We start from the raw sequence: 115,343 nt of genomic DNA, 5'->3' as shown, positions 1-115,343 counted from the left end.
TTTTCTTTTTGGGTCTGTTGGATTGCCGGCTTGCACATCCGGCGCAATTGCGGGGAAGCGTAACAGCCGGGGTTCCGGTCGCGAGTTAAAAATCCTTGCTGTCAGGAGAAGAAAAACTTTCGCGCCATGGCTGTCCGCTCCCGGGAGACGCCCCCACGTCGAGCGCCGTTAGCTGTCGAAGCTTCGTCCGAAAATGATGTCATTTCCGAAAGGATATTTTTTCAGAAGCGTAAAGCGCCGTTGATATGGAAACGAATTTCCTCAACGGCCTCTCAAATAGTACACTTTATCTATAGAAAATATTTTATGACGTGTAGCGTGCTGCCCAGATCACAATTGAGAGGACGAACGCCATGGCTGATGCGGCCCTTCGCCAAGCAACCCACCCTGAAACAGTCTGGTACACACGTTGCCCGGCGCCCACGCCGCTTTCCATCGCGGTGCAGCTTGGCTGGATCGAGGAGAGTTTCGCCGGCTATGGCATTACCGTTTCCTCCATTCGCGATGCGGCCGACCCGGCCATTCGCCAGAGCCATTTCGATCACCGTCTGGACTGGTCTTTCCGCCAAGGCGGCAATATTCCGCCTATCTGGGCAAAATCCGGCGGACGCCAGACGCGTCTTGTCGGGTTGACAAGGACCGACGAGTTTCAGGCGGTCATAGCCCTGCCAGCCAGCGGGATAACAAAGGGCGGCGAACTGAAGGGCCGGCGCATCGGGCTGCCGAAACGGCCGAACGAAACCATCGACTTCCAGCGCGCGACATCGCTCAAGGGCATCGTATCGGCACTGACCGTTTCCGGCCTTTCCGTCGCGGAGGTCGAGCTGGTCGATCTCACCGCTACCGAGCCAGTGCTGCTCGGGCCGGCTGACGACAGGTTCCATGGCTTGCGCCGCCGGCTGCCCTATGGGGAGGAGATCGCGGCATTGCATCGCGGGCAGATCGATGCGTTTTTTGTCAAGGGAGCGGAAGGCGTCACCGTCGCCAATCTCATTGGCGCGCACGTCGTCGTGTCGACCGGCTTTCACCCCGATCCGAAAATCCGCATCAATAACGGCACGCCACGTCCTTTGACTGTGGATGCCAGATTTACCGATGAAAGGCCCGATCTGGTCGCCGACCTCTTGGCTACGGTACAGCGGGTTTCCGGCTGGGCGAATGATAATCCGGCGGAAGCGGTGCGTTTCATCGCCCGCGAGATCGGTGTCAGCGAGGAAGCGGTTATCGCCGCCAACGGGGCGGATGTGTACCGAAGCCTGAGGCTCGATCTCGATCCGGCGGAGCTGGATGCGCTCAGTCACTTCAAGGATTTCCTGCTGGAATGGAAATTCATCCCTGACGATTTCGATGTGAACGATTGGGTCGATCCGCGCGCCCTTTCTTTACTGCAACCTGCTGCGAAGTGAGGGCGTCATGACGGCAACCATTCTTGTAACGGGTGCAACCGGTAAGCTCGGCCAACGCGTCGTCACCCGTCTTTTGCAGAAAGAGGCGAAGGTTCGGGTGCTGACCCGCCGGCGTGAGGATGCGCTCAAACTCTGGGGCGACAGGGTGGATATCGCGGAGGGAAACTTTTCCGATCCGACCAGTCTGAAAGAGGCCTCACGCGGAATAGGCACGGTGTTCCTGCTTTCCCCAATCGGTGAAACGCTGGCGGCGGACCAGAATGCGGTCATCGATGCCGCTCTCTCCGCCGGCGTATCGCGGATCGTGAAAATCTCCGGCTCCGACTGGACCATCGCCAATGCGGCACGCTCCATCTCGGGTGCGGCCCATGCCGAGGTGGAAAAACACCTGACCGGGAGCGGCATTGCGCATGCGGTGCTGCGGCCGAATGCCTGGATGCAGGTGGCGCTGGAACCTGTCGTCGCAGCACTACGCAAGGGGAAGATGTTCCCGCCCGTTTCGGCGATGCGGCCGTTTCCTTCATCGATGCCGACGATATAGCCGATGTGGCGGTTCACGCCCTGACCGCGAGCGTGCCTGTTTCCGGCGCCTTCGTGCTGACGGGTGGCGAAGCCTTGACGGCGCTGGAAATCGCCCGCATCGCGGCTCGTATCCTTCATCGCCCCGTCGGGATATCGCATAATTCCGGCACAGCATTTCCACCGCATATCGGTGTGTTCGAACAGAAGGCGATTGGGGAATTCGGCCAACTCATCCGCGAAGGCCTCGCGGCCTCCGTCAACGATACCGTCCACCAGATCACCGGCCGGTTGCCCCGCAGCGTGGAAGACTATCTGCGTGCCCGGCTAGCAGCGACCACCCCGCAGGGCGATCATTCCGAGGGAGAAAAGACATGGCGCTGACTGTTCCTTTGCCTGAAGGTCCCGAGCTGAAAGGCCCAACTGATTTCGAAGACAGCCCGCTCAGCCGCGCGGTAAAACAGCCGCTGATGCTGGGACTGTTCCTCAATCTGCAGGATATCAATTTCTCCAGCCTGCCGACCAGCAATAGCTGGACCTTCGATTACAATGCGGAACTGGTGAAGCGGGCGGAAGAGCTTGGTTTCGAAATCGCCTTCAGCCGCACGCAATGGCTGCCCAAGGGCGGATATGATGGCGAATCCTCGCTCGACAGTTTCATTGCGCTGGGCGCCATGGCGGCGGTCACGAAGAGCATTCTGCTGATCTCCACCATCCATGTGCTTTACGGTCCCCTGCACCCGCTTCATCTCGCAAAATATGGCGCGACGCTGGATCATATCGCCAAGGGACGCTGGGGCATCAACATCGTCACGGGCCACCGCGCCGTCGAGCATGAAATGTTCGGCTGGCAGCGGATCGACCATGACAAGCGCTACGATATGGCGGGCGAATTGTTCGATGTGCTTCACCGCCTGTGGGGAGAAACCGAGAACTTCTCCTATGAGGGCAAGTTGAACCCCTGGGCCATCAACAGTGGCTGGATAACGCCGAAGCCCGCCTTTGGCCGCCCGCCGCTGGTGACGGCGACCGGTTCACCGGCCGGTATTGATTTCGCCGCCCGCCATTCCGATCTGGTTTTCGTTACCTCGCCCGGCGGCGCGCATATCGACAGCGCGCTGGAAACGCTTCCCGATCATATCGCCACCATCAAGAACCGCGCCAAGGCCTATGGCCGGCAGGTGAAGATGCTCATCAACCCGATCATCGTCAGCCGTGACACGGAAAGGGAGGCGATCGCCTATGCCGACGCCATTGAGGCCGGAAAACCGCAGTCCGGCACCCGTGCCTTTGCGACCAACAATTACGACAGCGACGCCCATGCCTGGCGCGGCCGCGGCGATGCGCGTCACAAGCAGGGGCGCAATCTCGGTGGCAATATCGAAATCATCGGCTCGCCGGAGCAGGTGGTCGAGCAGCTTGTTGGCCTGAAAAAGGCCGGCATCGATGGCGTGCAGCTGAATTTCTACGATTTCCGCGAAGACCTCGAATATTTCGCTGAGCGCATTCTGCCCTTGATGAAGGAAGCTGGCCTGAGGCTCTGACGCCTCTCCCGCCTCAGCTTTCCAGTTCCGAAGCTTAGCACTTCGCAATCGCCGAGATTGCGAGAACGATATTTTTTGCCCTGAGGAGATACCGTGAATATTGCCGTCGATCCCGTCAAAACGCCCGCGCCGAAAATCCTCGACCGGATCGGGACCTATGTTCCCGAACTCGTCTCCATCCGCCATGATATTCACCAACATCCGGAAATCGGTTTCGAGGAAGTGCGCACCTCCGGTATCGTTGCTGAAAAACTCGCCTCCTGGGGCATCGAGGTGCATCGCGGATATGGCAAGACCGGCGTGGTCGGCGTGCTGCACGGTCGGCACGCGGGCAACCGTTCCATCGGGCTGAGGGCCGATATGGATGCCCTGCCGATGCCGGAAGAAACCGGGCTGCCCTATGCATCGGTCTATCCCGGCAAGTTCCACGGTTGCGGGCATGATGTGCACACCACCATATTGCTCGGCACTGCCCGCTATCTGGCGGAAACCCGTGATTTTGCCGGCACGGTGATCTTCATTTTCCAGCCCGCCGAGGAAGGTCTGGGTGGCGCACGCGCCATGATCGCCGATGGGTTGTTCAAGGATTTCCCCGTCGATGAGATTTACGGGTTGCACAATTCCTCCCATGCAGCACCGAACCATCTGAAGGTCTCGCCCGGCACCATTCTGGCAGGCGCCGATTTCTTCGATATCCGGCTGAAGGGCAGGGGTGCCCACGCCGCCCACCCGGATGTCTCGCGTGATCCGGTGCCGGCAACGGGAGAACTCATTCAGGCCTTACAGACCATCGTCAGCCGCAATGTGCCGCCGACCGATCCCGCTGTCCTGTCGATCACCCGCATCGAGGCGGGATCGGCCTATAATGTCATTCCCGAAACGGCCTCGATTGCGGGCACGGTGCGGGCCTTCTCCGACAGCGTACGCGAGACCATAAGGGGCCGAATCCGCACGATTTCCGATCACATTGCCGCCGCTTATGGGCTCTCCGCCGAGGTGGATATTCGCGATATATTCTCGGTTTTGACCAATGATGAAGCATCGGTGGAGATCGTTGCCGGAGTGGCGCGCGAGGTTCTCGGAGACGAGCGCGTTTCCACCGAGCCTGGCCGCTTTATGGGTAGCGAGGATTTCGCCGATCTCCTGAAACATGCGCCCGGTGCGTTTTTCACCCTCGGTCATTCCGGCACCGTGCCAGCCCATAATCCCGGTTTCATTGTCGACGATGCAATCTTGCCGGTCGGTGCCACCTTGTTTGCCCGGCTGGTCGAAACCCGGCTGAAGCCTGCCTGAAAATTTTAAAAACAAGCCTGCAAGAGGAAACATCCATGGATATTACACGACGTAAGACATTGCTTTTGAGTGCTGCGCTAGGTGCGGCCATGCTGCTGCCATCCCTGCCGATACTGGCGGCGGAAACCCCGAAAAAGGGCGGTATTGTTACCCTTGCGGGTCTCGGAGAGCCGACGACGCTTGTGCCGCTTTCCGATTCCAATACGCGCACGCGCGCCATTTCCACCAAAATCCTTGAAGGTCTGGTGCGCTTCGACAGCGAGTTCAAGCCGCATCCGGTTCTCGCCGAAAGCTGGGAAACCTCCGCTGACGGGCTGCGCTACACCTTCAAGCTGCGCAAGGGCGTCAAATGGCATGATGGCAAGGATTTCACCGCGCAGGATGTGAAATTTTCCCTGCTCGCCTTCAAGAAGGTGGGCCCACGCGGCCGCATCACCTTCGCCAATGTTTCCGATATCGAAACGCCCGATCCGCTCACGGCCGTGGTGGTGCTGTCCAAACCCGCGCCCTATCTTCTGCGGGCGTTGACCGGCGGCGAAACGCCCATTCTGCCGGCCCATGCCTATGCTTTGGAAAACTACAATGAAAGCCCGAACGGCAACGCGCCCGTCGGCACCGGCCCCTTCGTGTTCGAGGAATGGAAACGCGGTAGCTATGTAAAGCTCAGGAAGAACCCGAACTACTGGCAGGCCGATCTTCCCTATCTCGATGGCTTCGTGGCGCGGTTCGTCGCCGATGCGGCCTCCACCACCATCTCGGTGGAAACGGGCGAGGCGGATTACACCGCCGATGTTTCCTACAGCGATCTGGAGCGCCTTCGGCAAAATCCCAAGCTTTCGGTGGAAGTCTATACCGACTCCTATCTCAACAATGCCGCCATATTCGAGTTCAATCTGGAGAACCCGATCCTCGCGAAAAAGGAGGTCCGGCACGCGCTGGCCCATGCCATTGACCGTAATTTCATCAATGACGCCATCTTCTTTGGCACGGCAAAACCCGCCGGTTCGAACATTCCGGCGGTCTTCACCACCTATAATGACGAGAAGCCTTTCACCTATCCCTTTGATCTGGCCAAGGCGAACGAGCTGCTCGATAAAGCGGGGTATCCGAAGGGCGCGGATGGCACCCGTTTTTCGCTGCGGCTGGCCTTTCTGCCCTCCGACGTCTTCCGCAAAACCTCCGAATATCTGCGCTCGTCCTTCGGCAAGCTCGGCGTGAAGGTGGATATCGTGGAAGGCGATCTCGCCACCTTCATCAAGCGCGTCTATACGGAGCGTGGTTTTGATCTCACGGTGAACGGCATCAGCCGGCTGTTTGATCCGACGGCGGGCGTGCAGCGCCTCTACTGGTCGGATGGCATCAAGAAAACCGCGCCCTATGTCAACGCCGCCCACTACAACAATCCCAGGGTGGACGATCTTTTCCGTGCCGCCGCGATTGAAGTGGATGAAACGAAACGGGCGGGCAGTTCCACGACATCCAGAAAATCACCGGGGACGAATTGCCGAATTTCTCGATCGTCGCCCTGCCGACCGTCATTCTGCGCAACACCAGCCTCCGGTCGCTCGTCACCACGATTGATATCGCCTATGGCGATTTGTCGACTGCCTGGAAAAGTGAGTGAGCTTTGGCAAAGTGGCATCCTCCACACTCCGTCACCCCGGACCAGTTCCGGGGTCCAGCACGATCAAGTCCTTGATCGCGAAAGAGTCCCTTCACGGCGCAGACGCACCGTGGCTGGATGCCGGGTCATCCTCGGGCTTGTTCCGGGGACCGGCATGACGGAAGAGAGGTCTGCGACCATCGACATTAACCCGGCCATTCCGCCGGGTTTTTTATTGCCGGAAACTGGCCTCCGTCCGTTTTGTCGCCTTCGCGCGGCAAGCCCGTTTTCGGAAAAAACATTTCTCGTGAAACAGGTCGTCAAGAACAGCGATGCCGGCTATCCAAACCCTGAAAAAATCAGTTTCATCAAAGATTTAGAGCGAAGGAATTCTTCGTTTCAAAGCAAGAATTGCTTTCTGGACCCACGCTTTGACCACCTGCAATGTGCTCATGAAATCTCACCCGCAAATGATGGATGCCATGGCCAAGGATACGCTTTTTTTGATTGCCCCCGGTTTTGAGGACCCCAGGCACCCCGGTGTCCGGTTCGTCTGCCCGCATTGTAACCAGATCGAAGGCCTGATTGCCGCCTTTCCGGACTTAGCCGCCGGGATCGATATCCACCGGGTTGGTTTTCAGCGTCCGCGCGAGGCGGTCATCGCCGCTGCGGGTGAGGAAAACCAGTCGTTGCCGCTGTTCGTCTTTGCCGGCGATGCGCCCGCTGACGCCACGGTAAAGGGCGACACGCACTTCATTCAGGACACCAAACGAATTTTGCAAATCCTCGCCGAGCGCCACGGGTTCCCGCAGCTGCACTGAGTTGCCGCACCCCGCCCATCGGATTTTTTCGGAGACAGACATGACCTTTTCCAGACGCCAGTTTCATAAAATTGCACTTGCCGCCGGCGCTTTCGTGGCGCTTCCCGGCGGTTCTTTCGCCGCTGCCGAAGAGCCAGTTTCGGGCGGTACGCTCAAGATCGTCTATTTTCCCGAGCCGACGCAGCTCGTGGCGATCAATACCAGCGCGGGCGGTCCGCAGTTCATCGGCTCGAAGATTTATGACGGGCTTCTGACCTATGACTACGAGCTTTCGCCAAAGCCGAGCCTTGCCAAAGAATGGAGCGTTTCCGCCGACGGGCTGGAATATGTCTTCCATCTGCAGCCGAACGCGAAGTTTCATGATGGCAAGCCGGTGACATCGGCGGATGTGGAATTTTCGATCCTGCGGCTGAAGGAAGCCCATCCGCGCGGCCGGGCGACTTTCTCGCATGTTGAAAGCGTCGATACGTCCGATCCGCTGGTCGCGAAGGTGAAGCTTTCCAGGCCGGCGCCGGGATTGATCACCGCGCTCGCCTCGTCTGAATCGCCAATCGTGCCGAAGCACATCTTTGAGACCTTCAAGCCGACCGATAATCCGAAGCCCGCCCAGATTATCGGCAGCGGTCCTTTCGTGCTGAAGGAATGGGTGCCGGGCAGCCATATTCTTCTGGAAAAAAATGCCGACTACTGGGACGCGCCACGCCCTCATCTCGACCGCGTCATCATTCGCCTCATCAACGATGCCGGCGCACGCGCGGCGGCGCTGGAAACCGGGGAGGGCGACATTGGCCCGAACCCGGTGGCGCTTGCCGATCTGGAACGGCTGAAATCCATCCCGACGCTGAAGGTGGATGACCGCATCTATGCCTATGCCGGCCAGCAAAACCAGCTCGTCATCAACCTTGAGAACGAATATCTGAAAGAGCTGAAGGTGAGGCAGGCCATCGCCCACGCGATCGACGTTCCGGCGCTGATCGATACCGTGCTTTACGGTTATGCCGTGCCATCGCCCACGCCTATCAGCCCCGGCCTTGCGAAGTTCCACAATCCGGATATCGGCTTTGCCAAATTCGACGTAGCGCTGGCTGAAAAACTGCTGGATGAGGCAGGCTTCCCCCGCAAGGAAGGTGGCAAGCGCTTCAAGCTCCGGGTCACCACCAACCCGTTCAATCCGCAGACCTATTCGGATTTCATCGCACAGGCGCTATCGAAGATCGGCATCGAGGCGGATATCCAGAAATTCGATTTCGGCACCTATGTGAAGGTCGTTTATACCGACCGCGCCTGGGACCTTTCGGTCGAATCCCTCTCCAATACCTTCGATCCGACGGCCGGCGTGCAGCGCGTCTACTGGAGCAAGAACTTCAAGATCGGCCTGCCGTTCTCGAATGCCAGCCATTACGCCAATCCGGAAGTGGACCGGTTGCTGGAAGCGGCGGCGGTGGAGCCGGATATCGAAAAGCGCGCGGCCTTCTTTAGGGAGTTTCAGGCCGTGGTCGCCAAAGATCTTCCCGTCATCAATCTCGTTTCTCCCATCCAGCCGGTCGTCGGCAGCGTCCGCATCAAGGATTACGCGACAGGGGCGGAGGGTCTCAGCGGCAATCTCGCCAAAGCGTGGGTGACGAAGGAGGCGTGAGCCTCTTCACCTTTCATTCGCAGCCGTGTCAGAGATAAAAAGGGTTCATCGCCATGAGCAGAAAATCCGAGAAGCTGGTTCTCAATGCATTCATCTATCCGGGCGGACATCATGAAGCAGCCTGGCGCCACCCCGAGTCGGAGCCTCTCCGCGTCACTGATATAAGGCTCTATCAGGATATCGCCCGCAAGGCCGAGGCGGCAAAGCTGGATGCCATTTTCTTTGCCGATGCGCCGGTGCTGGATGCCAATATCCGCTATGCCGCCCGCCACCGGCTGGAACCGATCACCATGCTGGCGGCCTTGGCGGCCGTCACCGAAAAGATCGGCTTCATTGCGACGGCGTCCACTACTTATTACGAGCCATATAATCTCGCGCGGCTGTTTGCTTCTGTTGACCACATCAGCGGCGGCCGGGTGGGCTGGAACATCGTGACGACCTCGGCCGATGCGGCGGCCGGAAACTTCAATCTCCAGCAGCATCCGCCACATGCCGACCGTTACCGTCAGGCGACTGAATTTGTCGATGTGGTGACGAAGCTCTGGGACAGCTGGGAAGACGATGCCATCGTCGCCGACAAGGAGAGCGGTCTTTTTGCCGATACGGACCGCATTCACCCTGCCAGTCATGATGGCGAATTCTACCGGGTACGGGGTGCGCTCAACCTGCCGCGCTCGCCGCAGGGCAGGCCGGTCTATGTGCAGGCCGGCTCTTCGGAGGAAGGGCGTGGCTTTGCCGCCCGTTACGCCGAGGCAATCTTTACCGCGCATCAAACTCTGGAGAGTGCGCGGTCTTTTTATTCCGACATCAAGAGGCGCGTGGCGGCCACGGGGCGCAATCCCGCCCATGTGAAAATCCTGCCGGGCATCAGCCCCTTCATCGCCTCCACCGAAGAGGAGGCGCGCAAGCTCGAGGCTTCTTTCAACGATCTCATTCAGCCGGCCTTTTCGCTCGGGCAGTTGCAGCGCATCACCGGTATTGATCTGTCATCCGCCGATCTCGACAAGCCCTTGCCGAAGGAGGCTGTGGAAGCGACACGCGCGCAGGCGGACAGCAGCCGCCATCAGCTGGTTCTCGATGTCATCGACCGGGAAAATCCGACGATCCGGCAACTGCTGCACCGACTTGCGGGCGGGCGTGGCCACAAGGTGATTTCGGGAACGCCGGAACAGGTGGCGGACTGGATAGAGACCTGGTTCCGTGAAGGTGCTGCCGACGGTTTCAACATCATGCCGCCCTGGCTGAATGGCGGGTTTGATATCTTCGTCGACGAGGTCGTGCCGATCCTCAAGCAGCGCGGACTGTTCCGCGAGGATTACGAGGGCGATACACTGCGCGATCATTACGGCCTGCCCCGGCCGGAAAACATCCATGCGACGAAGGAGTTGCAAAGGGAACGCGCCTGAGGTGGGACAGGCGTGTTCAGGCGGCGGCCTCGAGAGAGCGTGTATCCTCGCGCAACAGGGCGAGTAGAGATGCGATTTCCGGCAGCCGCCGCCTGTCAGGACTGGTCAGCAGATGATACCTGCTGGCGGTCGGCTGTGGTGCGCCGAAAGGTGCGATCAGACGACCGGTTTTCAGCTCATCCGAAATCAGCGAGTGGCGCGCAAGGCCGATGCCGTGGCTGGACAAGAGTGCCTCTATCAGCGCGGTCTGACGCGAAAAGCGCGGTCCGGTTGCCGAAAGCCGAAGCGGAATGCGGCAGGCGCGCAGCCAGTTTGCCCATTCGAAGGCAGCATCGGTGCCGTTGCCGCGCAACATCGCAAAAGAGATATCCCGAAGCCGCTCGGGTTCGCCACAAAGGCGATGACGGGCTGCAAAATCCGGGGTGCAGACGGCACTGACGGTGTCGGCAAAAAGCGGTTCGTGAATGAAGCCGGGGATTTGTCCGTGGGTGGCGACGATCGCGCAATCGGCATCGAAATGCGTGAGGTCGATGGCGTCGCCCTCGAGAGATTCAATCGAGATATCTACGTCTCCAAGGGCTGGAACGATGGTTCCCAACCGTGGCGCCAGCCATCGGGCCGCAAAACAGCCTTCCGCCAGAACCTTCACCTGCCGCCGGCCGCCGGAGGCCATGAGATCGGAAAGACTGCCGATCATCGTCTCGAAAGCGTCCGCAAGGCCGGGGTAAAGCGTGCTGCCGGCCTCGGTCAGCACCAGCTCGCCGCGCTGGCGGCTGAAGAGTGTTTGCCCGAGATGGGTTTCCAGAATGCGCACCTGCTGGCCGATTGCGGCAGTCGAGACATGCAGTTCTTCCGCCGCCCGCGAGAAGCTGGCGTGACGCGCGGCCACGACAAATGCGCGCAGGGCCGTCAGCGGCGGCAGCCGGGAAAGCGTCGGCAACCGGAAAGCCGCTCTTGCGACCGAAGGAGGGATAAATTCCGTTCTCATGGCCGTTTTCCCTTCATGGCTAGAATACCCGGCCTTCCCTGAGGTGCGTCGTAGTGCCGTTGAGGTAATAATCACCGATCACCCGCGCCTTGTGGGCAAGTGGATTGTGATTGTAGACCGTGCGGATATTGCGCCAGTGGCGGTCGAAATTCCGGTCGCTGGATGTCGCCGATCCGCCGCCGAGTTCGTAAAGGTTGGTGGCGACCGTTAGTGAAAGCTGCGATGCGATGATCTGGGTACGGGCGGTGGCGAGAGAACCTTCCAGCAAAGCCGCTTCTATCGCCTCTTCGTCGCCGCTGGAAAAGGCGGCGGCGGTCCTGTCGAGCGTTCTTGCCGCCTCGCGGATCAGCGTCTTGACGGCGAAGGCACCGGCGCTGATCTCGCCGAGCATCTTCTGCACAAAGGGGTCCTGATTGGCGGTTTCGGCGCTGCTGTGGAGCGTGGTGCGCGCCTGGCGCAGAACATAGTCGATGCCGTCGTTGAGTGCGCCCTGAACGGCACCGGCGGCAGAGGCAGCGAGGTGCAATTGTCGCATGGCCGAGCTGTGGCGCCCGATCTGGCTGCCGAGCTTGCGGGTCGTCAGTTCATGCGGGAGCACCTCGACATTTTCAAGCAAAACGCCGCCGCTTGCCGTCATGCGCTGGCCCATGCTGTCCCAGTCGTCGAGAATGGTGATCCCAGGCCGATCAAGCGGAATGAGGACGCCGATCGGCTGTTCGTCTTCGCCGACAGCGCTAAAGGTGCCGAAATCTGCGAAGGCGGTGCCGGTCGCATACCATTTGCGGCCGTTCAGACGATAACGGTCGCCATCGGCGCTGAGGCGCGTGGTGATTTCGCCGGGGCGTTTGGTCCCCTGTTCCGTGCTGGCGCCCGCAAAGAGCTTGCCGGTGAGGACATTTTCGAGGTGCCGCCGATCCTCAAGCTCGATCGGTGTGAGAGCGAGATTCTCGGTAAAATTGAAATGGCTGCGGAGTGCGTGCGGAATATTGCTGTCGGCTTCGCCGAGGATCATCAGCACTTCGATATAGTCGGCAATCGACCCGCCCGGGCCGCCCTTGGCCTCGGGGATGCGCAGCGTGCCGATCTTCGCCTGCTTGATTAGGCCGAAGATTTCGAAGGGAAGTTCCCGCTGGCGCTCACGGCGGGCGGCATCCCTGGCGGCAATAGCCGCAATGTCCCTGGCGCGGGCCAGAATGTCTTCTCGGCTCGGCACGCCGGAATTGTCGGTGGTTGCGGTCTGTATTTTAGGATTGGACATTGCGGGTTTCCCTGAACGGATGTGATGGCCTGCGGCACGGTCGCGCCGCAGGCATTTTCGTCTGGGCGATCAGGCGACCGCGCGCGGCTTGACGACCGGGCGGGGAGCGGGTTCGACATTGCGCGGCACACGGCCTTCGACGGGATGGCTCGGATCGTTGAAACCGGGCGTCGAGGGGTGGCCGGTGGTGACGAGGCTATCGACCAGCGCCTCGTCTTCCGCATCGATCTTCACGTCGAGGGCGCGGACGTAACCGTTCCAGTGCTCTTCGGTGCGCGGGCCGGTGATGGCTGCGGTGACGAACTTGTTGTTCAACACCCAGGCCAGCGCGAAATCGGCTGCCGAAACGCCCTTCGATGCGGCGTGCGCTGCAACCTTCTGGGCGATTTCGACCGATTCCGGACGCCATTCGGTTTCCAGAACACGCTTGTCGCCGCGGCCGACGCGGGTATCGGCGCCCGGCTGCTCGCCCGGTTGATATTTGCCGGTGAGCACACCACGTGCCAGCGGCGAATAGGAAACGACGCCAAGACCATAATGGTTGGCAGCCGGCAGCTGCTCGGCTTCCGCGGTGCGGTTGACGATGTTGTAGAGCGGCTGGCTGGCGATAGGCCGGTCGATGCCGAGCTGATCGGCCAGATGCGAAATTTCGGCAATACGCCAACCGCGGAAGTTCGAAACGCCGAAATAGCGCAGCTTGCCGGCTCGGATGAGATCGGCAATCGCGCGTACCGGCTCTTCCAGCGGCGCGTCGAAGACCGCGCGGTGGAAATAGAGAATATCGATATAGTCGGTATTGAGACGGCGAAGGGAATTCTCGACTGTTTCGATCACCCACTTGCGCGAATGTCCGCCGAGGTTCGGACCCTTGGTATGGGAATTGACGAATTTCGTTGCCAGAACCCAGTGGTCGCGGCTGGCCTTGATGCCGCGACCGACGACCTCTTCCGACTTTCCGTCGTGATAGACATCGGCAGTGTCGATGAAGTTGATGCCCTGCTCGCGTGCCTTGTCGATGATGCGGAAGGCCACGTCATCCGGCGTCGGGCCTCCGAACATCATCGTGCCGAGGCTCAGCGGTGAAACTTTCAGCGCGCTGCGTCCGAGATAGCGATAGTCGACCATTATGGTTGCTCCTTCAGTTTATTGGGCATGGTGGCAAGCCACGGCGTGGTTCTTGCCGAAAAGGGTGTAATCCGGCGCTTTTTCGCGACAGAGATCGGTGGCGAGCGGGCAGCGGGTGTGAAACCGGCAGCCGGATGGCGGGTTGTGGGGGCTCGGCAGGTCGCCGGAAATGGGCGCTGCCTGCTTGCGGCGCGCGGGATCGGGAACGGCTGCGAGAAGCGCACGGGTATAGGGGTGTTTCGGCGAGGCCCAAAGCTCCGCGGTCGGCGCGCTTTCCACGATCTTGCCGAGATACATGACGAGAACGCGATCGGAAAAATAGCGTACGACCGAAAGGTCGTGGGATACGAAGAGATAGGACAACGAAAGCCGTTTCTTCATCTCCACCAGAAGATTGAGGATCTGCGCCTGTATGGAAAGATCGAGCGCCGAGACAGGCTCGTCGCAGACGACCAGTTCCGGCTCGAGAACGAGCGCCCGGGCAATGCCGATGCGCTGGCGCTGGCCGCCGGAAAACTCGTGCGGATAGCGGTCGAGTGCATCCGGTGGCAGACCCACCTGCGCGACGATCGCCTCGACGATCTCCTGCTGTCGCGCCCTGTCGCCAATGCCGTGCACCTTCAATGGCCCGGTAAGGATGGTTCGCACCGTCTGGCGTGGATTGAGCGACGCGAATGGGTCCTGAAAGATCATCTGGATGCGGCGGCGGATGCCGCGCAACTGCGACGACGACATCGCCGTGACATCGGCGCCCTTGAAGGTGATCCTGCCGGAAGTGGGCTCCACCAGCCGCATGAGCGACTTGCCGAGCGAGGATTTGCCGCAGCCTGATTCACCCACCAGCGCCACGGTCTCGCCCGCCTCGATGTCGAGCGACACATCGTCGACGGCGCGGACTGTTCCGCGTCCTCCCGAATAGTGGGTGGAAAGACTATGCACTGACAAGAGCGTCATCGGATACCTCTTGGGATGTGGGGGATACGAAGGGGCAGGCGGCGTAGCGGCCTTCCGAGACGAGCCTCAGCGGCGGTACGAACTGCCCGCAGAAACCGCGGGCGCTCGGACAGCGTGGCCGGAAGGCGCAGCCGCGCTCGCCCGTAGCGGAAACGATTGAACCCGGAATTTCGATGAGTGGCCCGTCGCGATAATGCTGGCCGTCTTCGGCGCGCGGAGAGGCAGCCAGCAGGCCGCGCGTATAGGGGTGGTAAGGATTGGAGAAAACCGGTTCAGGCAATCCTTCTTCCACCTTGCGGCCAGCATACATGACCATCACCCGGTCGGCCCATTGGGCCACGATGCCGAGATCGTGGGTGATGAGGATGACGGCCATGTTGAGATCGCGGCGCAGATTGTCGAGCAATTGCAGGATTTGCGCCTGTATCGTCACGTCGAGCGCGGTCGTCGCCTCGTCGGCGATCAGCAGTTTGGGATTGCAGGCAACGCCGATGGCGATCATCACGCGCTGGCGCATGCCGCCGGAAAGCTGGTGCGGATAATCGTCCACCCGGCGCCGGGCGTCGGGAATATTGACGAGGTCCAGAAGCTCGATAGCGCGTTTGCGCGCCTGATGCCTGTCGATCTTTTCATGGATGCGCAGCACCTCGATGATCTGTTCGCCGACCGTCAGGACAGGGTTCAGCGACGTCATCGGTTCCTGAAAGATCATGCCGATATCGCGGCCGCGAATGCCGCGCCATTGCCGCTCGGAAAGCGGCAGAAGATCGCGGCCTTCGAGCAGAACACGCCCGCCGGTCTTTGCATGCGATGGCAACAGGCCGATCAGGCCGAGCGCGGTCAGCGATTTCCCGGAACCACTCTCGCCGACGATGGCCAGCATTTCACCGGACTGCACATCGAAGCTGACGCCTTTAACCGGTTGAGCGGAGCCGAAGCTGACGGAGAGATCATGGACTTCAATCAGTTTGCTCATCGGCGTTCCTCCGAAAAACGGGGGTTGAGCGCATCGTTGAGGCCATCGCTGATGAGGTTCAGCGAAATGACGGTGAAGACGATGGCAAGGCCGGGAAGGGCGGTCAGATACCAGGCGGTGCGGATGACATCGCGGCCGGAACCGATCATTGACCCCCAGGAGACACGGTTGGGATCGCCAAGGCCCATGAAGGAAAGCGCTGCTTCCATAAGGATCGCGCCCGCCACCATGACCGAGGAGGTGACGATGATCGGCGGCAGGGCATTGGGCAGGATTTCCTGAAAGACGATACGCGCATGGCCGTAACCGAGGCTGCGGGCGGCGAGCACATAGTCTTTCTCGCGGATGGCGCGGAACTCGGCGCGGGTCAGGCGCGCCACCAGCGGCCAGGTGATGATGCCGATGGCCGATGTGACCGTGGTGACCGACGGCTGGGCGATGGCGACGAGCACGACGAGCAGCACGAAATTCGGCAGGGTCTGGAAGATTTCGATCAGCTTGACGAGAATATCGTCAATGACGCCGCCGAAATAACCGGCGAAAGCGCCGATTGTGATGCCGATCGTCAGCCCGATCAGAGTGGCGACGACACCCACGGTGAGCGAGATGCGCGCGCCGTGCACGATGCCCGCCAGCACATCACGACCCATGGAATCGGTGCCGAGCGGATAGGCTGGATTCTGCCCCGGCCAGAGGAAGGGACGAGCCACCATTTCCAAGGGATCACCGGGATAGATCAGCGGAGCCAGAAGTGCGGTGACGATGACGGTGGCGAGAAACAAAAGCCCGACGATGGCATTGGGATTGGTGAGAAAAATCTTCAGTTCCCGCCGCAGGCCGCGCCGCGGCACGGAGGCGGAGCGGGCTGAAAGCGCGTCCGGCGCATGAATATAGGGCCAGACCTTTTCTTCCGGTTTTTTCGGTTTGGGATTGCTCTCTTCAGCGCTGAGTTCGGCCGGGTCGAGAACTGCTGATGTATGGGAGGAATTCATCGGCTTTCTCCGATGCGGGGATCAAGCCATGCCTGCAACAGGTCCACGGCCGCATTGACGATGATGACGACGAGGGAAGAGAGAAGCAGAATGCCGAGCAGCACGCTGAAATCGCGGGCCATGACGGCTTCGAAAGCCAGACGGCCAAGCCCCGGCCAGCTGAAGACGGTCTCAACCACGACCGCGCCGCCCAGCAGGCCGCCAATATGCATGCCGGCCATGGTGGTGATCGGGATGAGCGCATTGCGCAGAATATGGCGTGTGGTCAGCCGGAGCGGCGAAACGCCTTTTGCCCGTGCCGTGCGCACGTAGTCCTGGGATTTGACTTCCAGCATCGCCGCGCGGGTAAGGCGGGCGTAAATCGCCAGAAAATAAAGCGCCAGCGAAAGGGCGGGGAGAACGATGTAGCGCAGCCTGTCCAGAAGGGCGTCAAGGCCGGTGAGGCTGCTGCCGATGGTGCTGTCGCCGCCAGACGGAAGCCAGCCGAGCTTGACCGAGAAGGTCAGGATCAGCATCAGGCCAATCCAGAAGCCCGGTACGGAATAAAAGATCAGTGAGCCAATCGAAATGATCCGGTCGGGCAGCTTTCCGGAAAAGAGCGCCATGATGGAGCCGAGGAAAACGCCGACGAAAATCGCAATGCCGAGCGCCGCGCCCATTAAGGCCAGCGTGCCGGGCAACCGCTGACCGATAAGATCGGCAACCGGCATGCCGTAGCGCGGCGAAAAGCCGAGGCTGAAATGGGCCAGATTGCCGAGATAGTTCATCAGCTGATGCACGACCGGCAGATCAAGCCCGAAGCGGGAGCGGATTTCGGCCATGGTCTCGACGGTCGCCGAACCCGCTTCCGCGGCCAGCACATCGGCCGCATCACCGGGCGCCAGCTGCAGCAGGAAGAAGTTCAGGATGACGATACCGAGAACCGTCGGAATGGCCTGAATGGCGACCCGCCTTGCCTGCGATAAAATCCGTTTCGAATTCGACATCGGCTCCAGTCCGTAAGCGTGGAAAACATGAAATCAGCCCCTGAAGGCGTGGGCATTAGTTGACTAATTTTATGGAATTTGTCAAAGAGTAATAGAATTATTTTCTGAAATTTACGGGAAAATGCGCCATAAAGAAAAGATAGTTCCTATTTATGAGAATGGTTGGTGCTTCATGCCAATCTCACTCTCGTCTGCGGAACAAACTTCTTCCCAAGCGCGGCCGTTCAGTTTTGCCGGTTTTTCGCCGGTTCAATTAAGGAGAGGTATCGCATGACTGTTTTCAACCAGACGACGCGGCGTGGATTTTTGCTGGCGTCTGTAGCGCTTGGCGTGGTGTCGCTGCCGGGGCTGAAGCTCAACGCGGCAGAGCCGGCACGCGGTGGCACGGCCACCCTGCTCATCTCATCGGAGCCGCCGGTTCTGACGACGATCGCGCACACGGCCTATAATTCTGTCTACATATCGCCCAAGGTCACGGAAGGGCTGCTGACCTATGATTTCGACCTCAATCCCAAGCCGCTACTGGCCAAATCATGGGATGTGAGCGTCGATGGCCTGCGTTACACCTTCAATTTGAGGCCCGGTGTAAAATGGCATGACGGCAAGCCTTTCACATCCGCCGATGTGGCGTTCTCCATCAACACCATCAAGGAAGTGCATCCGCGCGGGCGCAATACCTTCCTGAACCTTACCAGTGTCGAGACCCCGGATGATCTGACGGCGGTGCTGGTTCTTTCCAAGCCTGCGCCGTATCTGATAACGGCGCTCGCCGCCGCCGAAACGCCTATCGTGCCCAAGCATCTTTATGAAGGCACCAAAGTCACCGAAAACCCCATCAACCTCGCGCCTGTCGGCACCGGCCCATTCAAGTTCAAGGAATGGGTGCGCGGCAGCCATATCGTTTTTGAGCGCAATGCCGATTATTGGGATGCGCCGCGCCCCTATCTCGACAAACTCATCGTCCGCTTCATTCCTGACGCCTCGGCCCGCGCGATTGCCATCGAAACCGGTGAGATCGATCTCGCGCCCAGCACGCCGGTCGCCTATAGCGATCTCGACCGGCTGAAGGAACTGCCAAGCCTCGGCTTCGAGACCAACGGCTATCAATATACTAATTCGATCAGCCGCGTGGAATTCAACCTCGAAAAGGACGTGTTCAAGGATGTCCGCGTCCGCCGCGCCTTCGCACATGTGATTGACCGCAACGTCATCTTCAACACCGTCAATTTCGGTTATGGCGCGACGATCACCGGACCGATCAATCCGAAGCTGACGAAATGGTTCGTGGACGATCTGAAGACCTATCCGATCGATCTGAAGGCGGCCGAAGCGCTGCTGGACGAGGCGGGATACAAGCGCGGTGCGGATGGCACCCGCTTCAAGCTCAACCTGGACTATGTGCCGAGCACCGAAGCCTATCCGCGCGGCGCGGATTATATTCGTCAGGCGCTGGCAAAAGTCGGCGTGGATGTGACGGTACGGACGCAGGATTTCGCCACCTACACGAAGCGCATCTACACGGATCGGGATTTCGATTTTGCCTATGAGGGCATGAGCAATCTCTTCGACCCAACAGTCGGCGTCCAGCGGCTCTACTGGTCGAAGAACTTCAAGAAGGGTGTGCCTTTCTCCAATGGCGCCGCCTACAGCAATCCGAAGGTGGACGCGCTGCTGGAAGCTGCCGCTGTCGAGATCGATCCGGACAAGCGCGTCGCGCAATGGAAGGAAATACAGCAGATTCTCGTCGAAGACGTGCCGGCCATCGACATCGTCGCAGCACCCGAGATTACCATCTTCAACAAGCGCATTGCCGACCACACCATCGGTGCGGAAGGTGTGGCGGGAAGCCTTGCCTTCGCGCATATCGCCGCATCCTGATCTTTTTGCCGAACCCGGTCCGCCTTTGCGGCGGGCCGGGACGTCTCCCTTCCGTCAACAGGCACCGCAGCATCGCTTTCTGGTGCCATCGTTTTCATCGAGGCCAAAGCCATGAGCACGACACTTTCTGAAATCTGGTACACACGCTGCCCGGTGCCCACGCCCGTGGGGCTGGCGGCGCAGCTCGGGTATCTCGCGCAGACCTTCGAGGATGTCGGCATATCGCTGAAATCCATCATCGATTCGCCTGACCGTTCTGTCCGGCAGAGCCATTTCAATCACACGCTGGAATGGTCCTTCCGTCACGGCGGAAATGTGCCGCCCATCCGCGCCCGCTCGGAAGGGCGCAATACGCGGCTCATCGGGGTGACGTGGACGGACGAGTTTCAGGCGATCATCACCCTGCCGGAAACCGGCATCCGCTCGCTTGCCGATCTCGTCGGTCGCCGTTTCGGTGTGCCGCGCAGGCCGGAAGGCATTGTCGATTTTATGCGGGCGACGGCGCTGAAGGGCATCGTTTCGGCGCTTTCGCTGGAGGGGCTGAAGGTCGAGGATATCGAGCTGAAGGATATCGTCATCAAGGATTCCGTACTGGCGACACAGGAAGGACCATCCCTTTTCGGCCTGAAGCGGCGACAATCCTTCGGGAGGAGATTATTGCGCTGTTGCGCGGTGAGGTCGATGCAATTTTCGTCAAGGGAACCGCCGGCATCGCCGCCGCGAACCTGATCGGCGCCGTGCAGGTGGCGGAATTCGGTTTTCACCCTGACCCGAAGATACGTATCAACTCCGGTTCTCCCCGCGTGCTGACGGTTGACGGACGGCTTGCCGATGAGCGCCCCGACCTGGTGGAGCGGCTGGTTGCCGCCATTGCCAAAGCCTCGCTCTGGGCCGAGCAGCATCCGGAAGAGACCCGCCGTTTCATCGCGCGCGAGGCGGGTGCGACCGAAGAGCAGGTTCTGGCCGCCAATGGCCCGGATGTTCATCGCCATCTTGGCCTCGGCCTCGATGCGGACCTCGTTGCCGCTGTCGGCCACTACAAGGATTTCCTGCATCAATGGGGCTTCCTTGAAAACGACTTCGATCTCGCTGCGTGGATCGATGACCGTTTCGTCAAGACACGTGAAAGGGCGGTGGCATGAGCGGCGCTCTATCCGCCGTTCCGAGCCCGGAGCAGGCCTCAAACCCCGTCGCCATCGCAACCGCGCTCGCCGAAATTTTCAGCCTGACTGCGGCGGACCATGACAAAAGCGGCGAATTCGCCGCCGGCAATTTCGAGGCGCTTTTCAAATCGGGTCTGCTTGGTCTCGTGACGGCTGAAAAGGACGGCGGTTGGGGGGAGGGCATGGAAACCGCGCATGCCGTCATCACCGCCATTGCCAAGGGCGATCCATCCACCGCCCTCATCCTTGCCATGCATTACAGCGTCCACGCCGCCATCCGGCGCGGCAAGTGGCCGGCAGTGCTTGCGGCAAAAGTGCTGGCCGCCAATAACAGGGAGCCGGCGCTCCTGAACAATGCGCAGGCGGAGCCGGGCATCGGCTCGCCTGCCCATGGCGGCCTGCCAGAAACGACGGCGCGGATAGAGGGCGATGTCTGGGTGGTCAATGGCCGCAAGAGCTTCGTTACCGGCCTGCCGGGGTTGAAATGGGCGATCGTGCTTGCCGCCACGACGGAAGAGACGCCGCGCCTGATCCAGCTTCTGGTCCCGCTCGATGCGCCGGGTATCCGCTCGGAAAAGGCGTGGGAAGCGACCGGCATGTATGCGACCGCCAGCGACGATCTGGTGCTTGAGGAGGTAGGGGTGCCGCTTGCCGATCTCGTTGCCGAACAGCCGGCGGACGAGCCGCTGCGACGCGATGAAGCCGACGGTTATAATTTCTTCGTGCTTTTGGCTTCCGTCTATCACGGTGTTGCGCTTTCGGCGCGTGACGCCCTGTTGCGGCACCTCACGGGCCATGTCCCGGCCAGTCTCGGTGCGCCGCTATCCTCCATTCCACGCATTCAGGAAGGTCTCGGCCAGATCGAGGTGCTGCTTGCTGCGAACAGGCGTCTGCTTCTCTCCGTCGCCCGCGATATCGATGCGGGAGAGAAGGTGGGAACGGATGCGCTGGCCGTTCGCCACGTGGTGATCGACAATGCGGTGGCGGTGACGGATCTGGCGCTGGAGCTTGGCGGCAATCGCGGCCTTCGCCGGGACTACAATCTCGAGCGGCATCATCGCGATGCCATAACGGCAAGGGCGCATGCGCCGCAAAGCCACATGATCCGAACCATCCTCGGCCGCCAGAGCATCAAGGCTGTCGGCGGCTGATCCCAGAAGACATGGGCGGCTTTGTTCGGCAGGCCGCCCATTTTATCAGTCCCGGAGTAGCGGTAAAAGCCTGTCGCCCTGGCGTTCAATCTCCTGAAGATATGGCGTGTCGGAAAGAACGAAATGGGTGATGCCAAGCGCGCGGTATTTGCGCAGCGATGCGGCGACATCTTCCGCCGAACCGACGAGCCATGTCGTTGCGGCACCGCCGCCACCGAATTTGCCGGGTGCGGTGTAGAGATTATCGTCCAGCACATCGCTCTGCCTGTGCAGATCCAGCAGGCGGCGCTGGCCGACCGCGACGCCTTGCAGATGATCGTTCCAGCGCACCCCGTTGTTCGCAGCCATCTCGGCCACCTTCGCCTCCGCATCGCGCCACGCCTCGGCGGTCGTTTCACGTACCAGTGTGGTGATCCGCAGGCCGAATTGCAGCGGCGGCAGGTCGCGGCCGAGCGTCTCGCTGAAATGCCTGAGACGTTCGATCCGTTCGCGCACACCAGCAAGCGGTTCACCCCAGAAGAGCTGCACATCGGCCTCGGTTGCGGCAACCTGTTCGGCAGCCTCGGACGCGCCGCCGAAATAAAGCTTGGGATGTGGCCGGCCGGCGCGTTCAGCGATTCGCGGCGAGACGGTGGAGTTCCTGACCCGGAAATGGTCGCCATCGAAAGTGACGTTTTCCTCGGTCCAGAGCCGTCGCACCAGCCGCATGAACTCCTTCGTGCGCGCATAACGATGCGCCTGATCGCCTTCTTCGTCGCCATAGGCCGCAAGCTCGTCCCGGCCGGAAACGACATTGATTCGTACCCGGCCGCCGGAAAGCTGATCGAGCGTGGCAGCGGCCGATGCGAGATTGGCGGGTTTCCAGTAGCCGGGGCGGATGGCGATCAGCGGCTCGAATGTGGTGGTGCGCGCGGCAAGCGATGCCGCCACCGTAAAGGTATCCGGACGCCCCCAGCCGGTGCCGATCAACGCGCCCTTCCAGCCGTGGTTTTCCAGCGCCCTGGCATGGCTGGTCAATGTATCGAGGCTGTTGTGGTTTTCGCTGACGGCGTCGCCCCGATGTCCGGGTTTGACGTCATTGGGGATGTACCAGAGAAATTCGCTCGTGCTGCTCACATTATCCGCCTGAATTTTCGTTTTATGTCGCGGTGGAATGGCCCTGCCGAGGCTCGGCATTTGCCATTTCAGGGTTCGGGAGATTGAGGTCTCCGATAGTGCGAGAATGGCAAACCGGCGGCGGTCCGGCCAAGCAGCAGCGTTTCTTTTGGAAAGCGGCAGAGGAAAAGCTTTCCGCGCGGCTCATTCAATTAGAACATATTTTCTATGGAAAATATTTTAGGTAATGATTCCTCTGGTGCGGCACTAAAGCTGTTATGGAGAACGTATTTTTCGCGTGATCGGAATTGTCTGGATCGATTTTTCCTGAGGTCGGAAAAGCTGAGCAAGGCAATAGTCGACTACAATCTTGAAATTCACCATTCTTGGCGCACACCGCCCGCAAACAACGGAGTAGGCATGTGTACCACCTTGATTGTCCCCGGTCTCAATGGTTCGGACGAGGGACATTGGCAGAGACATTGGCTGCTGGATAATCCTGAGGCGCGGCTGGTCGAGCAGGAGAATTGGGAGTGCCCTGTTCTTGCAGACTGGCTAGGTCGCCTCGAAGCGGCGCTCGCCACAACCGAAAGCGCCTATATTGTCGCCCACAGTCTCGGTTGCCTGCTGGTCGCGAACATGGCGTCGCGACCCATAGCCAGCAGGATCAAGGGTGCGCTTCTGGTGGCGCCCGCCCATCTCGACCGGGTGGAGGCAATGCATCCCTGCATCGTCCGCTTCGGCGCATTTCCTCAAGCGCCGCTCGCCTTTCCGAGCCTTGTCGTGGGCAGCATGAACGACCCCTATATGAGCCCGGATGAGCTGGCCCGCACCGCTGCTGACTGGGGAAGCGATCTCGTCAATCTTGGCTCCGTTGGACATATCAATATCGCCGCCGGTTTCGGCCGGTGGCCTGAGGGCTATGCTCTTTTCGAACGCCTGAAAGCGGCGTCCGAAATCACGGCCAGCAGATCGAGGAGGCGCGGGTTGCCGGCGCTGCGCGGTGCGCTGCTGCAGGGGATGCCGGCGCTCCATAGCTTTCCCATTCGCAATGCATACGCTTCGGGCGTCAGCACCATTTGTGGCGCACCACAACCTTTGAGGGCTTTTAGGCTAAATTTTTCTTATAAAATTTTGAATCTCACCTTTTGATTGTTTTTGGGTGACTGTATTTATTTTCTACAGAAAATATGAAAAAGTGTTTCTTCGCTCCATCAGGTTTTGTTGTCACCTTTTATCGGTCATCAAATCAGGAAGGGGTAAGGAAATGTCCAGAATCAAGCTTGTAACGTCGGCTCTCGGCGGATTGTTGTTGTCGACGGTGTCGTTGGCCGCAGCCGGGGCGTCGGAAGCGCTGGTTACGGCCGACTGGCTGAAGGAAAATCTCGACAATCCGAAAGTGCGGGTCTTTGAGGTAAGCGTCGATACCGGCGTCTATGAGCGCGGGCATATTCCCGGCGCGGTGAACCTCAACTGGCACACGGATCTCGTGGACAAAGAAAAGCGCGACATTGCGGCGCGCGAGAATTTCCAGTCCCTTTTGCAGAAGGCCGGTGTGGGCGACGATACGACGATCGTTTTGTATGGCGACAATAATAACTGGTTTGCCGCCTGGGGAGCCTGGATTTTCGAAACCTACGGCCTTGGTGACCGGGTGAAGCTTCTTGATGGAGGCCGCAAGCTGTGGGAGGCGCAGGGCCTGCCTTTAGACACATCCGCGCCGGCAACGGTCGAGACGAAACTGAAGCTCGGTGAGCCCGACACGTCGGTCCGGGCGAGGTTCGTGGATGTTGTCGCGGTGGCCGAGGGTAAGCACAACATCAAGCTGGTGGATATCCGCTCTGCGGATGAATATTCGGGCAAGATTTTTGCGCCTGATGGCGTCAAGGAATTGTCCGTCCGGGCCGGCCATATTCCCGGCGCCGTCAACGTTCCATGGGGCACCATCGTCAACAAGGACGGAACCTTCAAACCGGCAGACGAGATCAAGACCATCTATGCCGAAAAGGGCATCGACGGTTCGACGCCCGTCATCACCTATTGCCGCATCGGCGAGCGCTCCAGCCACACATGGTTCGCGCTGAAGAAAATACTCGGCTACGACGTCCGTAACTATGACGGGTCATGGACCGAATACGGAAATGCGGTTGGTGTTCCGATCAGCAACCCGACCGGCACGGTCTGGACCGGAAAATAAGCCGCAGGCGTCTTTATTCTTCTGGCCGGTGCGCCGACATGGCGCGCCGGCATTTGTTCTTCCGAGATCCCGGTATTTCATGCATTCGATTACTCTCCGTTTCGCGGCACTCGCCATTTTATCTGCGCTGGCTGCCGCGACCTATCCGCTCGGGGCGCTTGAAAATGGCAGGCAGCTTGCGTTCTCGCTGCTGGCCGGTGCCGCTTTCGGCATCGTGATGCAGCGTGGGCGCTTCTGCTTTCTCTGCAATTTTCGCGATTTCATCGACAACAGGCGCTCGGATGGTGTTGTTTCAATCCTTGTCGCGCTTCTGGCTGGCGTGGTGTTTTACCAGATCGTCATCATGGCCTGGATGCCGGTTCCGCAGCCTGGTCGCCTGCCGCCAAATGCACATATTGGTCCGGTCGGCTGGATTCTGGCGGTTGCGTCGACTGTCTTCGGGGTGGGTGCGGCTCTATCCGGATCCTGCCTGTCGGGACATTTCTACCGACTGGGCGAGGGGGCTTTCGGATCGATGCTTGCCATAGTCGGTGCCGGTTTCGGTTTTCTGCTGGCATTTCTCAGCTGGAATTTTCTCTACACGCTTACCGTTTTCGACGATCTTCCCGTCTGGTTACCACACCATCTGGGATATGGCTCGGCGCTGTTGATTGCCTGCGCTCTATTGGCCGTCCTTATTATCGTTGTGCTCTTTTTCGATAAGGCAGCTCCCGGTCTTTCGGCTGCGATCCCGGCAAGTCGGCTGCATCAGGCATTTCGCAGCATTTTCGTCGAACGCTGGCCTCCGGTCGTCACGGGGGTGCTTGTGGCGGCCATCAGCGCCTTTTCCTATTTCCGCGTGGCACCTCTCGGGGTAACGGCCGAACTCGGCAGTATCGTCAGAACAGCCGGGGCTTCGGCAGGTTGGGTACCTGAGACGCTTGCGGGCCTTGATACGGTCCGGGGATGCATCAGCGCCATTAAAATGACGATCCTGTCGCCAAATGGCGTCTTCGTTGGCGGATTGATTGTTGCGAGCTTTGCATCCGCTCTTTCTGCCGGAAAATTTCAGCCGTCCTGGCCTTCCGCCGGCGGTCTTGCGACACGTTTTGCCGGTGGCGTGCTGATGGGCTGGGGAGGGATGACAGCGCTGGGCTGCACCATCGGCGTGCTGCTGTCGGGCATTCATGCGGGTGCGCTGTCGGGATGGGTGTTCCTGGTTTTTTGCGGTTTCGGCGCCTTTGCGGGGCTCCTTTTCAAACGCCGTTTTGCATGGCCGTGAAGGTCAGCCGTCGAAATTCTCTGCCAGTTTGCCCGCACGTGCGCCATCATCCCCTTTTTGGCGGTTCGGAACGGAATTTTTCCCGCTGCTTCAGCCTTAGTTCACATTTGCCGATGGTCCGCCAATTATAGAATAGTAATTTTATGGAAAATATTGACCATTGCGGGCGCTGGCCGGAGGATAGAGCAAGTGGACCAAAGGAGGCGCACATGCCGCAGGGATTTCATGCGTTTACTTTCAGTCTGTTCGGTTTGACGCGGCGACGTTCGCGCGAGGATGAACAGGGCAACCCTCATCCGCTGGATCATTCCGGGCGCTTCAGGCAGGACAAAAGCGATCTTGAACTTGAACGGGAAGAGATCTGCGAAATGAATTTCGCGATGCTCGGCCTCTATCCTGTCCTGTGACGCGCGGGAAGATTGTTCGCCTCTTCGTCGCTTCCGGGTCTTTCCGTGGAGATAAACTCTCCTCCCGGCACGGAAATTGGAACAAAATTTCTTAAAGGCATCGGGGAATTGGCTACCCTTTTTATCAAGCCGCATTGCCCGAGGGGCGGATTACAAAGGACCTGTCGATGAGCACAGCTGACAAACCACTCGATTTTCTGTGGTTCATACCCACCTCGGGAGACGGCAGCTATCTTGGCTCCGACGATCTGTCGCGTCCCGCCGATCCTGGCTATTTCCGGGAAATAGCGCAGGCCGCCGATCGGCTCGGTTATTCCGGCGTGCTTATTCCGACCGGCGTCGCCTGCGAAGAATCCTTCATCCTTGCGGCCAATCTCGCAGCCTATACCGAGAGGCTGAAATTCCTCGTCGCCATCCGTCCGGGCGTCGCCTCGCCGGCCTATTATGCTCGCTTGGCCTCCACGCTCGACCGTGTTTCCCATGGGCGGCTGCTTCTCAACATCGTAGTTGGCGGCAGCGCGCAGGAACTGGCCGGTGACGGCATTTTCCTGCCGCATGACGAGCGTTACGATCACGCCGACGAATTCTTCCAGGTCTTCAATTCGCTGATCGAAACCGGCAAGGGGGAACTCGACGGCAAATACATCAAGGCGCAGGGCGCGAAGCTAGGCCTGCCGCCGGTGCAGGAACCGCGTCCGCCGATTTACTTCGGCGGCTCTTCCGATGCCGGTATCGATTTCTCGGCGGGTATCACCGACAAATATCTGACCTGGGGTGAGCCGCCCGCACAGGTGGCGGAAAAAATCGCCAAGGTTCGCGCCGCCGCTGCGAAAAAGGGGCGGGAGGTGACCTTCGGCATTCGCCTGCATTTCATCGTGCGCGAAACCGACGAGGAAGCCTGGGCCGATGCCGAAAAGCTGATTTCAAAGCTTTCCGACGAAACCATCGCTTCGGCGCAGGAAGCCTTCTCCAAGGCTTCGGATTCCGTTGGGCAGGCCAGAATGCAGGCGCTGCACAATGGCCGTCGCGACAGGCTGGAAGTCTCCCCGAATTTGTGGGCGGGCATCGGTCTCGTCCGTTCGGGTGCGGGCACGGCGCTGGTCGGTTCGCCGAAGACCGTCGCGGCACGGCTGCGGGAATATCAGGCTCTGGGCATCGATACCGTCATCGCCTCGGGCTATCCGCATCTGGAGGAAGCCTATCGCATATCCGAACTGCTGTTCCCGGAAATCGGGCTTGATGGTCCGCGCAACCAGATCCGCTCCTCCTTCGGTTCGAAACAGGTTTTCGGTGGTGGTGGCCACGGCGGCAACGTCAAGCTGGTGTCCGGGTCCTGATCAATCACGGGGACGTCGGTTTCCGCCGTCTTTCCTTTGCGTTTCCGGCAACACCCACGCGGCGGGATGCCCGAAGGCAAAGGGAAAGGCTACATAAAACATTATTTCTATAGAATATTACGATTATGGAAAACGATGTCTATTTCACACCCCGCCGCCGCTGTTAGCTATTGAACAAATCAGCTGTTTTCAGGAGCCACCGATGACATTGCAATATGCGGCCAAGGATCAACAATTCATCAATCTCCGCGATCCCGTTTCCGGCAAGGCGCCAGATGCCGACAGCCTGAAGGCCGCGCTCAGAACGCTGGGCGGCGGTGTCAGCGTCATCACGGCAGGCGAGGGTGATGCGCGCACGGGTGCCACGGTGACATCCGCCACCGCCCTGTCGGTCGATCCGCCGAGAATTCTGGTTGCGCTCAACCGCTCCTCATCCACATGGCCCGTGGTGGAGCGTTTCGGTCATTTCGCGGTAAATATTATCGGCCCGAACCATCAGTTCGTCGCCAATCAGTTTGCCGGCATCGGCGGCCTGAAAGGGGAAGAGCGTTATCGTGGCGCGGAATGGACCCGTCTGGCGAGCGGCGCGCCTATTCTCGAGGATGCCGTTGCCGCAATCGACTGCACCATCGAGGAGGCAATCGAGCGGCACAGCCACGTCATCGTCATCGGCAAGGTCGAGGCGATCCGCCTCGGCTCCGGGCACTCGCTGGTCTATCAAAACGGCCGGTATCATTCGCTGGACTGAGCGCCGTCCTTTCCGGCGCTTTCACGCGGTCATTCTTTGAGGGAGTTGAGCATGGGATCCGTCACGCCACTCGGCGAAAGAATTCGTTTCGTGCCCCCGCGCCTCGGCGCGGATGGCGATGTCCTGACCGTCGCCCGTACGATCGCTGAAAAATGCGCCGTGGAAAGTCCGGGGCAAATCCATGCGCGGATCGCCCGTTCCGGTCTCCTCGCCCTCTCCGTTCCGAATGAGCTGGGTGGGGCAGATATAACCAATGACGTTCTTTCGCAGGCGCTTTCGATTATTTCGGCGGCCGATGCGGCAGCGGCGCATGACCTCGTCGAACATTTCACCGCGCTTGAATTCATCCGGAATGCGGGAAGCGAAGAGCAGCGCAAGGCTCTTTTTGCCCGCCTCGATCTTGGTGAGACATTTGCGCTTGCATCGTCCGATGCCGGTGTGGATCAGGCGGTGCTGGTGACTGGCGATGACTATGCCTTGCGGCTTCCTGACGATGCCATGCGATCGGTCACTGCCGATGCGGACTGGATCGTCGTTCCGGCCGTCAATGCGGCCGGGCAGACGCTGCTCGTCGTTTTGCGCAATCGGCCCAATACATCATGGGACGGTCTGCTGCGTGCCGATCAGGTCGCGTTCCTTGCTCAGGGGGCTGGAAATCTGGCCGCCTCCGTTTCCACCCTCTTGAAGGCGGCCGTGGCACTGGGTGAAAAGCAGCGTGAGCTGTCCGCGCTCCTGATCGACAGGCTGGCCGACGAAGGCGAAACACGGCCGGTCATCGGCGAAGTCTTTCTCGCCATTGAACTGCTGAAAGCGCAAATCTCCCGGCTGGCGGCCAATATCGATGCGGCGCAGGTGGGTGCAGAAAACGTCACCTTTCGCTCGGTCAGGAACAATGCCATCACGCTGGAGATCCTGATGGCGCGCCTCGGCCTTATCGATGGCGTAAGCGAATCCGGGTTGATTGCGTCTCTGGGGGACGATCTGCGCCGGCAATAGGCAGAGCCTATTCGCCCGCAGGAATGGACCGTGCGTCCTGGCCGTCCTTGGCGACGAATTGTGCGAGCGTCATATTGTCCAGGATTGTTGCGATGGCGTCGCGCACGTCCGTCATCGAAACCCTGACCTGACAGGTCTCGGGATCGTCACAGTCGTCGCAGGCTTCAAACGCGGTGCGGCTGGCACAGCGAATGGGGGCCAGCGGCCCGTCGAGCGTGCGGATGACCTGGCCGATCATGATTTCCGATGGCATTTTCGAGAGCGAATAGCCGCCATTCGGTCCCTTCTTGGAGCGCAGGATGCCGCTATTGCGCAGCTCGAGAAGGATCGTATCCAGAAATTTTTTCGGAATATTGTTACGGGTCGCAATCTCGGTCACGAAGGCGGTCTCGCCCTGGGGCAACCGCGCCAGATCGACAAGAGCCTTCAACCCATATTTGCCTTTTTTGGTCAGCATTGCATGATCCGAAAAGAGAGCCGGCATAGTCTGGAATGCCGGATCATGTTGTTCTCAACTTACTAAGTAGTTTTTACCGAATTCCGGCGCAAGCCCGTTTCGTCCGGGCTCGGTACCGGAAACGCCTCTTTGCCTGCCTTTTTGCACCAGTGTATTCATGGTTGTGGATTGCTTTGCCAAAGACAACTGCTGAAAACATCGCGGGAAACAATATTTTCTCTGATCCCCTCGCAACGTGGAACGAACGTCCTTTATTAGCATATAAAATCAGTAGACAAAGTATGCATCAAAAGACGTGCGAGGTGATGATGTATACGCTCAGTTTGCTGGACAAGAGCCCGGTTCCGACGGGTGAGAACGCGGCAAGCGCGTTCCGCGACACGATCAATCTCGCCAGACGCGCCGAAGAACTGGGTTACCGCCGTTTCTGGGTCGCCGAACATCACAATTCGCCGGAGCTTGCCGGTTCCGCGCCTGAGGCGCTGGTTGCGTGGATTCTGGCGAAGACCTCCCGTATCCGCGTCGGCTCGGGAGGCGTGATGCTGCAGCATTACAGCCCATACAAGGTCGCTGAAGTTTTCAACGTGCTGTCCTCTCTCGCGCCCGGCCGGGTCGATCTTGGTATCGGCAAGACGCCGGGCGGACTGCCGCTTGCAACGTCCGCCTTGCAGCAGGCCTATGACCCCGCCCGCAAGACGGATTTCGAAACGGCACTCAGTGAACTCACCACGTTCCTCTCGGGCGCTGCACCGCAGGGTCATGAGCAGGCGGGGTTGCAGGCGACACCGGTGCCGCCGGTTGCTGTGGACAGATTTCTGCTTGGCGCCAGCCCTGAAAGCGCAAGGCTTGCGGCGTCCAGAGGATGGAATTTTGTCTTTGCCGGTCATCTCAATGGTGATCCGGACGTTCTTCGCAGCAGCCTCTCGGCTTTCCGCGAGGAAAGCGGCGGGAAAGCGCCGATCCTTGCCCTCTCGGTCTTTGCCGCCAGCGATCCGGACCATGCGGCAAGACAGGTTGAGGGGCAGCGCATCTACCGTGTGTTCCTCAGTGACGGCAAGGCGTTCAATCTTGGCCGTCGTGAGCAGGCCGAAGAATTTGCCCGCCAGTCCGGCGATACCGATTATCGCATCGAGGAGCGCAAGCCCAACGTCCTGCACGGCGGGCCGGAGGATATTCACAAGGCGCTGCGCGCGCTTTCCGATGAACACGGTATCGAGGAATTCATCATTGAACCGCCGCATGTCGGAGCCGATCAGCGGCTTGCCTCGATCGAATTGCTGGCCACACACCGCCTTTCCAGGGCGGCGTGAACTTGTCCTCAGGAGGAAATGACATGACGAAAAAGACAGTCCGTTTCGGCATCATGCTCCAGGGCCCGGGCGGGCATATGAACGCCTGGCGGCACCCGAAAAGCCCGGTCAATGCCAGCGTCAACTTCGATTTTTTCAGGAAAACGGCGCTGAAGGCGGAAGCAGCCGGTATTGCCTTCGCCTTCGTGGCCGACGGGCTTTATATCAATGACAAGTCCATTCCGCATTTTCTCAATCGGTTCGAGCCTTTGACCGTCCTTTCGGCACTGGCTTCCGTCACGTCGAAGATCGGCCTCGCCGGCACGGTTTCAACCTCCTACAGCGATCCTTTCACCATCGCGCGCCAGTTTGCCTCGCTCGATCTTCTGAGCGGCGGCAGGGCCGGCTGGAATGCCGTGACGACGCCGCTCGAGGGCACGGCGAAAAACTACAGCCGCAACCATCCCGAACATGCCCTGCGCTACGAGATCGCCGATGAATATCTGGAAGTGATCAAGGGGCTGTGGGACAGCTGGGACGATGATGCCTTCGTGCGCAACCGTGAGACGGGGCAATTTTTCGACCGGCAAAAACTCCACACGCTTGGTCACAAGGGCCGTTTCTTCCAGGTGGAAGGCCCGCTGAACATCCAGCGTTCGCCGCAGGGCCAGCCGGTGGTATTCCAGGCCGGTTCTTCCGATGCCGGTATCGGCCTTGCGGGCAAACATGCCGATGCCGTCTTCACCAATTCCGCCTCGCTCGAGGAAAACCAGACATTCCTGAAACGTGTGAAGCAGAGCGCTGTCGCGCAGGGCCGGTCCGCTTCCGACGTGAAGATTTTCCCCGGCATCGGACCCATTGTCGGTGAAACGCAGGAGGAAGCGGAAGCGAAATACGACATCATCCGCAACCTCATCACCATCGAGGATGCGCTTGCTTATCTCGGCCGCTTCTTCGACCATCACGATTTCAGCGTCTATCCGCTGGACGAGCCTTTCCCCGAACTCGGAGATATCGGCAAGAACAGCTTCCGTTCGACGACCGACCGCATCAAGCGCCGTGCGAAGGAAAAGAACCAGACGCTGCGCGAGGCGGCGCTGGAAGCCGCAACCCCGCGCGAAGGCTTCATCGGAACCCCGGACAAGGTGGCGGACGAGATCATCCGCTGGGTGGAGCACGATGCGGCCGATGGTTTCATTCTGGGCTTCCCGGTCATTGCCGAGGGGCTGGACGATTTCATCCGCCTCGTCATTCCGGTGCTTCAGCGTCGTGGTTATTTCGAACCGCATCTGGAAGGCACAACGCTGCGTGAGCATCTGGGCCTGCCTTTCAAGGAAAGCATCTATTCCCGCGCCGAAACCGGCCCCGACAAGGCTATCGCATGAGGTAGGGCCGGGCGGCAGCTGTTGTCGCCCGAAAAAAATTTAAACGTGCTGTGCGGGTGAAGCGCGGCGCAGGAGACCAGAACCATGAATATCCGCATTGACGGCGCGCGTCCCCAGGACGACGCCGAACGGGGAATCCTTGCTTTTATCGAGGAGAGCATCGCCATCCGGCATGATCTCCACCGGCATCCGGAGCTTTCGCTGGGGGAAAAACGCACGGCGGCGCTTGTTGCCCGTTACCTCCTGTCTTTCGGATATGAGGTGACGGAGGGCATCGGCGGCCATGGCGTCGTCGCCACCCTGAAACGCGGTCACGGTGACAAACGTCTGGGCATTCGCGCCGATATCGACGCCCTGCCCATCGTCGAGGAGACCGGCCTTGCCTATGCCAGCCAGACGCAGGGTGTGATGCATGCCTGCGGTCATGACGGCCACACGACGATCCTGCTCGCCGCCGCCCGTTACCTTGCTGAAACATCGAGTTTTTCCGGTACGCTGACGCTGATTTTCCAGCCCGCCGAGGAAATCGGCGCAGGCGCGAGGGCGATGATAAAGGACCGGCTGTTCGAGCGGTTTCCCGTCGATGCGGTGTTCGGGTTGCACAATTGGCCGGGTGTCGAAACCGGACAATTCGGCTTCGTCGAGGGCCTGCCATGGCCTCCGTGGACAAGGCGAAGGTGCGCATCATCGGCAAGGGCGGGCACGGGGCGGCGCCGCATGAAACGGTCGATCCGGTCCTCGCCTCGGCAAGTTTTGTCACTGCCTTGCAGAGCATCGTCTCGCGCAATGTCGATCCGCGGGAAATGGCAGTGCTGACGGTGGGCTCAATTCATGGCGGCACCGCCTCCAATGTCATTCCCGAGAGTGTGGAACTCCAGATCACCGCCCGGGCCTTTTCGCCGGCCGTTCGCGACCGGCTCGAGGAGCGGCTTCCCGCCCTTGCGAAAGCGCAGGCGGAAAGCTTCGGCGCAACCGCCGATGTCGCCTATTCCCGTGGTTTCCCACCCGTCATCAATCACGTCCGGCAGACAGTCTTCGCCCGCGATGTCGCCAAGCGGCATTTCCCCGCCGAACAGGTCGCCGAAGGCTTTCAGCCGCGAACGGCGAGCGAAGATTTCGCGTTCATGCTGCTCGAGCGGCCAGGCTCCTTTCTCTTCGTCGGCAATGGCGACAGCGCGCCGCTGCACAGCCCCCACTACGATTTCAACGATGCCATCATCGCGCCTGCGGCGCGCTTCTGGGTGCGTCTGGCGGAAGCGTACCTCTCCTGATGCAACGAGTTTAGGACAACGAGATGAGCGACAGTTTTCTCTACACATCGGTCAAGGATCCGCTCGCAGCCCCGCTTCTGGAGGAGCTGCTGTTCGAATATGACAGCCGCTACGGCACATATTTCAGTGCGGAAGGCGCCAGGGCGGAAATGAACAAATATCCGCCGGAGGCCTTCAGCCCACCGTCGGGCAATTTCTTGTTGTTGCTGCGCGGCGGCAAGGCGATCGCCGGCGGCGCCTTCATGCGCTACGATGAAGAGAGCGCCGAGTTCAAGCGGGTCTGGACCCACTCGGCCTACCGCCGGCAAGGGCTTGCGAAGATTGTGCTTCAGGAGTTGGAGCAGCAGGCGATCCGGCAGGGTTATGCCCGCGCCTATCTGACTACGGGCTTCCGTCAGCCGGAAGCGGTGGGCCTTTATCTGACCAACGGCTATCGCGCTTTGTTCGACACAACTGCCGATCCCGAGACGATCAAGACGCTGCCTTTCGAAAAATGGCTTTCCGATGCCGCCTCCGCCTCTGGTGCGGAGGGCACGCCGATACCGGCCGCCCGGCCGCAATCTTCCCCGGCCCACCCGTGAAAGGTTTTTCCCGATGACGATAGCCTCTGATTTTCCGCATGTGGCGGTGAGCGAGCAGAAGGGTGAGCCGATCAAGGGTGGTTATGCCCATTTTCGCATCGTTCCGGCCCGTTATCCCTTGCGAACGGTGGGCACGGTCTTCTCCGTTCTCATCATAGCGGCCGTTCTGCATTCCATCTTCGGCAATCCGCGCTGGGGCTGGGATGTCTTTGCGGAATGGTTTTTCGCCGAACCGGTGTTGGTCGGTCTTGGCAGGACGCTGCTGCTCACCGCGCTCGGTGCGCTGTTCGGTTTTGTGCTCGGAACACTGCTGGCGCTTGCCCGCGTTTCGCGCTCGCCGCTGCTGGTTGCCGTCTCCTGGACCTATATCTGGATTTTCCGGTCGATCCCTTTGATCGTGCTGCTGCTGATCCTCAACAATCTCGGTTATCTCTATGAAACGGTGACGATCGGCGTTCCCTATACCGGCATCAATTTCTTCAGCTGGAATACGACGCAGCTGATGACGCCTTTTGCGGCGGCCGTTCTGGGGCTGACGCTCAATCAGGCCGCCTTCGCATCCGAAATCGTGCGTGGCGGCATCCTTTCGGTCGATCAGGGCCAGCTGGAAGCTGCCGCAGCACTTGGTCTTCCCCGGCGGCGGCAGGCGTCCCGCATCGTTCTGCCGCAGGCGATGCGCTCCATCCTGCCTACCGCTTTCAATGATATCATCGGCCTCGCCAAGGGCACGTCGCAGGTCTATATCCTAGCCCTGCCGGAGCTGTTCTATACCATCCAGATCATCTATCGCCGCAATCTGGAAGTGATCCCGCTGCTGATGGTCGCGACCGTTTGGTATCTGGTGATCCTGACTGCGCTTTCGATTGTTCAGCACCATATCGAGCGGCATTTTTCACGCGGTGCGCTGCGCAACCCGCCGCCGTCCCTGTTCGCCACGATCTACCGTACCTTCCTGCCACGCAAGCCTTTGCCTGAAACCGTGGAAACGGCGGTGTCGGTTGCGACCAGGCCCGAGCGCGCGGCACCCACCCCTGCCGCCAGCTTCCAGCTCGGAAATCGTGGCGGGTCGGTCAACATCCACGGCGTTTCCAAATCCTTCGGGTCGCTCAAGGTGCTGGATGATATCAGCCTTTCCATTCCGGCGGGCAGTGTCACCACCATTCTCGGTCAGTCCGGCTCCGGCAAGTCCACCTTGCTGCGCTCCATCAACCATCTGGAGCGCGTCGATGACGGTTTCATCGCCATAGACGGCGAACTGGTCGGTTATCGTCAAAAGGGCGACACGCTTTACGAACTGAAGGAACGCGAAATCCTCAAGCGCCGCGCCGAAGTGGGCATGGTGTTCCAGAGCTTCAACCTGTTCCCGCATCTGACTGCGCTTGAAAACATCATCGAAGCGCCCATCGCCGTTCGAGGCATTTCGAAAGAGCAGGCCGAGGCCGAGGCGCGCGATCTTCTGGCCCGCGTCGGCCTTGCCGAAAAAGCCGGCGCCTATCCTCGCCAGCTTTCCGGCGGGCAGCAACAGCGCGTGGCGATTGCCCGGGCGCTGGCATTGCGACCGAAGGTGCTGCTGTTCGACGAGCCGACATCCGCGCTCGATCCTGAACTCGTCAACGAGGTGCTTGACGTCATCAAGGAGCTTTCGCGCTCCGGTGTCACGCTCATCATCGTTACCCATGAAATCGGTTTTGCCCGCGAAGTCTCCGACAGGGTCGTCTTCATGGAGCAGGGCCGCATCATCGAAACGGGTACGCCGGAAAAGGTGTTCAGCAGCCCGGATCACCCCCGCACCGCCGAATTCCTCGCAAAAGTTCTCTAACCAAAAAACAAGGGAAACACTCACATGGCATTTTCATCGAAACTATTATCATTGCTTGCCGGCGGTCTTTTCTCCGCCACCACCGCGCTCATCCCGGCCGCACACGCGCAGGAGGTCGATCTTTCTCCGGAACAGAAGGGGCGGGTGCGCGCCGATAAGGTTGAAGAGGCGATCAAGCTTCTTCCGGCCAGCCACAAGTTCATCGCCGACGGAAAGCTGACGGTCGCGACCGTACCGTTCCGCCTGCCACTGGTCGATTATGCGAGCGACACGAAAACGCCGATTGGCGTGGAGCCCGATATCGCCCAGCTGGTTGCTGACAGCCTCGGCCTTGAACTTCAGCTCGTTCCGATCGCATGGGCCGATTGGCCTCTGGGTCTGACATCCGGCAAATACGATGCCGTCACTTCCAACATCACGGTGACGGAAGCGCGCAAGGAAAAGTTCGATTTTTCCAGCTACCGCAACGACCTGCTCGGCTTTTACGTGGGCAATAACAGCAAGGTGACGACCGTCAGCAAGCCTGAGGACGTGGCCGGGCTGAAGGTCATCGTCGGTGCAGCCACCAATCAGGAACAGATCCTGCTGAAATGGATCAAGGATAACAAGGCCAAGGGCTTGCCCGACACAGAGGTGCAATATTACGACGATCAGGCCGTGCTTGACGTTGCCCTGCAATCCGGCCGCGCGGACGCCTATCTTGGCCCCAACGCAACCTCGGCCTTTCAGGCGGCAAGCCAGAAGAAGACCAGGCTCGTCGGCACCTTCTCCGGCGGATGGCCGGAAGCGGCGGAAATCGCCGTCGCCTCCAAAAAGGATGCCGGCATTGCCGAAGCCATCACGGCGGCGGTGAACGCCCAGATCAAGAACGGCAACTACGGCAAGGTTCTTGCCCGCTGGAACCTTGGCTCTGAGGCCATCACCGAATCCCGCACCAATCCGCCCGGCCTGCCCAAGAGCTAACCGCCGATTTTCCAAAAAAGCGGAGTTGCCAACACGCTGAGTTGAAGGTGGGACATCACTCAGCCGGTAGCGCGGGCTCCTCCCGTCCGCGCTACCTCCGTCCCGCAATCATTTTATCGGGAAACCAGAATGACTTTCACCTCTCGTCTAGCGACAGCCGCGCTCGGTGCTCTTCTCTCCATCGCCGGTTTCGGACCGGCCTTTGCAACGGATGTTTTCGATCTGTCGCCGGACCAGCCCGGCCGGATCAGGGTTGAAAAAGACCCCACCGCGATTGCTGCCATTCCGAAAGATTTCAAATTCATTACCCCGGGCAAACTCACCGTCGCGGTTGCACCCGGAGGCCCCCCGCTCGCGACCTATGCGACGGACGCAAAGACGGTGGTCGGGGCCGATCCGGACTATGCGCTTGCGGTGGCTGACAGTCTTGGCCTCGAGCTGGAATTGGTGGCGGTGGCCTGGGCCGACTGGCCGCTGGGGCTTGCCTCGGGCAAATACGATGCTGTCATCTCCAATGTCGGGGTGACCGAACAGCGCAAGGAGAAGTTCGACTTTTCCACCTATCGTCAGGGCCTGCACGGGTTTTTCGTCAAGTCCGATAGCGGCATCACCGCCATCAAAGAACCGAAGGATGCGGCGGGCCTGAGGATCATCGTCGGCGCCGGCACCAATCAGGAGCGCATTCTGCTGAAATGGAACGACGAGAACGTCGCCGCCGGACTTAAGCCGCTCGAACTGCAATATTACGATGACGAGGCCACCCGGCTTGTCGCGCTTTCTGCCGGGCGGGCGGATGTGATCGTCCAGCCGCATGCGCAGCTGGTCTTCATCGCGGCGCGCGACAAGACCATCAAGCGTGTCGGAACGCTCTCCGCCGGCTGGCCGGAGCGTTCCGATGTCGCCATCACCACCCGCAAGGGTTCGGGACTGGCCGATGCCCTGACGCTGGCCACCAATGATCTGATCAAGAGCGGCGCTTACGCGAAGATACTGGACCGCTGGCAGCTTGCGGAAGAGGCCTTGCCGGAATCGCGTACCAACCCACCCGGCCTGCCGAAAAGCTGACCGGTCGAAGAAATGCGGCGGACGGCAATACCCGCAGGCTACGCTTTGCGGGTATCGTTCTGTCCGCCAACCGCTCCAGGCAGAAGAATCAAAAATCCGCGACCTTGCCCCAGGATGAACCAAGGAAACGGCTGGGGTGATAGGGAGCAGGATCGACGATCGGGTTTGAACCCGTGACGATATCGGCGATCAGATGGCCAGCGCCCGGGCCGATGCCGAAACCGTGTCCGCTGAAGCCGGCGGCGAGGATGAAGCCGGGCAATTCGCTGGTCTCACCGATGGCGGGCACACCATCCGGCGTGCTGTCGATGAAACCGGCCCAGGCGGCGGAAATCTGGGTTTTGCGAAGGGCGGGCAGGAGTTCCAGTGCCCTTTTGTGGGTCTCCTGGATGGCGGCGGCATTCGGTTTCGGATCGAGAATGCGAACTCGTTCCATCGGCGTCGGCGCATCGAGCCGCCAATGTTTCAACGTTTCATGGCCGCCACGGATACCCTCCAGCCCGCCCGGACGCAGGCTGCGCCAGCGCTTGAGGAACATCGGCACGAATTCGCGCGCGAATCGCATTTGCTGTGCGGTTGGGTCGATGCGCCCAAGGCCGCTGATCGCAAGGGTGTAACCGCCGTTTTTACGCCGTGTGGCCGAAACGGCTGTGGTATGCAACGCATCCGGCAGGTCTTCCGCACCCGGTGTGACCGATAGGATGGAGGAACGCACGGAGGCCTGCGGAAATCGAATGCCCAACTGGCGGCAGAAAGAGGATGCCCAGGCACCTCCGGACATGATGGCGGTTTTGGTGCGGATGGTGCCTTTTTCGGTGATGACGGCACTGACGCGGCCGCCTTCCGTCTCCAGACCGCGCGCCGCGCAATTCTGATGCACCGTGCCACCCAGTTTCATGATGGCGCGCGCAACGGCGGGTGCCGCCATCGAAGGATCGGCCGTGCCGTCCGTTGGCGAAAAGACGCCGCCCTTCCAGCGTTTGCCTGTGGCGCGTCCGCGTTCGCTTGCCTCATCCGTACTCAGCATATGGGTTGTTACGCCCGCGGTGATGGCAAAATCGCGCCAGCGCGCCCAGCCCGCAAGTTCGGCCTCGTTGTCGCTCAGGTAAAACAATCCGCAGCGGCGAAAACCGGTGTCCTCACCGCTTTCGGCAGCAAATTGATCCCAAAGCGTCAGGCTCTGCGTCGAAATCGGCAATTCGCGTGCGTCGCGGTTCTGCTGCCGGCACCAACCCCAGTTACGGCTGGATTGCTCCGCGCCAATAAGGCCTTTTTCGACAAGAGCCACTTTCAGGCCGCGCCGCGCGAGGTAATAGGCAGCGAAAACGCCGACGATGCCGCCACCGATAATGACGGCGTCCGCGGATTTCGGCAATTCCGGCGAGGTCGTGATCTGTTGCAGCGGCGCAGGCATATGGGGCTCCTTATCTTCCTACTAATTTACCTTGGTCGCCGGGTAAACGCTGCCAGACTGGGCCGATTGCCGGAATCTCCTGCTGTTCAGGGCCACGTCTGCAACTCTTTATGCTGGATGAAAAAAATATCCCCGCGTCGACAGGGCTTGCGCATGTGATAAGATTTCCATTGCCACGTCAGAATTTTATGCTGTGTGCTCAAAAAACAAAAAAGGGGTTCCTCACGTGATGAAACTTGACCGGATCGATATCAAGATCCTCTACGAGCTCCAGAAGAACGGGCGCATCACCAATGTGGAACTGGCGGAGCTTGTCAATCTCTCGCCAAGCCCCTGTCTGATGCGGGTCAAGAAGCTTCAGGCCGAAGGGTATATCGAAGGCTATTCGGCGCAGATCAACATCAACAAGCTCGGCCAGACCCTGACGGTCTTCACTGAAATCACGCTCAAGAACCACCGCCAGATCGATTTTGCCCGCTTTCTCGGCGTCGTTGAAAAGATCGACCAGGTGGTGGAATGCCATCTCGTTTCCGGCGGTTACGATTATCTGTTGAAATTCGTCACGTCCGGCATTGTCGAATATCAGTCGATCATGGAGCGCCTGACGGACATGGATGTCGGCATAGACAAATATTTCAGCTTCGTGGTGCTGAAATCACCGATCATCAAAGCGCATATGCCACTGACGAGCCTGTTTCCTCTTTGAAATAAAAGGGCGTCTCTTCCCCAATCTCGACGTCATCCTCGGGCTCGACCCGAGGATCCATAGCCCGTCGAGATGGATGGATCCTCGCTTCAAGGGCGAGGATGACGTCGAAGTTTTTCGCGGCGTGCTTACGTCGTAATCCGGGCAGCTTCCGGCCTATCACCTCTTGGAAAACGCCCGCACCAGTTCCGCATCCTGCTGGAGATTGTCGAGCCATTTCGGGTCGAGCTTCGGCACCGAGGAAAACAGGAGCTTCGAATAGGGATGCGTCGGTGATTTGATCGCTTCGGTCGCCAGATGCTCCACCTTCTGCCCGCCATACATCACAACGATTTCGTCGCAGATGGTTTCCACCACCGAAAGATCGTGGCTGATGAAAATATAGGAGAGGTTGAGCTCCCGCTGTAATTCACCGAGCAGGTCGATGATGGCGGCTGCGACGACCGTATCCAGTGCCGAGGTGATTTCATCGCAGATGATGAACGACGGTTCGGCTGCCAGCGCGCGGGCGAAGTTGACGCGCTGTTTCTGCCCGCCTGACAGGCCGGAAGGGTGGCGGTGGCGGACCGAGCGCGGCAGCTTCACCATATCCAGAAGTTCGTCGATCCGGACGTCGCGGGCCTTGCCTCGCATGCCATGATAGAAGGTCAGCGGCCGGCCGAGAATGTCCTCGATGGGTTTTGACGGGTTAAGCGCGGTATCGGCATATTGGAAAACGATCTGCATGCGGCGCAGCTGATCGCTGGTGCGTCTGCGCGCATCGGCATCCAGTTGCTTTCCTTCGAAGATGACATGACCGCTCGCGGCGGGCAGAATGCCGGCAATGGCGCGCGCCAGCGTCGATTTTCCGCAGCCGGATTCGCCGATGATGCCAAGATTGCGGCCGGGATAAACCGCAAGGCTGACGGAATCGACCGCACGCACCAGCGGCATCCGGTCGTCGCCTTTCGTGCCGTAGCCGGCGATCAGACTTTCGATATCGAGGAGCGGTGTCGCCTGGCTCTGTGCGAGCGGCGCGACCGCGCGCACCTTGTCGTTAAAGGCGGTCAGCAACTCGCGCGTATAAGGATGCTGCGCATTCTCCAGAATGTCCGTGGTCGTGCCGGTTTCCTGAACCTCGCCGCCTTTCAGCACCACGATCCGGTCGGCGATCTGGGCGACAACGGCAAGATCGTGGGACACATAAACGCCGCCGATGCCACCCTTGCGCATTGCCGATTTGAAAGCGCGCAGAACCTCGATCTGTGTCGTCACGTCGAGTGCCGTGGTCGGTTCGTCGAAGATCACCAGTTCCGGGTTGCCGATCAGCGCCATGGCGGCGGAGAGACGCTGCAGCTGACCGCCGGAAACCTGATGCGGATAACGCTCGCCGATGGTTTCCGGATTGGGAAGCGACAGGGCCTTGAAGAGTTCTACCGCTTTGACGCGTGCCTCCTGCGGCGGCATCAAATGATGGATGCGGGTGACTTCAATGACCTGATCGATGATCTTTTGCGCCGGGTTGAAGGCGGCCGCCGCACTCTGAGGGACGTAGGAGATTTTCGTGCCGCGGATTCTGGCGCGTTCGGCTTCCGAAAGCTGCACCATGTCGCGACCCGCCACGGTCACGCTACCGCCGGAAATGCGGCAGCCCGGACGGGCATAACCCATCAATGTCAGCGCGATTGTGGTCTTGCCGGAGCCGCTTTCGCCGATCAGTGCGACGATCTCGCCTTCGGCTATATCGATATCGACGCCCTTGATGATCTGGATGCGGCGGCCGGAATCGGTGGTCGCCTCGACTTTCAGTCCACGGATTTCAACGAGATTGGTCATTACTGGCTCCTGTCGCGGATTTTCTGCGGCAGATTGTCGATCAGCAGATTGACGCTGATCGTCAGGCTGGCAATCGCCAGCGACGGGAAGATCACTGCCGGCGCGGCAAAGGGCAGGCCGCCGATGTTTTCACGCACCAGCGCGCCCCAGTCGGCATTCGGCGGCTGCAGGCCGAGGCCGAGGAAGGAGAGGCCCGACAGAAGCAGCACGATGAAGACGAAGCGCACGCCAAGATCCGCAAGCACGGGGCGGATGATGTTCGGCAGGATTTCGGAGCCGATGAGATAGAGCAGGCTCTCGCCACGCACCCGGGCGACGGTGACGAAGTCCATGGTATTGATGTTGACCGCGAGCGCCCGGGCGAAACGATAGGCGCCCGGCGTATAGATCACCGACAGGGTGACGATCAGCACCGGGATGGACGAGCCGACAGCGGCAACCACCACAAGGCCGAAGAGCTTGCTCGGAATGGAGTTCACCGCATCGAGAAAACGGCTGAGCGCCGCATCGAACCAGCCGCCGACGACGGCGGCGCACATGCCGAGAACGACGCCGGACACGCAGGCGATCGTGACCGCCGCAAGCGAGATGCCAACCGTGAAACGTGCGCCCATGAGAATGCGGGAAAAGACATCGCGGCCGAGATAATCGGAACCGAGCCAGAGGTTGGAGGTCATGGGGCCGAAATAATCGAGATCGACGATTTCACCAACCGGATGGGGGATGAGATAGGGCGCAAATATCGCAACCATCGCCCAGAGGAAAATGACGAGAAAGCCGAAAACACCGACTGCGTTGATCCTGTAACCCAAACGCGAAGTCCCCGAAGTTGTGTTGATATGATCGGCCATCAGCGCAGCCTCGGATTGGACATGATGGCGATGATATCAGCCGTGGTGATGAGGAGGAGATAACCCACGCAGAAAATCATCGCGCAGCTCTGGATCAGCGGCAGGTCGCGCGTCGCGACACCATCGACCATCAGCTTGGCGATACCCGGATAGTTGAAGATGGTCTCGACGATGATGACGCCGCCCACGAGATAGGAGAGCGACAATGCCACCGCATTGACGATCGGGCCGAGCGCATTGGGCAGCGCGTGGCGCAGCACGATCCGCATGCGCGGTGCGCCCTTTAAAAGCGCCATTTCCACATAGGGCGTATCAAGCGTCTCAATGACGGCGGCGCGGCTCATGCGGATCATCTGCGCCGACACCACGAAGGTGAGGGTGATGACCGGCATGGCGTAAACGCGCAGCATATCGAACACGCTATGGACCTCGCTGATGAGCGACAGGGCCGGCAGCCATTTGAGATAGACAGCGAAAAGCAACACGGCCAGCGTCGCTATCATGAATTCCGGCACGGAAATGACGCCGATGGTGAGGATCGTGACGGCGCGGTCATAAAGCGTCCCACGCAGCATGGCGGAGCTGATGCCAAGCGTCAGGGCCAGCGGTACGGCGATGAGTGTGGTGATGCCGGCAAGCTTCATGGAGTTGACGAAACGCGGGCCGATGAGGTCGGCGATCGCCATATTATTGGCGTAGGAGGTGCCGAGCTCGCCCTGCAGCAGGCCGAAAAGCCAGCGAACGAAACGCAGGAGGGCCGGGTCATCAAGATGCATGGCGGTGCGCAGACCGGCGACGGCTTCAGGCGTCGCCGACTGGCCGAGAAGGATCGTCGCCGTGTCGCCGGGCAGCAGGCTGGTGGCGGAAAAGACGATAAACGACACGATAAGCAGGGTCGTCAACATGACGACCAGCCGCCTGGCAATAAGGGACAATATCCGGCTGTTCATTCACATGCTCCTGCGACCTGCCTGGCCATTAGAGCGCCTCGCATCCTACAGGACGCATAAACGCTCTAACTCTTTGAATCCACGAATCGCTATAGAAGAAAATCGAACATGATCTTCTGCCCGATGCGCTAGGCTTTCCGCACTGGCGGAACGTTGCCGGGTACTTTTCAGCACCCGGCCCCATTTGGTCTATCAGGCTTCGAGCCAGACGTATTCAGCAAAGGCGTAACCCATCATGCCGCCGAGCGGATTGGCTTCCAGACCCTTCAGCTTGGAGGTGATGGCATCGACATTGGTAATATAGGCGGGAATGATGGTGCCGGCTTCGTCGGCGATCATCGTTTCCATCTCGAAGTAGATCTGCTTGCGCTTTTCCATGTCCAGCATGCCGCGTGCTTCGAGCATCATCTTGTCGAACTTCGGCGACTTGTACTGGCTTTCGTTCCATGGCGCATCGGAGGCGTAAAGCAGCGAGAACAGAATGTCCGGCGTCGGGCGCGGGTTGATGTTGCCGAAGTGAACCGGCGCCTTCAGCCAGTAATTGCTCCAGTAACCATCGGAGGGAACACGCTGCACATCCAGCTTGACGCCGATTTCCGCGGCGGACGCCTGGATGATCATCGCCATGTCTACGGCGGAGTTTGCGGCATCCGAGGTGATGACCGGGATGGACTGGCCGATGAGACCCGCTTTTTCGAAGTGGAACTTCGCCTTGTCGGGATCGAAGGCTTTCGGCTTCAGGTCCGGATTGTGGTAGGGGCTCATCGGCGGCACGGGCTGGTCATTGCCGACTTCACCGAGACCACGCAGAGCCGCCTTGACGATCTGCTCGCGATTGACGATCGACTTCATGCCGGCGACGAAATCGGCATTGTTGCCCGGTGCCTGGTCCAGCCGCATGTTGAGGTTGGTATAGTTGCCGGACGTGCCCTTGGACAGAACGATACCCTCCTGCTTGTCGAGCAGGCGTAGCGAACGTGGATTGATGGCTGCCGCAAGGTGGATATCGCCCGAAATGAGTGCGTTGACGCGGGCATTGTCTTCGGCGATCGCGAAGAACTCGAAGCTGTCGACGTGTGGGCCACCGGACTTCCAGTAATTGGCATTCTTGGCCATGACCGAACGTACGCCCGGCTCGAATTTCTCAAGCTTGAAGGCGCCGGTGCCGTTGCCCTTGGAGAAATCCGTGGTGCCATCGGCGACGATCATGAAGTGGTGCAAGGCGAGGATGGCCGGCAGGTCGGCATTCGCATTTGCGAGTGTAATCTCGACGGTGCTCTTGTCGAGGGCCTTGAAGCCGGTCATCTGGGCGGCGATCTTGGCAACCTTGGAACCGACGGCCGGATCGAGATGGCGTTTCAGCGAATAGACCACGTCGTCTGCGGTCAGCGCCTTGCCGTCATGGAACGTGACGCCGGAACGCAGCTTTACGGTCCAGGTCTTGGCGTCCTTCGTTTCGATGGATTCGGCAAGCTCCATCTGTGGAGTGCCGGAAATATCAAGGAAGCTCAATCGGTTGTAGAGTGCGCAGCAACGCACGTAGTCCGTGGAAAGCGACGCCTTTGCAGGGTCGAGCGTGTCGGCCGTGGAGGCGGACCAGCCGGCCGCCTTCAGCGTGCCGCCGGAAACGGGGGTGGCCGCCACGGCCTGCGAGGCGCGGCCGAGAATGGCCGAACCGGCGGAAAGCGCAACGCCGCCGGCCAGCATCATGTGAAGCAGCTCTCGCCGCGTCGCGCCGCGACGGATCGCCTGTTCAACGGCGGCATCGTCAGAGCGGGTCCAGTTTGTAATCCTGTCACTCATGGTCTTCCCCTTTTGTATGTTTGTTGAAATGGCGTCTGCAAAGATTTCCGGCATGTCGCGTCCCAGTTCGCGCCATGCCATCGGCAAAGGCGGTTCAGCCGCCCGCCTGTCGCACGGCCTCCGCAAGGCCGGCCATGGACGTGAAGTGATAGTCCGGTTCGGTAAAGTTTTCCGGCTCGATCGTGCCGCCATATCCCTTCTGGGCGTGGCGTCGCTCGATCCAGCAATTGGTCATTCCGAGTTTCCGTGAAATGCCGATATCGTGGTACTGGCTTTGCGCAACGTGCAGAATGTCGTCCTTCGATGCGCCTTCGCTTTCAACGAAAGCGAAAACCTTCTCGAAGAATGCGGGATCCGGCTTTTCCGTGCCGGTATCATCCGCGGTGAAAGCGGCATGAAAAGGACTGCCGAGTTCTTTCGAGAAATATTCGAAGGCCCAGCGCTGGGCATTGGTCATGGCGATGAGGCGGTGCGTCTTTGCAAGCTCGGCCATGGCCGCACGGCTGTCCTCGAAACCCTTCCAGTTCCGGGCAGCATCGCGCAGGCGCTCGCCAAGGGCGCGCTCCCCCGGCAGGCCCAGTTCCGGAGCGATGATCAGATAGACGCGGACGAGATCGTCGGGAAACAGGTCGGTTGCGTCGGAGTAACGCGCCGCACGGTAAAGGCCGAGTGCCTTTTCACCGTCCACCTCGACCCCGTTTTCAGCGCCAATCTGGATCAGCGTCGATTTAAGGCCGCCTTCGAAATCGATGAGAGTTCCCACAACGTCGAAGCTCATATATTTGAAGTCGTTCAGTTTTTTGGGCAATGTCGGTCTCCGCTCTGCCGCCCTGGCCTCTTGGGAAGGCTACGGCATTTTATTCTGTTCCCGGACGGGATCCTTGCCCCGTTCCCTTTCTTGATTACGCCTGTTTTCATGGCGTTTGGTGCTTTTTCCAAGGGTAGTTTGGCACTTCCAGCACGCCGGATTCGCCGAAAAGGATCGGCTCTTCGGCAGAATATTGCGAATATGTATGGCGTTGCGACATTTCGAGACGGTGTCGCAACGCAATTCGCGTGTGGCCTCAGGCCATGGCGGCCCGCACAGCCGGGTCCTCGAGTGTCTGGTCGAGGGTTTTCAGCGTTCGTTCGATAATGGCGTCGATCTCGTCATCGGTGCAGCAGAGCGGCGGCGCATAACCGAGGGTGCCGTTGGCGAAGGCGCGCACGATCAGACCGTTCTCCCAGGCGCGATCGAACACCTTGCGCGCCGGAACTGCCGCAGCCGGCAGCGGGGTCTTCTTTTCCTTGTCGGTCACAAGCTCGATGGCAGCGAGCATGCCGCGGCCGCGAACATCGCCGACCAGCGGGTGGCTTCTCAATCCTTCCAGCCCGGCCATCAGCCGCGCACCGGCGCGACGGCCATTTTCCAGCAGCCCGCCTTCGTAGAGTTTCAGCACTTCGAGGCCAACCGCGGCGCTGACGGGATGGGCGGAATAGGTGTAACCATGCCCGACAGCCGCATCGCCCGCAAAGTCGGCTATTGTATCATAAACATGATCGGCCATGAAGACGGCGCCCATCGGCACATAACCGGAGGTGAGGCCCTTGGCGGCGGTGATGAAGTCCGGCACGATATCCTCGTCGGCACAGGCAAACAACGGTCCTGTGCGGCCGAAGCCGGTAATCACTTCGTCGGCGACGAAGAGAATGCCGTAAGAACTGCAAAGGTCGCGGATGGCCTTGATCCAGCCAGTCGGCGGTACGAGAACGCCGCCCGAACCCTGAATGGGCTCGGCATAAAAGGCGGCGACCCGCTCCGGCCCGATAGCCTCGATCTTGTCTTTCAGGATTTGCAGCGAAGAGGCGATGATGGCGGCGGGATCGTCGCCGACCGGATTGCGATAGGCATAATGCGACGGGATTTTGTGCTGCCAGTCGTAAGGCACGCCGAACCCGGCATGGAAGGCGGGCAGGGCGGTCAGGCCGGAGCCGGCTGTGGTGGAGCCGTGGTACCCTTGTTCGATGGAGATGAACTGATCGCGCTGCGGCTCACCCTTTGCGTGCCAGTAATAGCGGATGAAGCGGATGGTGCTGTCCACCGCGTCGGATCCACCAAGCGTGAAGTAGACGTGGTTTAGATCGCCGGGCGCACGGTCGGCAAGTTCGGAGGCCAGCCGAATGGCCGGTTCGCTGCCAATGTCGAAATAGGCGGTGGCATAGGGCAATTCGCGCATCTGCTTTGCAGCCGCCTCGACGATGCTGTCATGACCATAACCGGCATTGACGCACCAGAGGCCGGCAAAACCGTCGATCAGCTGGTGGCCGGTCATATCGGTGATGGTGGCGCCCTTTGCCGACTTCAGCACCCGCACGCCTAGCTTTTCATGGCCGCGGAACGAAGAGACGGGGTGGACCAGATGGGCGCGGTCCAGTTCGATCAGTGAATTGCTTAACATGGGTCTCTCCGGATTCAGCCCAGCGCCTGGCTGGTCAGTGCGAATGTTTTCAGTTTTTTGTCGGCTGAGATTTCGGCCTTCGGCCGGCGCATGGCGATGCCGCCGCCGACATGGCCAAGCCCGTGTTCGGCAAGCCAGGGGCCAAGGCCCGTATCGGCGGTGGTGTCCACGCGCAGGAATGCGCCGGGGCGCTCGGAAAATACGAAGGTGATCAGATCTCGCGCGATGTCGGCATTTTCCGCCACGACCGGGCCGATGACCTCGCCGCGGCCGAAGTCGCGCAGGCCTGCAAAGCCTTTGATGACGCCCTGCTCCTGCACGACCGCGAAACGCGCCCTGTCTGCAAGTTCTGCAAAAAGCGCCGTGCGGTCCGCACCGAAAGCCTGTGCATCGAGCGCCGCAAGCTCTGCCGGGGCGACGGTTTCCACCCACGCCACACCGGCTGGCTTGTCGGTCGCGGCTGGAATGCCCTGATGCTGCAGCACCTCGCCGCAGGCGGCGAAGCCCATTTTCTCGTAGAGCGGCAGGCCGTCGGCAGTGGCGACCAGACAGCATTCGCGATTTCCTGCGGCATCGATTGCCGCCTGCATCAGCTGGCGTCCAAGGCCCCGGCCGCGCATGGTTTCGTCCACGATCACCATATTGACGGTTGCGCAGGTGTCTCCGAGAAGCGTCGCCATCGCGGTTCCGACGACACGCCCGTTTTCGAGCGCGACAAAGCCTTTGCTTAAGGAAAGAACGAGCGCCCAGTCTTGCCTGCGGTGCGGCCAGCCGGCCTGCCGGGAAAGCTCGACGGCGGCATCGAGGTGTTGAGGCTCAAAATTCTGGATATCGATCAGGCTGGCTTGCATGGCCCAACTCCCGTTTTATTCTTCTCGTTTATTGATAGACCGGGGGTAAAAGAACATTGTCCCGACGAATGGCAAGGTTCGATATGTTTCACTGTTGCTTTTACCCGCCGCCGCATCTTATGCCGCCTGTTATTCGCATCAGGCGGCAAGACGGGGGCTGAAGGGGGAGGGCCTAGCGCGCGAACGCAACTCTCTGCCAAACAGGCGGGTGCATACGCAACAATCTGCTTTCGCTGATGGCAATTGCGGTGCGCCGACCGGGCAAAGGCTTTCTATGATCAATTCATTCCGGCACGGCCGATCTCCAAGCAAGGATGACGACGACATGACCATCTTCCGCCCGAAATACATTTCCTTCGACTGCTACGGTACGCTCATCAATTTCCAGATGGCCGAGGCCGCCCGCGATCTCTACGGTGATCGTCTCGACGAAGCGCAGATGCAGCAGTTCATCAAGAATTTCGCGGCCTACCGTCTGGATGAGATCATGGGCGCCTGGCAGCCCTATGCCCAGGTGGTTCACAATTCGCTGTCGCGCAGCTGCAAGCGCAATGGCGTGGCCTTCAAGGATGAGGACGCCACCTTCGTTTACGAGCGCGTTCCGACCTGGGGTCCGCATGCGGATGTTCCGGCCGGTCTTGCCAAGGTGGCGAAGGAAATTCCGCTCGTCATCCTGTCAAACGCCATGAACTCACAGATCATGTCGAATGTCGAAAAGCTCGGCGCGCCGTTCCACGCGGTCTATACCGCCGAGCAGGCGCAGGCCTACAAGCCGCGCTTCAAGGCTTTCGAATATATGTTCGACATGCTCGGCTGCGGCCCGGAAGACATGCTGCACGTCTCGTCGTCGTTCCGTTACGACCTGATGTCGGCCCATGATCTCGGCATCAAGAACAAGGTCTGGGTTAACAGAGGCCACGAGCCTGCCAACCCCTATTACGGTTATGTGGAGATTGCCGATATTTCCGGCCTCGCCGGCGTGGTTGGATTGTAAGGAAAGGTCGGGACCATGAAGTTCGTTTCCTATTGGCACGACACGGCGCCCCTGTTTGCGGGGGCGGCGCAAGGTCCCGTCGAAGGTCATTATGACGTCGCCGTCATCGGTGGAGGTTTCACCGGTCTCGGGGCCGCGCGCCAGCTGGCCAAGGCCGGCGCGCGCGTTGTCGTTCTGGAGGGCGAGCGCGTCGGCTGGGGTGCCTCGGGCCGCAATGGCGGGCATCTCAACAATGGTCTTGCTCATTCCTATCTCTCCGCCAAGGCGGAGCTTGGCAAGGAACGCGCAATCGCCCTCTACAGGGCGCTCGATGCTTCCATAGATACGCTGGAAGCCCTGATCGCTGAAGAAGGCATAGACTGCAATTTCCGCCGCTCGGGCAAGCTGAAGCTCGCCTCCAAGCCGCAGCATTTCGAAGGGCTGGCGAAGAACTTCGAGGCGCTGCATGCCGAGGTCGATCCCGACACGGCGCTGCTGTCCGTCGCCGACCTCAAGGCTGAGATTGGCTCGCCCTTTTATGGCGCCATGCTGTCGAAGAAGAGCGCCATGATGCATATGGGCCGCTATGTGGCGGGCCTCGCCGAGGCTGCGAGCCGACATGGTGCGGTGATCTTCGAAAATGCGGCGGTGACGAAGCATATCCAGAACGGCAGGACCCACGCGCTGGAAACGCCGCGGGGCAAGGTGACGGCAGATAATGTTCTGGTGGCGACCGGCGCTTATACGCCCTCCGGCTTCGGATATTTCCGCCGCCGCATCATCGCCGTCGGCAGCTTCATCATCGCCACGCGGCCGCTGACGGATGCGGAGATCAGGGCTTCGGTTCCGGGCAACCGCACCTATGTCAACTCCATGAATATCGGCAATTATTTCCGGCTTGCGCCGGATAATCGCCTGATCTTCGGCGGACGGGCGCGCTTTTCGGCGACATCGGACCAGCGTTCCGACGCCAAGAGCGGTGCTATCCTGACGGAAAGCCTGCACCGTATCTTCCCGCAGCTTGCGCATGTGCCGATCGATTATTGCTGGGGCGGTCTGGTTGATATGACCAAGGATCGTTACCCGCGTGCCGGGTATCAGGATGGCGTCTGGTACGCGATGGGCTATTCCGGCCACGGCGCGCAGCTCTCCACCCATCTCGGTATGATCATGGCCGACGCCATTCTCGGACGGCCAGATAACAATCCCCTGAAGGGACTGGAATGGCCGGCGGTGCCGGGTCATTTTGGCAAGCCCTGGTTCCTGCCGATCGTGGGCCTCTATTACAAGATGCTGGATAAGATTCAGTAGAGCGCGGTCGCTTTCCTGTCGCTCAGTTTTTTTACAAACCGTCCTCCACACTCGATGTCATCCTCGGGCTTGTCCCGAGGATCTGTCCACCTATCGTAAAATCAATCGGTAGCAGATGCTCGGGACAGGCCCGAGCATGACGGAGGAGAGGTTTGTGGGCGTTTCATCAGTCTAACAGCAGCGGTTCGGCCGTTTTTTGCTGCACCCACACAAAAAGAAGGGCCGCAGAGCGGCCCTTTAGGCGGGGAGAAAGAAACAGTCCTCAGGCAAGTCCGCCGATGTGAAACGTCTTTATTTCCAGATATTCCTCGATGCCGATCTGCGCGCCCTCGCGGCCGAGGCCGGATTGCTTGACGCCGCCGAAGGGCGCGACTTCGGTGGAGATCGCCCCGGTGTTGAGGCCGACCATGCCGAATTCCAGCGCCTCGCCCACACGCCAGGCGCGCTTCAGGCTTTCGGTATAAAAATAGGCGGCAAGGCCGAAGGGCGTGCCATTGGCAATGGCGATGGCTTCTTCTTCGGTCTCGAAGCGGAAGAGCGGGGCGACAGGTCCGAAGGTCTCTTCGCTCGCCAGCCGCATGCCCGTGGTGGCGCCGGTCAGCACAACCGGTGCGGTATATTGCGGACCTTCCGGCAGATCATGCTGCTTGGTGATGATCGTCGCGCCCTTGGAAACGGCATCATCGATGTGCGCGCGGATTTTGGCGATGGCTGGCTCATTGATCATCGGGCCGATGGAGACGCCTGCCTCCGTTCCGGGGCCGACCCGCATGGCGTCGACGCGGGCCGCCAGTTTTTTGGCGAAGGTGTCATAGACGCTCGCCTGAACGAGAATGCGGTTGGCGCAGACGCAGGTCTGGCCGCCATTGCGGAATTTCGAAACGAGCGCGCCTTCGATGGCAAGATCGAGATCGGCATCGTCGAACACGATGAAGGGCGCATTGCCGCCAAGCTCCAGCGACAGCCGCTTGACGCTGTCGGCAGCACCACGCATCAAAAGCGAGCCGACGCGGGTGGAGCCGGTGAAGGAAATTTTCCGCACCGTCTCGTTCGCCATGATCTCATTGCCGATCTCCGTCGGCATACCTGTGACGATGTTGATGACGCCTGAGGGGATACCGGCCCGTTCGGCGAGAACGCCGAGCGCCAAGGCTGAATAGGGCGTGAATTCCGAAGGCTTGATGACGACGGTACAGCCGGCGGCAAGGGCGGGTGCCACCTTGCGGGTGATCATGGCGTTCGGAAAATTCCACGGCGTGATGATGCCGCAGACGCCGACAGGCTCCTTCAGCACGACGATACGGCGATCCGGTGTGGGTGAGGGAATGGTGCCGCCGCTGATGCGCCGCGCCTCTTCCGCGAACCATTTCACGAAGGAGGCACCATAGCGGATTTCACCCTTCGCCTCGTCGAGCGGCTTGCCCTGCTCCGTAGTCAGGATCAGGCCGAGATCGTCGACATGCTTGATCATCAGCGCGAACCATTTTTCGAGAAGTGCCGCACGCTCCGCGTGGGTTTTCTTTTTCCACGGGCCGAAAGCGGCGTTGGCGGCTTCGATCGCCGCGCGGGTCTCCGCGCCGCCCATATCCGGCACGGTGCCGATCACCGCCTGTGTCGCAGGGTCGATCACGTCGACCACTTTTCCCGATGCGGCCGTTTTCCATGCGCCGCCGATCAAACCCGTCTGGCGAAAGAGTTCCTTGTCCTTCAAGCCCTGCATCATCTCTCTCCGAAATCAGTCGAGCGCCGCGAGAATTGCGGCCGTTATGGCATCCGTCTTGTCCTTGCCCGGCACCGTGCCGATACCCCGGCCGGTCGCCGTTTCCAACGCCGCCATGATCCTGACGGCCGCGTCCGTTTGGCCCAGATGCTCGAGCATCATGGCACCGGACCAGATGGCCGCGATGGGATTGGCGATGCCGAGATGGGCGATATCCGGGGCGGAACCGTGCACCGGCTCGAACATCGACGGCGCGCTGCGGTCGGGATTGATATTGGCGGAGGCGGCAAAACCGAGGCCGCCCTGGATGGCTGCGCCGAGATCGGTCAGAATATCGCCGAAGAGGTTGGAGGCGACCACCACATCAAGGCTTTCCGGCGCCATCACCATGCGGGCCGCCATGGCGTCGATATGATAGCTCGATACTTCGACGTCTGGATATTCCGCAGCGAGCCTGTGGGTCACCTCGTCCCAGAACACCATCGAATATTTCTGGGCATTGGACTTGGTGATGGAGGCGAGCTTGCCGCGACGCTTCTGCGCCTGTTCGAAACCGAAGCGCAGGATGCGCTCCACGCCCTTACGCGTGAAGATCGAGGTTTCGACGGCAACCTCGTCGTCAGTGCCCTGATGCACGCGCCCGCCTGCACCGGAATATTCACCCTCGGTATTTTCCCGGATGCAGAGAATGTCGAACCCATCCGCTTTCAGCGGGCCCTGCACGCCGGGCAGAAGCCGGTGCGGGCGGATATTCGCATATTGCACGAAGGCCTTGCGGATCGGCAGCAGCAGGCCGTGCAGCGAGACGGAATCCGGCACCTCCGCCGGCCAGCCGACTGCACCGAGCAGAATGGCGTCGAAGCCGCGCAGGGTCTCGATACCGTCCTTCGGCATCATCGCGCCGGTTTCCTTGTAGAAGGCGCAGGACCAGGGGAATTCGGTGCCTTCGAGCGCAAAACCGGAGCCTTTAGCGGCGGCGTTGAGAACCTGCCAGGCGGCATCAGTCACGCTTTTGCCGATGCCGTCTCCGGGAATGAGTGCGATGCGATGCGTTTTCAAGACATTTCCCCTGTTACAGTCCGATTAGGACGCTTTTGCTCTTGCGGTTGGCGAGATAGGCCTCCCGTCCGAGATCTTTGCCGATGCCTGAGCGTTTGTAACCACCGGTCGGCAAAATATGGTCGCGTGAGCGGCCATAACGATTGACCCAGATAGTTCCCGCCTGAATGGCGCGCGACAGGCGCATGACGCGCGAGATATCCCGGCTGAAAAGACCCGCCGCCAGACCGTAGGTCGGATGATCGGCAAGCGCCAGCGCCTCTTCTTCCGTGCGGAAGGTCTGCAACGTCAGCACCGGCCCGAAGATTTCCTCGGTAACGGCGGGTGAGGTCTGGTCGACATTGGCAATCAGCGTCGGCTGGTAGAAATAGCCGGGGCCGTCCATGTTTGCGCCGCCCGTCAGGCATTCGCCGCCATGGGCGACCGCCGCCTGCACGATGCCGTCGATGCGCCTGCGCTGCACCTCGGAGATGATCGGCGAATATTGCGTCGTCTCGTCCCAGGTCGGACCGGGCTTCACTGCCTTCATGCGGGCAATGATCGCGGCGGAAAGGGCGTCGGCCGCACTTTCCTCAACGATGATGCGCGAGCCGGCCACGCAGGCCTGCCCGGCGTTGGAAAGAATATTGCCGGCGATGGCGGCGGCTGCTTTTTCGATATCGGCATCTGCAAAGACCAGCTGCGGGCTTTTGCCGCCCAGTTCCAGCGTCATGGGCTTGATGCCGGTGCGGGCGATATTAGCCATGATGGCCGCTCCCGCTGCGGTGGAGCCGGTAAAGCTGACCTTGGAGATATCAGGGTGCCCGGTGATGGCATTACCGGTCACGGGCCCATCGCCGAGCACGATGTTGATGAGACCGGCGGGCAGTCCGGCCTTGATCGCCAGCTGCGCCATGAAAATGCTGGAGAAGGGCGTCATTTCCGATGGTTTCAGTACCACGGCGTTGCCGGCTGCAAGTGCCGGGCCAAGCTTCCAGCCGGCCATGGAGACGGGGAAATTCCACGGCGTGATGGCGCCGACCACGCCATAGGGTTCGGTCATGATCATGCCGAGGCTCGCATCGTCGGTCGGCACAAGATCGCCGCCTTCCTTGTCCGCGAATTCGGCGAAGAAGCGGATTTGCTCGGCGGTGACGGCGATATCGCCGGCGATCAGCTGGCCCACCGGCCGTGTTGAGGAGAGCGCCTCGATTTTCGCCAGCGTTTCGGCTTCCGCTTCGATCAGGTCGGCCCAGCGCTGCAAGACCTTGGTGCGCTCACGCGGCCGCACGCCGCCCCAGTTGCTGCTCTTCAGCGCGGCCTTGGCGGTCTGCACCGCCTCATCGACCAGCGCCGCATCGGCCTTCGGGCAACCGGCATATTCGATGCCGTCCGAGGGGCGGTGCATGTCGATGCCATTTTTAGCCGGGATCAGCCGGTCGCCGATGAAATGGCCGATCGGCAGGGACAGGTTGTCTGGATCGAAGCTGAGCGTCATGGGGAATCCTCTGTGGATATGCCTTTACGCTACCCCCTGATGGCAAGCAGCATCCACCGACTGCGGTGTGGGTGGTGAACGAAAATCCTGTTTTGCAGGCGGCACACGGCGCAATCTTCGGCGCGCATAAGTCCCTCATTGAGAATTGCGGCAGCCGGGCCAAAAGACGATCAGGCATGATACCCATACCGGCATCGGTCTGACATCCTGTTGCGGGCTGGCGGTTTCCTGCACGCCAGCCCGCAATGCCGAAAATTCCGCTTAACAAATCACCCGGTGACCGTAACGTAAATCTTGCGCACGGTTTCGATGGTCTTCCAGACGCCGACGAAGCCGGGCTTCATCACGAAGCTGTCGCCTGCGGTGTAACGCTGCGGTTCGCCACCGTCCGGCGTGATTTCGATAACGCCTTCAACGATGTGGCAAAACTCGAAGGTCTCGCCCTTGATCGAGCGGTTTTCACCGGGGGTTGCTTCAAAGATGCCGGTGCGCACGGTGCCGTCGCGGGCTTCGTCCAGCGCCCAAACCCTGGTTGTCGGATCGCCGGAGACAAGGCGTTCAGGCAGGACCTTGGAGGTCTTCGGCTCGAAAGCGGGGTGGGTGTCGATGGTCTTGAGAAGTGGCATGGGTGTCCTTTCCTGGAACGGGATGATCAATATCCGCGATTGCGGTCGACGAGGCCGAGCGGTTCGAGACCGGACTGGTATCGTTTGATGTTCTCGACAACGGTGCGGGCGGCGGAATGCGGCTGGGTGACGCTGGCGATATGCGGCGTCAGGAGAATTTTCGGATGCGACCAGAAACGATGGTCTTCCGGCAGGGGCTCCGGATCGGTGACATCGATGACGGCGCCTGAAAGCCCGCCGCTATCCAGCGCGTCGATGAGGGCCTCGTGGTCAAGCTGTTTGCCGCGCCCGGCATGAACCAGGCCAGCCCCTTCGGGCAGCATGGCCAGATGCTCGGCATTCAGAAGCCCTGTCGTCTCGTCGGTCAGCGGCAGCAGGCAGACGAGAATATCGCTGGTGGAGAGGATGGTGGCCAGCCCCTCAGCGCCATGGAGGCAGGTCACGCCATCGATGTCGCGCGGTGAGCGGCTCCAGCCGGAAAGCGGGAAACCGAAAGGTTTAAGCCGCTCCAGCGCCGCAACGCCCAGCATGCCGAGACCAAGAACGCCCACCCGGCACTCTTCCGCCTGCCGCTGGGGCCGGGCTTTCCACAATTGCTCGCGCTGCTGGTTCAGATAGACCGGCAGGTTGCGGTGAAGGGCAAGCACGCCGAGGCAGATATATTCCTGCATCATGCGGATGATGCCCTCATCCACCATGCGCACGACTTTCACCGTTTCGGGGATGGTCTCGATGTGAAACTGGTCGACGCCTGCGCCGATCGAAAACAGCACTTCGAGATTGCGATACCGGGCAATATCCTGCGGCACCGTCCAGGTGATGAGGTAACGGACGGCATCCGGATCGACGCTGGACGCATCCATCGAAAACGGCAGATCAGGCAGCTCTGCGGCCAGAGCCTGCCGGAATATCTCGCCGCGCTTTGCGTCGGAGTTGAAGAGAAACGTCATCTGAAATCCATGCTTCCCGAAGGTTTAAGCCGTGCAGCGGCTGCCAAGCGTTTCCAGCATCGACTGGCAGGCGGAAAGTTCGCTTGTCGTTATGAACTCGTCCGGTTTGTGGGCGCGGCCGATATCGCCCGGCCCGCAGATGATGGCGTCGATGCCCGCCGCCTGGAACAGCCCCGCCTCCGTGCCGTAGCTGACGGCGGCGAGACAAGCGGTGCTGGTCAGTTCCTCCAGAAGCAGGACGAGCGGAGTATCGGCCGCCAATGAAAGCGCCGGATAATCGCTCATCGGCGTCCAGTCGATATCGATGCCCTTTGCGGCAAATGCCTCCACGCTCTCCCGCACCGGCTGCAGCAGGGCAAGCGGCGAGACGCCTGAAATGGCCCGTGCCTCCAGCTCGATGGCTGAGAAATCGGGGATGATGTTGATCGCCTGACCGCCTTTGACCGTGCCGATCTGAAGCGAGGAATAGGGTGGCTCGAAGGTTGTTTCGAACGGTCCGCGCGTCAGCGCATCCGCCGTCTCGACGGCCTTCGCCATAATGCTCGTCATCAGGTGGATGGCGTTCACGCCCTGATCGGGACGCGACGAATGGCCGGAGCGGCCACGGATGGTGATGCGTGCTGCGGCCTTGCCCTTGTGAGCGCGCACAGCCCGCATATGGCTTGGCTCGCCGATGATCGCCCCCGCCGGTCTTGTGCACAACTCCGGCAATCGGGCAATGAGGTGGGGAACGCCACGGCAGCCCGCCTCCTCGTCATAGGAAAAGGCAATGTGTATGGGCCGCTTCAGCGCCATGCGTGAAAAAGCCGGAGCTGCAGCGAGAACCGTGGCCAGGAAGCCCTTCATGTCGGTGGTTCCGCGTCCGTAAAGACGGTCCCCTTCGGTTCTGAGCGTAAAGGGATCGGAAGACCATTCCGGCTCTCCGGCGGGAACCACATCCATGTGGCCGGACAGAACATAGCCGGCGGCGTCGGCAGGTCCGAAGGTGGCAAACAGATTGGCGCGGTCGCCCTCGGGCCCCGGCAGCAGCGATACTTTCGCGCCGTGGCTCTCCAGATAATCGGCAATCCATCCGGCAATGTCGCCATTGGCGGTGCCAACCACCGATGGGAAACCGACAAGACGCTCAAGGATTTCGATTGCGTTCATGGCCGTCTCCGCTGGCCGGCCGCTTACGCTTGACCGGATTGTCATCGCAAAAGCTTAGAATGGTCTGCGGCGTTTATCTGCCGAAATGCGGATGATTTCGGTAGATTGTTGTGTCCTTCCAGTGCTTTCAGGAAATTCGTGCTGGTGAGGCTGGTTATCTTCGGGTGTCGTGGCTGGGCTGCCTGGACCGAATGACGGTTCCGCGCAGAAGGGATGAGGGCCGTTTGGTATGGACCTGCTCAAAGTCGATAGTTTCGAGTTGCGGACGGTGGATATCGCCGAAATGGATGCCGATCATCTGCATGCGCTTTCCATGGCTGTCGGGTGGCGTTATCACGCAAATGAATGGTGTTTCCTGCGCCAGTGCGGCGTTGGACTTGCCGCGCTGGACGAGATTGACCGCGTTGTCGCAACCGCGATGCTCTTTCCCTATGCCGAGGGTTTTGCAACACTCGGCATGGTCATCGTTTCCCCACGCCTGCAGGGGCAGGGCGTCGCACCATGGCTGGTGCGGCAGTTGATCGCGAAATTCCCCACCGTCTCCCTGCGGCTGAATGCGACGGACGTGTCGCGGCGGCTGTTTTCCGGGCTCGGCTTTGTGGGAGATACGGAAAAAGTGCATCTCCTTCGGGGAAAGCCGCTGTGTCCTGTCGAAATGCCCACACCTGGTAAGAAAAGAAGGATCGAGCCACTGTCGGAAGATCATCTGGCGGACGTGGTGGCGATCGACCGGCTAGCCTTTGGCGTCTCGCGCCGTGGCGTCCTCCAGCGGCTTCTGAAGGAGAATACGGGTTACGGATTGTTTGAGGCGGATCACCTCATCGCTTTTGCATTGCGCCGAGTGGCGGGGCGGGGCCACATCGTCGGCCCGGTCGTTGCGCGCGAGGAAACCGATGCGATCGCGCTGGTCCAGCGGCATTTTGCCGATCTGGATGATCAGCTGGTGCGCCTCGATGCCGTGTGCGACAGCGGACTTTTCACCGATTTTCTGGTGCAATCCGGGTTGGTGGTGATCGAGACGCTGACCACCATGTCGAAAGATGGGCCTCAACCGGTCGGCTCGGGCGCGGCGAAAATTTTCGCGCTGGCAGGCCCGTCTTTGTGCTGAGCTGCGGCACTATCGCAATTGACGCCCCGCCGCTTGGCCCGTATGTCAGAAACCGACGGTTCCTGAAGCCGAAGGGCAAAGGGATTAATAGGGAACATGGTGCGGGTGATCTTTTTCGCCCAATGCCGTGGCTGCCCCCGCAACTGTAAGCGGATTGCCGTTCATCCCCGTGACGCCTGAAAGCGTCATGCCACTGTATCCTCCGGGATACGGGAAGGCAGATGAACGGTGCATATTCGCGAGCCAGGAGACCTGCCGTCATAATATGGACCATCGTTACGGGCGGGGATGCCCGGAAGAGGAGCTGATTATGACCTTTCCGTCTGCGGAAACGTATTCCGTGCCCCGTTCTCCATCTCCACACACGCCGTCCGTTTGTCGCCACACGTTTTGATACGCGCCGCTTCGGATCAAGCCACCCAATTTAGACTGGAGAACATATGTTTCATTTCAAACACCTGCCGGTTACTGCCGCTCTTATGGCCGCCGCATTTGCCGCCGGCACGGCCCATGCCACTGAGACCGTCTATCCGCTGACGATCAACAGCTGCGGCGAGGATATCACCTTCAGGCAGGCGCCTTCGCGCACTGTCTCCGTTGGCCAGAGCACGACCGAGGTTCTTTATCTGCTCGGTGTTGCCGACAGGGTGGTTGGCACGGCGCTGTGGATCGGCCCGGTTCTGAAGGGTTACGAGGAGGCCAATGCAAAGGTCGAGCGGCTGGCTGACAATGATCCGAGTTTCGAGGCCGTGGTCGGCAAGAAGCCGGACCTCGTGACGACGCAGTTCCAGTGGCAGATCGGTCCGGAGGGTGTTGTCGGAACACCGGCGCAATTCGCCGAGCTCGGTATTCCCGTTTATACCTCGCCCGCCGATTGCATGGGCAAGGACAATTCCGGCGGCGGCGATGGCGTGCGCAACACCGTCTTCACCATGGACCTCATCTATCAGGAAATCCGCGACCTCGCCAAGATCTTCAACGTGCAGGACCGCGGCGAGGAAGTTGTTGCCGACCTGAAGAAGCGCGAAGAGGCAGCCCGCACCAAGATTGCATCGGCGAATGGCAAGCTTTCCGCCGTCTTCTGGTTCTCCAGCGCCGAGCTCGATATCGATCCCTATGTGGCCGGCCGCAAGGGTGCGCCGGGTTACATCATGTCCGCGCTCGGGCTGAAAAATGTCATCGAAAGCGATGAGGAATGGCCAACCGTTGGCTGGGAAACCATCGCCAAGGCCAATCCGACCGTGATCGTCGCCGGCCAGATGGATCGCCGCCGTTTCCCCGCCGATGATGTTGCCGTCAAGCGCAAGTTCCTTGCGACCGATCCGGTTGCCAGCATCATGCCGGCCGTCAAGGACAAACACGTCTTCGACATGGACGCGCAGGCGATGAACCCGACCATCCGCACGATTGAGGGCATCGAAACGCTGGCCGAGGCGATTTCCGCCGCCGGCCTCGCCAAGTGAACGGTTTTTCCGTCCATCTCGGCAGGGTGGGTCTGGCTTTTGCCGCACTCGCCCTGCTGCTTGTTGCGCTGATGGCCGGTGCGGCCATCGGCGAAACCGCCATTCCGTTCGATGTGGTGGCGAAAACCATCGCCAACCGTGTCTTCCACGCGGGTTATCCGCTGGAGCCGCTGGATGAGGGCATCGTCTGGAGTTACCGCCTCAGCCGCGCCGTCGTCGCCGCCTGTTGCGGTGCTTCGCTGGCGCTCGCCGGTGCGGTGCTGCAATCGCTTTTGCGCAATCCGCTCGCCGATCCCTATATTCTCGGCATCTCCGCCGGTGCGTCCACTGGCGCCGTCGCGGTGGCGCTTCTGGGCTTCGGCGCCGGGTTCCTGACGATGCCGGCAGGCGCTCTGATCGGTGCTTTTGTCGCTTTTTCGCTGGTCAGCCTTCTGGCGGTCAGGGCCGGACACGGCAACAGCGCCATCATTCTGGCGGGGGTCGCCGGTTCGCAGCTGTTCAACGCCTTGACGTCTTTCATCGTCACCAAATCCGCCAATGCAGAACAGGCGCGCGGCATCATGTTCTGGCTTCTGGGCAATCTTTCGGGGGTACGCTGGCCGGATGCCTGGCTGGCTTTGCCGGTCAGCCTTGCGGGTCTTGCGGTCTGCCTCTGGTATGCCCGCGCACTCGATGCCTTCGCCTTCGGCGGTCAGGCCGCAGCCTCGCTTGGCATCCCCGTGCGCTGGGTCTATGCGGTGCTGATCTCGGTTTCGGCGATCATGACGGCGGTCATGGTGTCGCTGGTCGGCTCCATCGGCTTCGTCGGCCTCGTCATTCCGCATGCGGCGCGCATCTTCGTGGGCGTTCGCCATGGGCTGTTGCTGCCGGTGACGGCGCTGACCGGTGCGATTTTCATGATCGTCGCCGATATTCTCTCCCGCATCGTCATTCCCGGCCAGGTCCTGCCGATCGGGGTCATCACCGCGCTCGTCGGTGCGCCCGCCTTTGCCTTCATCCTCGGGCAGAAAAGGGGGCGGTCATGAGATTGTCCGCCTACGATCTGCATTTCCATGCCGGCAACATCGAAATCGTCCGCGGCGTTTCGCTGGATGTGGGTTCCGGCCAGTTCCTCGGCATTATCGGGCCGAACGGCTCGGGCAAAAGCACGCTTCTTTCCATGCTGGCCGGCATCCGCAAACCGCGCAGAGGTCACGTCACGCTTGGCGAGGAGCCGCTTGCCTCATTCGGGCGGCGCGAGCTTGCCCGCAGGCTCGCCTTCGTGGAGCAGCAGGCCGAAACCACCGAACGTATCAGCGCGCGACAGGCTGTCGAACTTGGACGCACACCCTATCTCGGTCCGCTTTCCGCATGGTCGTCAAAGGATGACGCCATCGTCGATGCGGCGCTTGAAAATGTCGACATGGCGGACAAGGCGGATCGAAGCTGGCATCACCTTTCCGGCGGCGAACGGCAGAGGCTGCACATCGCCCGCGCGCTGGCGCAGGAGCCACATATCCTGCTTCTGGACGAGCCGACCAACCATCTCGACATCGGCCACCAGATCGGCCTGCTCGATCTGGTGCGCCGGCAGGGCCTGACGGTCGTGGCGGCGCTGCACGATCTCAACCATGCCGCCATGTTCTGCGACCGCGTCGCCATCTTGCACCGGGGCGAATTGATTGCGGTCGGTCCGCCGCAGGATGTTCTGACTTCGGCGACGATCGCTTCCGTCTTCGGGGTGCAATCCGTTGTCACCACGGATGAAGGCGGCTTTTCCCACATTCGTTTTCTGCCCGCCCACGGGGCGGCTGATCATGCAAGGAAAGTACTGGCACGATGGTGAAACTGATTGCTCCTGATGCGAAATGGCTTTGCGCTTTAGCTGGCATTGCCTTGGCGGCAAACGCAGTTTTTCCCCTTCCCGCCACAGCCGAAACCTTCGAGGTGAAGATGCTGAACCGGGGCGAAAAAGGCCCGATGGTGTTTGAACCCGATTTTCTCGAGATCGCCCCCGGTGATCGCGTCCGCTTCGTGCCGACGCATAAGAGCCACAATGCCGCGACCATTGACGGCATGGTTCCCGAAGGTGTTGAGGGGTTCAAAAGCCGGATCAATGAAGAATTCGAGACCGGTTTCGAGCAGCCGGGCTTTTATGGCATCAAATGCTCGCCGCATTACGGCATGGGCATGGTGATGTTGATCAAGGTGGGTGAGGCGGCCTTGCCGCAGAGCTACAAAACCGTGGATGTGCCCGGTCGCGCGAAGCCCCGCTTCGAGGAATTCTTCGAGCGGGCGGAAAAATGAGGTGCCGGCGCTGAGTTCTCTGCCGTCATGCCGGACTAGATCCGGCATCCAGCCACGGCGCGTCAGCGTCGTGAGGAAAGTCTTTCGCGATTAGTGACTTGATCGCGCTGGACCCCGAATCTAGTCCGGGGTGATGGAGTACTCGCCCGGCTTAACCGCACAGACCGCATAACGGTGCTGCAGGCCGCGCAAAATGCCCTTCAAGAGGCTGAAATTCTTCGCCTGGGCGCGATGAATCGCCTGAAGCTGCTGATCGATTGCGACGGGCTCGAACCCCGTTTTGCGCAGAAGTGCGGCGACATCGCCGGCCCTTGCGCCCTTTGAAAAATAGACCCGCGAGAGAATGCTGTTGAATGTATTTTCCGGATCCGCCGGCCTGTGCGGCTGGTCGGGTTTCACAAGGCCGATATTTTCCAGACCGGCAGCCAGTTTCTTGACCAGTTTTTCGCGCCAGCCGGTATTGACGAAATCACCGTCGACGATCAGAAGCCGCCCGCCCGGTTTCAATACGCGGAACCATTCGGCAAAACTCGCCTGCGGGTCCACCAGCGTCCAGACCAGATGGCGCGTGATGATGACATCGGCGCTTTCGCCCGGCTCCATCGTGTTTTCGGCATCGCCGACGAAAAAGCGAATGTTGCGACCGCGGCTTTTCGCTTTTTCCCTGGCAAGCGCCAGCATGGTTTCCGACCAGTCCATGCCGGTAACCTGAAAACCGAGATCGTCCATCAGATGCGAGATGACGCCGGTTCCGCTGGCGAGATCAAGCGCCTTGCGGCCTTCACCCTGTCCCAGATGCTTCAAAACCAGCGCATGCCAGGCGGCGCGCTCCTCTTCCGAGAAAATTTCATGTCCTGGCGAAAGGTCGAAGGTTGCGGCGCGGCCGGACCAATAAGCCTTGATTTCGTCTCTCAGGCTGTCGTTTTTACCATACTGGATAGTGTCGATCATTAGACTTCAACTCATACGCCGGTCAGTTGAGAACGGCTCTAAAACATAAAACTTGACTAGTATAGTCAGAAAATCATACAGCCGCGCCAGTCAACACTGGAGAGCAATATCCGATGCGCATCTCAGCCAAATCTGCGGCACTTGCCCTTGGCCTTCTCGTCTCCGCCGCCTGGCCGGCATTTGCCGAAAAGGTCACCGTCAAGGATGTGACGGGCCGGGATGTCGAAGTCAACGTCCCTGTTTCGCATATTATCCTCGGCGAAGGTCGGCAGATCTATTTCCTGGCGGCGCTCGACAAGGACAACCCTTTCCAGCACGTGGTCGGCTGGCGGGACGATCTGGCGAAAGCCGATCCGGAAACCTATGACGCCTATATCTCCAAATATCCAGAAATCGCCAAGCTCCCGACCTTCGGCGGCATGAAGGATGGCACTTTCGACATCGAACAGGCGGTTTCACTGAAGCCGGACGTAATCCTGATGAATATCGACGCCAAGACGGCGACGGAAGAGGCGGGATACATTGAAAAGCTCGCCAAGGTCGGCATTCCCTTGGTCTATGTCGATTTCCGTGAAAAGCCGATGGAAAATACCGAGCCAAGCATGCGCCTGATGGGCAAGCTGACCGGCAAGGAAAAGGTTGCCGAGGACTTCATCAAGTTCCGCGCCGATTCCATCGCCAGGGTCACCGATACGCTTGAAAAGGCCAATCCGAAGAAACCTGTCGTGTTCATCGAGCGCGCCGGCGGTTATTCCGACGATTGCTGCATGTCCTTCGGCAACGAGAATTTCGGCAAGATGGTGGAACTTGCCGGCGGCATCAACATGGCAAAGGGCATCATTCCCGGCACCTTCGGAACCGTTAATCCGGAACAGATCATCGCGTCCAATCCGGAGCAGATCATCATCACCGGCGGTAACTGGAACGGTTATGTTCCGGGCGGCAACTGGGTCGGCGTCGGTTATGGCGCGGATGTGATGGAAGCACACCGGAAGCTGGAAAACCTGACCAAGCGCCCGGCCTTTACCGGCGTGCAGGCGGTGAAGGACGGCAATGTCCATGCCATCTGGCACCAGTTCTACAACAATCCCTACCAGTTCGTGGCCATTCAGGAAATTGCCAAGTGGCTGCATCCGGACCTGTTTAAGGATCTCGATCCCGAGGCAACTTTCAAGGAATTGCATGCCCGCTTCCTGCCGCTTGATTACAAGCCCGGCTACTTCGTTTCGCTGAAAGACGCGAAATAAGACAGGGACGGTGAAGAGGAGCGCCGTCTGATCCATGGATGAAGCCGCAGCCATGCGGCTTCATCATTTGCTTTTGGAACTCAATGAGGACTTCTCATGCGGCTCAACGCTCTCAGGCATCTTGCGGTGCTGGCTTTCTCTCTTCTCGCTATGCCCGCTTTGGCAGCGGAGATCACCGACGTCACCGGACGCAAGGTCGAGCTGGATCTGCCGGCCAAGCGTGTCCTCGTCGGCGAGGCACGCCAGATTCATGTTATCGCGACGCTCAAGGGCGACCAGACTTTCGACAACATCGTCGGCTGGCGTGATGATCTTCTCAAGAAAGACCCCGACAGCTACACGGCCTATGTGAAACGTTTTCCGCAGATCGAAAAACTGCCGCGTTTCGGTTATCTGCCGCAGGGCGACTTCAGCCTGGAAACGGCGATCACCCTTTCGCCTGATGTCATTACCCTCAATCTGGAAACAGAAAAAACCGCCAAGGAAAGCGGCTTCGAAGAGAAGGCTGCCGCCGCCGGCATCAAGATCGTCTATCTCGATTTCCGCATCGATCCCGACAGGAACAGCGAAGCTTCGATTGAAATTCTCGGAAAACTGTTTGGTGCTGAAGAGCGCGCCAGGGAATTCATTGCCTATCGCCGCGCGGAAATCGCCCGCGTGACAGACCGGATTGCCAGCGCCAGAGACCTGAAGCGTCCGAACGTCTTCATCGAGCGCTCGCCCGGCATTTCCGGCGAGAACAATTGCTGCCGCACCTTTGGACCGGCCAATTTTGGTGCGATGGTTGATCTGGCTGGCGGCCACAATATTGCTGACGGTATCATCAAGACGACCTTTGGCGATCTCAATCCAGAGCAGCTCGTCGTTGCCGATCCGGACCACATCATCGTCACCGGCTCGAACTGGGCGGCGGAATCCGACATCAACCAGTTCGTTCCCCTTGGGCTTGGCGCAGACATGGCGCTCTCGCGCGAACGGCTCGCCGGTCTCATGAAGCGTACGCCGTTTCCGGAATTGAAGGCTGTCAAGCAGGGCAATGTCCACGCCGTCTGGCACCAGTTCTACGGTGCTCCCTATGAGTTCCTGCCGATCCAGCAATTCGCCAAGTGGTTCCATCCCGATCTTTTTGCCGATCTCGATCCGGAAAAGAACTTTGAGGAATTTTACCGGAAATTCCTCCCCGTGACCTATAAGCCGGGCTATTTCGCCTCCCTCGAAAAAGGTACGACTGAATGACTTCGTTGAATGAAGACGCCATTGGCGTGAGCGGGCGCGATCAATATCGCGCCCTTGCCGCTCGAAGGATCGTCATTCTGTTCGGGCTTTTTATCGCCCTGTGTTTCAGCATGGCCGCCGACATGGCGCTCGGCCCGGCGCGCTATACGATCTCCGAAGTTCTGGCGACCATTGCCGATCCGGCTGCTGCCGCAAACCAGCTTCGGGTGGTGATCTGGGATATCCGCATGCCCATCGCGCTTATGGCGGTCACCGTTGGTGCATCCCTGTCGGTTGCGGGCGCGCAGATGCAGACCATCCTGTCCAACCCGCTTGCGAGCCCTTTCACGCTTGGCATTTCGGCGGCTGCAAGTTTCGGTGCCGCACTGGCCCTTGTCGGCGGCGTGGCGATTTTTCCAGGCGCCGTGCATTACATGGTGCCGATCAACGCCTTCATCATGGCCATGGTCGCGGCTCTCTTCATCCATTTCGCCTCGACGATGCGCGGCGTGACCGTGGAGACAATCGTTCTCCTCGGCATCGCGCTGGTTTTCACCTTTAATGCGGCCCTGTCGCTGCTGGAGTATCTGGCCTCCGAACAGGCGCTGGCCGCCGTCGTGTTCTGGACCATGGGCAGCCTGACGAAGGCGACGTGGGAAAAGGTCTATATTACTGCTGCCATTCTCGTCATCACCGTGCCGATGTTCATGCGCAATGCCTGGGCGCTGACCGCACTCCGGCTGGGCGACGACAAGGCGGCGAGCATGGGCATCAATGTCCGGCGGCTGCGGTTGACGACCATGCTGACGGTCAGCCTTCTGGCGGCCATTCCGGTCTCCTTTGTCGGCACAATCGGTTTCGTCGGGCTGGTCGGTCCGCACATCGCCCGCATGGTGGTGGGCGAGGATCAGCGCTTCTTCCTGCCCGGCTCGGTGATCTGTGGCGCGCTGCTTCTGTCGGCCACCTCGGTCATCAGCAAAATCCTCATTCCCGGTGCAATTCTGCCGATCGGGGTCATCACGGCGCTTGTCGGCGTACCGTTCTTTTTCGCGCTTATTTTCGGCAACAGGAGACGCGCATGGTAGCGCTCGCACTGAAGGATGTCGGCGCCGCCTATGGGCGCACCACCGTTCTCTCCAAGGTCGGCATTGATACGCTGGAAAGCGGCAGCGTGACGGCGGTCATCGGCCCGAACGCCGCCGGCAAGTCGACGCTTTTCAAGCGCATCGCCAGCCTGATTTCGGGTCCCGGACTGGTCGAACTCTCCGATACGGCGCGCGGTAAGCGCGCTATCTGCTACATGCCGCAGGATACCGGCGCCAATGCCGTGCTGACGGTTTATGAATCCGTGCTGCTTTCCGCCAAGCAGGGCGGCGGCTGGCGTGTTCATGACGACGAGCTGTTCGAGATCGACGCCATTCTCAAGGCGCTGAAAATCCACGATCTCGCCTTTCGCGGCCTTGGCGAACTGTCAGGTGGCCAGCGACAGCTGGTGTCGCTGGCGCAAGCGCTGGCGCGCAAGCCGGAGGTGCTGTTGATGGACGAGCCGACATCCGCGCTCGATCTTCACCGGCAGATCGAGGTTCTGGGCTTCGTCACCGATCTTGCCCAGAAGACCGGCATGATCGTGCTGATCGCCCTGCACGATCTCAATCACGCACTTCGTTATTGCGAGAATACAATGGTAATCGCCCGCGGCGAAATGGTGGTGAGCGGCAGCACCGAGGCGGTGATTACCTCGGCGATGCTGCGCGATATTTATCGCATCGATGCGCGTATCGAACCCTGTTCGCAGGGCAGGCCGATGGTCATCGTAGACGGGGCTATCTGACGGATGAGGACCCGGCCGCATCCGCTGTCGGGTCTGATTTCCAAAGCCTCGGGCGCATCGTGCGCTGGCTGTGGCGCGAGCGGTGCTCGCACAAATTCTTGATAATTATAGTCATGAAATATCTGTTCGGTCCGCAGTTTGAATGCTAGAGGTTTGAGCGGAAAACTGCGTTGTCATTTTGGGGCTGGCAGTGTCGTTGATCCTCCAGATTTCTCTCGGTTGAGACATGGGCATACGGGAAGATGACAAGCGTTATAACGCTTACGTCGCGCATAGGGTCGACCTGATCAAATACGCCACCCTGATTTTGGGGTCGCGGGCGGATGCGGAAGACGTGGTTCAGGAAGCATTCCTGAAATTCGTTCCCGAAGCCTCCGGCAATCCTTCCAACCTCAAATCCTATCTTTTCCGCATCGTTCGCAATCTTGCTCTCGACAATCGCCGGCGCAATCGGCAAGACCTGCGGGAGCGACCGGATGACACCCCCTTCTGGGGCGTGCCGCAGGATCATGGCACGCCGGAGGAGCATGCGCTCTTCTGCGATGAAGTCCGGCAGATGCAGACTATTTTGGCGGCCCTGCCGGTGCAGGCGCGCGTGGCGTTGGAAATGCACAGATTCGGTGGTTACAATATGGAAGAGATCGCCCGTCACCTCGGCGTGTCCGTGGCCAGCGCTCATCGTCTGATCAAGGGTAGCATTGCCGCGATTACCAAAGAAATGAAGTGAAAAACCCCTGATTGCCCCATCTCGTGAAAAAAATCTTTTCGTCAAACGTCTATATAGCAACGCGGAAGACGAGGCGGCTATTGCGCCTTGCAAAGGAACTGGCCCGGTTCAATGACCATTGATCCAGATAAGAAAATAGAATTGCCGACCGGGAAGGCGGAAGAGGCGGCCGACTGGCTTCTGCGCCTGCATGCGGGATCGGCAGAGCCGCGGCTGAAGGCCGAATTCGATCGATGGCTCGCCGCATCGCCGGCAAACAGGCTTGCCTGGGAGCGGACGTGCAAGACCTGGCGCAACCTCGGCCTGGTCGAACCGGCTCTCAAGAACCTCTGGGAAGACGCACCACATCTGCCGGCCAAGGCCGAAAAACCGGTATCGCGGCGGCGCTTGTCCGTTCGCCATTATGCCGGCATGGCGATGGCTGCGGCGTCACTCTGTCTTGCGGTGCTGTTCGTGCCCGCGTTCTTCATCCGCATCGAGGCCGATTATCAGACCAGCACCGCCGAAAGCCGCACCATAACCCTCGAAGACGGCAGCCGGGTGCAGCTTGCCGCTGCGAGCGCCCTTTCCACCGATTTCACCGATGGCCGCCGCAACGTGAAGGTGCTGAAGGGCGAGGCCTTTTTTGATGTCGTGCCGGACAGCGCGCGATCCTTTGTGGTGGAGGCGAAAAACGTCACCGTTGAGGTGCTGGGCACTGCTTTCGATGTCGATCTGACCGATGGCGTAACACAGGTCGCGCTTGCGCATGGTTCCGTGGAAGCCTCCTTCCGCAATGCGGCGTCAACGCGACTTGTTCCGGGCGAGATGTTGATTGTCGACGCCTCCGGCGCGATCCGAAAGGAAAACGTGTCCGTGGAGGATATTGGCGGCTGGCGTAACGGCGAGCTCTATGTGGTTGATGCGACGATCGGCTCGGTCGTGGAGCAGATACAGCGCTATCATCCGGCATGGCTGACGATGGCGGACAAGAGGCTGGCTGAGCAGCGGGTGACGGGTTTTTACGATCTTCGCGATCCGGACCGCGCGCTGGAAGCCTTGGTGGAACCTTATAACGGCAAGGTGCATGCGATTGGCGGCAGCGCCCGCATCATCACCCGTTTCTGAAACAGTTGGATACAAAAAATCATATTTATTTTCAGTAATTTATAAAATTTCTCCCGAAAGCCTGAAAAAAATTGCCGCGGCAATCGTCTTTTTGTTGAGTAATCCGGTCAAGATATTTCCGGAGAGAAAGACAGGAAGACGAAAGCAATATGCGCTGCCACATACGTATGAACGGTTCAGGGAAAAAAGCGGGGAAGCGGGCACGCAGAACCGTGCTTTTGGCGACGACGGCAGTCGTCGTTTCAATCTCGATGCCGGTTTTTGCGCAGACCGGGCCCAACGCCGCCAATAGCCAAGGCCCGAGCGGCGAGCAGGGTGCAACGCGGCCCTTTAACATTCCCGCCCAGTCGCTGTCCTCCGTCGTGGGTGCTTTCGGACGCCAATCCGGGCTCCAGGTCACGCTTGCCACACCATCGGCCGGCAATGTGCGCACCAATGCCGTCACCGGCAGTTTCACGGTGCGGGAGGCGCTGTCCCGGCTTCTGGCCGGCACCGGCGTTAATTTCCGGATTGCTGGAAACGGCAGAACCGTCATCATCGGCACAGGGCAGGGCGCCGCAGACCTTTCCGGGGCGGAAGGCACGACCGTTCTGGAAGAAATTACCGTGACCGGCAAGACGGGACGCAATTCCATCGCCGGTGCCGGTTATCAGGGGACGCCCGACTGGGTTTATGAAACCCCCGCCAGCGTCAGCGTCGTCAGCCGCCAGGCGATACAGTCCGCCGGCGTGCGCAACACACGCGATGTCTTCAATCGCGTATCGGGCGTTTACGCCGGTGAAGGCAACGGCAGTTTCCCGACCGTTTCACCCAATGTGCGCGGCTTGCAGGAAAGCGGCCGCGTGGTCGTCTCCATCGACGGGGCGCGACAGAATGCGCAGCGTGGTTTCAGCACCGGTGGCGCCTCGATTTATTCTGCCAATAACGGCCAGGCCTATGTGGATGTGGCCTTCATCCGCGCCGTCGAGGTGGAAAAAATGACCAACGCCACATCCGGCAATGCCGGTTCGCTGGGCGGAAAAGTTGAGTTTCGAACCGTCAGCGCCGCCGATCTCATCCCTGAGGGTGCAAACAACGGCGGAGAGGTGAACGTTTCCCGCGGCACCAATGGTTACGATTTTCAGGGTTCGGTTCTGGCTGCTGTTCGAGAGCCGGATGGCCCCCTCTCCTTCGTTGCCGGTTACAGCCGCACGATCATGGATGAATACAGGATCGGCACCAGAGGCGAGGCGCGAAGCACCGCATTGACGATGAAGGACCTGCTCGGCCGCGACGGCTGGTCGAGTTTTTTCAAGGGGGAAGGTGATTTCGGTGATGTGAAGGCGTCGCTGTCATGGATGCACCAGCAGAATGACTTCGTTCAGGGTGCCGCCGAACAGATAGACCGGGAGAGCGTGCGTAACGACAGCATTGTTGCCAAGCTGGACTGGGATCCTGAAAGCGAACTCATAGACTTCAAGTCGTCGCTGTGGCTGAACGACAATATGACGCACGAGTTGCGATCGGCGCGCAAAGGATATGCTGTTGAAACGAACCTTGATATGGGCCTGCGCAGTTTCGGCGGCAGTGTCGAAAACACTAGTCGCTTCGATACGAAGGCCGGTGCGCTCAGCCTGAACTACGGTGCGGAAGCTTTCAGGGACATTTCCTCATCGGTTGCTACAAGTGCTGCCATCGCGAACAATCCCGCCTTTGCCAGCAGCTACACCGCTTTCAGCCCGCCCGGGCGGCGTGATGTCGCAAGCCTGTTTTTAAACGGTGAACTTGAGCCTGCGGACTGGATAGTGATAAGCGGCGGCGTACGGTACGACTGGTCGCGTCTGAAGGGCAAGTCGACATATTACGATGAAATTTCGTATTTGAGCACGATCACCGTTGCATGTGATCCGATTGGAAACAACTACACAGCATCTCAATATTATTACGCTGTTTTCCTTCCGCAGAATCCCGGCACCAATATTACCGAGGCGAGGTTTCTTAGCCGGGTCTGGAGCACAGTTTCTTCCAGCTGTATGCCGGGAACCGGGCCATCGGCTACGCGATACGATCCCGTCACCGAAAATCCCGCCTATGAGATGGATATCGACCGTACCTATAGTGCTTGGCTGCCCTCCGCCACGATAGAATTCAAGCCGTTCGACTGGTTCCGCCCCTATGTGAGCTATTCCCAGAGCTTGCGTCCGCCAACAACTCTTGAGGCTTTTTTCGCCGGTGCGCGTCCAGGGGATTCCGTTGGCTACGAGTATGCGCCGAACCAATTTCTGAGAGCCGAAAAAGCCACAACCTATGAAATCGGCGCGAATATGAGTTTCGACGGTGTGCTGCTGGACCACGATTCCGTGCGCATCAAAATGGCCGCCTTTCGCCGTGAGGTGAAGGATTACATCGCTCTCGGTTATCTCGTCACGGATCAGGTGGCGAACCGTACCTATACCAGCTTCGTCAATCTCGACGGCACGACCTACATGCGCGGGCTCGAATTCGAGGGCAATTATGATGCGCGGAGCTTTTGGCTGGGTGGCTCGGCGACGTTGCTGAAGACCGACTGGCCGGACAAAACACAGGTCTTTTCCAATGGCACGACCACGACAAGCGGCGAAATCGTCGCATGGCCAGGCGACGTCGCACCGAAGGTGAAGCTCACGCTCGATGGAGGAATGCGTTTCTTAGACGAAAAACTCTCTCTGGGAGCACGGCTCAACCATGTCACGCCGACACAGTCACGCACGCTCGATACGGAGGGCAATCTGCGCGAGGTGACCGATCCCTACACGACGGTGGATCTCTATGGTTCCTATGCCTTCAACGACAAGGCGACACTTCGTTTCGCCGTCAACAATCTGACGGACCGCAAATATATTCCGGCCACAAGCGCCTACACCGCGCCGGGCCGCACCTTTATCGCGACGATGAACGTGAAGTTTTGATGCGCGGAAGAAACTCTCCGGGCTGGGTTGCAGCCCCTCCCGGAGATGAAACGCCTTCGTCTCATGACAAAGGCATCCCTATTGGCCAGCAAAGGAGTACACTCATGGCTACCACAATTCAACTGACGCAGTCTTCCTCCGACCTGATCGGCTACCTCAACGGTTGGACGAGCGGTTTCGGTTCGACCTATGGTGCGTTCTACGACGCTCAGACCAGCTCTCTCGCCACGACCACCATCGATCCGAATACCACCTATGAGGCTTGGGGCGATGGCAGCAACGGCGGCAAGGGCATCGTCATGAGCGGCGCTCTGCAGTACTCCCAGGGCAACCTGACGGGTTCAGTCGACAGCATCGTTCTGGGTACCGGCTACAGCCAGTCCACCAGCGGCATCGCCGTCAGCCAGCAGGAACTGCTGATCGATCCCGACGGCTCCTACTCGCTCGCAGGCGCGCGCGATCTGCTTGACCTCGCCGTTTACCAGCTTGCGCGCTTCGGCTCGCTGGCCGGTTTCTATGACTACTTCGCTGCCACTGGCACTGTGATCGAGGATACCGCGTCTTCGAACACGCTGACCGGTTTTGCCGGCGCTGATACATTTGTGTTCTCGGGTGGTAACGATATCGTAACCGCAGGACCAACCGGCACCTATGGTTATCAGGATGGTACTGATAAGCTTGATGTATCCGGTTGGGGCTCGACCTCGGTCGCTGACCTGTTCTGGTATAACCTCAACGGCAATGCGGTGGTAGAATCTGACTCCAACGCGTCAGTTTCGATCACACTCGTCGGCGTCGATGCAAGCGTACTCGACGCATCGGACTTCATTTTCGCCAGCGCATCGGCGCTTGCCGCGTAAAGGAAAATCAGGCTGTGGGCTTTCAAAACCACCAGCAGACACCGCCGCAGTCCCTCACTGCGGCGGTTGTTTCGCCCCTTAAAAGCACATTTCTCGGCGTTGCGCTCGTCAGTGGCGTGGTCAATATACTCGCGCTCACGTCGCCCCTGTTCATGCTGCAGGTCTATGACCGGGTGCTGGCGAGCGGCAGCCTGCCGACGCTGGTCGGGCTCGCCCTTCTTGCGCTCGGTCTCTATGGCTTCCAGTGCCTGCTCGATATCATCCGCGCCCGCGTTCTGATCCGCATCGGCGAAGATTTCGACATGCGCTACTCCGGCCGGGTGCATGATGCGGTGGTGCGGCTTCCGCTCGTCAACCGCATGCCGGGTGACGGTCTGCAGCCGCTGCGCGATCTCGACAATGTGCGCGGTTTTCTGTCCGGCACGGGGCCGACCGCCTTTTTCGATCTGCCGTGGATGCCGCTCTATCTCGGCATATGTTTTCTGTTTCATTTCTGGATCGGTGTGACGGCCCTTGCCGGCGCCATTCTGCTCATATCCCTGACTATTCTGACCAATATCTTTTCCCAGAAGCCGATTCGCGACACCATGGTCGAAAACATGGCGCGCAATCGGCAGCTGGAAGCCTCGCGCCGCAACGCCGAGGTCGTCCAGGCTATGGGGCTTGCAGGCCGGCTCGGCAAACGCTGGCAAATCGCCAACGAGGCCTATCTTGCCGCCAACCGCAAGGCAGGCGATGTGGCCGGTGGCCTCGGCAATATTGCGAAATCCCTGCGGGTCGTGCTGCAATCGGCCATTCTCGCGGTCGGCGCATGGCTGGTCATCCAGCAGGAGGCCTCAGGCGGCGTGATGATCGCAAGCTCGATCATGATGGGTCGGGCGCTCGCGCCCGTCGATCTGGCGATTTCCAACTGGAAATCCTTCGTGGCGGCCCGGCAGAGCTGGGCGCGGCTGAAAGAGCTTTTCGCGCAGATGCCGGCCACGGCCGCAGCAATGGCTCTGCCGAAGCCCGAGAAGGAACTGAGGGTCGAAAACGTTACCATCGTTCCGCCGGGGGAGAGAAAGCCGACCGTTGCGGGACTTGGTTTTGTCGTGACCGCCGGAAACGCGCTCGGCGTCATCGGCCCGTCCGGCTCGGGCAAATCCACCCTTTCGCGCATTCTCACCGGTGCCTGGATGCCGGCCGCCGGCAAGGTGCGGCTCGATGGCGCGAGCTTTGATCAATGGGATCGCGAAGCCCTCGGCCGCCACATCGGTTATCTGCCGCAGGGCGTGGAGCTTTTCGACGGCACGATCGGCGAAAACATTTCCCGTTTCGAGGACAACCCCGATCCCGAGGCCATCATCACGGCGGCGAAAGCCGCGGGTGCCCACGAACTGATCCTGCGCTTCGAGAAGGGTTACGACAGCGACATAGGTGAAGCCGGCTCCGCGCTTTCGGCAGGACAGCGCCAGCGCATCGGTCTTGCCCGTGCGCTTTATGGCGATCCTTTCATTGTGGTGCTGGACGAGCCGAACGCCAATCTCGATGCGGAAGGCGAAGCGGCCGTCGTCAGGGCGATTGCGTCGGTCAAGGCGCGCAACGGCATCGCCGTTGTCGTTGCGCATCGGCCGAGCGCGATCGGTGCCGTCGATTTCATTTTGATGATGGAGGAGGGGCGGATGAAAGCCTTCGGCCCGCGCGACGAGGTGCTGTCGAAAGTACTGCGCGCGCCAAACGGGCAGGGGGTCAAGGGTTTTACCGCCTCCGCCCAAACGATTTCGCCGCTGCGCGTCGTCGCCAACACCAAACCCCAGGCGGTGGCGCTGGAAGACGCTGCAGACGTGCGCCAGGAAGGGGATACGGATGTCAAAAACTGACCAGCGCACCGAGGTGTCCCGCTCCATTCGCAAACATCTTCTTGCTGGCCTTGCCGCGAGTGTCGCGCTGCTGGCCGGTGTCGGCGGATGGGCCGCAACGACCAATCTTGCCGGCGCGGTCGTTGCGTCCGGGCATCTGGTCGTGGATTCCTACAGCAAGAAAGTGCAGCACCCCAAAGGTGGCGTCGTCGGCGAAATTCTGGTGAGCGAGGGTGACAGGGTCAAGGCCGGCGATGTCGTCATGCGTTTCGACGCGACCCAGACCCGCGCCAATCTCGCCATCGTCACCAAGCGACTGGATGAGCTCAGCGCACGCATGGCAAGGCTGGAAGCCGAGCGTGACGATCTGGCGGAACTCACTTTTCCGCAGGCTCTTGTCGCGCGCAAGGACGATCCGGATGTCGCTTCCGCCATGCGCAGCGAAACCAAGCTGTTCGAATTCCGCAAATCTTATCGCGAGGGGCGCAAAGCGCAGCTATCCGAGCGCATCACCCAGTTCGAGCACGAGATTGAAGGCCTGAAGGCGCAGGAGGTTGCCTATGACAATGGCCTTGCCGTTCTGCAGGCCGAGATCATCTCGCAGAAATCCCTCCGGGAACAGGGTGTCGTCTCCGTGCAGCGGCTGAACAGCCTGCAGACCCAGGCCGCGACATTTGGCGGCGAGCGTGGCGAAAAAATCGCCTATCAGGCGCAGACGGCAGGCCGGATCACCGAGACGAAACTGCAAATTCTCCAGATCGATCAGGAACTGCGCACCGAGGTCGGGCGCGAACTTCGCGAGATACAGGCCCAGATGGGCGAATATGTCGAGCGCAAGGTGGCTGCCGAGGACGAGCTGAAACGTATCGATATCATCGCGCCGCAATCTGGCATGGTGCATGAAATGGCGGTGCATACCGTGGGCGGCGTGGTGACACCCGCCGATCCGATCATGCTCATCGTGCCCGACGGAGATGAGCTGGCGCTGGAGGTGCAGATCGTACCGAAGGATATCGACCAGCTGCAGCTGGGGCAAAAAGCCATGCTGCGCATGACAGCCTTCAACCAGCGCGTCACGCCGGAACTGGAAGGCCATGTCAGTCGCATCGCGGCGGATATCACCACCGATCAGCGCACTGGTCTGTCCTATTATCTGGCGAGGATTTCCGTGCCGGTTACCGAGCGGGAAAAGCTTAACAATGCGCCGCTGGTGCCGGGCATGCCTGCCGAAGCCTTCATTCAGACCAGCGAAAGGACAGCATTGTCCTATATCGCCAAGCCGCTGACGGACCAGATCAGCCGCGCCTTCCGGGAGGACTGAAGCTTCAGGCAGACAGCGGACGGGTCATGCCCCGTCCGCAAAGCGGAAGGCCGGAAAACCCTGAACATCGGCCGGAATGGCCCAGACGCCGCCGGAATGGGGAAAGCGCGTGCGGGTCTCCTCACTCATCTTGTTTCCGTGTGAGGTGACGAACAGGGTCCGGAAATCCTCGCCACCAAAACAGGACATGGTGGGATGCGGCACCGGCATCCGGATTTTATTGAATGGCTTGCCGTCATCATCGTAAACATTCAGCACGCCAGCGGAAACGCCGGCGCTCCAGTACCTGCCGGCGCCATCCACGCAGCCGCCGTCCGGACGGCCATCTTCTTCGGTCGGCCGGGCGATGATCCGGCCGTCGTCGAAAGCGCCGGTCTCTTTGTCGAAGCGTCGCCTGCGGATCCATTGCTGAACGGAATCGCTGTGCCACATCACCGATCCGTCGGCGGAAAAGGCGAGGCCGTTGGGACAGGTCAGCCCCGTTTCCATAAGGCGGATGTCGTTTGCGGTGACCCGCCACAATTGACCTTTCGGCCTTATCTCGCTGAACGGGCCGCCATCCATGGTGCCCACCCAGAATGCGCCGTCCGGGCCGACACGGCCATCATTCAGCCGGCAGGGCAGGGCATCGGGCGCGGGTATGGTAACGAGCGTTTGCACCGTGTCGCTTTCAGGATCAACCAGCAGGATCTGCATTCCACATGCGACGATCAGCCTGCCGCTTTCACAAAGGCCAAGACAGGAGACGGTGTCCGCAAGGGTGCATGTCCAGTATGTCCGGCTGGAAGGGGCGAAGGAATGGAGCTTTTTCTCCACGATATCGCACCAGAAAAGGGCTTGTCGCCGTTCGTCCCATACGGGGGATTCCGCAAGCGTGCCGATCACGTCGCAGAAAAGTTCCGCCTGCCCCAAATTCCGCATCATCTCTGCCATTGTGCTTTCAATTCGTCCGGTCTGATCTTCGAAGGCTTTTGCCGCTAGTCGAAATATTCGCGGTGAGCCTCGTATATTTGCGACAAAATGCCAAGGACACGTCGCAGATGCTGGCGCAGCCATTCCACGGCGCGCTCTTCATCCCTAGCCTTGACTGCGTCGTAGACAGCCTCGTGTTCGGAAAGCAGACGGGCCATATGGGCCTCATCGGTTATGGCGAGCACCCGCAACCGGTCCAGTGCCGCCTTTTCCCGCATCAGCAGTATTTCCAGACGGTCAAGACCGGTGGCGGCGGCCAGCGCGCTGTGAAACTGATCGTCATGCAGGCGGAACGCTTTTCTGTCGCCGTCCACGATCGCCTGGCGCTGGGCGGCAAGAGCCTGTTCGATGTCGCGCATTGCGCGGGCGGACAGGTCCATCTGGCAAAGCCTGCGAATGGCGGCCACTTCCAGCGCCTCGCGGATGAACTGGGCGCTTCTGATCTGCTGTTCCGATAGTTTGGAGACGTACGTTCCCCGGCTCGGCAGGGTGACAATCAACCCGTCATCGCGAAGACGGCTTAATGCCTCGCGAACAGGCGTGCGGCTGGAATTGAAAAGCTGGCCGATATCGTTTTCCGACACGGCCTGACCCGGTGCAAGCTGTCTTGCGAGGATGGCGCCCTTCAGCGCGGCATAGATCTGGTCCACCGCGGGACGGTTCAAATCCAGCGGCTCCATCTCCGGGGTCGGGCGCTCTGTCGTCAGGCCTTTTCGCATTTTTCCCCCTGCTTCCGGCAATTCTCATAATCCTGTTTACCGGAATGCAAATTTATTGACAACCGGCATACCGGTATGCACTTTTACCGCCAAGCGTGGGTTGGGAGGCTCGCGGTCATGCGGACAGGCAAAACTTTTGTCATTGTTGGTGCGGGAATGGTGGCCAGAACCCATGTGCTGGCAGCGGCCGCCTGTGCCGATAAAATGACGCTCAAGGGACTTGTCGATGGCGGCTCCGGGCGGGCGGCGCGCCTTGCAGAAGAGGCATCCAAACTTGTCGGGAATGATGTCGCCGTCTATCGATCCATTGAGGAGGTCGCCGACGATCCCGAGGTGGATTTTGCCATTGTTGCGACACCGCCGAACGCCCGCGCAAGCGTGGTCCATCCGCTAGCAAGTGCCGGCAAACATATCCTTCTCGAAAAGCCGGTTGCCCGCACCACAGCGGAGGCTGAGGAAGTTGTCGCTTTCTGCCGCAGCGCCGGCGTCACGCTCGGCATTGTTTTCCAGCACCGCATGCGGGCTGCATCCCTGAAAGCGAATGAGCTTGTTGCCGGCGGCACACTCAGTGCACTCGGTGTCTGCGAGATTTCCGTGCCCTGGTGGCGCACCCAAGCCTATTATGACGAGCCGGGGCGCGGAACGCGGGAGCGGGATGGCGGCGGCGTTCTGATATCGCAGGCAATCCATACGATCGATCTGGCGCTCAGCCTTGCCGGTCCGGTCGCACGGGTGCAGGCCATGGCGGCAACGACGCGGTTTCACAGGATGGAGACGGAGGATTTCGTCTCTGCCGGGCTGCGTTTCGAAAACGGTGCCGTAGGTTCACTGGTGGCAAGTACCGCCAGTTTTCCCGGCGGGGCGGAAACAATTACCCTGCATTTTGAAAAGGCAAGTCTGAGACTCGCTTCCGGCGTGCTGCATGTGGACTGGAGGGACGGGCGCAGCGAGGCTTTTGGCGGTGCCGCGTCCGGCACCGGTGGTGGCGCCGATCCCATGGCTTTCACCCATGAATGGCATCAGGCTGTCCTTGAGGATTTCGTCGATGCCCTCGTTTCGGAGCGTGAGCCGGTGGTGACCGGTAAGGCCGCGCTCCATTCTCACCGACTGATCGATGCAATCGTCAAATCCGCCGAAGGCGGCAAGGAAGTGGAACTGCGCAATGACTAAACCAATCAAATTTGCGGCTCTCGGTATCGAGCACCGGCATATTTTTGGCATGTCACAGAACATGCTGAATGCCGGGGCGGAATTTGCCGGCTGGTGGACGGAGGGCGAACCAGAAGTCGTGGAAGGTTTCCTGAAACGGTTCCCCGATGTTCCCCGCATGACGAGCGTTGAAGACGTGCTTGCCGACCCGACCATCGACCTCGTCCTGATCGCCGATGTTCCGAAGAACCGTGCCGATCTCGCTATCCGTGCCATGGATGCGGGCAAGGATGTGATGTCGGACAAGCCGGGATGCACGACACTCGCGCAACTGGAACGTCTGCGCGAGGCCGTTGCCCGGACCAAACGCATCTGGTCGGTCAATTTTTCGGAACGTTTCGAGGTGCCAAGTGTGACAAAGGCGACGGAACTGGTGGCTGCCGGCGCCATTGGCCGGGTCGTGCAGACCATCGGAATGGGGCCGCACCGGCTCAACCGCGCGCTGCGCGCTGACTGGTTTTTCGACCGCGAAGCCTATGGTGGCATCCTGACCGATATTGCCAGCCACCAGATCGACCAGTTCATGTTCTTTACCGGCTCGACGCAGGTGGAAGTGGTTTCGGCGACGGTGGCGAATTACGCCAATCCCGGCGATCCGGGTTTGCAGGATTTCGGCGAGGTGTTGCTGCGCGGTGACCGGGGCCACGGTTACATCCGCGTCGACTGGTATACGCCCGATGCGCTGCCGACCTGGGGCGATGGCCGCCTGACCATTCTCGGAACGGAGGGCTATATCGAGCTCCGGAAATATGTCGATCTCGGCAACAAGCCGGGCACTGACCGGCTCATTCTCGTCAATGGCGACCGCTGCGAATATATCGATGCTTCCGATGCCGGTCTGCCCTATTTCGACCGCCTGTCGGCCGATATCCGCAACCGCACTGAAACCGCCATGCCGCAAGCGCATGTGTTCAAGGTTTGCGAACTCGCGCTTCAGGCGCAGGCAAAGGCCGAAGGGAGAACGGCATGATCGGCGTTGCAATCATCGGCGCCGGCATCGGCGCATTGCATCTGAAGGGGTATCGCGCACTTTCCGGGCGTTACGCGGTCAAGGCAATCTGCGATCTCGATCTGGAGCGGGCGCGCAAGCTTGCCGAGGATGATCCCTCGATAAAGGTGACCGCCAGCCTGGATGAGGTACTGGCGGATGAGAGCATTTCGCTGATCGACATATGTCTGCCGCCGCATCTGCATTTTCCGGTCGCCCTTCAGGCCCATGCCGCCGGCAAGGATGTGATCTGCGAAAAGCCGCTGGTGCGTTCGCTGGAAGAGGCGAATGCGCTGCTTCTTTCGGTGAAGAACACCGGTCGTCAGGTCTTCCCGGTTTTCCAGTATCGTTTCGGCCATGCCATGCGGCAATTGCGTGCGCTCATCGATGCCGGTCTTGCGGGGAAAGCCTTTGTCGCCAGTTCCGAAGTGCACTGGAACCGGGGCGCAGACTACTACTCCATTCCTTGGCGCGGCACATGGAAAGGCGAATGCGGCGGCGCGACCCTCGGCCATGCCATTCATGCCCATGATCTCATCTGCCATGTGCTGGGTCCCGTCGAGGAAGTATTCGCGTTTGCCGATACAAGGGTGAACACCATCGAGACCGAAGATTGCGCGGCTATCAGCCTGCGCATGAAGAGTGGGGCATTGGTCACAAGCTCCGTCACGCTCGGCGCGGGTAATGATACGTCGCGACTGCGTTTCTGTTTCGAGGGGCTGACCGCCGAAAGCGGTACCAAGCCCTATGCGCCGGCCGAAGACACCTGGCGGTTCACGGCACGCGCGCCGACGACGCAGGAGGAGATCGACGCGGTTCTGGCGAAGGTCGGCACCGGGCTGGATGGCTTTGCCGGTTTCCTCGAAGCTATCGCGGATGCGGTGGAGGGGCGCGGCGGCAATGAAGTGACCGTGGCTGACGGGTTGCGATCCATCGAACTCGTCACCGCCATCTACAAATCCGTGCGTCAGGGACAGCCTGTGCGGTTGCCGCTGACTTCCGATGACGATCTCTATAAGGGCTGGGCGCCGCAAGCGCCGGTTTTGCGGGAAGCCTGACATGACCGACAGGAAATTGAGGTCCGACCGCTGGTTCGCTCCTGACGACCTGCGCAGTTTCGGTCACCGCTCGCGCATGATGCAGCTCGGTTATGCGGAAGAGGATTTTGTCGGCAAGCCGGTTATCGGCATCCTCAACACCTGGTCGGAGCTGAATACCTGTCACGCGCATTTTCCCGAACGCGTGAAGGATGTGAAGCGCGGTGTCTTGCAGGCGGGCGGCTTCCCGGTCGAGATGCCGTCGCTTTCGGTCGATGAGAGTTTCACCAAGCCGACATCGATGCTCTACCGCAACATGCTGGCGATGGAGACGGAGGAAATGATCCGCTCTCATCCGCTGGATGGCGTGGTGCTGATGGGCGGTTGTGACAAGACGACGCCGGGCCTCGTCATGGGTGCAATCTCCGCCGGCGTGCCTATGATCTATCTGCCGGCCGGGCCGATGCTGCGCGGCAATTATGCCGGCAAGGTGCTGGGGTCTGGCTCCGACGCCTGGAAATATTGGGACGAGCGCCGGGCAGGCAATGTCAGCGATGAGGAGTGGCGTGGGCTTCAGGGCGGTATCGCCCGTTCCGCCGGCGTCTGCATGACCATGGGCACCGCATCGACCATGACGGCTATTGCCGATGCCCTGGGGCTGACCCTGCCGGGCGCGTCCTCCATTCCGGCGGTGGATGCCGAACACCAGCGCATGTCTGCCGCCTGCGGGCGCCGCATCGTGGAAATGGTGGGTGAGGATCTGACCCCGGACGGCATTCTGACGGCGGCCGCGTTCCGCAATGCCGCCATCGTCGCGATGGCGACCGGCTGTTCGACCAATGCCGTCGTGCACTTGATCGCCATGGCGCGCCGCGCCGGTGTGCCGCTGACGCTTGACGATCTGGATGAGCTTGGCCGCGTCACGCCGCTCATCGCCAATGTCCGCCCCTCCGGCAAGGATTATCTGATGGAGGACTTTTATTATGCGGGCGGTTTGCGCGCTCTGATGAAGCAGCTTGAAAGCCGGCTCGATTGTTCCGCCCTGACGGTAACGGGCCGCAGCATGGGCGAAAATCTCGAGGGCGCAAAGGTTTATAATGACGATGTGATCCGTTCACTCGACAATCCGGTTTATGCGGAAGGTTCACTCGCCGTTTTGCGCGGCAATCTCTGTCCGGATGGTGCGGTCATCAAACCCGCCGCCTGCGATCCGAAATTTCACATCCATGAAGGCCCGGCACTGGTTTTTGACAGCTATCCCGAGATGAAGGCGGCGATCGACGATGAAAATCTCGATGTGACGCCGGATCATGTGCTGGTGCTGCGCAATGCCGGTCCGCTTGGCGGCCCCGGTTTTCCCGAATGGGGCATGCTGCCGATCCCCAAGGCGCTGATCAAACAAGGCCATCGCGACATGCTGCGCATCTCCGATGCCCGCATGTCCGGCACTTCTTATGGCGCCTGCGTGCTGCATGTTGCGCCGGAGAGTTTCATCGGCGGGCCGCTCGCCTTGCTGAGGTCAGGCGATATCGTGCGGCTCGATCTGCCGCAGCGCCGCCTCGACATGTTGGTCAGCGATGAGGAAATCGCCAGCCGCCGGGCCGCCTGGCAGGCACCGCCGCCGCGTTATGAGCGCGGCTACGGCTATATCTTTTCCAAACATGTGAGCCAGGCCGATCAGGGGTGTGATTTCGACTTCCTGCAGACCGATTTCGGCCGCTCGGCCGGTGAGCCGGATATTTTTTAGGCCATGTGCCATCAAGCAGAATGACAGGAGATACTGAATGAACAACGAGACCCGTGACAAGCTGAAAACCATTTCCGTCGCCACGCTGGCGACAGCGCTTTATAAGCGCGGCCTGCGAAACCAGGTCATTCAGGGCGTGCATCCGCTCGGCTACAAGGGCACGAATATGGTCGGCCCGGCTTTCACCCTGCGTTACATGCCCGCCCGTGAGGACCGCAACCAGCTCGTCGAATTTCGCAATCCCGCCCATCCGCAACGCGTCGCCATTGAAACCTGCCCGCCGGGCCATGTGATGGTGATCGACAGCCGCAAGGATGCGAGCGCCGCCTCGGCCGGTGATATTCTGGTCACGCGCCTGATGGTTCGTGGCGGTGCGGGCATCGTGACCGATGGCGGTTTTCGTGACGCTGCAACGATTGCCGAGCTGGATATTCCGGCCTACCACACACGCCCTTCCAGCCCGACCAATCTGACCAAACACGAGGCGATCGAGATCAACGGCCCGATCGGCTGCGGTGACGCGCCGGTCTTTCCCGGCGACATCATCGTTGGCGACGCCGATTGCGTCATCGTCATTCCCGCCGGCATTGCCGACGAGATTGCCACCGAGGCGGTGGAAATGACGACTTATGAGGATTTCGTCGTGGAGCAGGTCAAGGCCGGCCAGTCGATCATCGGGCTTTACCCCTGCACCAAGGAGGAGCACCAGATGGCTTTTGCCGAATGGCGCAAGAAGAACAACCGCTGAACCTTACAGCCAGCCCAGTGCTTTCGCCGCGCGGATCGCCTCCGCGCGGCGTTTGCAATCCAGCTTGCGGAACAGGTTGCCGAGGTGAAACTTCACCGTCACTTCCGAGATATTGAGCGTCTGGGCGATCTTCTTGTTCGACATGCCGCTGGCGAGCAGTTGCAACATCTGCGCCTCCCGCTGCGAAAGCCCGCCATGCAGGGCGCGGGCCTGCGGTGAATTCACCGAAGCGGCGAAAATCGACAGCGCGGTGCGGACATCGGACGAGGTTTCGATAAAGCTGCGGATACGGCGATTGTTCAGAAGCGGCGACAGGAAGATGCGCTCCTCCGACAGGACGCCGCTGCAGCCAAGGCGGGTCGCCGATTCAAGGGCCGTGAGGATGTGGGCGCGGGCGGCGGCATTGTCGCGGCGCTGATGCGCGGCATAGCTCTGCCAGATTCTCAGCGCGACCTTTTCGCGGTTGGTGACCTTGGGATTGGCGATCATCGCGTCGATCTGGCGGAGAGATAGGCACGCGGCGTGAAAAGATGCACCGCATCGCGCAGCCACGCCATGACATAGGCGATTTCATCGCGGCGCATCAGTCGGGAAAGATCCTCATGCGCGCTCTCCACCCAGTTGCGGCCCATGGGCATGCGGATCGCGGAAAGCGTCGCTGCCGCATCCGCCCAGCGGTTGGCGTTCTGATAGGCGAGCGCCGTCCTGACCTCCATCATCGCATGGAATTGCAGCCCTTCCGAAAGGTGGATCCACAGGCCGTCGAGAAAGCCAGGTCGAACGGTCATCGGAAAATGGTCGATCAACACCTGCGAGGCGTAAAACAGGGCAAACTGCATCAGGCTCGGCCATATCTCGGCGGCAGCGAAATGATCAAATTCGTGCTCGACGAAATGCAGCAGGTCGCGCGGCTTTCCCGCCTCATAGGCAAGACAGGCTTCCGCCAGCCGCAACATCCGGAACTCCTGCGCAGCATCATGCGGCACCTGTTCCAGCCGCGCGCGCGCCTCCTGCGCCGCCCGACGGGCCAGAAGCACATCGCCGCTCATCAGCCGCAGCACGATCTGGTGCAGATGGATGAAAAATTCCAGCAGGGGCTGCCCGCCCATCTTGCGCAGATAGATCAGAGCGCGTGCGGCGGCGGCCTCCGCCTCGCGGAAATTGCGGCGGCGGATTTCGAATTCCAGCAGTGCATTGTAATAGGCCGCCCATTTGCCGTGATCGTCCATGGGATAATCGGCCATGAACTCCGCGAGACGCGTTATCACGGCGTCATTGGGGGTCAGGTCCTCGGCGATCATCAGGTTCAGCCGGAAGGTGCGGGCGGCGAAGGAAAAACGCGAGCCACGGGCAAGCACCTTGAGCGGATCGAGATAATCCGAACCGAGGCTCTTGCCGAGCAGATGGCGCACGCGCTGCAATTCGCCCTGTTTCAGAAGCGCGCGGGTGACGGCAAAGAGCACGGTCTCGTTCGCCGCGATCATGTCTTGCGAAAACCGCATGATGATATCGCGAAACCTGTCGACGCTGCTTCGGTAGATCAGTTCGCGCCCATGGGCGCGTTCAAGGATTTGCGCGGCGTGGGTCTCGTAACCGCGGTCGAGCAACATGGCCATTGCCGCAAGCGCCCGCCCTTCTCTTTCGAAAGCCGAGGCGACCTCCACCACGGCGCTGCCAGCCTGCAATGTGGCGAGACGGTCTTTCGCCGCCACGGTCAGAAGCCTTATCAGCGTGCCGTGTTTTTCCGGGTTTGCGGTCAGGAACGGCGGCAGGAGTTCGGCCCAGTCCGCGCCTGGTGCTGCCGAGGGATTTTCGAGCCAGAGCGAAAGCGCAACCGTCTGCGCCGGTGACAGGTGTGGCAGATAATTTTCCCGCAGATAGTCGACGCATAGTTTTTCGTCGGCCAGGCGGGCGAGAGACAGAAAGGCCGGCCACCCCGCATAGTCATCGAGCGCGAGGCGCTTCTGTTCCAATGGAAGGCCCGCGGCCTCATCTTGGCCGAAGACCAGTTCATCTGCCCCGATCGTCAGCGAGCCGCGATGCAGGATCTGCCGCGCCAGCCCGCTGATACGTTGATCCGGACGGCAGGCGATGACCACGAAACGCACGGTTTCCAGAATAGGGGCGGGCATGCGGACCGCGCGTGCGAAGACCGGCACATCCCAAAGCAGACAGCCTTTTGCCGCATCATCACTTCTAGGCTGGTGCGTCCGGCATACCTCGGTTCCCAGCTCGTGTGCCAGCAAGTCCATGAGAACGCTTTTTCCCGCACCTGCGGGTGCGCGCAGAAAGATCACGCCTGCGGTTTCGCTGGCGATGCGGCGGCAGAGGTGGGTGCGCGGCAGAAGCGTCATTGAGAAAGGGATAGGCGATTTGAATTCAAAAACCTATACTCATTCATCAAAAAACTATACCTTTCGGCGATTGTTCGAAAGGACGTGTGGTGAAAACTTGTGCTCAGGCAACTGATGCACAAGGAACGTTCCACCGATGCAGCAACATCCGCTGGTCGCGATTTTGAACAGGCTCGGCGCTTTCGTGCTGGTCATGATCGCCCTGTCCATCATGATCTTCGTTCTCGCCCGCGTGGTGCCGGGTGATCCCGCCCGCATGGCACTCGGCCCCGCGGCAACGCAGGAACAGGTGGATGCGCTGCGCGGCGAGATGGGTCTCGATAAACCGCTCGCCGCCCAATATCTCGACTATATCGGGAATGCCTTGCACGGCGATCTCGGCTTCTCACTGGTTTCCCAGCGTCCGGTCACCACCGATCTGGCGCAGACCGTTCCAGCCACCGTCGAACTGGTTCTGGTCTCGGTTATCTTCATGTTTGCCGTCGCCATCCCGCTCGGCGTCATCACCGCGCATTACCGCGACCGGCCGCTCGACCATATCGGCCGCATCCTGTCGCTCACAGGCGTGACGATCCCGAGCTTTCTCTTTGCGATCACGCTGCAATTGCTCGCCGCCCGCTTTCTCTCCGGTTGGCCGATCATCGGCAGGCTCGATCACTCGCTCGGCTGGCAGGGCGGCCCGACGGGCTTCATCCTGATCGACGGGACGCTTGCCGGACGGTTCGATGTGGTGCTGGATGCGCTGAAGCACCTTGCGCTGCCGGCCTTTGCGCTCTCCATGGCCGGCATCGGCCAAATCACCCGCATCACGCGTTCCTCGATGATCGAGAACCAGCGCAAGGATCACGTGCTCACCCTGCAAAGCTTCGGCGTGCCGGAGCGGGTCATCATCTTCCGTTATCTCTTGAAGCTCTCCTCCATCGCGCCGCTGACGATCATGGGGCTCGAATTCGCCTCGCTGATCGGCAATGCCTTCGTGATCGAAATGGTCTTCGCCTGGGGCGGCTTCGCTTCCTACGGGCTGAACGCCATCCTGCAGAAAGACCTCAATGCCGTGACCGCCGTGGTGCTGGTGGCCGGCCTGTTCTTCATCGTTGCGAACCTGATCGTGGATGTCCTGATCTCGATCATCGACCCGCGCCTGCGCCGCAAGGAGGCTCGCTGATGGCTGATATCAAAATGCTCGAACCCACCGATCGGGGCCTAAGCGCCGGTTACATGATGTGGTATCGCTTCAGCCGCAATCCGGCGGCGGTCATCGGTTCGCTGATCCTGCTGTCGGTGCTGGTTCTGGCGATCTTTGCGCCCTGGCTCACGCCCTATCCCAAACATATCGGCGCTGTCGTCGATTTCCGTGCCCGCCACATGCCGCCGGATCTGGAGCACTGGTTCGGCACGGACAAGGCCGGACGCGACATTTTCTCCCGTACCGTCTTCGGGCTCAGGGTCTCGCTTCTTCTCGTCATCGGCGTGCTCGGCATTTCGGTTCCCGTCGGCACGGTGCTTGGCCTGGTCGCCGGGTATTTCGGTGGCTGGACTGAAAAAATCATCAGTGGCCTGACGAATGTAATGCTGGCCATGCCGCCGCTCGTCATGGCGCTGGCGGTCTCCAACCTGCTGGAACCCACCTTGATGAACGCCATGATCGCGATCACGCTTCTGTGGTGGACCTGGCATGCGCGGCTGATCTATTCGGTGTCGAAATCCATCGCATCCGAGGATTATATCGAAGCCGCGCGTCTTGCCGGTGCCGGACCGCTGCACATTCTCTTTCGCGAAATCCTGCCCAATTGCGTCTCGGTCATATCGGTCAAGACGACGCTGGATGCGGCTTTCGTCATCCTCTTCGGCGCGACGCTGAGCTTCCTCGGTTTTGGCGTCAAGCCGCCGACCCCCGATCTCGGATCGATGGTTGCCGACGGGCGTCAGTTCATGCCGGATTTCTGGTGGGAAGTCCTCTGCCCCGGTGCGGCCGTGCTTTACGTTACGCTGGGTTTCAATCTGCTGGGCGACGGCCTGCGTGACATGTTCGACGTGGAAAGCTAAGCCATGACTGAACCGCTTCTCAAAGTCGAAAACCTCAACGTCACCTTCACCAATTATGGCCGCACGCGCCAGGTGTTGCGCGATGTCGCCTTTACGGTTGCCGCTGGTGAGCGCGTGGCGTTGATCGGTGAAACCGGATCGGGTAAATCCGTCACCGCCAAGGCGATCATCGGCACTTTGCCGAAGAATGCCTCGATCACCTCCGGTGCGATCGTGATCGATGGCCGGGATGTGCTCGCCATGCCGCGAAGGGAACGCGAGGCGCTGAAGGGCACGGCATTTTCGCTGATCATGCAGGACCCGCTGTCTTCCTTCAATCCGGTCTTCAAGATCGGCACGCATCTCGATGATGTCATGCGCTTTGCCGACAAACGTGACGGCATCAACTCGTCCAAGGCGGAGCGTCGCACCCGTATCGCAGCGGTTTTGCGCCGCGTGCAGCTAGGCGATACCGAGAGGGTCATGAATGCCTATCCGTCCGAGCTTTCGGGCGGCATGCGCCAGCGCGTGCTGATCGGCCTTGCGCTGCTGCACCAGCCGAAGCTCCTGATCGCGGACGAGCCTGGCACGGCGCTCGACGTCACCACACAGGATGAAATTCTCAATCTCATCAACCAGCTGGTTGCCGAAGAAAACATGGCGCTGCTGATGATAACCCACAATCTCGGCGTCGTGCGCAAGGTGGCCGACAGGGTCGTGGTTATGCACCACGGCGATATCGTCGAAACCGGTCCTTGCACGCAAATCCTGCACGCTCCCGCTGCGGATTATACGCGTTCGCTGCTGGATGCAGTGCCGCCGCTCTATGGCTCGCGTGTCACGGATCTCACGCAAAGCACGCGGCAGCCGATCATCACCATCGAAGGCCTGAACAAGATTTATGGCAGGCGCAATGGCTACCATGCCGTGCGCGACGTGAACCTGACGCTGAAGCAGGGCGAGGTTTTTGGCCTTGCGGGTGAATCCGGTTCCGGCAAGACCTCGGTTGCGCGCATGATCATGGGCCTTTCCCGTCCCACCTCCGGTAGTCTTGTCATCGACGCCCCGGCACCTGAGCGCGGCAAGCGGCTGACGCAGATCGTTTATCAAAATCCAGGCACGTCCCTCAATCCGAAGCGCACGGTGAAACAGACGCTGACCCTGCCGCTGAAATCCATCGGCATGGATGGGCAGGCGCGTGAAAGCCGTATGCAGGAACTGATGGGGCTGGTGCGGTTGCCGCAATCCTATCTCGGCAAATATCCGCACGAACTTTCCGGCGGCCAGAAGCAGCGCGTGGCGATAGCCCGCGCGCTGGCGGCGGAGCCGAAAATCCTCATCCTCGATGAGCCGACGGCCGCGCTTGATGTCTCCGTGCAGAAGACCGTTATCGACCTTCTGCTGCAGCTGCGGGAGGAGCTTGGCCTGACCTACCTGATGATCTCGCACGACCTGTCGCTGATGCGCAATTTCTGTTCGCGCATCGCCATCATGCTGCGTGGCGAGATCGTCGAGGAGGGGGTGACATCTGCGGTCTTCGCTGAGCCGTCGCATCCCTATACCCGCGCCCTGATCGCGGCGATCCCCGTCGTCACGGACGAGGAAGAGCGTCTGAAACCCACCGTGACCGAGGAAGAGCGCATGCGCTTCCTCGTAAAAACGACCGATTGATAAAAGAGGAGCCTGACGTGTATCGCGTTGGAATTGACGTCGGCGGCACGAATACCGATGCCGTTGTGTTACAGGATAAAACCGTTCTGGCGGGGGTGAAAGCCTCCACCACCGAAGATGTGACGTCCGGTGTCATCGAAGCCCTTGAAAAGGTCATCGAGGCATCGGGCATCGACAGGGCACGCATCGGCGCCGTGATGATCGGCACCACGCATTTCACCAATGCGGTGATCGAGCGCCGGCATATGGACGAGGTGGCCGCCATCCGTCTCGGCCTGCCGTCCGGCGCCGGCCTGCCGCCCATGGTCGACTGGCCGGATGATCTGAGAGAAATCGTTGGTAACCACGGATATCAGGTCCGGGGCGGATATGAATTCGACGGTCGTGAAATCTCAGCCCTTGATGAGGACGAAATCGTCCGCATCGCCGCCGACATCCGCGCCAAGGGCCTGAAGGCGGCCGCCGTCACCTGCGTTTTCAGCGGCATCAACGATGCGATGGAACTGCGGACGAAGGAAATCCTGCAGGAGCGTTGCCCCGGCCTGCCGGTTGTCATGTCCAAGGATATCGGCCGCCACGGTCTGCTCGCTCGCGAGAGCGCGGCGATCATGAATGCCAGCTTGTTGTCGCTTGCCGACCGCACCGTCGCCGCTTTCGGTGAGGCGCTGAAGGCGGCGGGCATCACCTGCCCGTTCTACATTACCCAGAACGACGGCACGTTGATGGCGGCGGATGTGGTGCGTGGCTTCCCCGTGCTCACCTTCGCTTCCGGACCGACGAATTCCATGCGCGGTGCGGCTTTCCTTACTGGTCTCAAGGATGCCGTCGTGGTGGATGTCGGCGGCACCACCTCCGATGTCGGCTCGCTGTCGCATGGCTTCCCGCGTCAGGCTTCCACGACGGTGGATATTGGCGGCGTGCGCACCAATTTCCGCATGCCTGACGTCTTCTCCATCGGTCTCGGTGGTGGTTCGCTGGTGGTCAAGGGCGACCATGGGCTGACCGTCGGCCCGAAATCCGTCGGTTACCGCGTTCGCCGCGATGCACTCTGCTTCGGTGGCTCGACCCTGACGGCAACCGATATCGCGGTTGCCTCCGGCAAGGCGGATGTGGGTGAGAAGGCGCTGGTCTCCAGCCTCGACAAAAAGCTCGTGGATGCGGCGGTCGACAAGATCAACGACATGCTCGAGGCCTGCGTGGAGCGCAGCCGCATCTCGTCGTCACCGGTGCCGGTGATTGCCGTTGGCGGCGGTTCCATCCTGATGCCGGATCGTATCGGTGACCTTGAGGTCATCCGGCCCGAGAATTTCGCGGTGGCCAATGCCGTCGGCGCGGCAATCGCGCAGATCAGCGGCGAGACCGACCGGGTCTTCTCGCTGGTGGACGGACGCACGCGCGAGAGTGCACTGGCGGAAGCTGAAGCGGAGGCGCGCGAGAAGGCGATTGCGGCCGGCGCGGTCGCCGAGACGCTGGAAGTCATCGAGCGCGAGGACATGCCGCTTGCCTATCTGCCCGGCAATGCCACCCGCATTCATGTGAAAGTCGTTGGAGAAATGGGAGCCAATCATGGCTGAGACGCGCAAGCTGAAATATGACGAAGCGGCATTGCGGACGCTGACCCGTGAAGATCTCGATGCGCTGGAAATCGGCGCCGGCATTCTCGGCACGGGCGGCGGCGGCAATCCCTATCTGGGCAAGCTGCTTGCACTCGAGGCGATGAAGGCCGGTTACGAGATGAAGATCCTTGCCACCGATGCCATCGAGCCGGACGCGCTTTGCATGTCCATCGGCGGCATCGGCGCGCCGGTGGTCGGCGTGGAGCGCATTCGCGAGGGCCGTGAGGGACTGCGTTGCCTGCGCGCCATGGAAGAGCTGATCCGCACGCCTGTCGACGCCATCGTCTGCGAGGAAATCGGCGGTTCCAATTCCATGAACCCGCTGGTCACCGCGGCGCTGGGCGGCCTGCCGATCCTTGATTGCGATGGCATGGGCCGGGCTTTCCCGGAAATGCAGATGACCACCTTCTCCATCTACGGCCACAGTTCCACGCCGTCGGTGATGTGCGATCTGCACGGCAATGCTGTTATCTTCAGCCACGCCGTTTCCGAAGTCTGGCACGAGCGCATGGCGCGCGCCTGCGTCGTTTCGCAGGGCGGCGGCGCGATGCTGGCGACCGCGCCGATGCAGGCGCATTACGTGCACCAATACGGCATTCCGAAAACCTACACCAAGGCGATCGCCATCGGTGAGGCGGTGATCCGCGCCCGCAAGCAGCAGGAAGATCCGATTGCCGCGGTCTGCGCGCTAGAAGGCGGAAAGCGCATCTTCAACGGCAAGATCACCGATCTGAAGCGCCACCTGCGCGGCGGTTTCGCGGTCGGCGATCTCACGCTCTCCGGCTTCGACGATTGCGCCGGCCAGACGGCGGGCGTTGCCATCCAGAACGAATTCCTGCTGTTTTCCCGTGACGGCAAGGTGGAAGTGACGGTTCCCGATCTGATCGTCCTGCTCGATGTCGACACCGGTTATCCGATCACCACCGAAGTGCTGCGCTACGGCCAGCGCGTGGCCGTCATCGCCATCCCCTGCCATGACCTGCTGCGCAGCGCCCGCGCGCTTGAGGTCGTCGGGCCGGCGGCCTTCGGTTACCCGGACATTCCTTTCTCACCGCTGCCCGTTCCGGCCAGCAAGGCCGCCTAACCATAAGCGGGGCCAATGCTCCGCAATAAAGAGGAGAACGATAATGAAAATGCCTGTACTTTCTTCCCGTCTCGCCGCGCTGGCGCTCGGTACGGCGCTTGCGTTGCCGCTTGTTTCTTCCGCAGCCCTTGCGGAAGACAAGGTGTCAGTCGCGGTCAACACCATGCAGATATTCAGCTCGCTCGACCCGGCGAAGGTGACGGACTACACCGGCTACATGGCCATCGTGAACATGTATGACGGCCTCACCACGGTGAACGCCAAGGGCGAAATCGTGCCGCATCTGGCGAAATCCTGGGATATTTCCGAGGACGGCCTGACCTACACCTTCCACCTGCGCGACGATGCGAAATTCCAGGACGGTACGGCGGTAAAGGCTGCCGATCTTGCCTGGTCGATCCAGCGCCTGCTCGGCATCAACAAGGGTCCTTCGAACCTCATCGTCGGCGTTCTGAAGCCAGAAAACGTCACTGCGCCTGACGATGCCACGCTGGTCATGAAGATCGAGCGCCAGTTCTCGCCTTTCATGGCGGCGACGCCATTGATGATGGCGATGAACAAGACGCTGATCGAAGCCAATGCCAAGCCCGAAGACAAATGGGGCGAGGCCTATGTCGGCGAACATTCCGCCGGCTCCGGCCCCTACAAGCTCGTCAGCTACAACCGTTCCGCCGATATGGTCATCGCCCGCAATGCCGATTATTTCCTCGGCTGGACCAAGGGCAAGCCTATCGATGAAGTGCGCTTCGTGCAGACCAGCGACGACGCCACCGTGAAGGCGCTGGCGGAAAAGGGCGAACTCGGCCTTTCCTCGCACGGGCTTGGCAACGACACCTATGAATCCATCGGCCGGATGAAGGGTTACAAGCTGATCCAGACCCGCACCGCCGGCGGTTTCGTCATCAAGCTCAATACCAAGGTCTATCCGACCGACGACGTGCACGTTCGCCGCGCCATCGCCTATGCGACGGATTACAAGACGATCCAGGAAGTGATCTATCCGGGCTTCGATATGAAGGGACCGCTCTCAGACGCGTTCAAGGACGCGCATAATGGCGATATCCAGCCCGGCGTTTACGATCTGGAGAAAGCCAAGGAAGAGTTGGCGAAGTCGAAATATGCCGGCCAGAAGATTACGCTGGTCAACAGCTATGTCGCGTCGCTGGCCTTCGAGGCGGAAGTGGCGCTGCTTCTGCAATCCAGCCTCGAACAGATCGGCATCACGCTCGATATCAAGCCCGAGCCGTGGAACCGTATCGTCGAGCTGTCCTCCAAGCCTGAAACGACGCCGGCATCGACGCAGGTGAACATCTCGCCGACCTACCCGTCGCCGGATTCGATGTTCTACAACCAGTATCACTCCAAGGCATCCGGCACCTGGATGTCGATGGAATGGCTGCAGAATGCGGAAATCGACGGGCTGATCGACAAGGTCCGCGCCACCACGGATGTGAACGAGCAGAACGCCACCTACAAGGAACTGCAGACGAAGATCGCCGATCTTCAGCCTGACGTCTGGGCCGTTGCGCCGAACCGCCGTTATGCGGCGAACAAGTGCCTTCAGGGTTACGAGTTCATTCCCATGCAGAGCTGGGACCTGAACTTCTCCAATTTCCATTGGGACTGCAAGGCGGAGTGATCTCCACTTCATGAAAACCGGCCCCGCCACAAATGGCGGGGTTGGCCAGACTTGGACCTTCAAAGGGAAGGAGCATCGCCTGCGGCCGGAACGGCTGCGGCATGCCCGAGGATGACGCATGATCCAGGAATTTTCCGAAGACGATATTGAACCTCTGGCTACCGGCGCCTGGATTCTGGGAACCGGCGGCGGTGGCAACCCCTATATATCGACGCTCAATCTGCGCCGTCTTTACGCCGAGGGCAGGCGGGTAAAGGTCATGGATCCCATGGCGCTTGCCGATGACGACATGGTTGCCGTCGTCTCCAAGATGGGTGCGCCGCTTGTCGGTCAGGAACGGCTGGGGGATCCCGTGCATCTCGCCCGCGCCGTCGAGGTGATGGAGGATTATCTCGGCAAGCCGTTTCGGGCGATCATGAGCGTGGAAATCGGCGGCTCGAACGCGCTTTCCTCCTTCCTCGCCGCCGCCGTGCTCGACCGGCCGGTCGTGAACGCGGACGCCATGGGACGCGCCTATCCGGAAGCGCAGATGACATCCTTCGCCATCGGCAACCTGCCGATGTTCCCGCTGTCGCTCGTCGATGTGCGCGACAATGAGGTGATCGTCACGCGGGCTGCCTCGTGGAAATGGATGGAGCGCATCTCGCGCAAGGTCTGCACCGAAGTCGGCTCCACCGCCGCCACCTGCAAGGCGCCGCGCACCGGCAAGGAAGTGAAGGAATGGGGCATTCATTACACCGTCACCAAAGCGACCGAACTCGGGCGCGCGGTGATGGAGGCGCGTGCGCGCCATGACGATCCGGTTCAGGCGGTTCTCGACCATGAGGGCGGCAAGCAGCTGTTCCGTGGCAAGGTGGTGGATGTCGCCCGCGAGACCACCGGCGGCTTCCTGCGCGGCAGCACGACCATTGAAGGCATAGACGCCGACCGGGGTTCGCGCATGGAGCTGGCCTTCCAGAACGAATGGGCGGTCGCCTTCCGTGATGGCCAGCCGGTTGCCATGACGCCGGACCTGCTCTGCCTTCTCGACACTATCTCGGGCAGCGCCATCGGCACGGAATCGGTGCGGTATGGCCAGCGTGTCACGGTCGTGGCCCTGCCGGCGCCGGACCTCTTGACGACTCCTGCCGGCATCGCCGCCGTCGGCCCGCGCGCCTTCGGTTATGACATTGATTTCAAATCGGTATTCCCATGAAACGCATCGGTATTGACGTTGGCGGCACCAATACGGATGCCGTTCTCATAGATGGCGACACGATTGTTGCCTCCATCAAGGTTCCGACCACGCAGGATGTCCTGTCCGGCGTGAAGGCGGCATTGAGCCACGTGGCGGGCCATGTCGGCGCGGCGGATCGCCCGATCGACGCGGTGATGATCGGCACGACGCATTTCACCAATGCGGTGGTGGAGCGCGCCCGGCTGGAGCGGGTCGCGGCCATCCGCATCGCGCTACCAACAGGTTCTTCGCTGCCGCCCATGTGCGACTGGCCGAGGGATCTGCACGAGGCCGTCGATCCGCTGATCTTCATGGTTCATGGCGGCCATGAATATGATGGCAGTCCGCTGGTGCCGATGATCCCGGATGAAATCCGTGAAGCGGCGATGAAAATCCGCGATGCGGGCATCATCTCCATCGCCATTTCCGCGACCTTTTCGCCGCTGACCACGGAGTGCGAGGTGAGGGCGGCGGAGATCGTCCGTTCGGTAATCCCCGATGCACGCATCACGCTTTCCCATACGCTCGGCCGCATCGGGCTGCTGGAGCGCGAGAATGTTGCACTTCTGAATGCCGCCCTGCAGACGCTTGGCAAGACCACGGTACAGGCATTTTCGGATGCGCTGCGAGAAGCGGGTGTGAAGGCGCCGTTCTATCTGACCCAGAACGACGGCACCGTGGCGCTTGCGGATATCGCCGCTACCAACCCCGTGCACAGCTTCGCTTCCGGCCCGACGAATTCGATGCGCGGCGCTGCTTTCCTCACCGGGCTTTCCGATGCCATGGTGGTGGATGTCGGCGGCACCACCTCCGATATTGGTTGCCTTGTCGGCGGGTTCCCGCGTGAGGCGAACAATATCGTTCATATTGGCGGGGTGCGCACCCTTTTCCGCATGCCCGATCTTCTGCCGATCGCACTTGGCGGCGGCACCATTGTCGACCCGCAGACAGGCAAGATCGGCCCGCGCTCGGTGGGGTATCGCATCCTCACCGAAGCCCGCGTTTTCGGCGGCGAGACACTGACGACATCGGATGTCGCCGTTGCCGCAGGCCTGATCGAGATGGGCGACAGGGATCGTGTTAAGGACCTCGATCCGGCATTCGTGCAGGCGACGCTCGGCCGTATCCGCGATATGGTGGCCGACAGTTTCGACCAGATGAAGACATCAGCCGAAGACGTGCCGCTGGTTGCGGTGGGCGGTGGCGCATTCCTGATACCGGAGCAGGTGCCGGGCGCATCCGAGGTGCTGCGTGTGGAAAATGCAGGTGTTGCCAATGCGCTGGGTGCAGCCATGGCGCAGGTGTCCGGCGAGGTCGATCAGGTCTTTTCCGGATTGAGCCGCGACGAGGCCCTTGCGAAAGCCGAGACCGAAGCGCAGAACGCGGCGGTTGCTTCGGGAGCGGAGCGCGCGAGCCTCAAGACGCTTGAGGTGGAGGATATTCCGATCGCCTATCTGCCTGGCGGCGCTCGCAGGGTCCGCGTGCGTGTTATCGGCGATATCGGCTTTCATTGATGGTAAGAGGCCCTGCCGGCGGCAGGGCAACAGTGGAGTGAGGACATGACGAAGATCGCATTGGCCATTCACGGTGGTTGCGGCGTGATGCCGGAAGACAGCATGACGCCGCAGGAGTGGGAGGCGGCGCGCCACGATCTGGCGGCGGCGCTGCGCGCCGGTTATGGCGTGCTGAAGGCTGGCGGCACTGCGCTGGAAGCGGTTGAGGCGGCGGTCGTCGTCATGGAAGACAGCCCGCATTTCAACGCAGGTCATGGGGCGGCGCTCAACGAGAATGGCGTTCACGAACTCGACGCGTCGATCATGGACGGCAAGACCCTGGCGGCAGGCGCGATCAGCGCCTCCCGCGCCATCCGCAACCCGGTGAAGGCGGCCCGGGCGCTCATGGAGGATGAACGCGCAGTCTATCTCACCGGTGAAGCGGCTGACCGGTTTGCGCAGGAGAAGGGGCTTGCCACGGAGCCTCAATCCTATTTCACCACGCAAAAGCGTGTCGAGGCGCTGACGGCCATGAAGGCCCATGCCACTGCCGGTACGGAAGCGACGGAAAACGAAAAACACGGAACCGTCGGCGCCGTGGCACTGGATGCGGCGGGGCATCTCGCAGCCGCGACCTCCACCGGCGGCTACACCAACAAGCCTGACGGCCGGGTGGGTGACAGCCCGGTAATCGGGGCCGGCACCTATGCCCGTAACGGTGCCTGCGCCGTTTCCGGCACCGGCAAGGGTGAATTTTTCATCCGTTATGTCGTCGGCCATGAGATCGCGTCCCGTGTCGCCTATCTCGGGCAGGACCTGGAGACCGCCGCCGGCAATCTGGTTCACAAGGATCTGGCCCCCTATGATATCGGTGCCGGACTTGTGGCGATCGATGCCGAAGGTGGCATTGCCGCGCCCTATAATACGCCTGGCATGTTCCGGGCTGGGTGACACCATCAGGAGAGGCCCGCGTTGCCACCCACGACAGGGTCTATGAGGTGGAATTGTAACCGGCAACCGAGCGGACCGCGTGACAATGCAAAAAAACCGGTGACATGAAGGCTTATCGGCGGCAAAAGGTCTGAACCGAAACCGGCTCGTCTTTCATCCATGGTGCTGGCCTCATGAATATCAAGCAGCTCGAAGTCCTGCGCACGCTTCTGTCCACCGGCTCGACCATCGCCACCGCCAAGGCCATGGGGCTCAGCCAGTCCGGTATCAGCCGGCTTCTGGCGCAGCTCGAGGCGGACCTGTCGCTGACGCTGTTTGCCCGTGACAAGGGGCGGCTGATCCCGACGCCGGAGGCGGCGCTTCTTGCCCGGGACGCGGAAAATGTGCTGCTTGCCGTCGACCGCATGTCCGGCCACGCCGAAGATCTGCGCAATGGTGCGGCCGGTCCCGAAATTGTCCGCATCGGCCTGCCGAGCAGCATGTGGGAGAATTTCGCGCCCGCCATGCTGATCGACTATGTCAGGGATTTCCCCGGTGTGCGTATCGAGACTTTTTTCGAAACGACCACTGCCATCAACAAGCTGGTTGGCGAGCGGGTGATCGATCTTGGTTTCCTGCGTATGGAAGGTGAGATCGGACCGGGCATCGATGTCGAGCGTGTTGCCACCGGCAAAAGCGTCTGCGTGGTCCGGCAGGATCACCCGCTGGCCGAGCTTGCCGAAATCACGGTCAAGGACCTGCGCAACATTCCGCTCATTCTCATTGGTCGGCAGCGGCCGAACCGCATGGCGCTCGATCAGGTCTTCAAGAAGGCGGGCGTCAAGCCGATGGTGAAGATCGAAACCCACACCAACAGTTCCGCCTGCGCCTATGTCGCGCATGGGCTGGGCGTTACGATCATCAGCAGTTTTTATGCCAACCTCTACAGGCACCTTCCAGTCGTTGCGCGGCCCTTCATTCCGCAATCGACGCAGGAGTTCGGTCTTGCCCGGGCCTCGGGCGCACCGCTGTCCATCGCTGCTCAGGCACTTAGCGACGCCTTGAAGCAACAGATCCAGCTTTCGCAAAAAATTGACTGAAAACAGGGTTTTTCGCGGGAAATCTCAATGTCCCTGTCAGGATGAAACGTGCCACCATTCTGCATAGATATATGACGTTTATGCATAATATTGCGCGTTATTTATCAATCCGTCATAGTCGCCAGCAACGAAACCGATAGAGGCGGGAGCACGTTCCCGGCCATCAATCGTGGGGAACCGATGATAAGATTCATACTGAGCCGTCTTTTGATGGCGCTGCCGACGATCGCCTTTGTGTCGATCACGGTCTTTGCGCTCATCCGCTTCATTCCGGGTGATCCCGCCGCCCTGATGCTGGGCGACATGGCGCAACCCGAGCAGATCGAGGCGATGAGAACAGAGCTTGGCCTCGACAAGTCCATGCCGCAACAGTTCGTCATCTGGGCGGGAAATGTGGTGCAGGGCGATTTCGGCCGGTCCATCGTCAACGACGAGGCAGTATTGCCGCTGGTCGTCTCGCGCTTTCTCGTCAGTGCCGAGATCGTCGTCGTCGCCGTACTGCTCGCCAGCCTGATTGCGGTTCCGGCGGGTGTGATCGCCGCCTGGAAACAGAACAGCCTGACCGATCTCGCGCTGGTGGGAACGGCGACTCTCTTGTTGTCCATCCCGACATTCTGGCTCGGGCTTCTGCTTCTGTTGTTCTTCGGTCTCAAGCTCGGCTGGCTGCCGGTGCTGGGATACGTGTCGATCAGCGACAATCTCGTCGGCGGCATGCTCTATCTCGTCCTGCCGGTGATGACGCTGGTGATTCATGAAATGGGTGTTCTGATCCGCATGGCGCGCGCCTCCACGCTTGAGGTTCTGCGGCTGGACTATATCACCCATGCCCGCGCCAAGGGCCTTTCGGAAAGTGCGGTTCTCTGGCGGCACGCCTTCAAGAATGCCTTTGGTCCGACATGGACGATGATCGGCCTCATCCTCGGCAATCTTCTCGGCGGCATCGCCGTCATCGAGACGGTGTTCACCATTCCGGGGCTCGGGCGGCTGATGGTCGACAGCATCTTCGCGCGTGACTACCCCGTCATACAGGGCTGCCTGCTGTTCGTTTCCCTGTCCTACGTGCTGGTCAATCTCTTCGTCGACCTTCTTTATCCCCTCTTCGATCCGCGTGTGGTTGCCGAATGAAAAAGTTCACACTCAACGGGCTTATCGGCGGCTTCCTCATCGCCCTCCTGCTCATCACTGCCATTACCGGCCTCTTCTGGACGCCCTATGATCCGATGAAGCTCGGTTTCGCCTCGCGTCTGGCCGCACCCGGCCCAAGCCATCTTCTCGGCACCGACGAGTTCGGGCGCGATGTTTTGAGCCGCCTGATGGTCGGCGCGCGCGCCAGCGTCTGGATTGGCTTCCTGACGGTCAGTTTCGCGACGATCTGCGGTACTTTGATCGGTCTTGTCAGCGGTTATGCGCGCGGCTGGGTGGATGGCGTCATCATGGCCATCAACAATGCGCTTCTCGCCTTTCCGGGCATCCTATTGGCGCTCGGTCTTCTCGCGGTTTTCGGTGCCAACCAGTATGGCATCATCTTCGCGCTCGGCATCGCCTACACGCCGTCCATGGCGCGTGTGGTGCGCGGCGCGGTATTGTCGCTGCGTGAGCGCGAATTCATCGAGGCATCGCTGGTGATGGGCAATGGCGAGATCTACACCATGTTCCGCCACATCCTGCCCAATTGCATTGCGCCGATCACGGTGCTCGCCACCTCCATGTTCGGCTGGGCTATCCTCTCGGAAAGTGCGCTGTCCTTCCTCGGCCTCGGCGTGCCGCCACCGGCCCCCACCTGGGGCAACATGCTGGCCGCCGGCCGTCCCTTCATCCAGCAGGCCGTCTGGCTCGGGCTTTTCCCCGGTCTCTGCATCGCGCTGACGCTGCTTGGCATCAATCTTCTGGGCGATGCCCTGCGCGACAGGCTTGACCCGCGCATGAGAGGTCTCAAATGACGGACAATACTCTTCTTACCGTGCGCGGCCTTTCGCTGGAGGTCGCAGGCAGCGGCCACCGCGTGGTCAAGGATGTCTCCTTTGATATTGCACCTGGCGAAATCTTCGGCATCGTCGGCGAAAGCGGATCGGGAAAGACGCTGGCCACCCGCGCGCTCATCTCGCTTCTGCCTCCGGCGATCGCCGTTACCGGCGGATCGGTCGTCTACAAGGGAAAGGACGTGATGTCCCTGCCGGTCAGGGAACTTCGACGCCTGCGCGGCGCGGAGATCGGCGTCGTTTTCCAGGAGCCGATGACCTCTCTCAATCCGTCGATGACAATCGGCCGGCAGCTGGAAGAAGGCCTGATCCTTCACACGAAACTGTCGCCGGAAGAGCGCCGCGAGAAAATTCTCGACATGCTGAAGCGGGTCGGCATCCGCGATCCCGAAGGCGCGCTTGTTGCCTATCCACATGAGTTTTCCGGCGGTATGCGCCAGCGCATCATGCTGGCCTCGGTCATGCTTCTGAAGCCGGCCTTGCTGATCGCCGACGAGCCGACGACGGCGCTCGATGCCGTCATCCAGCGCGACGTCATGGAACTGATGGTCGAATTGACGCGGGCGGAAGGGACTGCCGTCCTCCTCATCAGTCACGATCTGCCGATGGTGGCCCGCTATACGAGCCGTATCGTGGTAATGGAAAAGGGCGCGATCGTCGAACAGGGCAGAACCGAAGACCTGCTGGACGCGCCGCAGCATCCCTATACGAAAAAGCTGCTTTCCTCACTGCCCTTCCGGGGCGAGCCGCGTGTCGTCGACACCAGCAAGGCGCCGATGGTTTCAGCCAGAAACATCGTCGTCGATTATCCCGGTCGCAAGTCGCTGCTCAAGAAAGCCAAGCCGAAGCGGGCGCTGCACGGCGTCAGCATCGATATTCACGAAGGTGAAGTTGTGGCGCTCGTGGGTGGCTCCGGCTCCGGCAAGACCACGCTTGGCCGCACCATCGCCGGTCTCGTGCAGGAAAGCGAAGGGCAAATCCGGTTTCAGGGGCGGCAGCGCAACGAGGACTGGAACGACTATCGCCTGAATTGCCAGATGGTGTTTCAGGATCCCTATTCCTCGCTCGATCCGCGCATGACCATTCAGGCGCTGGTGGAGGAGGCGTTGCGCCTCGTGCCCGGTCTCGACCAGGCCGCCAAGCGCAAGCGGGCGCTGGAAACGCTGGAAGAGGTGGGGCTTGGCGCCGACTATGCCGCCCGTTACCCGCATGAGCTTTCCGGCGGCCAGCGCCAGCGCGTGGCGATTGCCCGCGCCATTGCCCGTCGTCCGCGGTTTCTGATCGCCGACGAACCGGTTTCAGCACTTGACGTGACGGTGCGGGCGCAGGTGCTCGATCTCTTTTCCGATCTGCAGAAACGTTACGGTTTCTCCTGCCTGTTCATCAGCCACGATCTCGGCGTGGTCGAACAGGTGGCGGACCGCGTCGTCGTCATGCAGGACGGCCGCATCATCGAAGAGGGCGACCGCGACACGATTTTCGACAGCCCGAGAGAGGCCTACACACGCCGGCTCCTCTCGGCCATTCCCGCCCTCGACCAGAATGAAAAGGGCGGTGTGACACTCAAATGGCGTCTGGAAGAAGAAGTTTAACAGGAAGATGACAATGACTGTGGCTGCCCAACTGAATGCTATCTGTGACGCACAGCCTTTCGTGACACGTTTCATGGTGCGCAATCTCCTGACCGGCGAAGAGATCGGGCGGGGAGAAAATGAGGAGACGCCATCGGGCAGCACCCGCAAGACGTCGATCATGATGGCCGTGCTCAAGGCGGCCAGCGAAGGGCGGATCGACCTCGACCAGCCCGTCACCTATGAAAAGCGGCTGGCGGAAGAAGTGGCGAGCGGCATGTTCCGTTATATGACGCCGGGCATCGTCATTTCGCTGCGCGATGCCGTCGCCGGCATGATGGTGCTGAGCGACAATGTCTGCACGAAGATGGTGTTGGAGCGGCTGACGCTTGAGGAAGTGGACAGCTATTGCAAGACGCTCGGCATGGCCAATACCCACCACCGTTTCCTCATTCCGCCGCTAGCGCTGGCGGCGGACCATCCGTTGAAAACCGTTACCACCACCTCGGCGGCGGATCAGGTGCTGCTGCTTCAGACCATTCTCGATGCGCAATCCTCGCCAGAGGCGCAGGCAAAGCTCGGCTGCAGCCCGCAATTGTGCGAGTGGGCGATGCAGACGCTGAAAAACCAGATATTGCGCTATGGAATCCGCTCCCGCCTGCCTTTCGAGGCGATGGTGGCGAGCAAAAGCGGACGCGGCAAGCGCGGACGCATGGATGCCGGCATCGTCTACAGAAACGGCGCGCCGTCTTTCATCATCACCGCCTATACCGACGAGGTGCCGCAGGTCATGCCTGACGGCACGCCGGGATACACCGTCGCGCTCGAAACAATCGGTCGGCTGGCACAAGCCTGCTGGGACGGCTTTTAATCAATCACGATCAACGACAACAAAGAGGGTAGAACAGTGAAAAAACTTCTTCTCGCAGGCGCGGCCCTGCTCGTAACAGCCAATATCGCGGCGGCCCGCGATATCACCATCGCGCAAAGTTCCGATCTGCGCAGCAGCAATCCCGGGGTCAACCGTGACGGCAATACGGACGGCGTGATCCTGCACATCGTCGAAGGCCTCGTCGGTTACAACAATGGCGGTGAAGTAAAGCCGCTGCTTGCCGAGAGCTTCGAGGTTTCGCCAGATGGTCTCACCTATACATTCAAGCTGCGCACGGATGTGAAATTCCATAACGGCAAGCCGCTCACCGCGGAGGATGTCGTCTGGAACTGGACGCGCTACCTGAAGCCGGAAACCAAATGGGCCTGCCTGAATGATTTCGTGGGAGGCGGCGCCGCGCATGTCACCGGCGTCAAGGCCACCGATGCATCCACGGTTGAGATTGCGCTTGAGAAGCCGTCCGCCGTTTTCCTCGGCCTGATGTCGCGACCCGAATGCGGTTATACCGGCATGATCTCGCCGGAATCCGTTGCGGCTGACGGCAGCTTCGTCAAGCCCATCGGTACCGGCCCGTTCCAGTGGGACGAATGGAAGAAGGGTGAATATATCCGCCTCGCCAAATTCGCGGATTATGTTTCGCCGGCAAATGACGGCAAGCCGGACGGCATGGTCGGTTCCAAGCGTCCTCTGGCCGACGGCATCAAGTTCATGGTCATTCCGGACGCCTCGACCGTGAAGGCGGGCCTCGAATCCGGCGTGCTCGACACCGCCGAGATTTCTCCCGATCTCATTCCGGAGTTCAAGACCAATGAGAAGATGCAGCTGATCGTCGCCCGCAACAACGGCAAGAACCTGTTCTATATCCAGACCCGCGACAAGGTGCTGAGCAATCCCGGCGTGCGCCGCGCCATGGCGATGGCGCTTGATCTCGATGAACTGGTCGCCGCCGCATCGAACGGTACGGGCGAAGCCAATGGTTCGATGGTTTCGCAGGACTCGGTCTATTTCGATGAGACGCAGAAGAAGCGTCCGGCCTATGACATAGAGGCGGCGAAGAAGGAACTGGAGGCAGCCGGTTACAAGGGCGAGCCGATCTCGATCATCGCCAACAAGCGCGGCAACGTGCCGAGCTTCCCGGCCGCCGTCATGGCGCAGGCCATGATGCAGCAGGCGGGTCTCAACGTACAGATCGAGGTGCTGGACTATGCCACGCAGGTGGATCGTCGCCGTTCCGGCAATTATCAGGTGATCTCACAGTCGGTCGCCCCGCGTCTCGATCCGGCCCTGATGTATGCCTTCTACGTCGGCAACAAGGACAAGAACGCCTCCCTGATGTGGGATGATCCGAAGGCGATCGAGCTGATGAAGGCCGCCTATGTCGAGGCCGATCAGGTGAAGCGCCAGAAGATTTTCGACGAGTTCCATGAGCTGATGCTGAAGGAAATGCCCGGCATCTTCCTCTACGACATGGTCGATGTCTGGGGCGCTACGAAGAAGCTCAAGGGCCAGCCGGTCTGGCAGTCGAACGCCCGCCTCTGGGAAGTCTCGGTCGATAACTGACCCAATATCGCCCGCGCCGGACGCAAAGCCCGGCGCGGGCATTTTCCATCATAGACCGTAATGATTTGGCGGCCCTCCGCCGAAGCGTTTGCGTGCGCCCTTAAAGGGCAGGAATGCGAGGACAAGCCATGAATCGTGAAGCCGTGATGTCGATTGCCGCCGAGATCGAGGCAATGAAGCCTGATTTCACCAGAATGAGCGACAGCATCTGGGATTTTGCCGAACTCAAATTCGAGGAAAAGCAATCGGCCGGGATGCTTGCAAGTGCGCTTGAGGAGAATGGCTTTGCGGTGCGCCGCGGCGTTGCGGGCATGGACACGGCCTTCATCGGCGAATTCGGCACCGGCAAGCCGGTCATCGCCCTGCTTGGTGAATTCGACGCGCTGGCCGGCATGAGCCAACTCGCCGATGTGGCTGAGGTTCAACCGTGTGAACCCGGCGCCACTGGCCATGGCTGCGGCCACAATCTGCTCGGGGTCGGTTCGCTGATGGCCGCCATCGCGCTCGCCCGGTATCTCAAAGCCAACAATCTGCCCGGCACCGTGCGCTATTATGGCTGCCCCGGCGAAGAGGGCGGTTCCGGCAAGACCTTCATGGTCCGCGCCGGTCTGTTTGACGATGTCGATGCGGCGCTGACCTGGCACCCGGCGCCCTTCAACGGCGTGCGCTCCACCAACAATCTCGCGGTTCTGGAATATTTCTACCGTTTCAAAGGCGTCGCTTCCCATGCCTCCAACGCCGCCCATCTCGGCCGCTCGGCGCTCGATGCCGTTGAACTGATGAATGTGGGCGTCAACTTTCTGCGCGAACACATGCCGCAGGACTGCCGGGTGCATTACGCCATCACCGATACCGGCGGCAAGGCGGCGAATGTGGTGCAGGCAAAGGCGGAAGTGCTCTATCTGATCCGTGCACCGGAAATGCGCCAGGCGCTCGATCTCGCTGCAAGGGTGGACAAGGTCGCGCGTGGTGCTGCCATGATGACCGAAACGGAAGTGGAGATCGTCTTTGATACTGCCTCCACCAATCTCCTGCCCAACATCACGCTTGAAACCGCAATGCATGAAAACATGGTGGCGCTCGGACCCATCGCCTTCGACGAGGCGGATATCGCCTTCGCCAAACGCATTCAGGATACCTTCACCGACGAGGCGATCAAAAGCAGCATCCGGCTTTATCAGATCAAGGGCGATGTCTTCTCCAATCGGAAGATCGACGGGTCGATGCCGCTGCATCTCGGCCTGCGCGATTTCGAAGGCCAGTCGCATTTCCGGGCGGGATCGACCGATGTCGGTGATGTCAGCTGGGTGACGCCGACCGCGCAGTGCTGGACGCCCGCATGGGCGATCGGGACCAATCCGCATACGTGGCAGGTGGTGGCGCAGGGCAAAAGCCCGGCCGCCCACAAGGCCATGGCTCATGCCGCCAAAACGCTCGCATCGACCGGCCTTTCGCTGATGACCTCGCCCGAGCTGCTAGAAAGCGTCAAGAATGAATGGCGGGAGAAGACCGAAGGCAGCGATTATGTCTGCCCCATTCCGGCGAATGTCATGCCCGGTTCGCACGGCTGAAACGCGCACCTTCCGGCGTCCGTCGCAACCGAGGTCTGCGGGTCCGAGATTGAAAGCGGACCTTTCACCATACTCGACGTCATCCTCGGACTTGATCCGAGGATCCATAATTTCAACGGCTTATGGATCCTCGCCTCAAGGGCGAGGATGACGCAGGAGGGGTTTGGCACCCCTATCGGCATCCGCCTGCGAGGCCCTTCCCCTCCAAAACCCCCGATTATCACCGCCTTGTGTGCCGCTTCGCCGACCGGCCGCGAAGAAACCATTGACGTTCGAACTAAAAATGGAATAAATATACCGAACAATAGAAAATCGGTTTCATTATTCCGTTTTCTGAATGTGAGGAGGTAGCGACGGGCTCTAGGGTCCGTTTCCGGCTGGGAGAGGTGGCGCCGGACACCACGGAGGAGAAAACAATGAAAAAGCTTATCATCAGTGCGGCCATGTCTGTGCTTTTGGGCACGGCGGCACATGCCGAGACCATCGGTGTTTCGATGGCCCTGTTCGACGACAACTTCCTGACCGTGCTGCGCAACGGCATGCAGGATTATGCCAAGGAACAGAAAGGCGTCACCCTGCAGGTTGAGGACGCGCAGAACGACGTTGCCAAGCAGCAGAGCCAGATTCAGAATTTCATCGCCTCCAAGGTGGATGCGATCATCGTCAACCCGGTTGACACGGATGCGACGGCAGCCATGTCGAAGCTTGCCGCCGATGCGAAAATCCCGCTGGTCTACGTCAACCGTCAGCCGGTGAACGTGGATACTCTGCCCGATGGCCAGGCCTTCGTGGCATCGGAAGAAACCGTTGCCGGCACGCTGGAAACCAAGGAAGTCTGCCGCCTTCTCGGTGGCAAGGGCAAGGCCGTGGTCATGATGGGCGAATTGTCCAATCAGGGCGCGCGCATGCGCACGCAGGCCGTTCACGATGTTCTGAAGACCGATGAATGCAAGGGCATTTCGGTGGTTGAAGAGCAGACGGCAAACTGGCAGCGCACACAGGGTGCTGACCTTGTTACCAACTGGCTGTCCAGCGGTATCGAGTTCAACGCCGTCATCGCCAACAACGATGAAATGGCGATCGGCGCGATCCAGGCCCTGAAGGCCGCAGGCAAGGACATGAAGGAATTTGTCGTTGCCGGTGTGGACGCCACGCAGGACGCACTTGCCGCCATGCAGGCGGGCGATCTCGATGTGACGGTGTTCCAGGATGCTGCGGGCCAGGGCAAGGGTGCTCTCGACGCCGCGCTGAAGCTCGTCAAGGGCGACAAGGTGGAGAAGAAGGTTTACATTCCTTTCCAGCTCGTCACGCCGGAAAACGTCAAGGACTACGTGGCCAAGAACTGACGAAACCGGTTCCGGCATTTGCCACCGTTTAAATCAATCTCGGAAGCAAATGCCGGATCTGGACGGCTAGCGGAGCTTTATGCTCCGGGCCAGGGTAGAGTAATAGAATTTCAGTAAATTCAAAGTGTTACAGCGCCTTTGGTGTCATAACCGACACGGCGCTGTAAGCCTCCCCGGAAAACGGACGCCGTTTGGCAGAGCCATTTCTCCGGTCATTTTTGTCTATTGTGGAGGGTGAGATGGTCGTCAGTCCATCGACAATGGCCGCCGTGCGTGCCAGCGGCGCCGTGCCGAATGCAGAATTTCTTCTCGCCGCGGACGGTATTCGCAAGGAATTTCCCGGCGTCGTCGCGCTTGATGACGTTTCGTTCCACCTCAAGCGCGGCACCGTGCACGCGCTGATGGGCGAGAATGGCGCCGGCAAATCGACGCTGATGAAGATCCTCGCGGGTATCTATCAGCCCGATGTCGGTGAAATTCGCCTGAAGGGGGCTGCCATACGCCTCGATTCACCGCTCGACGCGCTCGAAAACGGTATTGCGATGATCCATCAGGAACTCAACCTGATGGCCTATATGACTGTCGCGGAAAACATCTGGATCCGCCGCGAGCCGAAAAACCGGCTGGGCTTCATCGACCATGGTGAAATGTATCGCCGCACGGAGACGCTGCTGGAAAGGCTCGGCATCGATCTCGATCCGGAAACGCGCGTCGGCGAATTGTCGGTCGCAAGCCGCCAGATGGTCGAGATCGCCAAGGCGGTTTCCTACGATTCCGACGTTCTCATCATGGACGAACCGACATCGGCGCTGACGGAGCGTGAGGTCGAGCATCTTTTCCGCATCATCCGGGATCTCAGGGAACGCGGTATCGGCATCGTCTACATCACCCACAAGATGAACGAGCTGTTTGAGATCGCCGACGAGTTTTCCGTCTTCCGCGACGGCAAGTATATCGGCACCCACGCTTCCACCGATGTGACGCGTGACGACATCATCCGCATGATGGTGGGCCGCGAAATCACGCAGATGTTTCCGAAGGAAGAGGTTCCGATCGGCGACGTGGTGCTGTCGGTCAAGAACCTGACGCTCGACGGCGTGTTCCACGACGTTTCTTTCGATGTCCGCGCCGGTGAAATCCTCGGCGTCGCAGGCCTCGTCGGCTCCGGCCGTTCCAATGTGGCGGAAACGGTGTTCGGTGTGACGCCGGCTTCGTCGGGCACGGTTGCAATCGACGGAAAGCAGGTTTCGATCACAAGCCCGACCGAGGCGATCCGCCACCGCATGGCGTTCCTGACGGAAGACCGTAAGGATACCGGGTGTCTGCTGATCCTGAATATTCTGGAGAACATGCAGATCGCCGTGCTGCAGGACAAATATGTCGCCAATGGCTTCGTGAAGGAAAATGCGCTTTCGGAAGCCTGCGAAGACATGTGCCGCAAGCTCAGGGTCAAGACCCCGCATCTTTACGAGCGTATCGAAAATCTCTCTGGCGGCAATCAGCAGAAGGTGCTGATCGGTCGCTGGATGCTGACCAAGCCGCGCATTCTTATTCTGGACGAGCCGACGCGCGGCATCGATGTCGGGGCGAAGGCTGAAATTCACAAGCTGGTTGGCGAGATGGCGCGTCAGGGCGTCGCCGTCATCATGATTTCCTCCGAAATGCCGGAGGTTCTGGGAATGAGCGACCGCATCATGGTCATGCATGAAGGTCGGGTGACGGGCTTCCTTGATAGAAGTGAAGCCACACAGGTGAAAGTGATGGATCTCGCATCGCGGTGAGGCGCGCCGGGATTTCTCGAGGAGGAACACGCAATGAATACGAACGCCGCCGCCAACGCAGAGTTGGACGCAAAATCCGGACGCAAGCCGCATAGGCGCATTCCACCGGAAGCGAATATATTTTTCATCTTGATCGGCATCGCGCTGGTTTACGAGCTGCTCGGCTGGATTTTCATCGGCCAGAGCTTTCTGATGAACCAGCAGCGCCTGACGATCATGATCCTGCAGGTGTCGGTCATCGGCATCATTGCGGTCGGCGTCACGCAGGTCATCATCACCGGCGGCATCGATCTGTCCTCCGGGTCGGTCGTCGGCCTGACGGCAATGTTATCCGCCAGCGTCGCGCAGTCCTCGACATGGCCGCGCGCCCTTTATCCGGGCCTCACAGATCTGCCTTTCTTCGTACCGCTGGCTGTCGGCATATTGGCCGGGGCTTTGGCCGGGTTCATCAACGGACAGCTTATCGCCCGCACCAAGATCCCGCCCTTCATTGCGACGCTTGGCATGATGGTGACGGCGCGTGGCCTTTCCAAATGGTACACGAAGGGCCAGCCGATTTCCGGTCTGACCGACGGTTTCACCTTCATCGGCACGGGTGTCTGGCCTGTCGTGGTATTTCTCGCCGTCGCCGTCATCTTCCATATTGCGCTTCGTTATACGCGCTATGGCAAGTTCACCTATGCGATTGGCGCCAACCAGCAGGCAGCCCGCGTTTCCGGTATCAACATCGAGGCGCATCTGATCAAGGTCTATGCCATTGCCGGCATGCTCGCCGGTCTTGCCGGCATCGTCACCGCTGCCCGCGCGCAGACGGCGCAGGCCGGCATGGGCGTGATGTATGAACTGGACGCCATCGCAGCGGCCGTGATCGGCGGCACGTCGCTCGCCGGTGGTGCGGGCCGCATTACCGGAACGGTGATCGGCACCATCATTCTCGGTGTCATGACGTCCGGTTTCACATTCCTCAGGGTCGACGCCTACTACCAGGAGATCGTCAAGGGTCTCATCATCGTGGCTGCCGTCGTTGCCGACGTCTACCGCCAGAAGAAACGCGCAAAGCGCTGAACACTCCTCCTCCCGGACTTGGGGCAAGCTTCCATGCTTGCCCCTTTTTTATGTCCTGCGAGAAGGAGCTGATTTGCGTTGAGGTGCAGGGCGGACGCTCTCAGGCCTTGCTGTTTCGGTATTCGTGAACGGCCTTGCCGAAGGCTTCGAACAAAGCGCGAGACGGCGCGTCCGTCTCGGCCCAATATTCCGGATGCCATTGCACGCCGACGGCGAAACCCTTGGCGTCAATGACCGAAACGGCCTCGATCGTGCCGTCCGCTGCGGTTGCCTCCACCTGCAGGCGTGGCGCCGTTTCAGCAATTGCCTGCCGGTGCAGTGAATTGATCTGTATTTCACCCGACATGCCGAGATGCTGCGCAATGCAGGAGCCTTCGCGCACATGCACCGGCTGGCGGATCGCGAAGGCCACGTCGCGGTCGTCATGTTCCGGCTTGCGATGGTCCCAGATGCCGGGCTGTTCCTGAATTTCGGAAGCAAGCGTGCCGCCCAGCGCCACGTTCAGCTCCTGAATGCCGCGACAGATGGCGAGCATTGGAATGCCGCGTTCGATGGCGCGACGGATCAGCGGCAGGCTGGTGGCGTCACGGGCCTGATCGAAGGGGCCGTCGCTATCCTGCGCTTCCTTTCCGTAAAGGGAAGGGTGCACATTGGTGGCGGAACCGGAGATGAGCAGGCCGTCCACACGGTCGAGGATGGCGTCCACCTCGTTGCCGTCCTCGAAGGCCGGAATGATGAAGGACATGACGCCCGCCACCTTCAACGCGGCGGCAAGATACTGGTTCTGCGCCGCGTGCCAGTCGGCTCCGGTGAAATGCCGGATGTCGGCGGGAACGGCGATAATCGGTTTTGGCATGGTGGCTCCGGGGCGAATCTCCAAAAATTTGTGCGACTGCCGGCGGGCCAAGTCAAGCATGCCTTTTGCGTTCTGTCGGCAATGTATGCGCCTAAAGTATAAGGCGGGGTCGTGATATTTCAGTTGCAAATAAAATAGAGAGGAGACTTCCGGAAATTTCTCCAAAAGGCCGGTTTGTGTGCGGTTAATTCTTGGCGCGGGTGCTTGTCAGCCGGGCGGTAACCGTGCTTACTTTGCTGCGATGCCTGAACAGCAAAGAGGGGAATTCAAAGCTGCGGGCAGCGTTCATATCTGGGAGGATATAGATGGATCGCCGTTCCTTTATGAAAAAAGGTGCGCTTGCGGGAGCCGCCACAGCGGCGCTGGCCGCACCCGCCATTGCACAACAGAATACCAAGATTACCTGGCGCCTGACCTCGTCGTTTCCGAAATCGCTCGATACGATCTATGGCGGCGCCGAGGATATTGCCAAGCACGTTGCTGCCGCGACCGATGGCAATTTCACCATCCAGACCTTTGCCGCCGGTGAAATCGTGCCCGGCCTGCAGGCGGCCGATGCCGTGTCATCCGGCACGGTGGAAATGTGCCATACCTGCTCCTATTATTACGTCGGCAAGGATCCGACCTTCGCCATCGGCACGGCAATACCCTTCGGCCTTAACGCCCGCCTGACCAATTCCTGGTTCTATGAAGGCAACGGCAACAAGCTGCTTAACGAGTTTTACGCCAAGCATAATCTCTACGGCATGATCGCCGGCAATACCGGTGCGCAGATGGGCGGCTGGTTCCGCAAGGAAATCAACACCGTCGACGATTTCAAGGGGGTGAAGATGCGCATTGCCGGCCTGGCCGGCAAGGTGGTGGAAAAGCTCGGCGTCGTGCCGCAGCAGATCGCCGGCGGCGATATCTATCCGGCACTTGAAAAAGGCACCATCGATGCCGCCGAATGGGTCGGTCCCTATGATGACCATAAGCTCGGCTTCTACAAGGTTGCGAAATATTATTATTACCCGGCGTTCTGGGAAGGCGGCCCTGTCATCCATTCCTTCGTCAATCTGGAGAAATGGAACAGCCTTCCGAAGAATTACCAGATGGTGCTGCAGGATGCATGTGCCTTCGCCAATACCAGCATGATGGCGAAGTACGACGCCAAAAACCCGATTGCGGTGCGGCAACTGGTGGCGGAGGGTGCTATCCTGCGGCCATTCAGCCAGGAAATCCTTGAGGCCTGTTACAAAGCGGCGCTGGAAGTTTACGCCAGCATTTCCGCATCAAATCCTGACTTCAAGAAGATTTACGAGGATCAGGTGGCCTTCAAGCGTGAGGGTTATCTCTGGATGCAGCTTGCGGAATATACGTTCGATACCTTCATGATGATTCAGCAGCGTAACGGAAAGCTCTGATCTTTCGGTAAAAGGCGGACCGGCAAAAAGCCCCCGAAGCTTCGGACTCGGGGGCTTTTTGTGTGTTTGCAGCAATGATTTCAGGGCCGCGAGGCCTCCGGATGAATGTGCAACTGGTTGCGAATTCATTGCGGGGCATTGGGAAAGCGCAGCGCTGCCGGGCCGATCTCCCGGATCAACGCTGCGCTATGCCGTTACGGTCCGATCTTGGGCGGTTGGCCAAGATCGGGCTGGGTGTTCTCCGGTTGCGGTCCACCCAAATTAAGGGGTGGCAGACCGAGCGCCGGCTGCGGGGCCGGTGGCTGACTTTCCTGACCTGGCGTTGTGGGTGACGGCCCGCCAAGGTTGAGCGGCGGCAGTCCGATGGACGGCTGCTGCGGAGAAGCGCCGCCGCCGAGAGGCGGCAGGGACAAGCCGCCGCTTCCTGGGCCGCCGGGTATCTCGATCTTGATCGTACTGGGATCGACGCTGGTGTGGCTGCTCTTGTAGTTCATCACTAGGCCGGGAAACGCTATGACCACAAGGATCATCACGAACTGGATGACGATATAGGGAAATACCCCCTTATAGATTTCCGTTGTTTTCACGCCGGGCATCTTTTTACCCGTCACCTTGTCCACCCATGTCGAGTTCGGAGCGATGGAGCGCAGGAAGAATAGCGAAAACCCGAAGGGGGGCGTCAGGAACGAGGTTTGCAGGTTGATGCCGAGAATGATGCCGAACCAGACCAGATCGATCCCGAGCTTGTCTGCCACCGGCGCCAACAACGGCACCATGATGAAGGCGATCTCGAAGAAATCCAGAAAGCAGCCAAGAATGAAAATAATGATCGTGACCACGATCAGGAAGCCGTACTCCCCGCCGGGCAGGGCAAGCAGCAGTTCTTCGATCCAGACATTGCCATTGATGCCGTAGAAGGTGAGGCCGAAAACGCGGGCGCCGATGAGGATCATCATGACGAAGGCGGAAAGCTTCGTTGTCGCGTCCAGCGCATTTTTGACTGTTGCAATGGAGAGTCTGCCCTTGGCGAGCGCCAGGATCAGTGCTCCGGTTGCGCCCATCGCGCCGCCTTCGGTCGGTGTGGCGATGCCGAGGAAGATTGTGCCGAGAACGAGAAAGATAAGTGCCAGAGGCGGCACCAGAACGATGATGACCTGTTCAGCCAGGCGCGAAATGATCTTGGTACTTGCCGCGCTATTAAAAAGGGCGACGAGATAAACCGCGACC

Annotated in this window: 92 protein-coding genes, 7 pseudogenes and 1 riboswitch (1 of these 100 running past the window's edge); of the genes and pseudogenes, 70 read left to right on the top strand and 29 right to left on the bottom strand. The window is 60.3% G+C overall.

Features of this window, described 5'->3' with window-relative positions; genetic code table 11:
• The first annotated feature begins 353 nt into the window (after positions 1-353).
• The 9 genes and pseudogenes from G3A56_RS19055 to G3A56_RS19015 all read left to right on the top strand — a co-directional run bounded on the left by G3A56_RS19055 (position 354) and on the right by G3A56_RS19015 (position 10,228).
• Positions 354-1,406: an ABC transporter substrate-binding protein gene (locus G3A56_RS19055; protein WP_082185647.1), complete on the top strand. Its 1,053-nt coding sequence runs from the start codon at positions 354-356 to the stop codon at positions 1,404-1,406.
• A gap of 7 nt (positions 1,407-1,413) precedes the next feature.
• Positions 1,414-2,309: pseudogene (locus tag G3A56_RS19050) on the top strand (NmrA family NAD(P)-binding protein).
• The gene (locus tag G3A56_RS19045) at positions 2,300-3,469 is read left to right on the top strand and encodes an LLM class flavin-dependent oxidoreductase (RefSeq protein ID WP_082185649.1); all 1,170 of its coding nucleotides are present in this window, start codon (positions 2,300-2,302) and stop codon (positions 3,467-3,469) included. The pseudogene G3A56_RS19050 and the gene G3A56_RS19045 overlap by 10 nt, the downstream one beginning before the upstream one ends.
• 93 nt (positions 3,470-3,562) lie before the next feature.
• Complete coding sequence (locus G3A56_RS19040) at positions 3,563-4,762, top strand: M20 aminoacylase family protein (protein WP_082185650.1); 1,200 nt, start codon at positions 3,563-3,565, stop codon at positions 4,760-4,762.
• Between the two features lie 35 nt (positions 4,763-4,797).
• Positions 4,798-6,386 (top strand): annotated as a pseudogene (locus G3A56_RS19035) (ABC transporter substrate-binding protein).
• A 154-nt stretch (positions 6,387-6,540) separates the two neighbouring features.
• Positions 6,541-6,888 (top strand): hypothetical protein, encoded by a 348-nt coding sequence (locus tag G3A56_RS29480; protein ID WP_137067594.1) that lies wholly within the window; start codon positions 6,541-6,543, stop codon positions 6,886-6,888.
• Entirely contained in the window at positions 6,836-7,186 is a 351-nt protein-coding gene (locus G3A56_RS19025; RefSeq protein ID WP_082185652.1) for a DUF3088 domain-containing protein, read from the top strand. The genes G3A56_RS29480 and G3A56_RS19025 overlap by 53 nt, the downstream gene beginning before the upstream one ends.
• A 40-nt stretch (positions 7,187-7,226) precedes the next feature.
• Complete coding sequence (locus G3A56_RS19020; protein WP_082185653.1) at positions 7,227-8,822, top strand: ABC transporter substrate-binding protein; 1,596 nt, start codon at positions 7,227-7,229, stop codon at positions 8,820-8,822.
• Between the two features lie 53 nt (positions 8,823-8,875).
• Positions 8,876-10,228, top strand: a complete 1,353-nt coding sequence (locus G3A56_RS19015; RefSeq protein WP_082185654.1) for an LLM class flavin-dependent oxidoreductase — start codon at positions 8,876-8,878, stop codon at positions 10,226-10,228.
• 16 nt (positions 10,229-10,244) lie between these two features.
• Here the strand turns inward: G3A56_RS19015 and G3A56_RS19010 are convergent, their stop codons facing one another.
• The 7 genes from G3A56_RS19010 to G3A56_RS18980 form a co-directional block, all read right to left on the bottom strand.
• Positions 10,245-11,216 carry a LysR substrate-binding domain-containing protein gene (locus G3A56_RS19010; protein WP_082185655.1) on the bottom strand — a complete coding sequence of 324 codons (972 nt, stop codon included), beginning with the start codon at positions 11,214-11,216 and terminating at the stop codon, positions 10,245-10,247.
• Positions 11,217-11,235: 19 nt separating this feature from the next.
• Positions 11,236-12,474 carry an acyl-CoA dehydrogenase family protein gene (locus G3A56_RS19005; protein ID WP_082185656.1) on the bottom strand — a complete coding sequence of 413 codons (1,239 nt, stop codon included), beginning with the start codon at positions 12,472-12,474 and terminating at the stop codon, positions 11,236-11,238.
• A gap of 69 nt (positions 12,475-12,543) precedes the next feature.
• Positions 12,544-13,599, bottom strand: a complete 1,056-nt coding sequence (locus G3A56_RS19000) for an aldo/keto reductase (RefSeq protein WP_082185657.1) — start codon at positions 13,597-13,599, stop codon at positions 12,544-12,546.
• 18 nt (positions 13,600-13,617) lie between these two features.
• Positions 13,618-14,553 carry an ABC transporter ATP-binding protein gene (locus G3A56_RS18995; RefSeq protein ID WP_082185658.1) on the bottom strand — a complete coding sequence of 312 codons (936 nt, stop codon included), beginning with the start codon at positions 14,551-14,553 and terminating at the stop codon, positions 13,618-13,620.
• Entirely contained in the window at positions 14,531-15,529 is a 999-nt protein-coding gene (locus G3A56_RS18990; RefSeq protein ID WP_082185659.1) for an ABC transporter ATP-binding protein, read from the bottom strand. The genes G3A56_RS18995 and G3A56_RS18990 overlap by 23 nt, the downstream gene beginning before the upstream one ends.
• Positions 15,526-16,521: an ABC transporter permease gene (locus G3A56_RS18985; RefSeq protein WP_082185660.1), complete on the bottom strand. Its 996-nt coding sequence runs from the start codon at positions 16,519-16,521 to the stop codon at positions 15,526-15,528. Before G3A56_RS18985 ends, G3A56_RS18990 begins: the two co-directional genes overlap by 4 nt.
• Positions 16,518-17,507, bottom strand: a complete 990-nt coding sequence (locus G3A56_RS18980; RefSeq protein ID WP_082185661.1) for an ABC transporter permease — start codon at positions 17,505-17,507, stop codon at positions 16,518-16,520. The genes G3A56_RS18985 and G3A56_RS18980 overlap by 4 nt, the downstream gene beginning before the upstream one ends.
• 270 nt (positions 17,508-17,777) lie before the next feature.
• On the opposite strand from G3A56_RS18980, the gene G3A56_RS18975 reads away from it, so the two are divergent.
• From G3A56_RS18975 to G3A56_RS18965, 3 genes and pseudogenes are all read left to right on the top strand, one after another.
• A complete protein-coding gene (locus G3A56_RS18975) occupies positions 17,778-19,385 on the top strand; it encodes an ABC transporter substrate-binding protein (RefSeq protein ID WP_082185662.1) in 1,608 nt (535 codons plus the stop codon).
• A gap of 111 nt (positions 19,386-19,496) precedes the next feature.
• Positions 19,497-20,527, top strand: a pseudogene (locus G3A56_RS18970) (ABC transporter substrate-binding protein).
• Positions 20,524-21,699: an acyl-CoA dehydrogenase family protein gene (locus G3A56_RS18965; protein ID WP_082185664.1), complete on the top strand. Its 1,176-nt coding sequence runs from the start codon at positions 20,524-20,526 to the stop codon at positions 21,697-21,699. The pseudogene G3A56_RS18970 and the gene G3A56_RS18965 overlap by 4 nt, the downstream one beginning before the upstream one ends.
• A 45-nt stretch (positions 21,700-21,744) precedes the next feature.
• Here G3A56_RS18965 and G3A56_RS18960 read toward each other — a convergent pair whose 3' ends face one another.
• A complete protein-coding gene (locus G3A56_RS18960) occupies positions 21,745-22,815 on the bottom strand; it encodes an LLM class flavin-dependent oxidoreductase (protein WP_082186059.1) in 1,071 nt (356 codons plus the stop codon).
• Between the two features lie 399 nt (positions 22,816-23,214).
• Between G3A56_RS18960 and G3A56_RS18955 the strand changes: the two are divergent.
• From G3A56_RS18955 to G3A56_RS18925, 7 genes and pseudogenes are all read left to right on the top strand, one after another.
• Positions 23,215-23,808, top strand: a pseudogene (locus G3A56_RS18955) (alpha/beta hydrolase); the annotation flags it as partial.
• A gap of 253 nt (positions 23,809-24,061) precedes the next feature.
• The gene (locus tag G3A56_RS18950; RefSeq protein ID WP_082185666.1) at positions 24,062-24,991 is read left to right on the top strand and encodes a sulfurtransferase; all 930 of its coding nucleotides are present in this window, start codon (positions 24,062-24,064) and stop codon (positions 24,989-24,991) included.
• A gap of 79 nt (positions 24,992-25,070) precedes the next feature.
• Positions 25,071-26,252 carry a YeeE/YedE family protein gene (locus G3A56_RS18945; RefSeq protein WP_082186060.1) on the top strand — a complete coding sequence of 394 codons (1,182 nt, stop codon included), beginning with the start codon at positions 25,071-25,073 and terminating at the stop codon, positions 26,250-26,252.
• Positions 26,253-26,461: 209 nt separating this feature from the next.
• Positions 26,462-26,659 (top strand): hypothetical protein, encoded by a 198-nt coding sequence (locus G3A56_RS18940; protein ID WP_082185667.1) that lies wholly within the window; start codon positions 26,462-26,464, stop codon positions 26,657-26,659.
• Between the two features lie 167 nt (positions 26,660-26,826).
• Positions 26,827-27,996 carry an FMNH2-dependent alkanesulfonate monooxygenase gene (gene ssuD / locus G3A56_RS18935; protein ID WP_082185668.1) on the top strand — a complete coding sequence of 390 codons (1,170 nt, stop codon included), beginning with the start codon at positions 26,827-26,829 and terminating at the stop codon, positions 27,994-27,996.
• A 202-nt stretch (positions 27,997-28,198) separates the two neighbouring features.
• The gene (locus tag G3A56_RS18930; RefSeq protein WP_082185669.1) at positions 28,199-28,744 is read left to right on the top strand and encodes a flavin reductase family protein; all 546 of its coding nucleotides are present in this window, start codon (positions 28,199-28,201) and stop codon (positions 28,742-28,744) included.
• A 51-nt stretch (positions 28,745-28,795) separates the two neighbouring features.
• Positions 28,796-29,740 (top strand): acyl-CoA dehydrogenase family protein, encoded by a 945-nt coding sequence (locus G3A56_RS18925; protein WP_035221176.1) that lies wholly within the window; start codon positions 28,796-28,798, stop codon positions 29,738-29,740.
• Between the two features lie 7 nt (positions 29,741-29,747).
• Here G3A56_RS18925 and G3A56_RS18920 read toward each other — a convergent pair whose 3' ends face one another.
• Positions 29,748-30,197, bottom strand: coding sequence for an RrF2 family transcriptional regulator (locus G3A56_RS18920; RefSeq protein ID WP_003506886.1), 450 nt, complete (start codon positions 30,195-30,197; stop codon positions 29,748-29,750).
• A 305-nt stretch (positions 30,198-30,502) separates the two neighbouring features.
• Here G3A56_RS18920 and G3A56_RS18915 point away from each other — a divergent pair, with 305 nt between their 5' ends.
• From G3A56_RS18915 to G3A56_RS18885, 7 genes and pseudogenes are all read left to right on the top strand, one after another.
• Positions 30,503-31,507, top strand: coding sequence for an LLM class flavin-dependent oxidoreductase (locus tag G3A56_RS18915; RefSeq protein WP_167373942.1), 1,005 nt, complete (start codon positions 30,503-30,505; stop codon positions 31,505-31,507).
• Positions 31,508-31,530: 23 nt separating this feature from the next.
• Positions 31,531-32,871 (top strand): LLM class flavin-dependent oxidoreductase, encoded by a 1,341-nt coding sequence (locus G3A56_RS18910; protein ID WP_082185671.1) that lies wholly within the window; start codon positions 31,531-31,533, stop codon positions 32,869-32,871.
• 84 nt (positions 32,872-32,955) lie between these two features.
• Positions 32,956-34,142 (top strand): annotated as a pseudogene (locus G3A56_RS18905) (M20 aminoacylase family protein).
• 23 nt (positions 34,143-34,165) lie between these two features.
• Positions 34,166-34,723 (top strand): GNAT family N-acetyltransferase, encoded by a 558-nt coding sequence (locus tag G3A56_RS18900; protein ID WP_082185673.1) that lies wholly within the window; start codon positions 34,166-34,168, stop codon positions 34,721-34,723.
• A gap of 13 nt (positions 34,724-34,736) precedes the next feature.
• The gene (locus tag G3A56_RS29355; protein WP_082185674.1) at positions 34,737-36,542 is read left to right on the top strand and encodes an amino acid ABC transporter permease/ATP-binding protein; all 1,806 of its coding nucleotides are present in this window, start codon (positions 34,737-34,739) and stop codon (positions 36,540-36,542) included.
• 24 nt (positions 36,543-36,566) lie between these two features.
• On the top strand, positions 36,567-37,505 hold the full coding sequence (locus G3A56_RS18890) for an ABC transporter substrate-binding protein (RefSeq protein WP_082185675.1): 939 nt from the start codon (positions 36,567-36,569) through the stop codon (positions 37,503-37,505).
• A gap of 129 nt (positions 37,506-37,634) precedes the next feature.
• A complete protein-coding gene (locus G3A56_RS18885; RefSeq protein ID WP_082185676.1) occupies positions 37,635-38,570 on the top strand; it encodes an ABC transporter substrate-binding protein in 936 nt (311 codons plus the stop codon).
• An 88-nt stretch (positions 38,571-38,658) separates the two neighbouring features.
• Here G3A56_RS18885 and G3A56_RS18880 read toward each other — a convergent pair whose 3' ends face one another.
• Positions 38,659-39,984, bottom strand: coding sequence for an NAD(P)/FAD-dependent oxidoreductase (locus G3A56_RS18880; RefSeq protein ID WP_082185677.1), 1,326 nt, complete (start codon positions 39,982-39,984; stop codon positions 38,659-38,661).
• Positions 39,985-40,213: 229 nt separating this feature from the next.
• On the opposite strand from G3A56_RS18880, the gene G3A56_RS18875 reads away from it, so the two are divergent.
• A complete protein-coding gene (locus G3A56_RS18875) occupies positions 40,214-40,690 on the top strand; it encodes an Lrp/AsnC family transcriptional regulator (RefSeq protein WP_035243534.1) in 477 nt (158 codons plus the stop codon).
• Between the two features lie 159 nt (positions 40,691-40,849).
• On the opposite strand, the gene G3A56_RS18870 is transcribed toward G3A56_RS18875, so the two are convergent.
• From G3A56_RS18870 to G3A56_RS18840, 7 genes are all read right to left on the bottom strand, one after another.
• The gene (locus G3A56_RS18870; protein ID WP_164056777.1) at positions 40,850-42,505 is read right to left on the bottom strand and encodes an ABC transporter ATP-binding protein; all 1,656 of its coding nucleotides are present in this window, start codon (positions 42,503-42,505) and stop codon (positions 40,850-40,852) included.
• A complete protein-coding gene (locus G3A56_RS18865) occupies positions 42,505-43,356 on the bottom strand; it encodes an ABC transporter permease (protein ID WP_082185679.1) in 852 nt (283 codons plus the stop codon). The genes G3A56_RS18870 and G3A56_RS18865 overlap by 1 nt, the downstream gene beginning before the upstream one ends.
• Positions 43,356-44,306, bottom strand: coding sequence for an ABC transporter permease (locus G3A56_RS18860; protein WP_003500438.1), 951 nt, complete (start codon positions 44,304-44,306; stop codon positions 43,356-43,358). The genes G3A56_RS18865 and G3A56_RS18860 overlap by 1 nt, the downstream gene beginning before the upstream one ends.
• Before the next feature lie 192 nt (positions 44,307-44,498).
• Positions 44,499-46,109: an ABC transporter substrate-binding protein gene (locus tag G3A56_RS18855; RefSeq protein WP_082186061.1), complete on the bottom strand. Its 1,611-nt coding sequence runs from the start codon at positions 46,107-46,109 to the stop codon at positions 44,499-44,501.
• A gap of 94 nt (positions 46,110-46,203) precedes the next feature.
• Positions 46,204-46,887: an HAD-IA family hydrolase gene (locus tag G3A56_RS18850; RefSeq protein WP_425503384.1), complete on the bottom strand. Its 684-nt coding sequence runs from the start codon at positions 46,885-46,887 to the stop codon at positions 46,204-46,206.
• A 286-nt stretch (positions 46,888-47,173) separates the two neighbouring features.
• Positions 47,174-48,547, bottom strand: a complete 1,374-nt coding sequence (locus G3A56_RS18845) for an aspartate aminotransferase family protein (RefSeq protein WP_082185681.1) — start codon at positions 48,545-48,547, stop codon at positions 47,174-47,176.
• 14 nt (positions 48,548-48,561) lie between these two features.
• Positions 48,562-49,398 (bottom strand): GNAT family N-acetyltransferase, encoded by an 837-nt coding sequence (locus G3A56_RS18840; RefSeq protein WP_082185682.1) that lies wholly within the window; start codon positions 49,396-49,398, stop codon positions 48,562-48,564.
• 325 nt (positions 49,399-49,723) lie between these two features.
• Here G3A56_RS18840 and G3A56_RS18835 point away from each other — a divergent pair, with 325 nt between their 5' ends.
• Positions 49,724-50,392, top strand: a complete 669-nt coding sequence (locus G3A56_RS18835; protein WP_082186062.1) for a haloacid dehalogenase type II — start codon at positions 49,724-49,726, stop codon at positions 50,390-50,392.
• Positions 50,393-50,407: 15 nt separating this feature from the next.
• Positions 50,408-51,682, top strand: a complete 1,275-nt coding sequence (locus G3A56_RS18830; RefSeq protein WP_082185683.1) for an NAD(P)/FAD-dependent oxidoreductase — start codon at positions 50,408-50,410, stop codon at positions 51,680-51,682.
• Between the two features lie 262 nt (positions 51,683-51,944).
• On the opposite strand, the gene G3A56_RS18825 is transcribed toward G3A56_RS18830, so the two are convergent.
• From G3A56_RS18825 to argE, 6 genes are all read right to left on the bottom strand, one after another.
• Positions 51,945-53,402: an NAD-dependent succinate-semialdehyde dehydrogenase gene (locus tag G3A56_RS18825; protein ID WP_082186063.1), complete on the bottom strand. Its 1,458-nt coding sequence runs from the start codon at positions 53,400-53,402 to the stop codon at positions 51,945-51,947.
• 15 nt (positions 53,403-53,417) lie between these two features.
• Complete coding sequence (locus G3A56_RS18820) at positions 53,418-54,461, bottom strand: tartrate dehydrogenase (RefSeq protein ID WP_082185684.1); 1,044 nt, start codon at positions 54,459-54,461, stop codon at positions 53,418-53,420.
• A gap of 13 nt (positions 54,462-54,474) precedes the next feature.
• Positions 54,475-55,938 (bottom strand): aldehyde dehydrogenase family protein, encoded by a 1,464-nt coding sequence (locus tag G3A56_RS18815; RefSeq protein WP_082185685.1) that lies wholly within the window; start codon positions 55,936-55,938, stop codon positions 54,475-54,477.
• 269 nt (positions 55,939-56,207) lie between these two features.
• The gene (locus G3A56_RS18810; RefSeq protein WP_035243536.1) at positions 56,208-56,564 is read right to left on the bottom strand and encodes a cupin domain-containing protein; all 357 of its coding nucleotides are present in this window, start codon (positions 56,562-56,564) and stop codon (positions 56,208-56,210) included.
• Between the two features lie 26 nt (positions 56,565-56,590).
• Positions 56,591-57,514 (bottom strand): 2-hydroxyacid dehydrogenase, encoded by a 924-nt coding sequence (locus G3A56_RS18805; protein ID WP_082185686.1) that lies wholly within the window; start codon positions 57,512-57,514, stop codon positions 56,591-56,593.
• 24 nt (positions 57,515-57,538) lie between these two features.
• A complete protein-coding gene (gene argE, locus G3A56_RS18800) occupies positions 57,539-58,663 on the bottom strand; it encodes an acetylornithine deacetylase (protein ID WP_082185687.1) in 1,125 nt (374 codons plus the stop codon).
• Positions 58,664-58,892: 229 nt separating this feature from the next.
• Between argE and G3A56_RS18795 the strand changes: the two genes are divergently transcribed.
• The 5 genes from G3A56_RS18795 to G3A56_RS18775 all read left to right on the top strand — a co-directional run bounded on the left by G3A56_RS18795 (position 58,893) and on the right by G3A56_RS18775 (position 63,520).
• On the top strand, positions 58,893-59,771 hold the full coding sequence (locus G3A56_RS18795; RefSeq protein ID WP_003500464.1) for a GNAT family N-acetyltransferase: 879 nt from the start codon (positions 58,893-58,895) through the stop codon (positions 59,769-59,771).
• A gap of 39 nt (positions 59,772-59,810) precedes the next feature.
• Positions 59,811-60,045, top strand: a riboswitch (cobalamin riboswitch).
• Positions 60,046-60,211: 166 nt separating this feature from the next.
• Positions 60,212-61,234, top strand: a complete 1,023-nt coding sequence (locus tag G3A56_RS18790; protein WP_082185688.1) for an ABC transporter substrate-binding protein — start codon at positions 60,212-60,214, stop codon at positions 61,232-61,234.
• Positions 61,231-62,259: a FecCD family ABC transporter permease gene (locus G3A56_RS18785; protein ID WP_082185689.1), complete on the top strand. Its 1,029-nt coding sequence runs from the start codon at positions 61,231-61,233 to the stop codon at positions 62,257-62,259. The genes G3A56_RS18790 and G3A56_RS18785 overlap by 4 nt, the downstream gene beginning before the upstream one ends.
• Positions 62,256-63,059, top strand: a complete 804-nt coding sequence (locus tag G3A56_RS18780; RefSeq protein ID WP_082185690.1) for an ABC transporter ATP-binding protein — start codon at positions 62,256-62,258, stop codon at positions 63,057-63,059. Before G3A56_RS18785 ends, G3A56_RS18780 begins: the two co-directional genes overlap by 4 nt.
• On the top strand, positions 63,053-63,520 hold the full coding sequence (locus G3A56_RS18775; RefSeq protein ID WP_082185691.1) for a pseudoazurin: 468 nt from the start codon (positions 63,053-63,055) through the stop codon (positions 63,518-63,520). The genes G3A56_RS18780 and G3A56_RS18775 overlap by 7 nt, the downstream gene beginning before the upstream one ends.
• 120 nt (positions 63,521-63,640) lie before the next feature.
• Here G3A56_RS18775 and G3A56_RS18770 read toward each other — a convergent pair whose 3' ends face one another.
• Positions 63,641-64,471, bottom strand: coding sequence for a class I SAM-dependent methyltransferase (locus G3A56_RS18770; RefSeq protein ID WP_082185692.1), 831 nt, complete (start codon positions 64,469-64,471; stop codon positions 63,641-63,643).
• 113 nt (positions 64,472-64,584) lie between these two features.
• On the opposite strand from G3A56_RS18770, the gene G3A56_RS18765 reads away from it, so the two are divergent.
• The 11 genes from G3A56_RS18765 (at position 64,585) to G3A56_RS18720 (ending at position 77,544) form a co-directional block, all read left to right on the top strand.
• Positions 64,585-65,718 (top strand): ABC transporter substrate-binding protein, encoded by a 1,134-nt coding sequence (locus tag G3A56_RS18765; protein ID WP_082185693.1) that lies wholly within the window; start codon positions 64,585-64,587, stop codon positions 65,716-65,718.
• A gap of 96 nt (positions 65,719-65,814) precedes the next feature.
• Entirely contained in the window at positions 65,815-66,954 is a 1,140-nt protein-coding gene (locus G3A56_RS18760; protein ID WP_137067593.1) for an ABC transporter substrate-binding protein, read from the top strand.
• Positions 66,951-68,018, top strand: coding sequence for a FecCD family ABC transporter permease (locus G3A56_RS18755; protein WP_003500477.1), 1,068 nt, complete (start codon positions 66,951-66,953; stop codon positions 68,016-68,018). The genes G3A56_RS18760 and G3A56_RS18755 overlap by 4 nt, the downstream gene beginning before the upstream one ends.
• The gene (locus G3A56_RS18750) at positions 68,012-68,764 is read left to right on the top strand and encodes an ABC transporter ATP-binding protein (RefSeq protein ID WP_003500479.1); all 753 of its coding nucleotides are present in this window, start codon (positions 68,012-68,014) and stop codon (positions 68,762-68,764) included. The genes G3A56_RS18755 and G3A56_RS18750 overlap by 7 nt, the downstream gene beginning before the upstream one ends.
• A 226-nt stretch (positions 68,765-68,990) precedes the next feature.
• The gene (locus tag G3A56_RS18745) at positions 68,991-69,491 is read left to right on the top strand and encodes an RNA polymerase sigma factor (RefSeq protein WP_082185694.1); all 501 of its coding nucleotides are present in this window, start codon (positions 68,991-68,993) and stop codon (positions 69,489-69,491) included.
• A gap of 111 nt (positions 69,492-69,602) precedes the next feature.
• Positions 69,603-70,598: a FecR family protein gene (locus G3A56_RS18740; RefSeq protein WP_082185695.1), complete on the top strand. Its 996-nt coding sequence runs from the start codon at positions 69,603-69,605 to the stop codon at positions 70,596-70,598.
• Complete coding sequence (locus G3A56_RS29020; protein ID WP_246231389.1) at positions 70,564-70,890, top strand: hypothetical protein; 327 nt, start codon at positions 70,564-70,566, stop codon at positions 70,888-70,890. Before G3A56_RS18740 ends, G3A56_RS29020 begins: the two co-directional genes overlap by 35 nt.
• On the top strand, positions 70,850-73,525 hold the full coding sequence (locus tag G3A56_RS18735) for a TonB-dependent receptor (RefSeq protein ID WP_246231434.1): 2,676 nt from the start codon (positions 70,850-70,852) through the stop codon (positions 73,523-73,525). Before G3A56_RS29020 ends, G3A56_RS18735 begins: the two co-directional genes overlap by 41 nt.
• Positions 73,526-73,629: 104 nt before the next feature.
• On the top strand, positions 73,630-74,385 hold the full coding sequence (locus tag G3A56_RS18730) for a calcium-binding protein (protein ID WP_003500487.1): 756 nt from the start codon (positions 73,630-73,632) through the stop codon (positions 74,383-74,385).
• Between the two features lie 14 nt (positions 74,386-74,399).
• On the top strand, positions 74,400-76,244 hold the full coding sequence (locus tag G3A56_RS18725) for a type I secretion system permease/ATPase (protein WP_082185697.1): 1,845 nt from the start codon (positions 74,400-74,402) through the stop codon (positions 76,242-76,244).
• Positions 76,231-77,544: an HlyD family type I secretion periplasmic adaptor subunit gene (locus tag G3A56_RS18720; protein ID WP_082185698.1), complete on the top strand. Its 1,314-nt coding sequence runs from the start codon at positions 76,231-76,233 to the stop codon at positions 77,542-77,544. The genes G3A56_RS18725 and G3A56_RS18720 overlap by 14 nt, the downstream gene beginning before the upstream one ends.
• A 24-nt stretch (positions 77,545-77,568) precedes the next feature.
• Here the strand turns inward: G3A56_RS18720 and G3A56_RS18715 are convergent, their stop codons facing one another.
• Both G3A56_RS18715 and G3A56_RS18710 read right to left on the bottom strand, forming a co-directional pair.
• Positions 77,569-78,477, bottom strand: a complete 909-nt coding sequence (locus G3A56_RS18715) for an SMP-30/gluconolactonase/LRE family protein (protein ID WP_246231388.1) — start codon at positions 78,475-78,477, stop codon at positions 77,569-77,571.
• A 44-nt stretch (positions 78,478-78,521) separates the two neighbouring features.
• Positions 78,522-79,235, bottom strand: a complete 714-nt coding sequence (locus tag G3A56_RS18710) for a GntR family transcriptional regulator (RefSeq protein WP_082185699.1) — start codon at positions 79,233-79,235, stop codon at positions 78,522-78,524.
• Positions 79,236-79,352: 117 nt separating this feature from the next.
• Between G3A56_RS18710 and G3A56_RS18705 the strand changes: the two genes are divergently transcribed.
• The 5 genes from G3A56_RS18705 to G3A56_RS18685 are packed head-to-tail and all read left to right on the top strand — an operon-like array spanning position 79,353 to position 84,964.
• Complete coding sequence (locus tag G3A56_RS18705; RefSeq protein WP_082185700.1) at positions 79,353-80,405, top strand: Gfo/Idh/MocA family protein; 1,053 nt, start codon at positions 79,353-79,355, stop codon at positions 80,403-80,405.
• Positions 80,398-81,414, top strand: a complete 1,017-nt coding sequence (locus G3A56_RS18700) for a Gfo/Idh/MocA family protein (protein ID WP_082185701.1) — start codon at positions 80,398-80,400, stop codon at positions 81,412-81,414. Before G3A56_RS18705 ends, G3A56_RS18700 begins: the two co-directional genes overlap by 8 nt.
• Positions 81,411-82,490, top strand: a complete 1,080-nt coding sequence (locus G3A56_RS18695) for a Gfo/Idh/MocA family protein (RefSeq protein ID WP_082185702.1) — start codon at positions 81,411-81,413, stop codon at positions 82,488-82,490. The genes G3A56_RS18700 and G3A56_RS18695 overlap by 4 nt, the downstream gene beginning before the upstream one ends.
• A gap of 1 nt (position 82,491) precedes the next feature.
• Entirely contained in the window at positions 82,492-84,216 is a 1,725-nt protein-coding gene (araD, locus tag G3A56_RS18690; protein ID WP_082185703.1) for an L-arabinonate dehydratase, read from the top strand.
• 37 nt (positions 84,217-84,253) lie between these two features.
• Positions 84,254-84,964 (top strand): ribonuclease activity regulator RraA, encoded by a 711-nt coding sequence (locus G3A56_RS18685; RefSeq protein ID WP_082185704.1) that lies wholly within the window; start codon positions 84,254-84,256, stop codon positions 84,962-84,964.
• A 3-nt stretch (positions 84,965-84,967) separates the two neighbouring features.
• On the opposite strand, the pseudogene G3A56_RS18680 reads toward G3A56_RS18685, so the two are convergent.
• Positions 84,968-87,318: pseudogene (locus G3A56_RS18680) on the bottom strand (helix-turn-helix transcriptional regulator).
• 136 nt (positions 87,319-87,454) lie between these two features.
• Here G3A56_RS18680 and G3A56_RS18675 point away from each other — a divergent pair.
• From G3A56_RS18675 to G3A56_RS18585, 19 genes and pseudogenes are all read left to right on the top strand, one after another.
• Positions 87,455-88,483 (top strand): ABC transporter permease, encoded by a 1,029-nt coding sequence (locus G3A56_RS18675; protein WP_003500503.1) that lies wholly within the window; start codon positions 87,455-87,457, stop codon positions 88,481-88,483.
• Positions 88,483-89,364: an ABC transporter permease gene (locus G3A56_RS18670; protein WP_082185705.1), complete on the top strand. Its 882-nt coding sequence runs from the start codon at positions 88,483-88,485 to the stop codon at positions 89,362-89,364. Before G3A56_RS18675 ends, G3A56_RS18670 begins: the two co-directional genes overlap by 1 nt.
• Positions 89,365-89,367: 3 nt before the next feature.
• Positions 89,368-91,014, top strand: a complete 1,647-nt coding sequence (gene nikE / locus G3A56_RS18665) for a nickel ABC transporter ATP-binding protein NikE (protein WP_082185706.1) — start codon at positions 89,368-89,370, stop codon at positions 91,012-91,014.
• A 17-nt stretch (positions 91,015-91,031) separates the two neighbouring features.
• The gene (locus tag G3A56_RS18660; RefSeq protein WP_062653078.1) at positions 91,032-92,588 is read left to right on the top strand and encodes a hydantoinase/oxoprolinase N-terminal domain-containing protein; all 1,557 of its coding nucleotides are present in this window, start codon (positions 91,032-91,034) and stop codon (positions 92,586-92,588) included.
• The gene (locus tag G3A56_RS18655; RefSeq protein ID WP_082185707.1) at positions 92,581-93,714 is read left to right on the top strand and encodes an S-methyl thiohydantoin desulfurase family protein; all 1,134 of its coding nucleotides are present in this window, start codon (positions 92,581-92,583) and stop codon (positions 93,712-93,714) included. Before G3A56_RS18660 ends, G3A56_RS18655 begins: the two co-directional genes overlap by 8 nt.
• Positions 93,715-93,757: 43 nt before the next feature.
• The gene (locus G3A56_RS18650; protein ID WP_164056775.1) at positions 93,758-95,353 is read left to right on the top strand and encodes an ABC transporter substrate-binding protein; all 1,596 of its coding nucleotides are present in this window, start codon (positions 93,758-93,760) and stop codon (positions 95,351-95,353) included.
• A gap of 118 nt (positions 95,354-95,471) precedes the next feature.
• Positions 95,472-96,548, top strand: a complete 1,077-nt coding sequence (locus tag G3A56_RS18645) for an S-methyl thiohydantoin desulfurase family protein (RefSeq protein ID WP_082185708.1) — start codon at positions 95,472-95,474, stop codon at positions 96,546-96,548.
• Entirely contained in the window at positions 96,545-98,083 is a 1,539-nt protein-coding gene (locus G3A56_RS18640) for a hydantoinase/oxoprolinase N-terminal domain-containing protein (RefSeq protein ID WP_082185709.1), read from the top strand. Before G3A56_RS18645 ends, G3A56_RS18640 begins: the two co-directional genes overlap by 4 nt.
• A gap of 45 nt (positions 98,084-98,128) precedes the next feature.
• Positions 98,129-99,072 (top strand): annotated as a pseudogene (locus G3A56_RS18635) (isoaspartyl peptidase/L-asparaginase family protein).
• Between the two features lie 114 nt (positions 99,073-99,186).
• The gene (locus G3A56_RS18630) at positions 99,187-100,092 is read left to right on the top strand and encodes a LysR family transcriptional regulator (RefSeq protein ID WP_082185711.1); all 906 of its coding nucleotides are present in this window, start codon (positions 99,187-99,189) and stop codon (positions 100,090-100,092) included.
• Positions 100,093-100,272: 180 nt separating this feature from the next.
• Positions 100,273-101,217, top strand: coding sequence for an ABC transporter permease (locus G3A56_RS18625; protein ID WP_003511005.1), 945 nt, complete (start codon positions 100,273-100,275; stop codon positions 101,215-101,217).
• Positions 101,214-102,032 (top strand): ABC transporter permease, encoded by an 819-nt coding sequence (locus tag G3A56_RS18620; RefSeq protein WP_082185712.1) that lies wholly within the window; start codon positions 101,214-101,216, stop codon positions 102,030-102,032. Before G3A56_RS18625 ends, G3A56_RS18620 begins: the two co-directional genes overlap by 4 nt.
• The gene (locus G3A56_RS18615) at positions 102,029-103,663 is read left to right on the top strand and encodes an ABC transporter ATP-binding protein (protein WP_082185713.1); all 1,635 of its coding nucleotides are present in this window, start codon (positions 102,029-102,031) and stop codon (positions 103,661-103,663) included. The genes G3A56_RS18620 and G3A56_RS18615 overlap by 4 nt, the downstream gene beginning before the upstream one ends.
• A gap of 13 nt (positions 103,664-103,676) precedes the next feature.
• Positions 103,677-104,513, top strand: coding sequence for a serine hydrolase (locus G3A56_RS18610; RefSeq protein WP_164056774.1), 837 nt, complete (start codon positions 103,677-103,679; stop codon positions 104,511-104,513).
• A gap of 36 nt (positions 104,514-104,549) precedes the next feature.
• Positions 104,550-106,094 (top strand): ABC transporter substrate-binding protein, encoded by a 1,545-nt coding sequence (locus tag G3A56_RS18605; RefSeq protein WP_164056773.1) that lies wholly within the window; start codon positions 104,550-104,552, stop codon positions 106,092-106,094.
• Between the two features lie 128 nt (positions 106,095-106,222).
• Entirely contained in the window at positions 106,223-107,665 is a 1,443-nt protein-coding gene (locus tag G3A56_RS18600) for a M20 family metallopeptidase (RefSeq protein WP_082185716.1), read from the top strand.
• Between the two features lie 416 nt (positions 107,666-108,081).
• Positions 108,082-109,011, top strand: coding sequence for a sugar ABC transporter substrate-binding protein (locus G3A56_RS18595; protein WP_082185717.1), 930 nt, complete (start codon positions 108,082-108,084; stop codon positions 109,009-109,011).
• 239 nt (positions 109,012-109,250) lie between these two features.
• Positions 109,251-110,792: a sugar ABC transporter ATP-binding protein gene (locus tag G3A56_RS18590; RefSeq protein WP_082185718.1), complete on the top strand. Its 1,542-nt coding sequence runs from the start codon at positions 109,251-109,253 to the stop codon at positions 110,790-110,792.
• Positions 110,793-110,825: 33 nt separating this feature from the next.
• Entirely contained in the window at positions 110,826-111,857 is a 1,032-nt protein-coding gene (locus G3A56_RS18585) for an ABC transporter permease (RefSeq protein ID WP_082185719.1), read from the top strand.
• A gap of 100 nt (positions 111,858-111,957) precedes the next feature.
• On the opposite strand, the gene G3A56_RS18580 is transcribed toward G3A56_RS18585, so the two are convergent.
• Entirely contained in the window at positions 111,958-112,713 is a 756-nt protein-coding gene (locus G3A56_RS18580; protein WP_082186067.1) for a gamma-glutamyl-gamma-aminobutyrate hydrolase family protein, read from the bottom strand.
• Positions 112,714-113,018: 305 nt separating this feature from the next.
• Between G3A56_RS18580 and G3A56_RS18575 the strand changes: the two genes are divergently transcribed.
• A complete protein-coding gene (locus G3A56_RS18575; protein ID WP_003500548.1) occupies positions 113,019-114,116 on the top strand; it encodes a TRAP transporter substrate-binding protein in 1,098 nt (365 codons plus the stop codon).
• Positions 114,117-114,310: 194 nt separating this feature from the next.
• On the opposite strand, the gene G3A56_RS18570 is transcribed toward G3A56_RS18575, so the two are convergent.
• Positions 114,311-115,343 carry the 3' portion of a TRAP transporter large permease subunit gene (locus G3A56_RS18570; RefSeq protein ID WP_082185720.1) on the bottom strand. 818 nt of this gene lie beyond the right edge of the window, so 1,033 of the gene's 1,851 nt are visible here — the last part of the coding sequence; the start codon falls outside the window, past its right edge; the stop codon is at positions 114,311-114,313.

Source organism: Rhizobium oryzihabitans (assembly GCF_010669145.1).
Taxonomy (GTDB): Bacteria; Pseudomonadota; Alphaproteobacteria; order Rhizobiales; family Rhizobiaceae; genus Agrobacterium; species Agrobacterium oryzihabitans.
Note: the sequence above shows the minus strand (reverse complement) of the source record. Positions and strands in the feature narration are given on the sequence as shown.

What these genes read in the sequence shown, in the direction of transcription:
- G3A56_RS19005 (WP_082185656.1), bottom strand. Translation starts at nt 12,474, where the DNA reads ATGTCCAATCCTAAAATACAGACCGCAACCACCGACAATTCCGGCGTG.
- G3A56_RS18830 (WP_082185683.1), top strand. Translation starts at nt 50,408, where the DNA reads ATGAAGTTCGTTTCCTATTGGCACGACACGGCGCCCCTGTTTGCGGGG.
- G3A56_RS18600 (WP_082185716.1), top strand. Translation starts at nt 106,223, where the DNA reads ATGAATCGTGAAGCCGTGATGTCGATTGCCGCCGAGATCGAGGCAATG.
- G3A56_RS18865 (WP_082185679.1), bottom strand. Translation starts at nt 43,356, where the DNA reads ATGGCCGATCATATCAACACAACTTCGGGGACTTCGCGTTTGGGTTAC.
- G3A56_RS18995 (WP_082185658.1), bottom strand. Translation starts at nt 14,553, where the DNA reads ATGACGCTCTTGTCAGTGCATAGTCTTTCCACCCACTATTCGGGAGGA.
- G3A56_RS18750 (WP_003500479.1), top strand. Translation starts at nt 68,012, where the DNA reads ATGGTAGCGCTCGCACTGAAGGATGTCGGCGCCGCCTATGGGCGCACC.
- G3A56_RS18640 (WP_082185709.1), top strand. Translation starts at nt 96,545, where the DNA reads ATGAAACGCATCGGTATTGACGTTGGCGGCACCAATACGGATGCCGTT.
- G3A56_RS18630 (WP_082185711.1), top strand. Translation starts at nt 99,187, where the DNA reads ATGAATATCAAGCAGCTCGAAGTCCTGCGCACGCTTCTGTCCACCGGC.
- G3A56_RS18580 (WP_082186067.1), bottom strand. Translation starts at nt 112,713, where the DNA reads ATGCCAAAACCGATTATCGCCGTTCCCGCCGACATCCGGCATTTCACC.
- G3A56_RS18920 (WP_003506886.1), bottom strand. Translation starts at nt 30,197, where the DNA reads ATGCTGACCAAAAAAGGCAAATATGGGTTGAAGGCTCTTGTCGATCTG.
- G3A56_RS18700 (WP_082185701.1), top strand. Translation starts at nt 80,398, where the DNA reads ATGACTAAACCAATCAAATTTGCGGCTCTCGGTATCGAGCACCGGCAT.
- G3A56_RS18670 (WP_082185705.1), top strand. Translation starts at nt 88,483, where the DNA reads ATGGCTGATATCAAAATGCTCGAACCCACCGATCGGGGCCTAAGCGCC.
- araD (WP_082185703.1), top strand. Translation starts at nt 82,492, where the DNA reads ATGACCGACAGGAAATTGAGGTCCGACCGCTGGTTCGCTCCTGACGAC.
- G3A56_RS29480 (WP_137067594.1), top strand. Translation starts at nt 6,541, where the DNA reads ATGACGGAAGAGAGGTCTGCGACCATCGACATTAACCCGGCCATTCCG.
- G3A56_RS18625 (WP_003511005.1), top strand. Translation starts at nt 100,273, where the DNA reads ATGATAAGATTCATACTGAGCCGTCTTTTGATGGCGCTGCCGACGATC.
- G3A56_RS18765 (WP_082185693.1), top strand. Translation starts at nt 64,585, where the DNA reads ATGCGCATCTCAGCCAAATCTGCGGCACTTGCCCTTGGCCTTCTCGTC.
- G3A56_RS19045 (WP_082185649.1), top strand. Translation starts at nt 2,300, where the DNA reads ATGGCGCTGACTGTTCCTTTGCCTGAAGGTCCCGAGCTGAAAGGCCCA.
- G3A56_RS18850 (WP_425503384.1), bottom strand. Translation starts at nt 46,887, where the DNA reads ATGAGCTTCGACGTTGTGGGAACTCTCATCGATTTCGAAGGCGGCCTT.
- G3A56_RS18790 (WP_082185688.1), top strand. Translation starts at nt 60,212, where the DNA reads ATGTTTCATTTCAAACACCTGCCGGTTACTGCCGCTCTTATGGCCGCC.
- G3A56_RS18650 (WP_164056775.1), top strand. Translation starts at nt 93,758, where the DNA reads ATGAAAATGCCTGTACTTTCTTCCCGTCTCGCCGCGCTGGCGCTCGGT.
- G3A56_RS19055 (WP_082185647.1), top strand. Translation starts at nt 354, where the DNA reads ATGGCTGATGCGGCCCTTCGCCAAGCAACCCACCCTGAAACAGTCTGG.
- G3A56_RS18855 (WP_082186061.1), bottom strand. Translation starts at nt 46,109, where the DNA reads ATGAGTGACAGGATTACAAACTGGACCCGCTCTGACGATGCCGCCGTT.
- G3A56_RS18575 (WP_003500548.1), top strand. Translation starts at nt 113,019, where the DNA reads ATGGATCGCCGTTCCTTTATGAAAAAAGGTGCGCTTGCGGGAGCCGCC.
- G3A56_RS18775 (WP_082185691.1), top strand. Translation starts at nt 63,053, where the DNA reads ATGGTGAAACTGATTGCTCCTGATGCGAAATGGCTTTGCGCTTTAGCT.
- G3A56_RS18825 (WP_082186063.1), bottom strand. Translation starts at nt 53,402, where the DNA reads ATGCAGGGCTTGAAGGACAAGGAACTCTTTCGCCAGACGGGTTTGATC.
- G3A56_RS18705 (WP_082185700.1), top strand. Translation starts at nt 79,353, where the DNA reads ATGCGGACAGGCAAAACTTTTGTCATTGTTGGTGCGGGAATGGTGGCC.
- G3A56_RS18975 (WP_082185662.1), top strand. Translation starts at nt 17,778, where the DNA reads ATGACTGTTTTCAACCAGACGACGCGGCGTGGATTTTTGCTGGCGTCT.
- G3A56_RS18985 (WP_082185660.1), bottom strand. Translation starts at nt 16,521, where the DNA reads ATGAATTCCTCCCATACATCAGCAGTTCTCGACCCGGCCGAACTCAGC.
- G3A56_RS18720 (WP_082185698.1), top strand. Translation starts at nt 76,231, where the DNA reads ATGTCAAAAACTGACCAGCGCACCGAGGTGTCCCGCTCCATTCGCAAA.
- G3A56_RS18815 (WP_082185685.1), bottom strand. Translation starts at nt 55,938, where the DNA reads ATGACGCTCAGCTTCGATCCAGACAACCTGTCCCTGCCGATCGGCCAT.
- G3A56_RS18675 (WP_003500503.1), top strand. Translation starts at nt 87,455, where the DNA reads ATGCAGCAACATCCGCTGGTCGCGATTTTGAACAGGCTCGGCGCTTTC.
- G3A56_RS18795 (WP_003500464.1), top strand. Translation starts at nt 58,893, where the DNA reads ATGGACCTGCTCAAAGTCGATAGTTTCGAGTTGCGGACGGTGGATATC.
- G3A56_RS18645 (WP_082185708.1), top strand. Translation starts at nt 95,472, where the DNA reads ATGATCCAGGAATTTTCCGAAGACGATATTGAACCTCTGGCTACCGGC.
- G3A56_RS18900 (WP_082185673.1), top strand. Translation starts at nt 34,166, where the DNA reads ATGAGCGACAGTTTTCTCTACACATCGGTCAAGGATCCGCTCGCAGCC.
- G3A56_RS19010 (WP_082185655.1), bottom strand. Translation starts at nt 11,216, where the DNA reads ATGAGAACGGAATTTATCCCTCCTTCGGTCGCAAGAGCGGCTTTCCGG.
- G3A56_RS18755 (WP_003500477.1), top strand. Translation starts at nt 66,951, where the DNA reads ATGACTTCGTTGAATGAAGACGCCATTGGCGTGAGCGGGCGCGATCAA.
- G3A56_RS18845 (WP_082185681.1), bottom strand. Translation starts at nt 48,547, where the DNA reads ATGTTAAGCAATTCACTGATCGAACTGGACCGCGCCCATCTGGTCCAC.
- G3A56_RS18710 (WP_082185699.1), bottom strand. Translation starts at nt 79,235, where the DNA reads ATGCGAAAAGGCCTGACGACAGAGCGCCCGACCCCGGAGATGGAGCCG.
- G3A56_RS18875 (WP_035243534.1), top strand. Translation starts at nt 40,214, where the DNA reads ATGAAACTTGACCGGATCGATATCAAGATCCTCTACGAGCTCCAGAAG.
- G3A56_RS18890 (WP_082185675.1), top strand. Translation starts at nt 36,567, where the DNA reads ATGGCATTTTCATCGAAACTATTATCATTGCTTGCCGGCGGTCTTTTC.
- G3A56_RS29355 (WP_082185674.1), top strand. Translation starts at nt 34,737, where the DNA reads ATGACGATAGCCTCTGATTTTCCGCATGTGGCGGTGAGCGAGCAGAAG.
- G3A56_RS18990 (WP_082185659.1), bottom strand. Translation starts at nt 15,529, where the DNA reads ATGAGCAAACTGATTGAAGTCCATGATCTCTCCGTCAGCTTCGGCTCC.
- G3A56_RS18945 (WP_082186060.1), top strand. Translation starts at nt 25,071, where the DNA reads ATGCATTCGATTACTCTCCGTTTCGCGGCACTCGCCATTTTATCTGCG.
- G3A56_RS18950 (WP_082185666.1), top strand. Translation starts at nt 24,062, where the DNA reads ATGTCCAGAATCAAGCTTGTAACGTCGGCTCTCGGCGGATTGTTGTTG.
- G3A56_RS18940 (WP_082185667.1), top strand. Translation starts at nt 26,462, where the DNA reads ATGCCGCAGGGATTTCATGCGTTTACTTTCAGTCTGTTCGGTTTGACG.
- G3A56_RS18915 (WP_167373942.1), top strand. Translation starts at nt 30,503, where the DNA reads ATGATGTATACGCTCAGTTTGCTGGACAAGAGCCCGGTTCCGACGGGT.
- G3A56_RS18590 (WP_082185718.1), top strand. Translation starts at nt 109,251, where the DNA reads ATGGTCGTCAGTCCATCGACAATGGCCGCCGTGCGTGCCAGCGGCGCC.
- ssuD (WP_082185668.1), top strand. Translation starts at nt 26,827, where the DNA reads ATGAGCACAGCTGACAAACCACTCGATTTTCTGTGGTTCATACCCACC.
- G3A56_RS18860 (WP_003500438.1), bottom strand. Translation starts at nt 44,306, where the DNA reads ATGAACAGCCGGATATTGTCCCTTATTGCCAGGCGGCTGGTCGTCATG.
- G3A56_RS18610 (WP_164056774.1), top strand. Translation starts at nt 103,677, where the DNA reads ATGACTGTGGCTGCCCAACTGAATGCTATCTGTGACGCACAGCCTTTC.
- G3A56_RS18695 (WP_082185702.1), top strand. Translation starts at nt 81,411, where the DNA reads ATGATCGGCGTTGCAATCATCGGCGCCGGCATCGGCGCATTGCATCTG.
- G3A56_RS18595 (WP_082185717.1), top strand. Translation starts at nt 108,082, where the DNA reads ATGAAAAAGCTTATCATCAGTGCGGCCATGTCTGTGCTTTTGGGCACG.
- G3A56_RS18840 (WP_082185682.1), bottom strand. Translation starts at nt 49,398, where the DNA reads ATGCAAGCCAGCCTGATCGATATCCAGAATTTTGAGCCTCAACACCTC.
- G3A56_RS18885 (WP_082185676.1), top strand. Translation starts at nt 37,635, where the DNA reads ATGACTTTCACCTCTCGTCTAGCGACAGCCGCGCTCGGTGCTCTTCTC.
- G3A56_RS18780 (WP_082185690.1), top strand. Translation starts at nt 62,256, where the DNA reads ATGAGATTGTCCGCCTACGATCTGCATTTCCATGCCGGCAACATCGAA.
- G3A56_RS18770 (WP_082185692.1), bottom strand. Translation starts at nt 64,471, where the DNA reads ATGATCGACACTATCCAGTATGGTAAAAACGACAGCCTGAGAGACGAA.
- G3A56_RS18835 (WP_082186062.1), top strand. Translation starts at nt 49,724, where the DNA reads ATGACCATCTTCCGCCCGAAATACATTTCCTTCGACTGCTACGGTACG.
- G3A56_RS18620 (WP_082185712.1), top strand. Translation starts at nt 101,214, where the DNA reads ATGAAAAAGTTCACACTCAACGGGCTTATCGGCGGCTTCCTCATCGCC.
- G3A56_RS18930 (WP_082185669.1), top strand. Translation starts at nt 28,199, where the DNA reads ATGACATTGCAATATGCGGCCAAGGATCAACAATTCATCAATCTCCGC.
- G3A56_RS19000 (WP_082185657.1), bottom strand. Translation starts at nt 13,599, where the DNA reads ATGGTCGACTATCGCTATCTCGGACGCAGCGCGCTGAAAGTTTCACCG.
- G3A56_RS18655 (WP_082185707.1), top strand. Translation starts at nt 92,581, where the DNA reads ATGGCTGAGACGCGCAAGCTGAAATATGACGAAGCGGCATTGCGGACG.
- G3A56_RS18760 (WP_137067593.1), top strand. Translation starts at nt 65,815, where the DNA reads ATGCGGCTCAACGCTCTCAGGCATCTTGCGGTGCTGGCTTTCTCTCTT.
- G3A56_RS18735 (WP_246231434.1), top strand. Translation starts at nt 70,850, where the DNA reads ATGCCGGTTTTTGCGCAGACCGGGCCCAACGCCGCCAATAGCCAAGGC.
- G3A56_RS18685 (WP_082185704.1), top strand. Translation starts at nt 84,254, where the DNA reads ATGAACAACGAGACCCGTGACAAGCTGAAAACCATTTCCGTCGCCACG.
- G3A56_RS18880 (WP_082185677.1), bottom strand. Translation starts at nt 39,984, where the DNA reads ATGCCTGCGCCGCTGCAACAGATCACGACCTCGCCGGAATTGCCGAAA.
- G3A56_RS18615 (WP_082185713.1), top strand. Translation starts at nt 102,029, where the DNA reads ATGACGGACAATACTCTTCTTACCGTGCGCGGCCTTTCGCTGGAGGTC.
- G3A56_RS19015 (WP_082185654.1), top strand. Translation starts at nt 8,876, where the DNA reads ATGAGCAGAAAATCCGAGAAGCTGGTTCTCAATGCATTCATCTATCCG.
- nikE (WP_082185706.1), top strand. Translation starts at nt 89,368, where the DNA reads ATGACTGAACCGCTTCTCAAAGTCGAAAACCTCAACGTCACCTTCACC.
- G3A56_RS18585 (WP_082185719.1), top strand. Translation starts at nt 110,826, where the DNA reads ATGAATACGAACGCCGCCGCCAACGCAGAGTTGGACGCAAAATCCGGA.
- G3A56_RS18925 (WP_035221176.1), top strand. Translation starts at nt 28,796, where the DNA reads ATGGGATCCGTCACGCCACTCGGCGAAAGAATTCGTTTCGTGCCCCCG.
- G3A56_RS18810 (WP_035243536.1), bottom strand. Translation starts at nt 56,564, where the DNA reads ATGCCACTTCTCAAGACCATCGACACCCACCCCGCTTTCGAGCCGAAG.
- G3A56_RS18965 (WP_082185664.1), top strand. Translation starts at nt 20,524, where the DNA reads ATGAGCGGCGCTCTATCCGCCGTTCCGAGCCCGGAGCAGGCCTCAAAC.
- G3A56_RS18870 (WP_164056777.1), bottom strand. Translation starts at nt 42,505, where the DNA reads ATGACCAATCTCGTTGAAATCCGTGGACTGAAAGTCGAGGCGACCACC.
- G3A56_RS19025 (WP_082185652.1), top strand. Translation starts at nt 6,836, where the DNA reads ATGATGGATGCCATGGCCAAGGATACGCTTTTTTTGATTGCCCCCGGT.
- G3A56_RS18740 (WP_082185695.1), top strand. Translation starts at nt 69,603, where the DNA reads ATGACCATTGATCCAGATAAGAAAATAGAATTGCCGACCGGGAAGGCG.
- G3A56_RS19020 (WP_082185653.1), top strand. Translation starts at nt 7,227, where the DNA reads ATGACCTTTTCCAGACGCCAGTTTCATAAAATTGCACTTGCCGCCGGC.
- G3A56_RS18715 (WP_246231388.1), bottom strand. Translation starts at nt 78,477, where the DNA reads ATGGCAGAGATGATGCGGAATTTGGGGCAGGCGGAACTTTTCTGCGAC.
- G3A56_RS18980 (WP_082185661.1), bottom strand. Translation starts at nt 17,507, where the DNA reads ATGTCGAATTCGAAACGGATTTTATCGCAGGCAAGGCGGGTCGCCATT.
- argE (WP_082185687.1), bottom strand. Translation starts at nt 58,663, where the DNA reads ATGAACGCAATCGAAATCCTTGAGCGTCTTGTCGGTTTCCCATCGGTG.
- G3A56_RS18730 (WP_003500487.1), top strand. Translation starts at nt 73,630, where the DNA reads ATGGCTACCACAATTCAACTGACGCAGTCTTCCTCCGACCTGATCGGC.
- G3A56_RS18745 (WP_082185694.1), top strand. Translation starts at nt 68,991, where the DNA reads ATGGGCATACGGGAAGATGACAAGCGTTATAACGCTTACGTCGCGCAT.
- G3A56_RS18805 (WP_082185686.1), bottom strand. Translation starts at nt 57,514, where the DNA reads ATGACGTTTCTCTTCAACTCCGACGCAAAGCGCGGCGAGATATTCCGG.
- G3A56_RS18910 (WP_082185671.1), top strand. Translation starts at nt 31,531, where the DNA reads ATGACGAAAAAGACAGTCCGTTTCGGCATCATGCTCCAGGGCCCGGGC.